Source organism: Serratia sp. Ag1 (assembly GCF_000743355.1).
Classification (GTDB): Bacteria; Pseudomonadota; Gammaproteobacteria; order Enterobacterales; family Enterobacteriaceae; genus Chania.
The window spans coordinates 230686-346028 of record NZ_JQEI01000003.1; the positions used below are offsets into that span (position 1 = coordinate 230686).

General features: G+C 51.9%; 113 protein-coding genes (1 of these 113 running past the window's edge). 55 read left to right on the top strand and 58 right to left on the bottom strand.

Annotated elements, in window-relative coordinates:
* The 12 genes from tssJ to apbC all read right to left on the bottom strand — a co-directional run.
* A protein-coding gene (tssJ, locus tag IV04_RS02310) for a type VI secretion system lipoprotein TssJ (RefSeq protein ID WP_081893144.1) crosses the window boundary here: on the bottom strand, window positions 1-178 show its beginning. Its footprint begins 356 nt before the window's first position; the window shows 178 of its 534 coding nt (coding positions 1-178); its start codon is at window positions 176-178; the stop codon falls past the left edge of the window.
* 26 nt (window positions 179-204) lie between these two features.
* Window positions 205-711: an SH3 domain-containing protein gene (locus IV04_RS02315; RefSeq protein ID WP_037394203.1), complete on the bottom strand. Its 507-nt coding sequence runs from the start codon at window positions 709-711 to the stop codon at window positions 205-207.
* A 42-nt stretch (window positions 712-753) separates the two neighbouring features.
* Window positions 754-1146 (bottom strand): DUF4150 domain-containing protein, encoded by a 393-nt coding sequence (locus IV04_RS02320; RefSeq protein WP_037394205.1) that lies wholly within the window; start codon window positions 1144-1146, stop codon window positions 754-756.
* Between the two features lie 4 nt (window positions 1147-1150).
* A complete protein-coding gene (locus IV04_RS02325; RefSeq protein ID WP_037394207.1) occupies window positions 1151-1759 on the bottom strand; it encodes a DUF3540 domain-containing protein in 609 nt (202 codons plus the stop codon).
* 11 nt (window positions 1760-1770) lie between these two features.
* Entirely contained in the window at window positions 1771-2841 is a 1071-nt protein-coding gene (locus IV04_RS02330; protein WP_037394208.1) for a pentapeptide repeat-containing protein, read from the bottom strand.
* The gene (locus IV04_RS02335) at window positions 2838-5378 is read right to left on the bottom strand and encodes a DUF2169 domain-containing protein (RefSeq protein WP_037394211.1); all 2541 of its coding nucleotides are present in this window, start codon (window positions 5376-5378) and stop codon (window positions 2838-2840) included. Before IV04_RS02335 ends, IV04_RS02330 begins: the two co-directional genes overlap by 4 nt.
* Before the next feature lie 189 nt (window positions 5379-5567).
* Window positions 5568-5942 carry a hypothetical protein gene (locus IV04_RS02340; RefSeq protein ID WP_051916593.1) on the bottom strand — a complete coding sequence of 125 codons (375 nt, stop codon included), beginning with the start codon at window positions 5940-5942 and terminating at the stop codon, window positions 5568-5570.
* A gap of 9 nt (window positions 5943-5951) precedes the next feature.
* On the bottom strand, window positions 5952-8288 hold the full coding sequence (locus tag IV04_RS02345) for a type VI secretion system Vgr family protein (RefSeq protein ID WP_037394214.1): 2337 nt from the start codon (window positions 8286-8288) through the stop codon (window positions 5952-5954).
* A 695-nt stretch (window positions 8289-8983) separates the two neighbouring features.
* Window positions 8984-10825 carry an outer membrane assembly protein AsmA gene (gene asmA, locus IV04_RS02350; RefSeq protein WP_037394217.1) on the bottom strand — a complete coding sequence of 614 codons (1842 nt, stop codon included), beginning with the start codon at window positions 10823-10825 and terminating at the stop codon, window positions 8984-8986.
* A 44-nt stretch (window positions 10826-10869) separates the two neighbouring features.
* On the bottom strand, window positions 10870-11451 hold the full coding sequence (gene dcd / locus IV04_RS02355; protein WP_037394220.1) for a dCTP deaminase: 582 nt from the start codon (window positions 11449-11451) through the stop codon (window positions 10870-10872).
* A gap of 259 nt (window positions 11452-11710) precedes the next feature.
* Window positions 11711-12352 (bottom strand): uridine kinase, encoded by a 642-nt coding sequence (gene udk / locus IV04_RS02360; RefSeq protein WP_037394223.1) that lies wholly within the window; start codon window positions 12350-12352, stop codon window positions 11711-11713.
* Window positions 12353-12531: 179 nt separating this feature from the next.
* Window positions 12532-13644 carry an iron-sulfur cluster carrier protein ApbC gene (apbC, locus tag IV04_RS02365; protein WP_037394226.1) on the bottom strand — a complete coding sequence of 371 codons (1113 nt, stop codon included), beginning with the start codon at window positions 13642-13644 and terminating at the stop codon, window positions 12532-12534.
* 239 nt (window positions 13645-13883) lie between these two features.
* Here apbC and metG point away from each other — a divergent pair, with 239 nt between their 5' ends.
* The 7 genes from metG to sanA all read left to right on the top strand — a co-directional run bounded on the left by metG (window position 13884) and on the right by sanA (window position 22372).
* Complete coding sequence (gene metG / locus IV04_RS02370) at window positions 13884-15911, top strand: methionine--tRNA ligase (protein WP_037394229.1); 2028 nt, start codon at window positions 13884-13886, stop codon at window positions 15909-15911.
* A gap of 159 nt (window positions 15912-16070) precedes the next feature.
* Window positions 16071-17294: an MFS transporter gene (locus tag IV04_RS02375; protein WP_037394232.1), complete on the top strand. Its 1224-nt coding sequence runs from the start codon at window positions 16071-16073 to the stop codon at window positions 17292-17294.
* A gap of 128 nt (window positions 17295-17422) precedes the next feature.
* Window positions 17423-17830, top strand: coding sequence for a CidA/LrgA family protein (locus IV04_RS02380; RefSeq protein WP_037394234.1), 408 nt, complete (start codon window positions 17423-17425; stop codon window positions 17828-17830).
* Window positions 17827-18522, top strand: coding sequence for a CidB/LrgB family autolysis modulator (locus IV04_RS02385; protein WP_037394237.1), 696 nt, complete (start codon window positions 17827-17829; stop codon window positions 18520-18522). Before IV04_RS02380 ends, IV04_RS02385 begins: the two co-directional genes overlap by 4 nt.
* A gap of 173 nt (window positions 18523-18695) precedes the next feature.
* On the top strand, window positions 18696-19580 hold the full coding sequence (gene cdd, locus IV04_RS02390; RefSeq protein ID WP_037394240.1) for a cytidine deaminase: 885 nt from the start codon (window positions 18696-18698) through the stop codon (window positions 19578-19580).
* A 169-nt stretch (window positions 19581-19749) separates the two neighbouring features.
* Window positions 19750-21447 carry an NAD-dependent malic enzyme gene (locus IV04_RS02395; protein WP_037394243.1) on the top strand — a complete coding sequence of 566 codons (1698 nt, stop codon included), beginning with the start codon at window positions 19750-19752 and terminating at the stop codon, window positions 21445-21447.
* 175 nt (window positions 21448-21622) lie between these two features.
* Window positions 21623-22372: an outer membrane permeability protein SanA gene (sanA, locus tag IV04_RS02400; protein ID WP_037394245.1), complete on the top strand. Its 750-nt coding sequence runs from the start codon at window positions 21623-21625 to the stop codon at window positions 22370-22372.
* A gap of 7 nt (window positions 22373-22379) precedes the next feature.
* On the opposite strand, the gene IV04_RS02405 is transcribed toward sanA, so the two are convergent.
* A complete protein-coding gene (locus tag IV04_RS02405) occupies window positions 22380-23330 on the bottom strand; it encodes a GlxA family transcriptional regulator (protein ID WP_037394248.1) in 951 nt (316 codons plus the stop codon).
* 128 nt (window positions 23331-23458) lie between these two features.
* Between IV04_RS02405 and IV04_RS02410 the strand changes: the two genes are divergently transcribed.
* Window positions 23459-23986: a cysteine hydrolase family protein gene (locus tag IV04_RS02410; protein ID WP_037394250.1), complete on the top strand. Its 528-nt coding sequence runs from the start codon at window positions 23459-23461 to the stop codon at window positions 23984-23986.
* A 7-nt stretch (window positions 23987-23993) separates the two neighbouring features.
* Here the strand turns inward: IV04_RS02410 and IV04_RS02415 are convergent, their stop codons facing one another.
* A complete protein-coding gene (locus IV04_RS02415; protein ID WP_037394252.1) occupies window positions 23994-25112 on the bottom strand; it encodes a succinylglutamate desuccinylase/aspartoacylase family protein in 1119 nt (372 codons plus the stop codon).
* Window positions 25113-25126: 14 nt separating this feature from the next.
* On the opposite strand from IV04_RS02415, the gene IV04_RS02420 reads away from it, so the two are divergent.
* A complete protein-coding gene (locus tag IV04_RS02420; RefSeq protein WP_037394255.1) occupies window positions 25127-25582 on the top strand; it encodes an Lrp/AsnC family transcriptional regulator in 456 nt (151 codons plus the stop codon).
* Between the two features lie 11 nt (window positions 25583-25593).
* Here IV04_RS02420 and IV04_RS02425 read toward each other — a convergent pair whose 3' ends face one another.
* The 11 genes from IV04_RS02425 to IV04_RS02475 all read right to left on the bottom strand — a co-directional run bounded on the left by IV04_RS02425 (window position 25594) and on the right by IV04_RS02475 (window position 37304).
* Window positions 25594-26316, bottom strand: a complete 723-nt coding sequence (locus tag IV04_RS02425; RefSeq protein WP_037394257.1) for an ABC transporter permease — start codon at window positions 26314-26316, stop codon at window positions 25594-25596.
* Window positions 26316-27008: an ABC transporter permease gene (locus IV04_RS02430; RefSeq protein ID WP_037394261.1), complete on the bottom strand. Its 693-nt coding sequence runs from the start codon at window positions 27006-27008 to the stop codon at window positions 26316-26318. Before IV04_RS02430 ends, IV04_RS02425 begins: the two co-directional genes overlap by 1 nt.
* A 38-nt stretch (window positions 27009-27046) precedes the next feature.
* Window positions 27047-27820, bottom strand: a complete 774-nt coding sequence (locus IV04_RS02435; RefSeq protein ID WP_037394264.1) for an ABC transporter substrate-binding protein — start codon at window positions 27818-27820, stop codon at window positions 27047-27049.
* Window positions 27821-27844: 24 nt separating this feature from the next.
* Window positions 27845-28606, bottom strand: coding sequence for a dimethylarginine dimethylaminohydrolase family protein (locus IV04_RS02440; RefSeq protein WP_037394266.1), 762 nt, complete (start codon window positions 28604-28606; stop codon window positions 27845-27847).
* 297 nt (window positions 28607-28903) lie between these two features.
* Window positions 28904-29914: a galactose/methyl galactoside ABC transporter permease MglC gene (mglC, locus tag IV04_RS02445; RefSeq protein ID WP_037394269.1), complete on the bottom strand. Its 1011-nt coding sequence runs from the start codon at window positions 29912-29914 to the stop codon at window positions 28904-28906.
* Between the two features lie 11 nt (window positions 29915-29925).
* Window positions 29926-31434, bottom strand: coding sequence for a galactose/methyl galactoside ABC transporter ATP-binding protein MglA (gene mglA / locus IV04_RS02450; protein WP_037394272.1), 1509 nt, complete (start codon window positions 31432-31434; stop codon window positions 29926-29928).
* 63 nt (window positions 31435-31497) lie between these two features.
* Window positions 31498-32490 carry a galactose/glucose ABC transporter substrate-binding protein MglB gene (gene mglB / locus IV04_RS02455; RefSeq protein ID WP_037394274.1) on the bottom strand — a complete coding sequence of 331 codons (993 nt, stop codon included), beginning with the start codon at window positions 32488-32490 and terminating at the stop codon, window positions 31498-31500.
* Window positions 32491-32669: 179 nt separating this feature from the next.
* Window positions 32670-33707 (bottom strand): HTH-type transcriptional regulator GalS, encoded by a 1038-nt coding sequence (gene galS / locus IV04_RS02460; protein WP_037394277.1) that lies wholly within the window; start codon window positions 33705-33707, stop codon window positions 32670-32672.
* A gap of 129 nt (window positions 33708-33836) precedes the next feature.
* The gene (yeiB, locus tag IV04_RS02465; RefSeq protein ID WP_037394279.1) at window positions 33837-35018 is read right to left on the bottom strand and encodes a DUF418 domain-containing protein YeiB; all 1182 of its coding nucleotides are present in this window, start codon (window positions 35016-35018) and stop codon (window positions 33837-33839) included.
* A 217-nt stretch (window positions 35019-35235) separates the two neighbouring features.
* Window positions 35236-35898 carry a GTP cyclohydrolase I FolE gene (gene folE, locus IV04_RS02470; protein ID WP_037397317.1) on the bottom strand — a complete coding sequence of 221 codons (663 nt, stop codon included), beginning with the start codon at window positions 35896-35898 and terminating at the stop codon, window positions 35236-35238.
* 245 nt (window positions 35899-36143) lie between these two features.
* Window positions 36144-37304 carry a YbfB/YjiJ family MFS transporter gene (locus IV04_RS02475; RefSeq protein WP_037397314.1) on the bottom strand — a complete coding sequence of 387 codons (1161 nt, stop codon included), beginning with the start codon at window positions 37302-37304 and terminating at the stop codon, window positions 36144-36146.
* Between the two features lie 106 nt (window positions 37305-37410).
* Here IV04_RS02475 and IV04_RS02480 point away from each other — a divergent pair, with 106 nt between their 5' ends.
* From IV04_RS02480 to moeB, 14 genes are all read left to right on the top strand, one after another.
* A complete protein-coding gene (locus IV04_RS02480) occupies window positions 37411-38304 on the top strand; it encodes a LysR family transcriptional regulator (RefSeq protein WP_037440565.1) in 894 nt (297 codons plus the stop codon).
* 1 nt (window position 38305) lies between these two features.
* On the top strand, window positions 38306-39430 hold the full coding sequence (locus IV04_RS02485) for an S-(hydroxymethyl)glutathione dehydrogenase/class III alcohol dehydrogenase (RefSeq protein WP_037397308.1): 1125 nt from the start codon (window positions 38306-38308) through the stop codon (window positions 39428-39430).
* A 16-nt stretch (window positions 39431-39446) separates the two neighbouring features.
* Window positions 39447-40289 (top strand): S-formylglutathione hydrolase, encoded by an 843-nt coding sequence (gene fghA, locus IV04_RS02490; RefSeq protein ID WP_037397305.1) that lies wholly within the window; start codon window positions 39447-39449, stop codon window positions 40287-40289.
* A 778-nt stretch (window positions 40290-41067) separates the two neighbouring features.
* Complete coding sequence (locus IV04_RS02495; protein ID WP_051916595.1) at window positions 41068-41472, top strand: hypothetical protein; 405 nt, start codon at window positions 41068-41070, stop codon at window positions 41470-41472.
* A gap of 149 nt (window positions 41473-41621) precedes the next feature.
* Window positions 41622-42338 (top strand): DUF1120 domain-containing protein, encoded by a 717-nt coding sequence (locus IV04_RS02500; protein WP_051916596.1) that lies wholly within the window; start codon window positions 41622-41624, stop codon window positions 42336-42338.
* A gap of 149 nt (window positions 42339-42487) precedes the next feature.
* A complete protein-coding gene (locus tag IV04_RS02505) occupies window positions 42488-43195 on the top strand; it encodes a DUF1120 domain-containing protein (protein WP_037397301.1) in 708 nt (235 codons plus the stop codon).
* Window positions 43196-43290: 95 nt separating this feature from the next.
* Window positions 43291-43989 carry a fimbria/pilus chaperone family protein gene (locus IV04_RS02510; protein ID WP_037397298.1) on the top strand — a complete coding sequence of 233 codons (699 nt, stop codon included), beginning with the start codon at window positions 43291-43293 and terminating at the stop codon, window positions 43987-43989.
* A gap of 12 nt (window positions 43990-44001) precedes the next feature.
* On the top strand, window positions 44002-46422 hold the full coding sequence (locus IV04_RS02515) for a fimbria/pilus outer membrane usher protein (protein ID WP_197062158.1): 2421 nt from the start codon (window positions 44002-44004) through the stop codon (window positions 46420-46422).
* 13 nt (window positions 46423-46435) lie between these two features.
* Complete coding sequence (locus IV04_RS02520; protein ID WP_037397294.1) at window positions 46436-47041, top strand: hypothetical protein; 606 nt, start codon at window positions 46436-46438, stop codon at window positions 47039-47041.
* 215 nt (window positions 47042-47256) lie between these two features.
* Entirely contained in the window at window positions 47257-47814 is a 558-nt protein-coding gene (locus IV04_RS02525) for a LuxR C-terminal-related transcriptional regulator (RefSeq protein ID WP_037397292.1), read from the top strand.
* Between the two features lie 127 nt (window positions 47815-47941).
* The gene (locus tag IV04_RS24615; protein WP_051916598.1) at window positions 47942-48715 is read left to right on the top strand and encodes a winged helix-turn-helix domain-containing protein; all 774 of its coding nucleotides are present in this window, start codon (window positions 47942-47944) and stop codon (window positions 48713-48715) included.
* Between the two features lies 1 nt (window position 48716).
* Entirely contained in the window at window positions 48717-49196 is a 480-nt protein-coding gene (locus tag IV04_RS24960) for a hypothetical protein (RefSeq protein ID WP_072010811.1), read from the top strand.
* Between the two features lie 156 nt (window positions 49197-49352).
* Window positions 49353-50591 carry a molybdopterin molybdotransferase MoeA gene (moeA, locus tag IV04_RS02535; RefSeq protein WP_037397289.1) on the top strand — a complete coding sequence of 413 codons (1239 nt, stop codon included), beginning with the start codon at window positions 49353-49355 and terminating at the stop codon, window positions 50589-50591.
* Window positions 50592-50593: 2 nt separating this feature from the next.
* Window positions 50594-51349 carry a molybdopterin-synthase adenylyltransferase MoeB gene (moeB, locus tag IV04_RS02540; RefSeq protein WP_037397285.1) on the top strand — a complete coding sequence of 252 codons (756 nt, stop codon included), beginning with the start codon at window positions 50594-50596 and terminating at the stop codon, window positions 51347-51349.
* A gap of 56 nt (window positions 51350-51405) precedes the next feature.
* Here the strand turns inward: moeB and IV04_RS02545 are convergent, their stop codons facing one another.
* The 3 genes from IV04_RS02545 to IV04_RS02555 all read right to left on the bottom strand — a co-directional run bounded on the left by IV04_RS02545 (window position 51406) and on the right by IV04_RS02555 (window position 54465).
* Entirely contained in the window at window positions 51406-52998 is a 1593-nt protein-coding gene (locus tag IV04_RS02545; protein ID WP_072010812.1) for an ABC-F family ATPase, read from the bottom strand.
* A 163-nt stretch (window positions 52999-53161) separates the two neighbouring features.
* Complete coding sequence (locus IV04_RS02550; protein ID WP_037397279.1) at window positions 53162-53509, bottom strand: antibiotic biosynthesis monooxygenase; 348 nt, start codon at window positions 53507-53509, stop codon at window positions 53162-53164.
* A 2-nt stretch (window positions 53510-53511) separates the two neighbouring features.
* Window positions 53512-54465, bottom strand: a complete 954-nt coding sequence (locus IV04_RS02555) for a cytochrome P450 (RefSeq protein WP_051916600.1) — start codon at window positions 54463-54465, stop codon at window positions 53512-53514.
* A gap of 78 nt (window positions 54466-54543) precedes the next feature.
* Between IV04_RS02555 and IV04_RS02560 the strand changes: the two genes are divergently transcribed.
* From IV04_RS02560 to IV04_RS02575, 4 genes are all read left to right on the top strand, one after another.
* A complete protein-coding gene (locus IV04_RS02560; RefSeq protein ID WP_037397278.1) occupies window positions 54544-55227 on the top strand; it encodes a helix-turn-helix transcriptional regulator in 684 nt (227 codons plus the stop codon).
* Between the two features lie 240 nt (window positions 55228-55467).
* Window positions 55468-57051 (top strand): BNR-4 repeat-containing protein, encoded by a 1584-nt coding sequence (locus IV04_RS02565; RefSeq protein ID WP_161782084.1) that lies wholly within the window; start codon window positions 55468-55470, stop codon window positions 57049-57051.
* A 103-nt stretch (window positions 57052-57154) separates the two neighbouring features.
* Complete coding sequence (locus tag IV04_RS02570; RefSeq protein WP_037397275.1) at window positions 57155-57862, top strand: glutathione S-transferase N-terminal domain-containing protein; 708 nt, start codon at window positions 57155-57157, stop codon at window positions 57860-57862.
* Window positions 57863-58117: 255 nt separating this feature from the next.
* A complete protein-coding gene (locus IV04_RS02575) occupies window positions 58118-58555 on the top strand; it encodes a helix-turn-helix domain-containing protein (RefSeq protein WP_037397273.1) in 438 nt (145 codons plus the stop codon).
* Window positions 58556-58633: 78 nt separating this feature from the next.
* Here IV04_RS02575 and IV04_RS02580 read toward each other — a convergent pair whose 3' ends face one another.
* The 4 genes from IV04_RS02580 to IV04_RS02595 all read right to left on the bottom strand — a co-directional run bounded on the left by IV04_RS02580 (window position 58634) and on the right by IV04_RS02595 (window position 60652).
* The gene (locus IV04_RS02580; protein WP_037397271.1) at window positions 58634-58882 is read right to left on the bottom strand and encodes a YdgH/BhsA/McbA-like domain containing protein; all 249 of its coding nucleotides are present in this window, start codon (window positions 58880-58882) and stop codon (window positions 58634-58636) included.
* 63 nt (window positions 58883-58945) lie between these two features.
* Window positions 58946-59191, bottom strand: coding sequence for a pentapeptide MXKDX repeat protein (locus IV04_RS02585; protein WP_037397270.1), 246 nt, complete (start codon window positions 59189-59191; stop codon window positions 58946-58948).
* Window positions 59192-59253: 62 nt separating this feature from the next.
* On the bottom strand, window positions 59254-60042 hold the full coding sequence (locus IV04_RS02590; RefSeq protein WP_037397267.1) for a molybdopterin-dependent oxidoreductase: 789 nt from the start codon (window positions 60040-60042) through the stop codon (window positions 59254-59256).
* 10 nt (window positions 60043-60052) lie between these two features.
* Window positions 60053-60652: a cytochrome b/b6 domain-containing protein gene (locus IV04_RS02595; RefSeq protein ID WP_037397265.1), complete on the bottom strand. Its 600-nt coding sequence runs from the start codon at window positions 60650-60652 to the stop codon at window positions 60053-60055.
* Window positions 60653-60801: 149 nt separating this feature from the next.
* Between IV04_RS02595 and IV04_RS02600 the strand changes: the two genes are divergently transcribed.
* Together IV04_RS02600 and IV04_RS02605 are read left to right on the top strand one after the other, a co-directional pair.
* Window positions 60802-61515 (top strand): response regulator transcription factor, encoded by a 714-nt coding sequence (locus IV04_RS02600; RefSeq protein ID WP_037397263.1) that lies wholly within the window; start codon window positions 60802-60804, stop codon window positions 61513-61515.
* 3 nt (window positions 61516-61518) lie between these two features.
* Complete coding sequence (locus IV04_RS02605; protein ID WP_037397261.1) at window positions 61519-62985, top strand: HAMP domain-containing sensor histidine kinase; 1467 nt, start codon at window positions 61519-61521, stop codon at window positions 62983-62985.
* Window positions 62986-63012: 27 nt separating this feature from the next.
* On the opposite strand, the gene IV04_RS02610 is transcribed toward IV04_RS02605, so the two are convergent.
* From IV04_RS02610 to ygbI, 3 genes are all read right to left on the bottom strand, one after another.
* A complete protein-coding gene (locus IV04_RS02610) occupies window positions 63013-63645 on the bottom strand; it encodes a LuxR C-terminal-related transcriptional regulator (protein ID WP_037397258.1) in 633 nt (210 codons plus the stop codon).
* 266 nt (window positions 63646-63911) lie between these two features.
* A complete protein-coding gene (locus tag IV04_RS02615; protein WP_037397255.1) occupies window positions 63912-64718 on the bottom strand; it encodes a winged helix-turn-helix domain-containing protein in 807 nt (268 codons plus the stop codon).
* 576 nt (window positions 64719-65294) lie between these two features.
* Window positions 65295-66059, bottom strand: a complete 765-nt coding sequence (gene ygbI / locus IV04_RS02620) for a DNA-binding transcriptional repressor YgbI (protein ID WP_037397253.1) — start codon at window positions 66057-66059, stop codon at window positions 65295-65297.
* A 261-nt stretch (window positions 66060-66320) separates the two neighbouring features.
* Here ygbI and ltnD point away from each other — a divergent pair, with 261 nt between their 5' ends.
* From ltnD to IV04_RS02645, 5 genes are all read left to right on the top strand, one after another.
* Window positions 66321-67235 (top strand): L-threonate dehydrogenase, encoded by a 915-nt coding sequence (gene ltnD, locus IV04_RS02625; RefSeq protein WP_037397251.1) that lies wholly within the window; start codon window positions 66321-66323, stop codon window positions 67233-67235.
* Window positions 67235-68497, top strand: a complete 1263-nt coding sequence (gene otnK, locus IV04_RS02630; RefSeq protein WP_081893147.1) for a 3-oxo-tetronate kinase — start codon at window positions 67235-67237, stop codon at window positions 68495-68497. Before ltnD ends, otnK begins: the two co-directional genes overlap by 1 nt.
* On the top strand, window positions 68494-69144 hold the full coding sequence (locus IV04_RS02635) for an aldolase (protein WP_037397247.1): 651 nt from the start codon (window positions 68494-68496) through the stop codon (window positions 69142-69144). The genes otnK and IV04_RS02635 overlap by 4 nt, the downstream gene beginning before the upstream one ends.
* A 3-nt stretch (window positions 69145-69147) precedes the next feature.
* The gene (locus IV04_RS02640; RefSeq protein WP_037397245.1) at window positions 69148-69924 is read left to right on the top strand and encodes an HPr family phosphocarrier protein; all 777 of its coding nucleotides are present in this window, start codon (window positions 69148-69150) and stop codon (window positions 69922-69924) included.
* 102 nt (window positions 69925-70026) lie between these two features.
* Window positions 70027-71397, top strand: a complete 1371-nt coding sequence (locus tag IV04_RS02645; RefSeq protein WP_037397244.1) for a GntP family transporter — start codon at window positions 70027-70029, stop codon at window positions 71395-71397.
* Between the two features lie 88 nt (window positions 71398-71485).
* Here IV04_RS02645 and ompX read toward each other — a convergent pair whose 3' ends face one another.
* Window positions 71486-72004, bottom strand: a complete 519-nt coding sequence (gene ompX, locus IV04_RS02650; protein ID WP_037397241.1) for an outer membrane protein OmpX — start codon at window positions 72002-72004, stop codon at window positions 71486-71488.
* Window positions 72005-72567: 563 nt separating this feature from the next.
* Here ompX and rhtA point away from each other — a divergent pair.
* The 5 genes from rhtA to glnQ all read left to right on the top strand — a co-directional run bounded on the left by rhtA (window position 72568) and on the right by glnQ (window position 76655).
* Entirely contained in the window at window positions 72568-73455 is an 888-nt protein-coding gene (gene rhtA / locus IV04_RS02655) for a threonine/homoserine exporter RhtA (RefSeq protein WP_037397239.1), read from the top strand.
* Window positions 73456-73618: 163 nt separating this feature from the next.
* Window positions 73619-74086 (top strand): N-acetylneuraminate anomerase, encoded by a 468-nt coding sequence (nanQ, locus tag IV04_RS02660; RefSeq protein WP_037397236.1) that lies wholly within the window; start codon window positions 73619-73621, stop codon window positions 74084-74086.
* A gap of 338 nt (window positions 74087-74424) precedes the next feature.
* Complete coding sequence (gene glnH, locus IV04_RS02665; RefSeq protein WP_037397233.1) at window positions 74425-75168, top strand: glutamine ABC transporter substrate-binding protein GlnH; 744 nt, start codon at window positions 74425-74427, stop codon at window positions 75166-75168.
* 108 nt (window positions 75169-75276) lie between these two features.
* Window positions 75277-75936, top strand: a complete 660-nt coding sequence (gene glnP / locus IV04_RS02670) for a glutamine ABC transporter permease GlnP (protein ID WP_037397231.1) — start codon at window positions 75277-75279, stop codon at window positions 75934-75936.
* On the top strand, window positions 75933-76655 hold the full coding sequence (gene glnQ / locus IV04_RS02675) for a glutamine ABC transporter ATP-binding protein GlnQ (RefSeq protein ID WP_037397227.1): 723 nt from the start codon (window positions 75933-75935) through the stop codon (window positions 76653-76655). Before glnP ends, glnQ begins: the two co-directional genes overlap by 4 nt.
* Window positions 76656-76699: 44 nt before the next feature.
* Here the strand turns inward: glnQ and rlmF are convergent, their stop codons facing one another.
* Window positions 76700-77662, bottom strand: a complete 963-nt coding sequence (rlmF, locus tag IV04_RS02680; RefSeq protein WP_037397225.1) for a 23S rRNA (adenine(1618)-N(6))-methyltransferase RlmF — start codon at window positions 77660-77662, stop codon at window positions 76700-76702.
* A 133-nt stretch (window positions 77663-77795) separates the two neighbouring features.
* Here rlmF and IV04_RS02685 point away from each other — a divergent pair, with 133 nt between their 5' ends.
* Window positions 77796-78434, top strand: coding sequence for a flavin reductase family protein (locus tag IV04_RS02685; protein ID WP_037397224.1), 639 nt, complete (start codon window positions 77796-77798; stop codon window positions 78432-78434).
* A gap of 57 nt (window positions 78435-78491) precedes the next feature.
* Here the strand turns inward: IV04_RS02685 and IV04_RS02690 are convergent, their stop codons facing one another.
* The 9 genes from IV04_RS02690 to IV04_RS02730 all read right to left on the bottom strand — a co-directional run bounded on the left by IV04_RS02690 (window position 78492) and on the right by IV04_RS02730 (window position 92013).
* A complete protein-coding gene (locus IV04_RS02690) occupies window positions 78492-79475 on the bottom strand; it encodes a glycosyl hydrolase family 8 (RefSeq protein WP_231566263.1) in 984 nt (327 codons plus the stop codon).
* 44 nt (window positions 79476-79519) lie between these two features.
* Window positions 79520-79999 (bottom strand): cellulose biosynthesis protein BcsD, encoded by a 480-nt coding sequence (bcsD, locus tag IV04_RS02695; protein ID WP_037397221.1) that lies wholly within the window; start codon window positions 79997-79999, stop codon window positions 79520-79522.
* Between the two features lie 2 nt (window positions 80000-80001).
* Complete coding sequence (locus IV04_RS02700; protein ID WP_037397218.1) at window positions 80002-84039, bottom strand: cellulose biosynthesis protein BcsC; 4038 nt, start codon at window positions 84037-84039, stop codon at window positions 80002-80004.
* Window positions 84040-84075: 36 nt separating this feature from the next.
* Window positions 84076-86529, bottom strand: coding sequence for a cellulose biosynthesis cyclic di-GMP-binding regulatory protein BcsB (gene bcsB, locus IV04_RS02705; RefSeq protein WP_037397215.1), 2454 nt, complete (start codon window positions 86527-86529; stop codon window positions 84076-84078).
* The gene (gene bcsA, locus IV04_RS02710) at window positions 86526-88652 is read right to left on the bottom strand and encodes a UDP-forming cellulose synthase catalytic subunit (RefSeq protein ID WP_051916604.1); all 2127 of its coding nucleotides are present in this window, start codon (window positions 88650-88652) and stop codon (window positions 86526-86528) included. The genes bcsB and bcsA overlap by 4 nt, the downstream gene beginning before the upstream one ends.
* Before the next feature lie 20 nt (window positions 88653-88672).
* A complete protein-coding gene (gene bcsQ / locus IV04_RS02715; RefSeq protein ID WP_037397212.1) occupies window positions 88673-89476 on the bottom strand; it encodes a cellulose biosynthesis protein BcsQ in 804 nt (267 codons plus the stop codon).
* The gene (locus IV04_RS02720; RefSeq protein ID WP_231566262.1) at window positions 89467-89931 is read right to left on the bottom strand and encodes a cellulose biosynthesis protein BcsO; all 465 of its coding nucleotides are present in this window, start codon (window positions 89929-89931) and stop codon (window positions 89467-89469) included. The genes bcsQ and IV04_RS02720 overlap by 10 nt, the downstream gene beginning before the upstream one ends.
* Before the next feature lie 458 nt (window positions 89932-90389).
* Window positions 90390-91343 carry a DNA-binding protein YbiB gene (gene ybiB, locus IV04_RS02725; RefSeq protein WP_037397333.1) on the bottom strand — a complete coding sequence of 318 codons (954 nt, stop codon included), beginning with the start codon at window positions 91341-91343 and terminating at the stop codon, window positions 90390-90392.
* 37 nt (window positions 91344-91380) lie between these two features.
* Window positions 91381-92013, bottom strand: coding sequence for an FMN-binding negative transcriptional regulator (locus tag IV04_RS02730; RefSeq protein ID WP_037397206.1), 633 nt, complete (start codon window positions 92011-92013; stop codon window positions 91381-91383).
* A 129-nt stretch (window positions 92014-92142) separates the two neighbouring features.
* Here IV04_RS02730 and IV04_RS02735 point away from each other — a divergent pair, with 129 nt between their 5' ends.
* Window positions 92143-92685, top strand: a complete 543-nt coding sequence (locus IV04_RS02735; protein WP_037397203.1) for a LemA family protein — start codon at window positions 92143-92145, stop codon at window positions 92683-92685.
* A gap of 4 nt (window positions 92686-92689) precedes the next feature.
* The gene (locus tag IV04_RS02740; protein ID WP_037397201.1) at window positions 92690-94741 is read left to right on the top strand and encodes a DUF2207 domain-containing protein; all 2052 of its coding nucleotides are present in this window, start codon (window positions 92690-92692) and stop codon (window positions 94739-94741) included.
* A 77-nt stretch (window positions 94742-94818) separates the two neighbouring features.
* Here IV04_RS02740 and IV04_RS02745 read toward each other — a convergent pair whose 3' ends face one another.
* Together IV04_RS02745 and IV04_RS02750 are read right to left on the bottom strand one after the other, a co-directional pair.
* Complete coding sequence (locus IV04_RS02745; protein ID WP_037397198.1) at window positions 94819-95448, bottom strand: LysE family translocator; 630 nt, start codon at window positions 95446-95448, stop codon at window positions 94819-94821.
* Window positions 95449-95570: 122 nt separating this feature from the next.
* Entirely contained in the window at window positions 95571-96440 is an 870-nt protein-coding gene (locus tag IV04_RS02750; protein WP_037397196.1) for a DMT family transporter, read from the bottom strand.
* A gap of 134 nt (window positions 96441-96574) precedes the next feature.
* Here IV04_RS02750 and IV04_RS02755 point away from each other — a divergent pair, with 134 nt between their 5' ends.
* Window positions 96575-97009 (top strand): Lrp/AsnC family transcriptional regulator, encoded by a 435-nt coding sequence (locus IV04_RS02755; protein ID WP_037440568.1) that lies wholly within the window; start codon window positions 96575-96577, stop codon window positions 97007-97009.
* Here the strand turns inward: IV04_RS02755 and dinG are convergent, their stop codons facing one another.
* Window positions 97010-99208, bottom strand: a complete 2199-nt coding sequence (gene dinG, locus IV04_RS02760; protein WP_037397189.1) for an ATP-dependent DNA helicase DinG — start codon at window positions 99206-99208, stop codon at window positions 97010-97012.
* 335 nt (window positions 99209-99543) lie between these two features.
* Here dinG and ompC point away from each other — a divergent pair, with 335 nt between their 5' ends.
* On the top strand, window positions 99544-100644 hold the full coding sequence (gene ompC / locus IV04_RS02765) for a porin OmpC (RefSeq protein WP_037397186.1): 1101 nt from the start codon (window positions 99544-99546) through the stop codon (window positions 100642-100644).
* A gap of 94 nt (window positions 100645-100738) precedes the next feature.
* Here the strand turns inward: ompC and IV04_RS02770 are convergent, their stop codons facing one another.
* The 4 genes from IV04_RS02770 to IV04_RS02785 all read right to left on the bottom strand — a co-directional run bounded on the left by IV04_RS02770 (window position 100739) and on the right by IV04_RS02785 (window position 102988).
* Window positions 100739-101221 (bottom strand): GNAT family N-acetyltransferase, encoded by a 483-nt coding sequence (locus tag IV04_RS02770; RefSeq protein WP_037397183.1) that lies wholly within the window; start codon window positions 101219-101221, stop codon window positions 100739-100741.
* Between the two features lie 52 nt (window positions 101222-101273).
* Window positions 101274-101792, bottom strand: coding sequence for a GNAT family N-acetyltransferase (locus tag IV04_RS02775; RefSeq protein ID WP_037397180.1), 519 nt, complete (start codon window positions 101790-101792; stop codon window positions 101274-101276).
* A gap of 177 nt (window positions 101793-101969) precedes the next feature.
* Window positions 101970-102281: an AzlD domain-containing protein gene (locus IV04_RS02780; RefSeq protein WP_037397178.1), complete on the bottom strand. Its 312-nt coding sequence runs from the start codon at window positions 102279-102281 to the stop codon at window positions 101970-101972.
* Window positions 102278-102988 carry an AzlC family ABC transporter permease gene (locus IV04_RS02785; protein WP_037397175.1) on the bottom strand — a complete coding sequence of 237 codons (711 nt, stop codon included), beginning with the start codon at window positions 102986-102988 and terminating at the stop codon, window positions 102278-102280. Before IV04_RS02785 ends, IV04_RS02780 begins: the two co-directional genes overlap by 4 nt.
* Window positions 102989-103205: 217 nt before the next feature.
* Here IV04_RS02785 and IV04_RS02790 point away from each other — a divergent pair, with 217 nt between their 5' ends.
* The 11 genes from IV04_RS02790 (at window position 103206) to yedA (ending at window position 111182) form a co-directional block, all read left to right on the top strand.
* Window positions 103206-103859: a metalloregulator ArsR/SmtB family transcription factor gene (locus IV04_RS02790; RefSeq protein ID WP_037397174.1), complete on the top strand. Its 654-nt coding sequence runs from the start codon at window positions 103206-103208 to the stop codon at window positions 103857-103859.
* A gap of 122 nt (window positions 103860-103981) precedes the next feature.
* On the top strand, window positions 103982-104761 hold the full coding sequence (locus IV04_RS02795; protein WP_037397172.1) for a MerR family transcriptional regulator: 780 nt from the start codon (window positions 103982-103984) through the stop codon (window positions 104759-104761).
* Window positions 104748-105182, top strand: a complete 435-nt coding sequence (locus IV04_RS02800; RefSeq protein WP_037397169.1) for a nuclear transport factor 2 family protein — start codon at window positions 104748-104750, stop codon at window positions 105180-105182. Before IV04_RS02795 ends, IV04_RS02800 begins: the two co-directional genes overlap by 14 nt.
* Window positions 105179-105895: an SDR family NAD(P)-dependent oxidoreductase gene (locus IV04_RS02805; protein ID WP_037397166.1), complete on the top strand. Its 717-nt coding sequence runs from the start codon at window positions 105179-105181 to the stop codon at window positions 105893-105895. The genes IV04_RS02800 and IV04_RS02805 overlap by 4 nt, the downstream gene beginning before the upstream one ends.
* Before the next feature lie 4 nt (window positions 105896-105899).
* Window positions 105900-107168, top strand: a complete 1269-nt coding sequence (locus IV04_RS02810; protein WP_037397164.1) for an NAD(P)/FAD-dependent oxidoreductase — start codon at window positions 105900-105902, stop codon at window positions 107166-107168.
* Window positions 107165-107890, top strand: a complete 726-nt coding sequence (locus IV04_RS02815) for a DUF1365 domain-containing protein (protein WP_037397161.1) — start codon at window positions 107165-107167, stop codon at window positions 107888-107890. The genes IV04_RS02810 and IV04_RS02815 overlap by 4 nt, the downstream gene beginning before the upstream one ends.
* Entirely contained in the window at window positions 107887-109116 is a 1230-nt protein-coding gene (locus IV04_RS02820; protein WP_037397159.1) for a cyclopropane-fatty-acyl-phospholipid synthase family protein, read from the top strand. The genes IV04_RS02815 and IV04_RS02820 overlap by 4 nt, the downstream gene beginning before the upstream one ends.
* On the top strand, window positions 109113-109283 hold the full coding sequence (locus IV04_RS26370) for a hypothetical protein (RefSeq protein WP_156106834.1): 171 nt from the start codon (window positions 109113-109115) through the stop codon (window positions 109281-109283). Before IV04_RS02820 ends, IV04_RS26370 begins: the two co-directional genes overlap by 4 nt.
* Before the next feature lie 9 nt (window positions 109284-109292).
* Window positions 109293-109556: a hypothetical protein gene (locus IV04_RS02825; protein ID WP_037397156.1), complete on the top strand. Its 264-nt coding sequence runs from the start codon at window positions 109293-109295 to the stop codon at window positions 109554-109556.
* Entirely contained in the window at window positions 109556-110080 is a 525-nt protein-coding gene (locus tag IV04_RS02830) for a DUF3833 domain-containing protein (protein WP_037397153.1), read from the top strand. The genes IV04_RS02825 and IV04_RS02830 overlap by 1 nt, the downstream gene beginning before the upstream one ends.
* Window positions 110081-110252: 172 nt before the next feature.
* A complete protein-coding gene (gene yedA / locus IV04_RS02835; protein ID WP_037397149.1) occupies window positions 110253-111182 on the top strand; it encodes a drug/metabolite exporter YedA in 930 nt (309 codons plus the stop codon).
* 148 nt (window positions 111183-111330) lie between these two features.
* On the opposite strand, the gene IV04_RS26375 is transcribed toward yedA, so the two are convergent.
* The 5 genes from IV04_RS26375 to IV04_RS02855 are packed head-to-tail and all read right to left on the bottom strand — an operon-like array spanning window position 111331 to window position 115321.
* The gene (locus IV04_RS26375) at window positions 111331-111495 is read right to left on the bottom strand and encodes a hypothetical protein (RefSeq protein WP_161782085.1); all 165 of its coding nucleotides are present in this window, start codon (window positions 111493-111495) and stop codon (window positions 111331-111333) included.
* Window positions 111496-112254 carry an ABC transporter permease gene (locus tag IV04_RS02840; protein ID WP_037397147.1) on the bottom strand — a complete coding sequence of 253 codons (759 nt, stop codon included), beginning with the start codon at window positions 112252-112254 and terminating at the stop codon, window positions 111496-111498.
* Window positions 112251-113186: an ABC transporter ATP-binding protein gene (locus IV04_RS02845; protein WP_037397145.1), complete on the bottom strand. Its 936-nt coding sequence runs from the start codon at window positions 113184-113186 to the stop codon at window positions 112251-112253. Before IV04_RS02845 ends, IV04_RS02840 begins: the two co-directional genes overlap by 4 nt.
* Window positions 113186-114337, bottom strand: coding sequence for an ABC transporter permease (locus IV04_RS02850; protein WP_304413314.1), 1152 nt, complete (start codon window positions 114335-114337; stop codon window positions 113186-113188). The genes IV04_RS02845 and IV04_RS02850 overlap by 1 nt, the downstream gene beginning before the upstream one ends.
* 60 nt (window positions 114338-114397) lie before the next feature.
* Window positions 114398-115321, bottom strand: coding sequence for an ABC transporter substrate-binding protein (locus IV04_RS02855; RefSeq protein WP_037397140.1), 924 nt, complete (start codon window positions 115319-115321; stop codon window positions 114398-114400).
* Window positions 115322-115343: the final 22 nt, after the last annotated feature.

A 115343-nucleotide genomic window follows, 5' to 3' on the forward strand; every position in this document is an offset into this window, starting at 1 on the left:
CCTTGACGGGCGCTGGTGGTTGCCCGGCGGCACCGTTTATCTGCGGATCTGCATCAAAAACCAGGCTATAGCGCGATGGCACACTTTTCGCCGAGGACATGCAACCGCCAAGCACCAATGTGGCGGTAATGAGCAGCAGTAAATGCCAACAACGCCGGGCGGGTTGTGATTTCAACATGATGTTTTTCTTCACTCCAATACCGGCTATTCAAGGATCCAAGTGTCTGATTTAGCCTCTTTACAGGCTTTACTGCTATTCCCTACGTCTACGCAATTTCCTGCGTTCTTGGCTGCCTTAGAACGGCGGGCACGAGGACGATCTTTAAGCAGCGTCGCACGATATGCGCTTTCAACTACCCCGGCATTGTTCTGAATATAACCAATAAGTTGCCCTTCACTTTCCGTTGCAATCGCCAGCCATTGATTTTCAACCTCACCCAAGACAAAGAAAGGTGTGGCGTTCTCCAGCTTACCGAGTACTTTACCGTCATAACTGGGTTTGCTCATGATGCTGGCACTGTACAGGCTGCGATATTGCTCATTAATTGGCTTGAATTGCACCGGTGGGGAAATAATGGCGCGGTGGGTTAACGTTACCCCGTTAACCTCATGACTCACCAATGTGTCATCAGTAATTGCTGGCCCAGTACGCGGCGCACAGGCACAGAGTAATAGAGCAGAAAGCAGTGGCAGTAAAATCTGTATTTTCACAATAACCTCTAGATATCTTTTCGGATTGAAATGAGCCATTTTTCAGGGTGCAAGCAGCAAGACTTTCAACTGGCTGGGTACGGTACGCATACCGACCATATTGGTTGAGTTCTGTAGGCTGACACTGGTCAGGCGTGTTGCTGGAGTCCCCTTAAACAACACGGTAAAGGCGGCAGTAACATGGCGCGATGGCCCCATTACCGTGCCCGAAGCCACGCCCGTTGCTATACCCACGTTATCGCCATTGGTAAGAGGGGTGACCGTGGCCATGTTATGGGCCGGCATCCCCATAAGTAGGAGGTTGTAAGCGTTCGGTATGGCAGTTGGCCCCATAGCCACGTCAGGATAAGGGATGGGGGTGGGCGTTGGAGTAGGCGTCAGGCAGACGTCAGGAAACGCCAGATCGAGGCCCATTAATTGGCAATTGGCAAACATGGTGTTATCCCATATGGATCTGTTCTGAATCGACTTTAGTGATGGCCTTGGAGGTGATCACCGTGTTCTGCGCGTGCATACGCAGATAATCCTCAGCCTGCATATCCAACTGACCTGCACGCACCTGTTCCAGTTGCGTAGTTTTGCGCAGTAGTCGGTGGCTGATTTGTGTTACCACCTGCCAGACAGACTCACACTGTTTGCCAACCATGCGGGACAGGCTGACCCAAGCGGTGATCGACTCACCACTGTAGTTCATCGACTCTATCTGGCAATCGCTGGTTTTTGCCGTGATGTTCAGCGCCTGGCTGGCCAGGCTGAGATTCCCCTCTGGCGCAATCTGTAAATCACCTACGACGCTGATCACCGCTGGGTGCTGGCCCTCTCCCCGTTCCAACACAGCCAATAACCACAACTGGCCATCAGCGCTGGCGATCAGCACACGATCGCCGAACTCCGGTGTCAGTAGGCAACTGGCAGCACGGCGGCAATGCCAACCGCGGCCCTCGCTCTCAACCATTATCGTACCGTCGTTGAGCAGATTAACCACCTGCCCGGCGGCCTGTTGAGGCGGGGTGATGGGGAGTGTGTAAGAGGTTATTGCATGGGTCATGATGTTCCTTATCAGATTCTACTCTGGCGCTGAGCGCTCCAGGTTTCTGCTGCCAGCAATTCAGGATCGTTATCCAGAACGCCTTGGCGATCAGAGAAGTGAGCACCCATTTGGTGAGCTCGATGAAAACGGGTACGCATAAAATGCGCCTGGCGAAAATCGGCGGCTCTAACGTCAGCATAAGAAAAGTCGGCGTATGTCAGATCGCTGCTCTTGAATAAAGCGCCCTCTGCCCGAACCTGCTGCAATACCGTTTGAAAGAGCCTGCAATGAGAGAAATCTGCGCGATCAAGGCAGGCCGAGACAAAAATAGCCTGATCGAACCAGCTGTGTTGACAATCGGCACCCGCCAGATTGGCGCTGATAAACAGGGCCTGACTGGCATTGACGCCCTGAAGCCGCGCACCTCGCAGTGAAGCCCCTTTAAAGTTGCATTGAATAAGCTGGCAATGGGAGAAATCCACTTCATCCAGTTGGTTGTCCGTAAACTGACAGCCCTGAAAATGCTGGCGCTGATAGTTTTTGCCACGCTGATCGCATTCAAAGAATACTGCCCGATCAAACTGGCTGGCCGCAAAGTCGGTTTCGCGCAGATCGAGACGGAAAAAGGTCGTCAGTAGGCTGTTGATGTTATCCAACGCTGCCTGCGCCAGTGACGACTGGTAAAACGTGACCCGATCTAAATAGGCATGGCTGAAGCGGGAGGCCTGTAAGGAGCCCTGCATAAACTGCGTTTTATCATGCTGACTGTGGCTGAAGTTGGCGTTATCCAGCAGGCATTGGTTAAAAACACATTCACTGATGGTAGTTTGATTAAATTGACTATTGGCCATCTCGCACTGGTTGAACATCGTCTGTTTTAACCTGGCTTGCTCGAACCTGGTGGCAGTCAGTTGGCATTCATTGAACACTGTTTCATGCAGATTCGCACCGCTGAAATCCGCGCCAGTGAAGTCCACTTCGCTCATCATCCCACCAGAAAGATCTAGCCCCGCCAGCGATTGGCCCGCAACAGAAACGTTCTGTACCGGTTCACCCTGTTTGATTTTTTTCTGTAATTCTGCGGGCGTCAGCGTCTTCATATCAGTTCCTTGTCACGCTTTGGCAGCGTTTTAGTACGCTGGGTGTAAGCGCCATCAATCATGGTGGTAGCATCAATGGTTGATTGCGACAGGTCGGCGCGGAACAGGTTGGCCCCACGTAAATCAGCGCCGCTGAAATTACTTTTTTGCATTAACGCCCCCATCAGGTTGCTGTCTTTCAAGCTGGCTCCACGCAGATCGGTACGCATAAACAGGCTGCCGCTGGCATTCATTTTGCTCATATCGGTCCGTTGGCAGTTGGCCTCACTGAGATCGCTGTTATCCAGTTTTGCCCGCTGGAAAGAAGCACCGCTTAATGGCATTTGCCGCAGATTGCATTGGGTTAAGGTTGCATCACGGAAATCGGTGCCAGTGAGCACAGTTTGTGCAGCAAAGGCGCAGGAAACCAGGTTGGCCCCCTGAAAACGGCTGCCTTCTGCCTGCGTATCAACCCAGGAGCAGCCATCCAGCGTGGCATGATCAAAGACCGCTTGTTCAAGAGTGCATTTGATAAACGCCACCTTGATAAGGCGAGCCTGCGAGAAGTCCATTGCTGGCGCAGTCAGTTCCATGAACAGCGTGTTTTCGAACAGGGCATGGTGAAAACGGCATTGGGAAAGATAGGTCTGGTACAGCATCAACTCCCCCAGATTGGCGTTATCAAAAATGCAGTTTTCCAACAGCGTTTGGTGTAATTGGGTGTTTTTCAGACTGGCGGCGCTAAAGTCACTGTTATGGCATTGGGCCAATGACAGGCAGGCCTCATCCAGCATCGCATCACGCAAAGAAGCCTGGGTGATATCTGCCCGCGCCAACATGGCTGAACGGAAATTGGCACCATCCAGTTGGCAGTGGTTCAAGTTGGCGTTTTCCAACAGGGCGTTCGAGAAGTCTGCGCCACGCAGATCCATCCCTGATAGGTCGGCCCCGGTAAAGTCCAGGCCACTGAAGTCTCCGCCACGGCTCATGGTCACCTGAGCACGGTTACGGATAATCTGGGCGATATCCCCCGTCAACCGAGGGGCTGGGCCTTGTGCCTGTACCGACATCAGATACATTTGATGCAATGCCAGCCGGGTTTGCTCCAGTTTTTTATCTGACATGCCGTGCTCATTGCGATGGATCAGATCCAGCATGCGATGCATACTTTCCGGGCCTTTCGGAGCCTTGTCGAGATCGCGCGGCTTATCTGGGTCGATCCCTCGTTCGCGCATTTTTTCATACGCCTGTTCGCGCATTTGCTCAGCCTGGAGTTCCATTTTTTCGACAAACTCGGCCAGATCTTCCAACGCTGGCATGGCGGCAGCTTCAAATGCCGGGATGAGCTCTTTAATATCCTGCCCCCGTTGTTCCATACGTTCGCGATGTTCTTCACGCAGGCGTTGTTCACGGTTTTGCATATTGCCGCGCATCGGGCTCTCACTCACCGGGAGTTCGGTATCCAGCCAAGGGCCAATGGCATTTTCGGGCAGCAGGTCTTTTTCACGGAACGCGAACAGGGAGCCTTTCTCTTTGTCCATGCGTTGGCGCAGCACTTTGCGATAATGGCTGACCGAGCGCGGTGAACCGGTACGCTCCATTGCAGGCATCAGTTGCAACACATCGGCAGCATCATCTTCATTGATGCGGGCACTGCCGTGCCAGATCAGCAACATCTGCTCAAGATGCGGGAAAAACCACACCGTGGTATTACGCAAAGCAATCTCTTCAAATACCTCTTCATCACCCCGCAACCGGTTGATAAAACAACGCGAGCGCCATGGGGGCAGATGGCCTTCCTGCAATGGTTTTTCCGGGTGCATATTCCAGATGCGCCACGGCGCTTCGGGTGGCAGCTCATCAAGATTTTCCCACCATTGATCCTGCGGTGCGGCATTAAACAGACGCCAGTCAATATCGCTCGCGAAACCGGGGAATTCATGCTGTAACCAGTGCGCGTCATATTTTTTACCGATGCGAGAAAAGCGGCGCGGCCACATCAGATCCAGCGCGCCGAAGCTGGCCGGTTCAGGTTGCTGGCGTGGTGAGGTTAAGCGCCCCTGCAAGGGTTCGATATTGGGGAGACGATGAATTTTCGTATTTTCAAATGCTTCTGGATTTGCTCCGATACCGTGTGGGTTTTCAGGGTATTCAGGCCCACCGAAGGCACGGCTCCAATCCAGACGCATCTGTTGAAAAGGAAGAGGGGAGGAAGGGGTATTGTTAACCCAATGGCGCTCACCAAAGGCAACCAGCGTTTTTTCACGCTGCGCCACTTGAACCCTCACCGCACAGGCGGTTTTATCCTCCTGATGGTGAGTGTAGGCGTAACCGGTAGCAAGAAATTCGGCACAGGCTTTGGGGATCGCAAGATCGATAACACCACCGCTGGTTTGCAGTTCCTTTTCAGCAAGCTGCCACAGTTCGGGTTCAGGGCGCAAACGCGGGGTACTCCCCATATCGGCTAATGCCAATACAGAAACCCCAAGATAATTTTTTTCCTGCCATCGATAGGGGCGGCTAAGCACGCTAAGGCGTAGCGGTTTGATGATTTTCATTTTTATACGTCCCTGTATATTTATACATAGCTAAAATCGAAAGAATATACTCAATCACTAACTATCAAACAGAAGGTTTAAAATAACGTTATCTGAATTACTTTCAAGATGCGTTATAAAAACCACTCTTGATTATTATTCTAAAAAAATACAAGCCGACCATTTATTTGACAACAGAACTAAAGAATATCAATCAATCTCAATTACCGCTATTTTTTTAGGTGGTATCCCCTGATACTTTACTGTAACGCTTTGACCTTTTTTAAGTAAAGCTGCCTGAGAAATTTTTACTACACCTGCCGCATTATATGTTTTTTTTACACCATCTAAATCACAGTCAACGACGAATATATAAAAGTAATCAAAGTTATGCATCGCTTGCATCTGTTTCCAGCTAATTAATTTTGCATTCGCTACTTTACCTTCCCATAAATTTCTACTACTCCAGTCCTTAACTAGGCCAAACTCCCCCCTATTCCCTTTTATTCCTCTAATTGTAATAATGAAAAAAAACACAACAAATAACCAAGTAATAGCAGGGATATATTTCAATACTGTTTCCATACAATCTCCTCACATAAAGAGGTGCAAAACACTAAGTACAGTATTTTGAATAGAGTTCTCAATTTTATTTAGCGATCTTGTATAGTTCATAGGTTTTGTCACTATACTAGCCAAAGAAGTCGAAACTGAAAGCGGAGTCCAACTAATACTTGTTCCGCTCATAGATATGCCAAGCCCGTTGAAAGTTGCTGAGCCACCAGTAAAACTTTCCGATGCACCAGTAAAACTCAGGGAGTTTCCTGTAAAGCTTTCTTTATGATCTGCAGCTCTTGAAGCGAAATATGGAACGTCAATAGTGACTTTAACGTCACTTTTGATTGTTATTTCGTTTGGGCTATAAATATTGATTACTCCATTATTGACATTCTGCACCCAGTCTCCGCTATTAACATTAACGGTTAGACCACCATCAATGGTTTCTGTTTTACCTCCAGCAGTAACTGTTGTATCCAGTCCATTATTAAAGGTCTCAGTAAATTTCCCTTCGGTTGTTTCTGCTATAGTTCCATCGGTTTTTTTGACTATATTCCCGTTTACCGTCGGATAAAAATTCTTGGTGGTCGTTTCTGTAACATTGCCGTCAAACGTTCTATCAATATCCCCAGTAATCTTAACAGTATCCCCGCCGCTCTTGATGGTAAATTCGCGACCTTCGTCAATCTCAACCTTCTGCCCATTAATAAAAGTATTTGTCTCAAGATCTTCAACGGTGATATCGCGCTTTGAGTCATAGTGAAAACTCGCATCGCCCATCACGCTATCGATCTGCTGCCCACCGATATGAGTGGTTCTGGTGCCGTCAATGGTAATATTTTGATTGCCCTCGACGGAGATATTCATCTGATCTTCGGCATGCATATCAAATGATTCACGACCTGGGGCATCTTCGAAGAACAGATAGCTGGCATTGTCTGCGCTGCCGCTGGTGCTGCGCGACATAAAGCCCATTTTGGTGGCATCGTTCGGCAGATCCCAAGGCGGCATACTGTCTTCGTTGTAAACCCGGCCGGTGATCAGCGGCCGATCAGGGTCGCCATTGATAAAATCCACCACCACCTCTTCACCGACCCGGGGAATTTGTACGCCACCGTATTTCCACCCGGCCCAGGAACTGGAAACGCGTATCCAGCAAGAACCGCTGTCGTCACCTTTGCCATGCCGATCCCAACGGAATTTTAATTTTACGCGGCCATACTTGTCCGTCCAGATAGGTTGCCCTTCTGGTCCGACTACCTCTGCGGTTTGCGGGCCATGCGTTTTTGGCCAGGAAGTGATACGGGAAGGGCGCCAGTTTATATTGCTTGGCACTACGGTGAATTCGGTACGATGCTCGCAGCTGCCCTGATCGCCACTGGAGTAACTGCTTTCGGTCAGGAAATAGCGGGCCTCCACTGTCAGGTATTCACGCTGGTCCTCTACCCGTGGGGCATTGGAAAGGGTAAAAGTATGGCCTGGAGCAATCCCCAGAGTCGAGCCATGGCCAGTCATTTTTTCGTGTTGAGCTTCAAATTCCTGTTGGCGAACACGCACGTAGAATTGACCATGGTCGCGATCGGTAAAATGCCCTGGCCAGTCGAACACTTCTGCTTTGTCACCAGCAAAAGACGTTGGATTCTGGCGGGTTTCCAGCAGACGCGCACGGGGCTTGCGGAAATCGTAGTCATCAAGGCTGTACAGGCTTGGGGTGATGGCATCAGAAACGCTCCAGCTTTGGATGCCATTGGTATGGGCGCTCTCCTCCGTTTCTGTCAGCAAATACGGAATAAATTCGTAACCTTCAAGCTTGGTGTGCGCCTGCGGTTCATCTGCCAACACCAGGGTATGGTTACCCATCTCGTGACGGAAATAGTAATAAATCCCTTCGTGTTCCATCAGCCTGCTAATGAAATCAAAATCACTTTCCTGATACTGGACGCAATAACCCCACTGGCGGTAACTCCAGGAAAGTTTGTTTTCTAGTTGGATTTGATAGTCGGAAAGGATACTGGAAATAATCTCAGGGACAGTCTTTTCCTGCCAAATTCGGAAATCCCTGTTTTGTGTCAGATACCACAGGCCAGGCTGCACTGTTGCGCGGTAAATGTAATAGCGTTCACCACTAGACTCTCTACCGACGAGCGTCATGCGAGTGATATAGCCATTTAGAAATCGGGAGGGGAGAATGGGGGAGCGCATCTCTATCGTTAAGGTTTTTCCTAGCAATTCTCTAAGATTAACACTATTGATGGTGCTGAGTAGTTCGACCTCAAAAGCATATAACTCAGAGAGCTTTTCATGCCCGACAAGAGATTTAAAAAGCAGTGTATTACCGACTAGCGGCGTATGTACCAAAATGACTCTGTTCATTGAATATCCCTATCCTTTAGGCATAGCTACCGCACGAAGTTTGCAAAGGCAAACCCCTGTTTTTGTAGCTATTCAACATCCATTCGACCACCTTGCTATTGAATCAGCCATCAAAACCTAGCATTCAATTGCAATAATAAATCACTCCGTTTACTACCTAATTCTTAGTAGACAGGATATTTCGCAAACCGAACAACTCATCCTAGACTGATATTTACACATGCTTTTAGCACACTCACACGTAAAAAGTGATTGGTATCATGACAAGTATATATATTCACATATAAATATGTGACATAAATCACAAAGTAATAATTTTACAACTCGGAGAGATATAAATTAATAGTGATAGGAAAGGATATTTTCTAGGTCTTATTATTTATCTATTAAATAAAAAATAGGAATACATTCTTTTATTTTATCGAAAAATTCGTTAATCACCCGAAAATATGCACTGGAGTGAACCGCCCAGAGTAGCAAAGACTCCCTCGCGAGCATGATAGGCTAAATTAACGAAGGGAACTGCCGTTTTAGTAGGATTACCCCGTAAAAAACAGGGTTCAGGGACGGTGGCAGACCCGATAGTGGTGACTCTGCTCCCGTTCAGGAGGTGATATTTTCCGTCGCTCCCTACTTCGTTCATTTGAAATAGGGAAATTTCTTCACTCAACTCAAACACGGCATCAGACAAAAAGTTACAGCTTATCGAGCAGCTTCTTCAAATCCTGCCCTTCTCGCGAACTTTTGTTCTTCTCGGCCCACTTATTCAACGCCTCTTTGGCGCGATCCTGCAGTGCGTTACGCAAAATCTGATCGACCTGCAGTTGATAATTGAGTTCTTCCCATGGCCCATAAACACGCAATGGGATCGGTGTTTTCCTTAACAAGGCAATCAAGGCACCGTCACCCTGCCAGCCACCGGTTACCAACACGTTCAGCGCCATATCAGACTGTTTACCTGGCATATCCAGCGTGCCCGTACCCGTTAGGCTGAACAGCTCAGAATCCGCCTTGAGCTCGCTAAGGCTGATAGTTCCATTGCGCAGGTTGCCTTTGGCACTCACTTGTTTCACCTCGGTGTAACGCTGGTAGCTATCCTGCCCTCGAACACTGTTATCGCTGCGCGCAACGGCCTGCTGGATCAATTGCTGGATATTAAACCCATGCAACTGGGCATTTTTCATGGTCATTTCAGCCGTGCCCTGCCAACGGTGCTCAAAAGAAGAGGCAGTAAAGCGATCGCCAGTCAAATCGCCATTCATGCTAAAGGTTCCAGTTAACACCTGCGGCATGCCGAATGCCTTGAGCACATCGCCTAACTCAATCTGCCGTAATACAGGTTGTAGTTTGATGACCGGTTTGCTGCCGCGAGCATCCAACGAACCAGGCAACGTAAAGTTTCCACCAGCCAAGTTGCCAGAAAGTGTTTTTACCGCCAGTAGTCCCTGTTGATTATCCGCCTGCGCTACCAGTTGGTTGATACTCAGCCCACGGTAAAGCACCTGCTCAGCCTGCACATTGAGTTGGCCGTTAAAATCACGCAGCAATTCCAGGCTCTGTTGCGCATCCTCGCCCTGATCGGCGATAACCGGCGCAGAAGTCATTGCTGCCGTCTGCTGTGCTTCACCCGCGTTCTTCTTCTGCCAGCCCGAAATCGCATCCAGGTTGAGATGGCTTGAACTCAGATTCAGGACATAGCTGGGGATCGCGCCAAACTGCACGCTGGCATCACCGGCCAATTGGCTGTCATTAGCGCTCAATATCAGTTGGCTGAGGGCAAGCTGCTTTGGTGACTGTTGATACACCGCCTGGACGCTACCTTCCCCTTTTATCCCCAAAGCTGGGATGTCGGCACCTTCAAGTTGATAGCTGAACTGTGTGACCTTGGCACCTATCTGGCGGGGATATTGCTGTAGATCGAGATCGGCGGCCAGCGTAAACGTCAGATCGCGCTGATCGCGGTTCACCCGGCTGGAAAGCTCCATCTGTGCCTGGCGTAAACCGTTTTGTTGCAGGGCTAAATTGATATCGCGAACGTTAATCTGCTCGTTCTTGGCTCGCTGCCAAATCAGCAGGCTGTCCACCACGCGCAGATTATCAATATCAAATTTCCACGCGGATTCGGTTGCATCCTCTATCGGGTTACCGAGCGGGGCGATCGGCGCATTCGACTGCGTTTGCTCTTCACTATCGGGGGTCAAACGGATGACGGCATTTTTCAACATCACCTGTTTGACATACAGTTGGTGAGAAATCAGCGGCAGAAGTTTGACATCAAGCCGCATGTTATCGGCACTGAGCACTGGCGCTGCGGCACCGGGTGCAGTGAGGGTCATACGCCCGGCCAAAATACTCAGCTGTGGCCAAACATGCCAGCGTAATTCCCCTTCCAGCGTCAGATGGTAGCCACTGCGTTGCTCAACCTTCTTGACCATATAAGCACGGAAATCGTTCGGGTTGACCAGCAACACTAACGCAGCCAACCCCGCGACTAGCACAACCAGCAAAATCACCAAAGCTGTCAGTAATCTTCTCATGCCATCCTCATTATCAGCGCAACACTGGCAAACCCCCAACGCGGTCAGTCTTTATCAATACGGCTGGCGACTGCCCCTTGCTGATCTTTATACTTCGCATCCTGACGGCTGTTATACGGGCGTGCTGCCGGGGCGGTAAGCAGTTCAAAGCTCAGAGCACCAATCAGCATGCCTGGGCGCAGTGCCAACGGCAGTTTGCCCGAATTATAGAACTCCAACACAATCCGGCCACGCCAACCTGGATCGATACGGTGCGCCGTAACGTGCACCATCAAACCCAAGCGCGCCAGAGAAGAACGGCCATCGAGCCAACCTACCAGATCGTTAGGCAACGTTACCGATTCCAGCGTGACCGCCAGCGCCAACTCCCCAGGGTGCAGAAAGAAAGCTTCTCCCTCCGGTAACACAATCTCATCGCTCATCACACGATCAAGCGCAGCGCTGACTTCATCTTTTGGCCCGCTCAGATCGATAAAGGCGGCGGTATGGCCACGGAACACACGGAACTGATTGCCCAAACGGACATCCACTGTGGCCCCGTTAATACGCTCAATCGGCGGACGAGGCGAAATAACCAGTTTTTCGCTATCCAGCCAGGCTTCTATATCGCGGTCGCACAGTCTCATTACGTTATCTCCATTCCATCAAGGCGCACAAATGCATATACCTAAAATAATTCGAGTTGCTTGTAGGCGGCAACTGAACGAGGCCCCAGGAGCTTACTCAAGTAAGTGACTGGGGTGAGTAAGAGCAGCCAACACCCAAGCAACTTGAAGTATGACGGGTATACAAAAATTGCCACATAACAGGCCGTAGGTCTATGCCAGAACGCAAACTCGTCTGCCAAAGGCTGGAAAAACACACTTTTCCAGCCTTTAAATGCTGTTATTCAAAGAATTGGCTGATTTTGGCTTTCAGAATATCAATCGCAATGCGGTTTTTGCCACCGCGCGGCACGATGATATCGGCATACTGCTTGGAAGGTTCAATAAACTGCAGGAACATTGGGCGAACGGTCTTCTGATACTGTGCCATCACCGAATCCATCGAACGACCACGCTCATTCACGTCACGCTTCATACGGCGCATCAGGCAAATATCCAGCGGTGTATCGACAAAGATCGAGAAATTCATCGCCTGACGCAAACGAATATCCGTCAGCAATAGAATACCTTCCAGAATGATGACTTTTTTCGGCTGCAGCAGAATCGTCTCTTTTTTCCGCGTATGTTCAGTGTAGCTATATTGGGGTAATTCGATAGCCTGCCCAGCTTTCAGCATTTGCAGATGCTGGAACAACAGATCGTGATCCATGGAGTTCGGGTGGTCATAGTTGGTTTTGACCCGCTCTTCCATAGTCAAATGAGCCTGGTCTTTATAGTAACTGTCTTCCGGGATCACACCGATATGTTCATCGCCCACCTGATCGCGGAGTTCACGATACAAAGTACTGGCGATAAGGCTTTTTCCGGAGGCAGATGCGCCAGCGATACCAATAATGACGCACTGATGCGGCTTGTCAGTCATAAAATTAAAGACCTGATTCTAAAGTGAGGAAAGGGGGAACTGGAACGGGCTGATTATAGGGAGTTACCACATATCACGCCAGTGTTTATGCCCGGAGGCACTGAATGTAGCCCCCTTTCACTGTGAAAGAGGGCCAGGGTGATGGGCTTATTGTCCGGTTACCATCCAAACACACTGACTTACAGCGCGCGGAAGAAAATCTCGGTCGGGATCGCTTCGCCTTGCCAATACATTTGCGCTGCAACACGCCCTGCCAGTTGACGGTACATCTCGGCAAACTCGCTGTCAGGGCGGCTGATCACCGTTGGCTGACCACGATCCAAATCTTCACGCAGTGAAATATGTAACGGCATCTGCCCTAACAGGCGGCTGTTGTATTTCTTCACCAGTTTCTCTGCACCACCGGTGCCGAAAATAGGTTCATGATGGCCGCAGTTGCTGCAGATATGCATGCTCATGTTCTCGACAATGCCCAGCACTGGCACATGCACTTTCTCAAACATCACAATACCCTTCGCCGCATCCAGTAATGCGATATCCTGCGGTGTGGTCACTACCAGCGCGCCGGTAACCGGAATATTCTGCGACAATGTCAGTTGGATATCACCGGTGCCCGGCGGCATATCCAGCACCAGATAATCCAGATCCGGCCAGATTGTGTCCTGCAGCAGTTGCAGCAACGCTTTACTGGCCATTGGGCCACGCCATACCATGGCGTTGTCGTCAGTCACCAGATAACCAATCGAGTTAGTCGCCAATCCGTGCGCCATAATCGGTGCCATATGCTGGCCGTCCGGCGACGTTGGCCGCTCATGTTCAGTACCCAGCATATTCGGGATCGATGGGCCATAAATATCCGCATCAAGAATCCCTACTTTGGCCCCCTCGGCGGCCAGCGCCAGAGCCAAATTCACCGCGGTGCTGGATTTCCCCACCCCGCCCTTACCGGAACTGACAGCAATAATGTTACGCACGCCCTTCACACCGGCCTGATCGTTGGCCCGCTTCAGGGTGACGATATCCTGTTTCAGTTTCCAATCGATAGCTTGTGCGCCCGTAACGCGCAACAATTCATCACTCACCGTCTCTTTCAGCGTGGCAAAACCGCTGCGCCAGGCAAATGGCATGGTCAGTTCTATATGCAGAACGTTGTCTAATATCGCGCAATGGTGGATCGCTTTCAGCGCAGTCAGGTTATTTTTTAACGTCGGGTGTTCAAAGGCGGCCAGTATACCGGTCACCAGGGCACGCAGAACTTCAGGGTTGTTCTGCTCGGGGGATTTTGCACTCATCCCGGCTCCTTGATTTTTTAAATGAATAGCATCCTGACAAGCATATCAGAACTGTGTGGCAACTCGCGCCTATACTCTAAATAATTCGGGCTGTAGGAAGGCGAACGCGCGTCGCCAACTCATATACAGCTTGAAGGATGGCGAGTATATAACCCGAAAGAAACCGCTCTGGCAGCAAAGGGCACGATCGGGTAACATCAAAGCCCCTTTTTATTCATTACAGAAAGCAAGTTCTCACTATGGCTCAAGTCGCGAAAAAATTATTGGTGACGTGCGCGCTACCGTACGCAAATGGTTCCATCCATCTCGGCCACATGCTCGAGCACATCCAGGCAGATATCTGGGTTCGTTACCAACGAATGCGCGGCCACGAGGTTCATTTCATCTGTGCAGACGACGCGCACGGCACGCCGATCATGCTGAAAGCGCAACAGATGGGCATTCAGCCGGAAGAAATGATTACCGCAATGAGCCACGAGCACCAACAGGACTTCGCCGGTTTTGGCATTAGCTACGACAACTATCATTCAACCCATAGCGAAGAAAACCGCGAACTGGCGAGCCTGATCTACAGCCGTCTGAATGAGAACGGCTTTATCAAGAAACGCACCATTTCTCAGCTTTATGATCCTGAGAAAGGCATGTTCCTGCCCGATCGTTTTGTGAAAGGCACTTGTCCGAAGTGTAAAGCCCCGGATCAGTATGGGGATAACTGCGAAGTCTGCGGCGCTACCTACAGCCCGACCGAACTGATCGAGCCACGATCCGTAGTGTCCGGTGCAACGCCGGTGATGCGCGACTCTGAACATTTCTTCTTTGATCTGCCAGCATTCAGCGACATGCTGCAAGCCTGGACGCGTTCCGGTGCCTTGCAGGAACAAGTGGCGAACAAAATGCAGGAGTGGTTCGATGCTGGCTTGCAGCAGTGGGATATTTCCCGCGATGCGCCATACTTCGGCTTTGAAATCCCGGATGCTGCGGGCAAATATTTCTACGTTTGGCTGGATGCGCCGATCGGTTATATGGGTTCGTTTAAAAACCTGTGTGATAAACGTGGCGATCTGGACTTCGACGAGTTCTGGCGCAAAGATTCCACCACCGAACTGTATCATTTCATCGGTAAAGACATCGTCTACTTCCACAGCCTGTTCTGGCCAGCCATGTTGGAAGGCAGCAACTTCCGCAAGCCAACCAACCTGTTTGTGCATGGCTACGTGACGGTGAACGGCGCGAAGATGTCCAAATCGCGCGGTACGTTCATTAAAGCCGGAACCTACCTGCAGCACCTGGATGCCGACTGCCTGCGTTACTACTATGCCGCCAAACTCTCTTCACGTATCGATGACATCGACCTGAATCTGGAAGATTTCGTACAGCGTGTGAATGCCGATATCGTCAACAAAGTGGTCAACCTGGCCTCGCGTAACGCGGGTTTTATCAACAAACGCTTTGGTGGGCAACTGGCTGATCAACTGGCCGATCCAGCTCTGTATCAAACCTTTGTCGACGCCGCAGCCAGCATTGAAGAAGCCTACGCCAACCGTGAAACCAGCCGCGCGATCCGTGAAATCATGGCATTGGCTGATCTGGCCAACCGTTATGTGGATGAACAGGCCCCGTGGGTGGTGGCAAAGCAAGAAGGCCGTGACGCCGATCTGCAAGCCATCTGCTCAATGGGCATTAACCTGTTCCGCGTCTTGATGACTTACCTGAAACCGGTCTTGCCTGCGCTGACTGAACGTACCGAAGCCTTCCTGAATTGTGAGCTGGCTTGGGATACTCTCGCACAGCCGCTGCTGGGCCATCAGGTGAACACCTTCAAAGCGCTGTTCAACCGTATCGATCTCGACAAAGTGAATGAAATGGTTAATGCCTCGAAAGAAGATATGGCCGCGACAAGAACCGTCACAGGCCCGCTGGCAGACGATCCTATTCAGGAAACCATCACTTTTGACGACTTCGCCAAGGTCGACATGCGGATTGCGCTGATCAAAAGCGCCGAGTTTGTCGAAGGCTCCGACAAGCTGCTGAAACTACAGTTGGATCTGGGGGGCGAATCCCGCCAGATTTTCTCTGGTATCCGTTCAGCTTACCCGGATCCGAAACTGCTGGAAGGCCGTCTGACCATTATGGTGGCTAACCTGGCCCCGCGCAAAATGCGTTTTGGCATCTCCGAAGGTATGGTGATGGCCGCTGGCCCCGGTGGGAAAGAGATCTTCCTGCTGAGCCCGGATAGCGGTGCGCAACCGGGTATGCAGGTGAAGTAAAGCCTCTGTGAAAGCCCCCTTACCTTAAGGTAGGGGGCTATACCCGCCAGACATCACCACTTTTTTCAGACAATTTTTCAGATCCCCCTTCTCAGCGCAGCAAAATCAGTTAATGTATCAATCTTGGCTAATTAGCTGTATGCATTAACAGGGTAGGTTATGAAGGGATTCCCTCCGCTGATCAACACATTGCTGGCAAGCTCATTGGTATTGACTATTGGTCGCGGCGTTACGCTACCCTTTATCACCATCTATCTGACCGAGCATTTCCAATTGTTGCCGAAGAGCGTGGGGATTATCCTCGGCATCAGCCTGGCGCTAGGTATCATCAGTAGTTTTTATGGCGGCTATCTCGTCGATCGGTTTAATAGAAACATTCTTATTCTGCTTTCCATCCTTTTGTTTTCAATGAGTTTCTTTGCTATTCCCTGGATCTCACGCCCAGGGGGGATCATCGCTATTCTTGCCATTCTGCATACCGCCTATGCGGTGCTCGGCATTGCTATCAAGGCCTGCTTTGCCCACTGGCTGCCGGTGGCTAAACGCATCAAAGCCTTCTCGATGAATTACACCTTGATCAACGTGGGTTGGGCGGTCGGTTCATCACTAGGCGTTATGGTTGCCGGTTATAGCCCGCTGCTACCGTTTTACCTTTCTGGTGGGCTGGCACTGCTGACGGTGATAGTGTTGAGTTTCCGCTTGCGCCACCAGCCTGCTTCTAGCGTTGCAGAACCCCATTCAGCCACGCTAGCCGCGCCCAACTTCCGCCAGACAGTAGAGATTCTGCGCCACGATCGGCGGCTGATTTATTTCACTCTTGGCAGTGCGCTGGGGGCGGTGGTTTTCGGCCAGTTTACTGGTTACCTGTCACAATATCTGATCACCGTCTCCAGTGCCGAGTTCGCCTATAAAGTTATCGGTATAGTGATGATCGTCAATGCCAGTATCGTCATTGCACTGCAATACCTGTTCAGCCGGGGTATGCGCCAAGACAACATGCTGCGCTGGCTGGCTCTGGGTACTTTGTTCTTCGTACTCGGGTTAATCGGCTTTTTGCTGGCAGGGCAATCGGTGTGGTTATGGGCAGTAGCAATGGCTATTTTCACTCTGGGTGAGATCATTGTTATCCCGGTCGAATATATGTTTATCGACTTTATCGCCCCTGCACACCTGAAAGGCAGCTATTACGGGGTGCAAAGCCTCAGCAATCTGGGGGGCGCGGTCAACCCGGTGATATGCGGTTTTCTGCTGAGCTATGCCCCAGCCCCGGTGATGTTCCTGGTACTGATTGCAGCAGCCCTGCTCAGCCTGCTGTTCTTTTTTCTGGGCCACCGCTTGGCAGAACAGCAGCGGCCACTTTCCACGCTTGGCAGTTTGGAATAACTACACTTAAAGGAATCGTGAACCGACCAGAGCCAGCAGCCAGCCATCCCGGTATCCTCGCTGTACTTTGTGGCATGGCTCACAATTTAATTGTATGATAAATACGTCAAGCTAAACGGGAAGGGTGTATGGGCAACGTATTCATGCTGTGCTGGAAATATTTCAGAGCGATCTTGCTGATTTATCTCAGCCTATTTGCCGGGAATGCTATTGCATTGCTGTTACCGATCGCTATTCCCGGCAGCATCATCGGCATGCTAATCCTGTTTGCCCTACTCTCTTCGCAAATCCTGCCCGCCAGATGGGTCAAACCCGGTTGCCAGCTGCTGATCCGCTACATGGTGTTGTTGTTTGTGCCGATCGGCGTTGGTGTGATGCAGTATTATGACCAGATTATCGACGATCTCGCCCCGTTGGTGGTTTCTTGCCTGCTTAGCACCCTGTTGGTGTTTGTGGTGGTTGGCTATACCTCGCATTATTTCCACCGCGATCGCTCGCTCCTTAACAGCAACAAAAGCGCAGAGGGCGAGAAATGAACCACGATATCTGGTGGTCTCTGCCGCTGACGCTGATGGTGTTCTTTAGCGCACGCAAATTAGCGCAATGGCTTAAAATGCCGCTGCTCAACCCGTTGCTGCTTTCCATGGCGGTCATCATCCCGCTGCTTTTACTGACAAAAATGCCCTACGAGCACTACTTTAAGGGCAGTAAAATCCTTAACGACCTCCTGCAACCGGCAGTTGTTGCTCTCGCATTCCCGCTTTACGAACAGCTCCACCAGATCCGCGCCCGTTGGAAATCCATCATTATGGTGTGCTTTATCGGCAGTATGACCGCCATGATCAGCGGTGGCGCTATTGCCTTGTTGATGGGAGCCAAACCGGACATCGCCGCCTCTATCATGCCTAAATCAGTGAGTACACCGATCGCCATGGCCGTTGCAGAATCGCTTGGCGGCATCCCCGCCATCAGTGCCGTTTGCGTGATCCTGGTCGGTATTCTGGGGGCAGTCTTCGGCCACTCGCTGCTTAATCTGCTGAACATCACCACCAAATCTTCACGCGGTTTAGCCATGGGTACGGCATCACATGCGCTAGGCACTGCACGCAGCGCGGAAATAGATTATCAGGAAGGCGCTTTCAGCTCTTTGGCGCTGGTGATTTGCGGGATCATTACTTCACTGATTGCCCCGTTCCTGTTCCCGATACTGCTGCATTTATTCGGTTAACGGTTCAAAATATGCGATAAGTCTCGTAAATTTATTTTTAATTACACTCATTTCATCAATAAAAAGACTTTAATCACACTTTATTGTGAGAAGGTTACCTAGACTATTTTACCCAGCAGCACAGCATCTTGTTTGATGACGGGGATATCCCGTTAACCTGAGAGAGACTTCCTATGCATCCGCGTTTTCACACTGTTTACAGCGAACTGCCCACTGCCTTGCAATCTGCCCTGCAGCCTTATTTCGATGCGCCCGATTTCCCGGCGATGTTTCAAGCCGATCAGGTGGAAGCTCTCAAGCAACACAGCGGGTTGGATGATAGCGCGCTGGCCTTTGCCCTGCTGCCATTGGCCGCAACCTATTCGTTAACCCCCATTTCGCACTTCCAGGTTGGCGCAGTTGCCCGTGGCGTCAGTGGTAACCTGTACTTTGGTGCCAATATGGAGTTCGCTGGAGCACCGCTGCAGCAAACCGTGCATGCTGAACAATCGGTGATCGCTCACGCCTGGCTCCGGGGCGAAACCGGCTTGGTTTCCATCACCGTCAACTACACGCCTTGCGGCCATTGCCGCCAGTTTATGAATGAGCTCAATAGCGGAACCCGCTTGCAGATCAATCAGCCAGGGCGAGCAACGGCGACTCTGGGTGACTACTTGCCATACGCCTTCGGGCCACAAGACCTTGAGATTGACGAACGTTTAATGAGCCCAATTGACCACGGTTTTCAGTTGGCGTTAAACGACGAACTGGCAAAAGCCGCGCTGGCGGCGGCCAACCGCAGCCATGCCCCTTACAGCAATGCATACAGCGGCGTGACGCTCGAGGGCGAAGATGGCACAGTGTACGCAGGCCGTTATGCAGAAAATGCCGCTTTCAACCCAAGCCTGCCACCGCTGCAGGCTGCGCTGGTGTTAATGAACCTTTCTGGTGCTAACTGCCAGAACATCCGCCGCGCGGTGCTGGCTGAAGCGCAGGGGGCCATTGTGAGCCAATGGAACGCCACTCAGGCCACATTGGCCGCGCTAGGCTGCCATAACGTCAGCCAGGTCACTTTCTGATCCCTTGGCGGAACCTAAAGGTTCCGCCTTCCTGCCGCTAAAAACCGTTTAACCGCCGATAATTGCATCAATTTACGTCATAATCCCATAACAATTGCTGTACATATTCTGCCGATCTTTTAGGATCTACGGCTATTACAGCTATCTGATACGTTTAAGAGTAAAACTGATGGAACTTGAATACGAAAGCAAACGCCCCCTCTACATCCCTTACGCTGGCCCGATCCTGTTGGAATTCCCGTTATTAAACAAAGGCAGCGCCTTTACCGAGGAAGAACGCAGCCACTTCAACCTGCACGGCCTGCTGCCAGAAGCGGTCGAAACCATTGAGGAACAAGTAGAACGCGCTTACCGCCAATACCAGGATTTCAAAAACGACAACGATAAACACATTTACCTGCGTAACATTCAAGACACCAACGAAACGCTGTTCTACCGCCTGCTGGATGAACACCTGAGCGAGATGATGCCCATCATCTATACGCCAACCGTAGGTGCAGCCTGCGAGCACTTCTCCGATATCTACCGCCGCGCCCGTGGGCTGTTTATCTCCTACCCGAACCGCGATCGCATTGATGATATGCTGCAAAACGCCACCAAACAGAACGTGAAAGTGATTGTCGTGACAGACGGTGAACGCATCCTCGGTCTGGGCGATCAGGGCATCGGCGGTATGGGTATCCCGATCGGTAAGCTCTCGCTGTACACCGCCTGCGGCGGTATCAGCCCGGCGTATACCCTGCCCGTGGTTTTGGATGTCGGCACCAACAATCCGCAGCGCCTGAACGATCCGCTGTATATGGGCTGGCGTCATCCGCGTATTTCTGGCGATGAGTATCATGCTTTTGTCGAAGAATTCATTCAGGCGGTCAAACGCCGTTGGCCAAACGTGCTGCTGCAGTTTGAAGATTTCGCCCAGAACAACGCGACCCCGTTGCTTAACCGCTATCGTGATGAAATCTGCTGCTTCAACGACGATATTCAAGGCACCGCCGCCGTGACACTCGGCAGCCTGATCGCCGCCAGCCGGGCAGCAGGCTGCCAGTTGCGCGATCAAACCGTCACTTTCCTTGGGGCGGGCTCCGCCGGTTGCGGTATCGCCGAGCAGATTATTGCGCAAATGAAGTCCGAAGGCCTGAGCGAAGAAGAAGCGCGAGCACAGGTATTTATGGTTGACCGTTTCGGTCTGCTGACCGATAAACTGCCAAACCTGCTCGACTTCCAGAGCAAGCTGGTGCAAAAAAGCGAAAATCTGGTGAACTGGCAAGTGGAAAGCGACGCCATCTCTCTGTTGGAAGTAGTGCGCAACGCGAAACCTACCATTCTGATTGGCGTTTCTGGCCAACCGGGGCTGTTCACCGAAGAACTGATCCGCGAAATGTATAAGCACTGCCCACGCCCAATCGTCATGCCGCTCTCCAACCCGACCTCACGTGTGGAAGCACGGCCAGAAGACATCATCAATTGGACCGAAGGCGCTGCGCTGGTGGCTACCGGCAGCCCCTTTACGCCAGTAACCTACAAAGATCAGGTGTTCCCTATTGCCCAGTGCAATAACTCCTACATTTTCCCAGGTATTGGCTTGGGCGTTCTGGCCGCTGGCGCAACGCGCGTGACCGATGCAATGCTGATGGCCGCCAGCCGTGCACTGGCCGATTGCTCCCCATTGGCAACTGATGGTCATGGTGCTCTGCTACCGAATATCGATGATATTCAAGGGGTTTCCAAATGCATCGCGATGGAAGTGGGTAAAGCGGCGCAGTTGCAAGGCGTGGCGGTGGTCACCTCGGAAGAAGCGCTGTCAAAAGCAATTGAGCACAACTTCTGGCGCCCACAGTACCGCAGCTACAAGCGTACCTCCTTCTAAGATCTACACACTGGGGGCACATCATGCCCCCAATTTCCTCTCCCATTAGCCGATCTGAACAAAACGCTGAAAAAAGCAGCGTAGTGCCTGCCGCAAGCGGCTGAACGCTTGCTTCAACCAGGCAGGTAAAGTAGCCTTGAATTCTTATTTATCCTTAAGCGCTTAAGGCAACACTATGTGGAAACGCCTGATAATTAGCCTGTTAACCATCATTTCGCTCTTGATGGTCACAGCTATCGCGCTTGATCGCTGGATAAGCTGGAAAACGGCCCCTTACGTTTACGACGAGCTGCAAGGGTTACCCCATCGTCAGGTCGGCGTGGTGCTGGGAACCGCCAAATATTACCGAACCGGCGTAATCAATCAGTATTACCGTTACCGCATTCAAGGGGCAATCAACGCCTATAACAGCGGCAAGGTAAAATACCTGCTGTTGAGCGGCGATAACGCCCAGCAAAGCTACAATGAACCCATGACCATGCGCCGCGATCTGATCGCCGCAGGCGTTGCGCCCGGTGATATCGTGCTTGATTACGCCGGGTTCCGTACCCTCGACTCCATCGTGCGCACGCGCAAAGTGTTCGACACCAACGATTTCATCATTATCACTCAGCGCTTCCACTGCGAGCGGGCGCTGTTCATCGCTCTGCATATGGGCATTCAGGCCCAATGTTATGCGGTGCCGTCACCAAAAGACATGATGACGGTGCGAGCTCGTGAGATCTTTGCCCGCCTGGGGGCATTAACCGACCTGTACATCCTCAAGCGAGAACCGCGTTTCCTCGGCCCGTTACTGCCGATCTCTTCGATGCATAACGTCCCGGAAGATGCTCAAGGCTACCCGGCAGTATCGCCAGAACAACTGGTGGAATTGGAGAACAAGCTGGCGGCAGAAAAGCACTCTGCAGCAGCTAAAAAGAGCTGAAACCACATTATTTACCGGTAAAACTTTGTCGCCACGCTAGTGGTGAAACGCCAAAGTGACGGCGGAAATGATGGCGAAATGACATGGCAGAACCAAAACCACTGAGATTGGCGACCGTTTCTATGCCATGCTCGCTTGATTCCAGCAGGGTTTGCGCCAGCGCTAAACGCTCCATCTGCAACCACTGATTCACCGTCATCTGAGTTAACTGCCGGAAATGGCGAGTAAAACTCCGGCGGCTCATTACAGCACGCTCAGCCAACGTATCCAAAGTATGCTCTTGCTGCAAATGCGCTCTTAACCACGCCAATAGATCAGATAAGCGCGAATCCGCCGCCGTTGCAGGTATGGGATGAGTGATGAATTGCGCCTGTCCACCGTTGCGATGCGGCGCAATCACCAATCGACGGGCCACATGATTCGCCAGACCAACGCCTGCCTGCTGACGCAGCAAGTAAAGACAGGCATCGATCCCCGCCACTGTACCGGCAGAGGTCAACAGATTCCCCTGCTCAACATACAAAACCTCGGCATCGAGCATCACCTTGGGAAAACGCTGGGCAAAGTCCCCGGCATACTCCCAGTGCGTAGTGGCTTTCAGCCCGTCAAGCAATCCTGATGCCGCCAGCACATAAGCCCCCAAACACAGCCCAACGATTTTTGCACCACGCTGATGTGCCGCCAGTAACGCCGCAAGCAATGAACTTGGCAGTGCTTCATACAGGTTATGCCAACTGGGAATGATCAGGATATCGGCCTCAGCCAACGCCTCCAGGCCCCATTCCACCAGTATTTTGTAACCACCAGCCGTGGTGATGCAACCCGGCTGAATAGCGCACACTTTGACATTGAATGGGGAACTCCCTGCATGCGCATCAGAAAACACGACTCCAGGTACGGCAAGATGGAACGGGCTGATATGTTCAAAGGCCACTACCGCAACATTAATGGCAGGCATGATGTGCTCCAGTTCATTCACTTTGGCCCAATCTTAACGCAGTTTGTCACTCAGGCCACTCACCCTTTCAAGCCACAAGATGGAAAATGACGGGTATAGCCTCTATCACCTGCAAGAGAGTAACCATCATGACTCAACATAATCACCCGGTATTGATCGTAATTGATGTGCAGAATGACTACTTTCCACAGGGTAAATTCCCACAGTGGAATACCGCAGACGTGTTGGAAAATACTAAAGTGGCGATCGATAAAGCGAATCAGGCGGGTATTCCCGTTATTCTGGTGCAGCATATTGCCGACAGCAGCAAAGGTATCGCCCCGTTCTTTAATGAAGGCACCGAAGGGGCTGAAATTCATCCCGAGATTCTTGCCGCTGCGCCGGATGCCATTGTGGTCAGAAAGGCATTTGCCGATAGCTTCTTCCAAACCACATTAGAAGCAGAGCTACAGCAGTTAGCGGCGACAGAATTATGGATCTGCGGCATGATGACGCAGAATTGCGTCACCCATACCGCCATTTCCAAATCAGCGGAAAAATACCGTGTTTCCGTTTTGCCCGACTGCTGCACCACGGTGAGTGAAATACTGCATTTGATCGCCTTGAATGCCATGTCGACACGGGTGCCGCTGGTGCCCTCGACAGACTTGTTATAAAGACCGGTCAGGCTGCCAATCCGCCACCGCCCTCAAACGGCGTTTTCCCGGCAATTTTGGCGATTTCCGCCCCCAAGGTAACAAACGGTGCGCTCCGGCAGGCATAGATCAGCCCCCCGGCCTGAGCGCACACGGCTGTTACCGTATCCGTCAGCGGATCGATAACCTCGGCCACAATCTCGTTGGCCTCGACCCAGTCACCGGGCTGGCGCAACAGCAGCAGAACACCGCTGGCAGACGCACGCAAAATCTCGCCAGCAGCAAACGGCAACATTAGCGTTTCCCGTTCCGGCACCGCTGGCGGATCCCCGGCAAGCGCGCCGTAATATTGCAGATAATGGTACAGACGTTCGGCATCATTGCTCGCCAGCGCATGGCTGACATCCTGTTGGCCACGCAGTTCTAGCGTCACAGCCATGCAGCCCGGTTCAAACTGGCTCCAATCGCTATGGCTGGCCGCCAACCGATGCCAGGGCAAACCACAAGCCTCGTCAAACGAGCCGCCACCGCTGTCCTGCGACAACAGCACGGCCCCGATATCCATAAAACGCGCCAAAACCTCTGCCTGCTGGCAATAAGCCGGATCGGCATACATATGCAGAATCGCCCGATCGTCACAGTGCAAATCCAGCACCAGATCGGCATCGCAAGCCAGCAACAGTAATTGCTGGCGCAGCGCAGCAACCTCCGAGCGGCTCGGCATCATGCTGAGCGCCGCAGTCATAGCGCTGCGCACCTGCTGTCGATAATCGCTGGCATCGTGGAAAGTGCATACCTGCAATGAGTCTCGCACTAGCTGCGCCAGATCGGGGAAATCACGGTTAAAGTTACCGCCGCTAACCAGATCAAACCGGCCAACGCCACCGTTAAGCAGCACCTGTGCCAAACCAAGAGGATTGGCCACCGGCACCAGGATAATTTCACTGTGGATTTCACCACGCCGCTCTGCCTGGCAGAGCAATCTTTTCAGATAGTGCAACACCAGCATCCCAGGCAGTTCATCAGCATGCAGGCTCGCCTGCAGGTAGATTTTTTTACCCATACCGGGCTGGCCGAAATGAAAACTGGTTAATCGGCGCTGTCCGCCCAGCGCGTGTTCAGGTAGGTTATGGTGATTGATTTTCATTGGGCATCCCATCTATGGAAAAGAAAACACGGCTTGACCGAATTGATAAAAAAATCCTTGAAATACTGCGCCACGATGGCCGTATTTCCTATCGTAAACTGTCCGAGCTGGTCAACCTGACGCCCCGCCCCTGTCTGGAGCGCGTGCGGATCCTCGAACGCGCGGGCATCATCCGTGGCTACACCACCCTGATTGAATTACCGGAACCCGAGCATGCGTTTGTCGTGCAGGCACAAATTGCGCTGGCCGATCATGGCCAATCACAATCGGCGTTTGAGCAGGAAATGCGCCAAGCGCCGGAAGTGCTGGACTGCTGGCTGGTCAGCGGCAGTTTCGATTTCCTGGTACGCATCGGTTGCCAAAGCATGGAGCACTACCGGCAGTTGGCCGACACCTGGCTGACCAGCAAAAAATTCCGCGTCGATAAAATCATGACGCTGACAGAGTTGCAGGCCATCAAGCGTTCCTGAACGAGCCTCGCTCAACTGCGTCGGCTGAACGCCAGCCAGCGCCGTTCCGCACGGGAAAACAGGAAAATTAGCGCAAAGGTGCAGATCAGGTACAGCGCTGCCGCCAGCAAAAAGGGAATAAAGGGTGAATACGTCGCAGCATAAAAGGAGCGTGCAACACCCGTGATATCCAACAGCGTTACGGTACTGGCCAGGGAAGTGGCATGCAGCAGGAACACCATCTCGTTATTTAATGCCGGAATACCACGTCTTAAGGTAGCGGGTAGCACCAACCGGCGGATAATCTGCGCGCGGCTCATGCCAAAGGCCTCACCGGCCACCCACTCCTGGCGTGGAAAGGTAGCCATCATTCCGGCCAACAGTTCGGTCACATAGGCGCTGGTATTCAACACCAGTGCCAGCGTGGCGCAGAAGGTGGCATCGCGGAACAGCAGCCAGAATGGCTGGTCATTCTGCCAACCCAGTTGCACCACATCGAATTGCGACAGGCCGTAATAGATCAGCATCAGTTGCAGGTAAAGCGGTGTACTGCGGAAAAAGTAACTCACGCTGCGGATCAGCATCGCCAACGGGCGCGGGCCGTAAACCTGGCCGACCGCCATCAGCACCGCCAAGAGCATGCCGGGCACCACCGAGAGCAAAAACAGCCTGGCAGTGACGGCCAACCCGGTCGCATCATTCCCATCGCTCCACAAAAAAGTGGGCACCGTATCCAGTATGGTTTGCAGATTCATCAGTAGGTATCCCTGGCCGTTGAGGAATACAGCGCATAGCGCCGCGCCAGGCGGCTGAACAGCCAACCAGAGAGTGCAGTAATCACCATATAGATCAGCGAGATCAGGAAATAGAACAGAAAAGGCTTCTGGGTGGCGCGCCCAGCCTGCTCAGCCAGCCACACCATATCTTCCAACCCCAGAATCGATACCAGCGCCGAAGCCTTCATCAATCCCAGCCAGTTATTGTTGATACCGGGGATGGCGAAACTCAGCATCTGCGGCAGCATCACGCGGCGGAACACTTGCCCAGGGCGCATACCGTAGGCCACAGCTGCTTCCAGTTGCCCCTGATCCACCGTCTGAAAAGCACCACGAAAGGTTTCGGTATAATAGGCACCAAACACAAAGCCAATCGCCAACACGCCGGAAATAAAGGTATTGAACTGCACCGGGCCAAGGCCCAACAAGCCAAGAAAACCGTTCACCAGCATTTCACCGCCAAAGAACAGCAACAGCATGATCACCAGTTCAGGGATACCGCGCACCAACGTGGTGTAACCCGTTGACAGCCAGCGCAACCAAGGCGGGCCGAACAGCTTAATCACCGCATTGATCAAGCCAAGGATCAACGCCAGCACCAGTGCCAGCAGCATCACGCACAACGACAGCCCAGCCCCCTGCAACAGCAGCGGTAAATAGTCGGTTACCATGCTATCTCTCCATAAACCCGCCGCTTCACCAGGTTGAGTTATTCGCCGTAGATATCGAAGCTGAAATATTTCTTCTGGATAGTGTCATAAGTGCCATTGGCGCGGATAGCCTTGATCGCCTCATTCAGCGCATCACGCAACTCGGGGTTGTTTTTTGCCACCGCGATGCCCACTTCCGAAGAGATACTCTCATCGCGGATCACCGGGCCAGCAAAGGCAAAATTCTTGCCACGCGGGGTATCAATAAAGCTGTTACCCGCCTGGATGTTGTCTTGCAGCGAAGCATCAATGCGCCCGGACAACAGATCCAGATAAACATTGTCCTGATTGGCGTAGGAGCGGAGCTTCACGCCATTCCCGGCCCACTGCTTCTTCGCATAAGCCTCATGAACCGAACCGGTCTGCACCCCCACCGTTTTGCCTTTCAGGCTTTGCACATCCGGCTGCAACGGGCTGCCCTTTCGCGCCACCAACTGGGCCGCACTGCGGTAATAACGATCGGTAAAGTCGACCTCTTTCTGCCGAGCTTCGGTAATGTTCAGCGAAGCGATAATCGCGTTGAACTTGCCAGCATTAAGCGCCGCAATCATGCTTTCGAACGGCTGTTTGACGAATACGCACTTCGCCTGCAACTGCGTGCACAATGCGTTGGCGATATCAATATCAAAACCGGTGATCTCACCATTAGGGGAAAGCACGTCGAACGGCGGATAGCCGCCGTCCACGCCAAAGCTGATAGTGTCAAACGTCTTGGCAGCAAGCGGTGCGCACAGCACCGTGCTCGTCAGCAGAACCGCAAACCATTTTTTCATGATCGAATCCCTGTTAACTCAAACTCAGAAACGCAGTGACAGGCAGGTTAACCCACCGTCCATTTTTTTGAATTCGCTGGTATCCAGCTGCACAATCGGCATCGCCAACTGTTCTAATTGCGCCAAAGTGTAGGGGTAACCTTGCGGAGTTAATAGGGTGTCGTTAATCCACAGCGTGTTGCCCGCATAAGATTCCTCTTCAGGGATCACCACAATATTGAAAGCGGCAAAAGCCGGATGCTGCCGGTAGCCTTCGGTCAGCAGCAGCGTATTGCGGCCAACGTAGTTGACGATCGATTTCAGGTGCAGCCCGGCGCTCACTTCAATAGCGCTAACCCGGTAACCGTGCGGTTCCACCGCAGCGGCAAATTCGCGGATTCCCGCTTCATCGGTGCGGGCAGTCAAGCCAATAAAGAACTGACGATCGACCAGCAGCACGTCACCACCGTCAAGATGACCACGGTTGCTCATCTGCACCAATGGCCGAAAACCCGCCAGCACCGGTGCAATGGTGGCAACTTCCCCCTGGCGGCTCGGTGCCCCGGGGTGAGTAATTACCGCCAGCTCGGGCATCACCACTGCGGTGTCTTCAACAAAGTGCGCGTCAGGGAATGCCGGAGCGGCAGGCAATACCGTGACTTTCAGGCCAAGCCGCAGTAGCGCATTCACATACGCCAGAAATTGGCGGCCACTTTCGGCCACATCGGGCGCACCCAACTGGGCGGTGGTTTGGCCGGCACCACAGGTATCAGCCGGCAATCGGGCAATGGCTTGAGTAAAGTGCATAGCGATTCTCTTGGTTGAAAAGTGCTGAAGGTGTCTCTTTGATTATTAAACGGATTCTTCCGCCAAGCGGGTCGAATCATTGGCTGACACAACACATTTGCGCTGTATGTTGCCGCGCTGGCGGCCCATTGGGCTGTGCGAAAAAACGCGCTCGGCTCGTCACAGATCAAGGAAAACAAAGCGGTTAATTGATAGTCGGCGGGGATAAAACGTGAAAAACCGCACCCTTCGGCTGAAGGATGCGGTAGGTGCGAGTGAACGAAACCAACAACGCTGTAAGACGAAGGGTATAAGAGATTACTTTTTCTTGGCGTACTTGAGCGAGTCCAGCGCGACCGCAAAGATGATGATGCCGCCCTTGATGATGTACTGCCAGTAAGGGTTAACCCCGATATAGGTCAGACCATAGTTGATTACGGTAAAGATAATGACCCCGGTCACCACCCCCAACACCGTCCCCACCCCACCCGCAAACGACACCCCGCCCACCACGCAGGCGGCAATCGCATCCAGCTCATACATAAAACCGAGGTTATTGGTGGCACTGCCGATACGCCCCGCTTCCAGCAGGCCACCAAAGGCATAAAACACCCCAGACAGCGCATAGATCATAATCAGGTTCAGCGGCACGTTAACGCCAGAGACTTTAGCTGCCTCAGGGTTGCCACCGATGGCGAAGATGTTTTTACCGAAGCGGGTTTTATTCCACAGCACCCAGACAAAGACGATCGCAATAATGGCGTAGAAGGTGATATACGACAGCTTAAAGTCACCAAATCGCAGGAATCCCTGAGCAAACGTGGAGAATTTCGGATCAAAACCTGCCACTGGCGAAGCCCCCACAAAATCGTAATACAGCGAGTTGATGCCGTAGACGATAATCATGGTGCCCAACGTGGTGATAAACGGCGTTACGTTGAGATAAGCGATAATCAGGCCGTTTACCAGGCCAATCACTGCCCCGATCGCACACACCAGCAGGATCACCAGCGGGATCGACCAGGTTTCCATGTGCGGGAACACTTTGTTGACGTTATCCATCGATTGCAGCAGGGTCGCGGCGACTACTGCCGCCAACCCCACCTGCCGACCGGCAGAAAGATCGGTCCCTTGTGTCACAATCAACCCGGCCACACCCAGTGCAATAATGATGCGCACCGAAGATTGGGTCAGGATGTTACTCAAGTTAATCAGGCTTAAAAACGTCGGATCCTGAATAATGATAATAGCCAGCAGCACCAGCAATACCACATAAATGCCACCTTCTTTAAAGTAGGTGAACAAGGTTTTTCTATTAAGCGCGTTCATAATCACGATCCTTAAAGATGCAAGGAGGCTAACCGCAATATTTCATTTTGCGAGGTCTGTTTGGTATTAACGATGCCCGCAACCTGACCATTACTCATCACCAGTATTCTGTCGGTAATTCCCAAAAGCTCCGGCATTTCAGAAGAGATAATAATGATCCCCTTGCCCTTCTTCGCCAACTCGGTCATTAACTGATAAATTTCAAACTTGGCTCCCACATCGATACCGCGCGTCGGCTCATCCATCATCAATATTTCCGGCTGAGTCAGCAACCAACGGCCAATAATCACTTTTTGCTGATTGCCGCCAGACAGCGAACCGATATGAGTACGCTGGCCCGGCGTTTTTACCCGCATGGCATCGATCACCCATTGGGTATCGCTTTTCATCCGGGTATTATCCAGCAAGCCCACTTTATTTTTGTAATTACGAATATTGGAAATCAGTGAATTAAAACCGACGTCCAGATAAGCATAAATACCGGTTGAGCGGCGTTCTTCCGTCACCAAGGCAAAGCCATGGTTAATCGCTTCATTGGCAGTGCTATTCTCGATGCTCTTGCCATGCAGCTTAATCGTACCTGCTACTTTCTCGCGGATGCCGAACAAGGTTTCCACGATGTCAGTACGCTTGGCACCCACCAGCCCGGCAATCCCCAAGATTTCACCCTTATGCAGATCAAAAGAGATATCGCGGATTGAAGGCTGGCGCAACGAGGTCAGGTTTCTCACCTCCAGAATCACCTCTCCCGGCGTATTCTGGCGATCGGGGAAGCGCTGGCTCAGCGAACGGCCAACCATCATCGAGATGATCTTGTCCATATCCAACCCTTCCAGCGGTTGGGTGGCAATCCATTGGCCGTCACGCAGAATGGTGATTTCATCGCAAAGCTGGAAAATCTCTTCCATCTTATGGGAGATATAAACAATGCCGCAGCCACGATCTTTCAGCTTACGGATAATCGTGAATAAGTGATTAACCTCTTTCTCCGTCAGGGAAGATGTCGGTTCATCCATAATCACAATTTTGGCGTTATACGAAAAAGCTTTGGCAATCTCGATCATCTGCATCTGGGATACCGACAGCGTACCCACTTTGGCGCGAGGATCGATATCAATATCCAGTTCGTCAAAGATTGCCTGGGTATCTTTGTACATTTTATCCTGATCGACAAACAGGCCTTTGGTGGGATATCGCCCCAGCCACATATTGTCCATCACGCTACGCTGCAGAACCAGGTTCAATTCCTGATGCACCATAGAAACGCCGTGTTCCAGCGCCTCTTTAGAACTCTTGAAATCTACTTCCTGCCCCTGGAACAGGATACTGCCGGAATCTTTTTTATAAATGCCAAACAGACATTTCAATAACGTCGATTTACCCGCCCCGTTCTCCCCCATCAATGCATGAATAGAGTGTGGGCGAACGCGCAGATTAACATTATCCAATGCCTTTACGCCGGGAAATGACTTATTGATATTGGCCATTTCCAACAGCCACTCACGCGAGTTATCGGCCATAAATATACCTGGATTTTCTAATAATAAATTCCCCGCCGGGGATCGGCGGGGTCATTGCTGTGTTTATTTAACAAACTGAGACAGATTGTCTTTATCTACACCAACATAAGGGATACGCACGACTTTATTTTCGATCTTGTATTGGGTGCCATCTGCCGCTGGTTTGCCCGCAGCCAGGTTTTTCGCCAGTTCGAAAGTGGCTTTGGCCTGGTTCTCAGCATCGTTCAGCACGGTCCCGGCCATTGCGCCCGATTTCACCAAGGCCAGTGCTTCTGGCAATGCATCTACGCCGAATACTGGGATATTGGTTTTGTTATGCGCTTTCAGGGCCTCAACAGCTCCCATCGCCATCGCATCGTTGTTGGCAATCACCACTTCGATCTTATTGGCATTCGGGCCAGACAACCAGGCGTCCATCTTGTCTTTAGCCTGTGCGGTGTCCCACATCGCGGTGTCCATCTGCAGTTGCTGAGTTTTGTAGCCTTTCTCATTCAGAGTCTTAACCACATAAGTGGTACGTGCTTCAGCATCCGGGTGGCCCGGTTCGCCTTTCAACAGCACATATTGAATCTGACCATCTTTGTTCAGATCCCAATTCGGGCTGGCTTTCCAGTGTTTGGCAATCAGTTCGCCCTGGATCACACCGGACTCTTTGGAGTCGGTGCCGACGTAATAAGCTTTGTCGTAGCTGTCCAGCGCTTTGCGGGAAGGTTCTTTGTTGTAGAACACCACCGGGATATCGTTAGCACGCGCTTTATCAATCACCACTGGCGCTGCTGCCGGGTCAACCAGGTTGATTGCCAGCGCTTTAACCCCTTTGGCAATCAGCACATCGATCTGATCGTTCTGCTTGGATTGGTCATTCTGCGAATCATTCATTAACAGCGTGACGTCCGGAGACGCCTTGGCATCTTTTTCAATGGCTTTGCGCACGACTGACATAAAGTTGTCGTCATATTTATAAATGGTCACACCAATACGAGTTTCTGCGTGAGCGGCAGCGCCAAACATCATACTTGCGGCCAGCGCGGCCAGGGTGAAAACCTTCTTATTCATTGTCTGTCTCCGGTTTGTAGAGGGTCGTACTCGGTATTAAAACGATACCTGCCGTACTTGAAATTGCGGCGCTGTTAAACCACCACTTCAAGTACTTTGGTTATAGAGCATAGACAGCGCGATGTTAATATTCTGTGAATTTTCTCACAGATTGAAAACGGTTACACAACGTTAAATGTTTAGAGAGTGACCGCCGCCTCACTTTGCCACGGCGCTACAGAGTGGCGGCGTACCAAGGTTGGCATGAAAATATGTGTAGCTTGTGGTTCCAGTAATCCAGCAGCGCCTTTCAGCGCCAGCTCGGTCGCCAGGGTCGCCATAGAAACAATGGGATAGCGGATGGTAGTCAGCTTCGGGCTGGTGTAGCGGGCAATCGGGATATCATCAAATCCCACCAACGAGAAATGCTGCGGCACCGTGATACCGTTTTCTTTCAACACCGCCATAGCACCGGCTGCCATAGCATCATTGTAGGCAAAAACGGCGCTCAGGTGCAGGTTGCGGCCCAGCAGTTCGACCATCGCGGCTTCACCTCCCTGTAAATCTGGTGAACCATAGGCACGCCAACTGTCTGGTGGAACGATACCCGCTGCCAGCATCGCCTGGCTGTAGCCCTGTTGGCGTAACGGGCCATCTTCGATCGGATGATTGGAACCCAGATAACCAATGCGCTGATGGCCCTGCGACAACAGCAGACGCAGCGCCATCTCGGCGCCAAACACATTGTCCAGCCCGACGCAGCGGTGTTCGTAGCCGGTTATTACCCGGTTAATCAGCACCATGCCTGGAACCTGATCCATAAAAGCGATCAGCTCCGCATCACTCAGCGCTTTAGCATGTACAATCAGAGCGTTACAACGCTGCCGGATCAGCACCTCGATGGCGTGGCGTTCTTTATCCGCCTGGTGATAACTGTTGCCAATCAGCAAGTATTTCTGGTTTTGCTGCGCCACAGTGTCAACCGCTTTCACTAAGGCACCAAAAAACGGATCGGAGACATCCATCACCACCACACCAAGCGTGTCGCTGCTTTGCGTTGCCAGCGCCTGCGCATTGGCGTTTGGCCGATAGCCTAATTCCGCGACCGCCTGCAGCACCTGTTCACGCGTCTTTGGGCTGGTTAGAGCGCTGTTGTTCAGTACTCGCGAAACGGTAGCCACAGAAACGCCTGCACGCTTCGCGACATCGCGAATAGTGATCGGATGGACAGCATTCATGGAACATCCTGAGGTCGGGAAAGTTGACAATGGCGCTATCCTACCCCGTTTGTACGCCTCCTCTGCGTGAATTACGTCACAGTAAAGAAAACGTTTACATACATTTTTTTAACCTACCTGCGCCAGTGCTCAATTTGCGTTCTGCTGAGCCCGTTCACCGGCTGCCAAAGCCGTCAGCCAACGCCACAGCCACTCCATCGGGCCTTGAGTGAAATAATGCAGCCACAGTTTGGAAAACAAGAAGTTAACTAGCCAAATCAGCGGCACAAACGCCAGGAGTTGCAAGCGATCAAACTGCTGATAGAGGCCAAAACGGTAAAATAGCGTGGTGCAGATCAGCGTTTGCAGCAGGTAATTGCTCAGCGCCATGCGCCCAACCAGTGTCAATCCGTAGCCGATGCGCGAATGCGAAAGAGAAGGCCAGAAGCCATAGATCAATGCCAGGTAGCCGATGGCCTGCAATGGAGCCCCCAGTTCACGCGGCACCTGTAGCAAGAAACCACTCCAGCGATAGTCCCAGTTAACCTGCCACTGCAAGGCAACTCCAGGCAGTTGGATTAGCAATGAAAGCGGTATCATCCAGGCAGCCAAGCGCCGATAATGGGCAGGGGTATACCGGTTGCGCAACCAGCCGCTACGCATCAAACCCGCGCCAAACAGCATCAGACCGGCCAGTTGCCAGCCATACTGTGCGCCAATCGCCAACAGGTTGGAAGAAAGCAGATCCAGGCGGCTACGCCAGGCTTCGACGCCGCCTTGCAGCTTCCAAAATTTCTCATACTGCAATTCAGCCGCGCCCGGTTGCCAGAAGTTGCCCGGTTCACCGTGCGACATAAACCCCAGCAACAGCAAGATCGCTACGCCGATCAAATAGAGCATTACGCCCGTTTTCAACAGCGTAATCGTCTCTTTGGCATCGCGGATCATCCGCCAACACACCAGGCCGATCAGCCCATAAGCCAGCAAGATATCGCCATCCCACAGGAAAATGGCATGCCCCAGGCCAAACAGCACCAACCACGATAAGCGAGCGCGGATCCAGACTTTGCCACGGTGTAACAGCAACTGCAGGCTGGCCCCAAACAACAAAGCGAACATCGCTAAAAATTTGGCCTGAGTGAACAGATCCAGCCATACCCAAGCCCAGGCATCACGCGCAGAAGGTGTCCCCAGAAAAGCCGGGTTGAGATAGGCCGCTTTCGGCAGGCCAAAAGCGCTGATATTCATCAGCAGAATGCCGAGAATGGCGATACCACGTGCACAATCCAACGTCGCAATACGCGGCAGCGGTGCCGTTTCATGATGATTCATTTTATACCGCTGTATTCAGAATGTTAAAAAGGCACCCTAAGGTGCCTCAGACGGCTGACAAAGTTAGATATTAGGGAGAGCGTGCCGGAGGGGTCGTAGCGGCGTAAGCCGCCGGAGCGCCCCTCGGTGCGCTAGGCCCGGGTATCTCGGGTTAAAAGACCACTTTGTCATCAACCTCAGGCCCCCTAAGATACCTGTGTTCTTCATGACCAACGTGTCACCCCTGATGACGCACCGCACGCAGGAACTCCTGACGCGTGTTCTGGCTGGATTTGAACAACCCACCCAGAGAGGTGGTCGTCGTTGCACTGGTTGCATCGCGGATCCCGCGCGCTTTAACACAATAATGAACCGCATCAATCGATACCGCCACATTATTAGTGCCCAACAAAGTTTGCAGGGCCACCAGGATTTGCTGCGTCAAACGCTCCTGCACCTGCGGACGCTGAGCAAAGAACTGCACAATACGGTTGATTTTTGATAAGCCAATCACCGAGTCTTTCGGGATATAAGCCACCGTGGCTTTGCCATCGATGGTCACAAAATGGTGTTCGCAAGTGCTGGTCAGCGTGATATCACGCACCGTGACCATCTCATCCACCTTCATTTTGTTTTCAATCACAGTGATTTTCGGGAAGTTGGCATAATCCAGGCCGGAGAAAATCTCGTCGACATACATTTTCGCAATGCGATGCGGCGTTTCTGCCAGACTGTCATCGGACAGATCGAGATTCAGCAACTTCATGATTTCGGTCATGTGCCCTTTGATACGGCTTTTGCGCGTTTCCCGATCCAGCATTTCCCCACACAGTGGGGTTTCCAGGCCGCGCGCTTCAAGCGCAGCATGAACCAGTGCAGCTTCATTACTTAACGATGTCATGGGTCTCTATCTCCAGCAGGCGGCTCCGACAATGCCTGTTATGCCGATAACTAGCAGATTTGCGGTGTCTTATGTTTTAACTACCCGGTTCGGATACGTCATAGCGTGAACCCGGTCAAAATTTTCACCCACTCTAGATGAGAGTGAGACGTTTATCCAGTGATTGTGTTTCATCATGGAGTGAAATATCCGCATTCAGCCCGTAGCAGGTGGGCTGCGGCTATCCCGTGTTTTTTGTACGGAATTCAATCAGGGTTATGTCCGTTTTGGGTCACCGCCCGTGATGACGTATTGATCACTAACCAACCGGCGATCACCAACCCCAGCACCGCCACATACAGCGCGGGCTCAAGCCGTTGGGTCAACGCGGTTGAAACCGCCGACAGCATCGGGCCAACCAGTTGGCCAATGGCGTAACCGGTAGTCAGCAAGCCCGCCATATAGCGCGCATGCTGGGGGGCCAACTCCCTGCCATGCTGAATGGAAAGCTGTACCACGCTGAGAAACCCGCCCCCGGTAAACAAAGCCCCCAGTATCAGGCCGGTAACACCCGGTACCACCTCGGCACACAGCACTCCCAACGCCTGTACCCATAGAGTGATCGCCAACCGGCTTTGCGTGGTGAGCTTATGGCGCGTCAGAATACCGATAACAATGCCCAACACTGCCGCACCACCGAAAATCGGCCAGACAAATTGGGCAAACAGACTACCGGGGAAACGCGCCGCCGCCATCTGTGAAAGAAACGTCGCGGGCAGGATATAGCCAAAGCCAGCCAGGCTGTAGCTCCACACCAGCCGCTTCAAGGCCGGAGTCAATACCAGCGGTTCCGGTACCGTATCAGGCCGATGCAAATCCCCGGTCCGTGGCAGATGAATACTGATTGCCGCCACCAACACCAAGGCCAGCACGCCATATACCAGCCAAGCCTGTGCAGCACTCAGCGCCAGGCTATGGATTGCCACCGCCAGCATACCGCTGATAAAAATACCGGCTCCCGGCCCGGCGAATACCGCCGCACTCAGCGCCGGGCGGCCATAATGTGCCAAGCGTTCGTTGGTCCACGCCGCCACCAGCACCATCGACCAACCACTGGCCCAGCCAATCACCAAACGTACCGCTCCGTGCCACCATACGCCTTCAACTACAGCAGACAGCAACGTGAGGATCACTACCCCCCAAACACCGAGCCACAGGCGACATTCCACATGGCGGCTGGCGCGCATGGCGTCAAAAGCGCCGCACAGGTAGCCGAAGTAGTTCAACGCGGCCACCAGACCAACACCGGTCAACGTAAACTGCTGTTCAGCAATCATCAGTGGCACCTGTGGCGTGAAGGCAAAACGGCCAATCCCCATCGCAACAACTAAAGTAATAAAGCCACTTAGAGCAATTTTTAACGCCATCGGCGCATCCTGGTTGTTAAAAGAAAGTTGCGGCTATCATGCCTCAGCATTACACTCACAAAAACTGAATAATTCTCACCAAGTTCATCACAAAAAGAGAAAGCTGATGGATCTCACCCAACTGCGCATGTTTTGCAGCGTGGCCGAAACCGGCTCCGTGGCCCGTGCCGCCGAGCAGTTGCACCGCGTGCCGTCGAACCTGACCACACGTCTGCGCCAGCTTGAGCAGGAATTGGGGACCGACCTGTTCATCCGCGAAAAACAGCGCCTGCGTCTTTCGCCGATGGGCCATAATTTTCTCTGCTACGCCCAGCGCATTCTGGCGCTGAGTGAAGAGGCCATGAGTATCATCCATGCCGGGGAGCCCGCGGGTAACTTTGCTCTGGGCTCGATGGAAAGCACCGCCGCCACTCGCTTACCGAGTTTGCTGGCAGCCTATCACCAACGTTACCCACAGGCCGCACTTTCACTCACTACCGGCACCTCCGGCGAGATCATCGAGCGGGTACGTGCCGGTACGCTGGCGGCGGCGCTGGTGGATGGCCCATTGCAGCACGACGAACTGAATGGCTGTATCGCCTTCCCGGAACGCATGGTAGTGATTTCCGGTCTGAATCATCCGCAAATTGATAGCGCGCACAATGCCAAAGGGGCAACCCTATTCGCCTTTCGCGCCAGTTGTTCTTACCGCTTGCGCCTGGAATCCTGGTTCAAGCACAGCGGCGCAGTGCCGGGCCAGATTATGGAGATCCAGTCCTATCACGCCATGCTGGCCTGCGTCGCCAGCGGTGCCGGGCTGGCGATGATCCCGCATTCGGTGCTTAATTTGTTACCGGGGTTCGAACGGGTGAAAGTACACCCGCTTCCCCCAGAGATTGCTGAAACCGCCACCTGGTTATTGTGGCGGCGCGATGCGTTCGGGCCCAACGTCCGCGCATTGAAAGAGCTGATAATTGAACAGGCTGAGACAACGGCCACTGAACATACCGAGGAGAAATAGCATGAAGATGATCAAAACCCGCGCAGCCGTAGCTTGGGGCCCTAATCAGCCGTTGAAGATCGAAGAAGTCGACCTGATGCCACCGCAGAAAGGCGAAGTGCTGGTGCGGATTATCGCTACCGGCGTGTGCCACACCGACGCCTACACGCTGTCTGGCAAAGATCCTGAAGGGGTATTCCCGGCGATCCTCGGCCATGAAGGCGGTGGCATTGTGGAAGCGATCGGTGAAGGCGTGACCAGCGTGGCCGTCGGCGATCACGTGATCCCGCTGTATACCCCGGAATGTGGCGAGTGCAAATTCTGTAAATCCGGCAAAACCAACCTGTGCCAGGCAATCCGCGCCACTCAAGGAAAAGGTTTGATGCCAGACGGCACCACACGCTTCTTCAAAGACGGCAAGCCGATTTTCCACTATATGGGCACTTCCACCTTCGCCGAACGCACCGTGGTACCGGAAATCTCGCTGGCTAAAATCAGCAAAGAAGCACCGCTGGAAGAAGTCTGCCTGTTGGGCTGCGGCGTCACCACCGGTATGGGGGCGGTACTCAACACCGCCAAAGTGAAAGCGGGCGATACTGTGGCCATTTTCGGCCTGGGCGGCATTGGCCTTTCGGCGATTATCGGCGCACAAATGGCCGGTGCGAGCCGCATCATCGGTATCGATATCAACACCAGCAAGTTTGAACTGGCACGCAAATTGGGTGCTACCGATCTGATCAACCCGAAAGATTACAACCAGCCGATTCAGGAAGTGATTGTTGAGCTGACCGACGGCGGCGTTGACTTCTCTTTTGAGTGCATCGGTAACGTCAACGTGATGCGTTCGGCGCTGGAGTGCTGCCATAAAGGTTGGGGCGAATCGGTGATTATCGGCGTTGCCGGTGCCGGTGAAGAGATCGCCACCCGCCCATTCCAGTTGGTGACTGGCCGCGTGTGGCGCGGCTCTGCCTTTGGTGGCGTAAAAGGCCGCAGCCAGCTACCCGGCATTGTGCAGCGCTATATGGACGGCGAATTTGCCCTGAATGACTTTATCACCCACACCATGGGATTAGAGCAGATCAACGATGCCTTCGACTTGATGCATAAAGGCAAATCGATCCGTTCAGTGATCCATTTTGATCAATAAGCCAGGAGGCAGAAAGATGAACACGTCATTAGAACTTCTCGAAGAGCACCGTATGTTCGGTGGCTGGCAACAACGTTACCGCCATGCGGCGCAGAGCCTGAGTTGCAACATGACTTTCAGCATCTACCTGCCGCCGCCGCGTGATGATAATCCCCCACCGGTGCTGTATTGGCTGTCGGGGCTGACCTGCAATGATGAAAACTTTACGCTAAAAGCGGGTGCCCAACGCATCGCCGCCGAACTGGGGTTGGTGCTGGTAATGCCAGACACCAGCCCACGCGGTGACGACGTACCCAATGATGCAGGTTACGATCTGGGCCAGGGTGCCGGTTTTTATCTCAACGCCACCCAAGCGCCGTGGAACAGGCACTTCCGCATGTATGATTACATCAGCGATGAGTTGCCTGCACTGATTCAGCAGCATTTCAGCATCGGCGATCGTCAGTCCATCTTCGGCCATTCGATGGGCGGCCATGGTGCACTGATGATGGCATTGCGCAATCCGCAGCGCTTTTGTTCTGCATCGGCTTTTGCACCGATTGTTAACCCGAGCCAGGTGCCGTGGGGGCGTAAAGCCTTTGCCGCCTACTTAGGGGGCGACGAAAGCCAGTGGTTGCAGTATGACAGTTGTTACCTGCTGGCCAACAGCACAGAAAAACTGCCTATTCTGGTGGACCAAGGGGATGGCGACCAGTTCCTGGCAGACCAGTTGCAACCGGCAAAGCTGGCAGAACTGGCACACCAGCTCGACTGGCCGCTAACCTTACGAACCCAGCCGGGCTACGACCATAGCTACTTCACCATTGCGACCTTTGTCGAAGATCACCTGCGCTTCCACGCCGAGCATCTATTCCGCTGATTGTTTTGGCTGTTTGTGGCTGTATCTTTGCCACAAACAGCGACTTCCTTAACAGGTTAAGCGCCCGTTTCACGCGTTATACCCCATTTATGATCCTGTTCGCTTTCGCGGCGTGAACGCCTTTACAACGGCAATAACCCTCCTTTCCGCCTGCTACCGGGTGGCACTGTAAATCAACGCAACCAACGAATATAAAAGCTTGATGGCAAAATGGTCTTTTAACCCGACATAGCCAGGTCTAGCGCATCAAGGGGCGCTCCCTAACAACGGGTTTGTCAGCAATCTGCATAAGCCTTTATAGTGACTCCATGCTGCTATCATGGGCTCTCTCAACATTAATTTTGGAATAAAAACATTAAAAAATACATAAAAAAAGAATAATAGCCTATAAAAACGATTTTAAAAATATATTGTTGTGAAATGGTAGATGGGTAGTGATAATTGCTGCATCCCGTGGTTAGAGGCTGTGCTAGATAAAAACATGTGTGTATCACATTTGTATCAGTGTTGGTTCTTTTCTTAAGGTAAAACACAAGAAAAACCCGATATAAATATCATGACATTAGGTTGCTATAAAGCACTTGCGCTGATAGCTAGTTTGGAAATATCTCATACTTTGTTGAGATAAAACTCAAAAAATCAGCATAAAACACCACATTGATATATTTTCAAGGTGTATTATTTTCACTTTATTTAATTACAGACTTGCTGTTGTGACTAAGTGTTTTTTTTATAGAATGTTTCGGCGGATGCAAGCAACATTCAAGGAATAGGTATCATGTTTGCTGGAACGCAAGAAAATAGAAGCCTCGAGCCCTGCGGCTACAGGCTGGATGAGCATGTATATTTTTATCTGGAAGATAAGATCCTGATCAATCACAGCAAGGTAAATCTCAAAAGAGTGCAATTGCGTGCAACTATGTGCTTTTTCTTAATGTACTTACTTAGTAATAAGGAAAAAGACTGTATCAGCGATGACGAAATAATGGCAGCAGTCTGGGAGGAAAACAATCTCAGAGCCTCATCAAACAGACTCTGGCAAGTAGCGCGCGATCTAAAATACAAGCTTATAGAGGTTGGATTAGAAGGAGAATTATTCTTCCGTAAAGGACGAAAAGGATTCGCTGTCAGTAAAGAACGAGTGCTGCCTTTATACTTCGTTACGGAAGTCTATATTATGTAAAAGATAATTTTAATGAATTACTTTAAGGAACAGGTGAATTTATCACCTTATTCATTCAATAAGCACCAACAATATATTTTTAAACCAACGGGTCACATCTTTGACAACAAACAAAGATTTATACCCATTTCAAAAAGAAGAGAGTAAAGATGAAAGTTAATATGCAAAAAACCCTGTGTTCATTGGCACTGATCGCCTCTACTACTTTGCCTGCTCTGGCGGCAGACAGCGTTGAAGTGAAGGTTATCGGTACCATCAAACCCGTTGCCTGCACCCCAAGCATTGCTGGCGGTGGCGTGATGGACTTCGGCGTAATTGACTACAATGAATTGAAAAAAGATGACTATACCGTGATAGGTGATAGGACAGCTGATTTTACCATTACTTGCAATGCCCCAACTAAATTGGCCATACAAGCAATCAACAACCGTAAAGGTACGTTAGCTGGTGCAACAGAAAACGTGGCAGGGGCTAGTATGTTGTCATCAGTATCCCCGACACTGAAGTTTTGGGGCGCAAGTACCTACTATGCCGTTGGGCTAGGTACTAGTGATGGGGCTAAAATTGGAGGCTATTCCATTCGTATCGCTGACACCTCCGAGGCTGACGGGGTTAAAGTGGATAACTTATATTCACTAAATCAAGGAAGTACATGGGCATATACTGTTGGTTACCCTGGGTTATATTCATATGTAGCGAACACCTATACTTCTTGGGCAGAAAAAGGGAAAACGACTCCAATTGCTTTTGAAAGATATGCCGGAAAACTAGAGATTTTTGCTTACGTTAACAAAGCATCTGAACTAAATGTGAACCAACCAATTACTCTTAATGGTTCTACCACGCTTGAATTAGTCTACCTGTAATGTCATTTTTCACCGACCTACTATTTGGTATTTGGTTCGGTGAATAACGTGCAATCAGTGTGCTAATTACTGAAGGTTACGGGCAGGTTATTAATGTAATCGACTTTACTAACCTGCCTGTTATAGTGATATCAAAGATGAAAATAAGTATGCAGAAGTCCCTCTGTGCGCTTGCACTGATTGCCTCATCTTCTTTGGAGGCAAACAATGCTGGGGTTAACATTACCGGAATCATTCAACCCGTTGCCTGTACCCCAAACCTGAGTACAAGTAATCTACTGAATGATGGCATCATAAAAGCCAAGATTCTGAAAAAAAATGACCACACCCCGATTAGCGCGAAAGCGATAGACTTTTCAATACGCTGCGATGGTCTGACTTTAGTGGTAATCAAAGCCATCAATAATTGTATAGGGTCATTGGTTGATGCAAAGAGGAAGGCAACAGGTGCTGCTCATACTCATAGCTGTAGCATATCATCAGAGATACAGCCTTGGGGAGATGGCACTCACTACATCTTGCTCGGATTAGGCCTTGAAGAAAATAATGCAAAAATTGGCGGTTATGCTATTCGCTTCAACCTAACCAGTACCTCGGCTGATGGCAACGCTGTAGACTATATTGCTTCTCTGGATTCGGGCAAAACCTGGACTATAACTAACTCCGCTGGATTGTTTGACCCTTTAGCACCTAAGCTTTTTACTATAACGAAAAAAGGTAAAACAAAGCCACTGGCTTTCAAAATTTTCTCTGGGGAAATTGAGGCGATTTCTTTCATTAATAAAAAAACCGAATTGGATTTAACCAGGCCAACCATTACGGATAGCTCCATAACGCTTGAATTAGTTTATTTTTAATTCATTTATACGTAGAGTTAATTTTCGTTTTTAACAACGCTTATTACTCAGCAATAATTCTAGACAACCCTTAATTAATCAAATGGTAAATATCTATGCAGTTCGCTAATACTTTCAGCATCGGTTTGTTGATGCTCTCTCTTTTTTCAGTTAACGCACAGGCGTCTGGCGTTGTACCAGATACCACGGTTGTTATTGTTGAAGAAAGCGACGGGGAAGCGGCAGTTAATGTTAAAAACACCGACACGTTTCCCGTTTTGTTATTAACTACTATTGAGAATATTAAAGAAGATGGCGAGGCACTCTTAAGTGTAACGCCACCAGCAGCACGCGTTGAGCCGGGTAAATCGCAACGGGTTCGCTTTATTTTAACCAGCAAGACTCCGCTAAAAATGGAACGGTTGAAGCGTGTTATTTTTGAAGGTATCCCTCCCCAGCAAAAAGGGAAAAATGAACTACGCACCACTGTTCGTCAAAACTTACCGGTGATCATTCGTCCAGCAGGACTGGCAACCAATAATGAACCATGGAAGCTGCTTTCCTGGAAGCTAACGGAAAATACGCTGACATTGAGTAATCCTTCGCCGTACGTTGTGCGTTTAGCGAACACAGTACAAACATTGCCTGATAATACCTCCTGGACACTTCCGAATACTTATATATTACCTGGGCAAACGCTTCAATTGACTCCAGAGAACAATAAGAAAGTAACGTCAGCAAAAAATGTTCGTCTTCATCCAGCAACCACGTGGGGCTTCTCTGTAGACAGCTATGATGCCACATTGGCTAATTAATGAGAGTTAACCGTGCCATATCTTATGCAGTATTTTTTTAGAGCTAAAGGAATAAATCTAGGGGTGATTGTGTCACTGGCGGCAATGCTTTTTTCAAAAGCAACTTACGCCTTGGCTGAAGATAACTCAGGTACGGAATTTGATGTCACTGCTATCAATTCGCGTGGTTTTGATCCTAAGATTGCTGAGCTATTTCGCCTTTCTCCGCGCTTTATGCCCGGCGAAACCAATGTGAGTTTACGTGTAAACGGCAAAGAGCGCGGGAATATCAAGGTGCGTTTTGATGATACTGGTCAGCTATGTGCTGATGAAGCATTCCAAAAGAAGGCAAAATTGAGGCCTCTGCCAGTTTTTTCTGAGAAGGTACCTTGCTTCGATCTTAAATCTGCCTGGGCACAGGCCGAGATCAATCTGATGCCAGATCAGGCCCGTATTGAACTGGTAGTGCCTGAAAGTGTCATCGCGTCCTCTGATAGTGAAGACAGCGCTTGGGAGCAAGGTGGCTTCGCGGCTATGGCTAATTATGACGCTCAGTATATGGATTCGATGGGTAAATATGCCGGGGTCAGCTTCCAACAACTTTCTTCAGAAACAGGATTTAACCTGAACGACTGGATTATACGCAGCCGCCAAACATACTCACGTTTTAATAGCGAGAATTTGATGCGCCATGAAGCTGCCTATGCACAACGTAGTTTTATCGGTGCTAAAAAAGTGCTGCAGGTTGGGCAAATCAGCCTTTCTAACTCGATGTTTGGTACTGGTCAGGTGATGGGTTTTCAGGTATTTCCTGAAGCCGCCTTGACGAATGCCAACCAGGGAGCGGGATTGATTGAGGGTGTTACAGAAACACAATCGGTTGTTGAAGTCCGTCAGTCAGGGATTTTGATTCATAGCACGGTTGTTCCTGCCGGGCCTTTTCGCCTACAGGGTTTCTCTCTGCTGAATAACCGTACCGACCTCAATGTAACACTTAGCGGAAGTAACGGGGATAAACGTCAGTTTAGTGTGCCTACGTTACTGATGAGAGGCGCTGCAGTTGAACCAGGGCTGTCTTACGGTGTGGGTAAACTGAGCCAGCAAGGGACCAACGAGTCTCCTTTTGTCGGCACCATCGCTACCGGTTGGTTTCTTAACGCCAAAAATACGCTTAATGCAGGCGCAGTGGCCACCGTTGACTATCGCGCCGGGGCTGTAAGCCTGGATAGCCAGGTACAAGACTCAACGCTGTTATCGCTAAAAACGACGTTATCGCACGATGTTCGGCACAGTGAACGTGGTCTGTCTGCCTCCGCTACCCTGAGCCATAGCCTGACAGAACGTCTGTCTGTTAACCTGAGTACCTCGCAGCAAACCCTAGGATACCGGGAACTGAGCGAATCCTTGCAGGCGGAAAAACAGGACAACAGAGATCGGAACCGTAATGAGTTCAGTATTGGTACCGGTTGGGGTGATAAAACGGTTGGCAGCCTTTCCTTCGCTTGGGCACGTACCTCAACGTTTAACAGTGACCACGTTAATTATCTGCGTGGCTCGTGGAGTAAATACTTTGACAATTTTTATCTTAGCGTTAATGCCGAACGTAATAGCGCAAGCAAGATAGGTCCGGCTGAAGATAGGCTTTATTTTTCTGTCAATATCCCTTTTGGCTCTAGAGATATCAGTAGTTATATTAATACTACCAGCCGCGGAACCCGTGGAGGGATTCGCTATAGTGAGCGAATTGATCGAGATAAAGGCTGGAGTTTATACAGTGAACGTGATTTTAGTAATAAGCGTACTTCAAACACAGCAAGTATGGACATGCTGACATCGGTAAGCCAACTGAATGGCAGCATAAGCCGCGATTCAGATAATCTCACGACCTGGTTCGCCAAAGCCAGCGGTGGCATTGTTGCCCATAAAAATGGAGTTACCTCATCGCCCTATCGCATCAGTGATACTTTTGGTATCGCCAAATTAGGTAATGAGGCTGGGGTTAGAATAGAAACCCCCGGTGGCCCTACATGGACTAATAGCAAGGGCTATGCTGTGCTGCCGTCCTTGAATGGCTATAAGCGATCGTCTATTGAGGTCGATACACGCAGCCTGGCCAAGAATGTAGATATCGATAATGCCCTGCAGGAAATTGAAGTTTCAAGAGGGGCGGTAAAGAATATTAATTTTGGTGTAGTGCGTACACGCCGTGTCCTGGTTGACGTTGTTGATGCGAAAGGAGCTCCACTCGTACGCGGTGCCAGTATCTTTGATAGATTGGACAATTTCGTCACCGTTGTGGGTGAAAAGGGGCAGGTGTTTATACCCGATGCGACGGTTAATACAATTTTTTCAGTACAGGTCTCAGGTAGTAAGCTCTGTGAGTTTACACTTTCATTGCCTGAAAAAGCAGACCTTAGCGGATTCTATGAAACCTCATCGGCTAGCTGCTATTAAAAGGAGTCAAACCATGAAAATATCATTTTTAGCTATGCTATTCGGATTAACCTTTTGTTCGTTTTCTGTCTGGGCGAATAGTCCGTTAGGTACAGGTTTCCATGATAATGCTTCAGTTAATATGGTGGATACACGCTGTAATATGTCATTGGGTGCTCAAACCATTGATTATGGTTCTAAAACTCGCTGGGAACTAAAAAGCTCTTCTAATACCCCTAGTAGCCTAACACCGGGCAAACGAACGCTGATGTTAAGCGTGATTTGCCCTTATAGCCAGCCAATACAATTTTTTCTGAGTGGTGCAGGTACTGCCGAAGGCCAACTACGTTATGGAGATAAGGGGAGTCTTCGTCTTACTATACGTGATGCCAAAGTGGATAATAATAGTGTGCAATTGGCAATCTCGGCACAAAATGGAATAATTACCGGTCAACCACAGCCCCTTTTGATGCTTAAATCAGATAGCGGATTTTCACCCACGGAGAATGGGCAAGCTATTAAAGGAAAAGTTTTTAACGCCATGCTAGATATTGAACCAGAGATAAAAGAGTATGATACCAAGGTAACTTCACCTCAGATCAACGAGACCAGTTTCACAGTGACGCTAGTTAACTTATAGGCCAACTTTTACGGTCGAATCAGTAATAAATAACGGTAAGCTAAACAACCATTGATTTATATAAGGAGTGGTTTACTTACCGTCCTCATATAATATCAACTTAACTAACATATAAGCTACTGAACAAATAATTTCTATTGTGTTTTTTAAAAAAGTGTAAAGTCTATAAATGACCTCACCTTCACTTTATCAATTAATTTTAGGGCTATACTTTTATGCACAAGATTTTTTTATGGTGTGAGTGTTCTTATACTGCGCTAGGGGTCACTGCGCTGCTTGAACATAAATTTGATATTTCATTAGGAAATGACCTCCGAGATCTAAATGATGCTCGGGACTCTGACTGGTATATCTTTGTCATTTCAAGCAGTAACATATTTGACATGGCTACATTAATAAGAAAAAGAGGGGAACTTAGGGAAAATAGCAAGGTTTTATTATTATCTGAAGGGAAGCTTATTAAGTCACTTGGATTTCTTTGTGGTCAAGAGATTAAAAGCATGTCGATGTCGCAATTTTATCTTAGTTATAATAGCTTGATTGATGACTCCTCATATTTAAACCCAGACTCAAATGAAAAGACTCAGGACAAAGTGACACCGACCGAACTTGCTGTGATGAGATTGATTATGAAAGGAGATACCGTATCAGAAGTCGCCTCTAGGCTGAATAGAAGTGTAAAAACAATAAGCCTGCAGAAAATAAGTTTCTTAAAGAGAATTGGTGTCAAAAACAGAATAGCATCGCTCTATCGTTACTTCTATGCTTATTAAACACCACATCCGGTAACAATGAGCATTCCGTCACGCTGAAATGGCATACATAAAAAACCTTTGCTACTTTAAGTTATGCCAATCTTTGCTATACTTATTATAGGTTACATGAGCGAGTTTATATACTGTGGATTATCTTTTTGATGGTGTACTTCTCTATCATTCAGGTGAGGGAGTCATTGTTCCTTTAGGTGGGAGTGATGAGGACTCCATAATATTGACGCCTGTACTCAATAGAATCCTGAGCCTACTTGTTGAAAATCAAGGGCAACTGGTTACTCGTGACGATTTTCTGGAGAAAGTATGGGACAACTATGGCAGAGCAACCTCGTCTAACACGCTAACTCAATACATCAGTATACTGCGTAAACTTTTTATAGATCAGCTTAATAAAGAGTGCGTTATAACCGTCCCCAAACAGGGGTATATGCTGTCACAAGATATTGTTATTGAGAAACTAGCCCCTCTTACCCCTACTTTGACCAAGGCATCACATGCTCCTACAGAAGAAGTAGTTGATAATAATGCCAATAAATTAGAGAAGAGAGCAAGCAGATGGAAACTAATAGTGTTCTATGCCTTGGCTATTACTCTTGTTTTGATTTTTTTTCCATCATCACAGAGCAACAATTACCCAAAAGATATTAAGGACTTAAGCTCTTATTATATTGACGGATGTCATTTTTATTTTTTTGATAAAAAAAAGCCACTTAAAGATACTGTCTCCAGGATTAAAAACCATATGGAACAGTTTAATTTAAATTGTTCCGATGGGGCAGAATTTTACTTTTTCCACTCTAATCCAATAACACCCAACAATACTTACAGCATGCTTGCACGTTGTTTTAAAAATAAAGATCTCCATGATGAGTGTGTAACAACTATAATTATTGGTGAATAAAATGAAATTTATCCCCCTTTCCATTACTCTAATTATTACCATCATCGCTCTAACACTTTTAACATATAAAAAAACCAACAGTAGTGAAAACAAATTATGCACCTCCACACTAAAATACTCTATAAATGATGAAGGCCTAAATTTTTCACATGTCACTCATTATCGTTTATTTCTTGCCGAAAATGGATCTGGTTATGTTAACTTGGGAGGCAATGTAACTTATAACAATAAAAATTACATAATATCAAGGATTATAAATTTCACTTATAAGCCAATAAATCAAGAAGGAGATTATTCGAGTAAAATAGATGAGGTAATGAAAACAGGGCAGGATAACATTCCTGATGATTTAGTTAATAAGTTTTTTATTTATACCACTCTAGGTGTATCTAATTATTTTAAAGTAGGAAGAATAGATGAACATCGAATGTTAATATCTGTCAGTCGAGGCCCTTTTATTGTTTGCAGTGATTCACTGTAAATAGACCTGCTCCGCCATAGTAGCCAGCACAGATTGGCCCATAGCCTGACATCTTATTTACCCAGATGGCGAGCTCATTCTCCCCCTCGCCGTTATCTGCCATAATAGCCGCACTTTGCCGAAAAACTCGCGCACGCTGATTATGGAGTTGACTTAATGGATCATTGCCACACTTCCGACCTTATCTCCCTTGAACAGGCACTGGAGACCATGCTCTCTCAGGTTGCGCCATTGCAAGAGAGCGAATCCATTGCGCTGACCAACGCTGCCGGGCGTATTACGGCGGCGGCAGTAATTTCTCCGCTTGATGTGCCCCCCTTCGCCAACTCGGCGATGGATGGCTACGCGGTTCGTGTCAACGAACTAAGTAGCAACGCCCCGTTACCAGTTGCGGGTAAAGCCTTTGCTGGTGCGCCATTCAGCGAGGGGTGGCCAGCCCATACCTGTATCCGTATCATGACCGGCGCCCCGATCCCAGCGGGTGCTGACGCGGTGATCATGCAGGAACAGGCGGAGGTGAGTGAGGCTGGAGTGCGTTTCAATGCACAGGTGCGTGCCGGGCAGAATATTCGGCTGGCGGGGGAAGATATTCGTCAGAGTGCCAGCGTGTTGCCTGCCGGGGTAAAGCTGGGGGCGGCACAACTGCCATTGCTGGCTTCGCTGGGCGTGGCCGAGGTGCAGGTGATGCGTAAACTGAAGGTCGCAGTGTTCTCTACCGGTGACGAGTTGCAACCCGTCGGCCAACCGCTACAGGCTGGCCAAATTTACGATACCAACCGGTTTGCAGTACGGCTGATGCTGGAACAACTCGGCTGCACGGTGATCGATTTAGGCATTATCCCCGACGATCAACCAGCGCTGCGCGCCGCGTTCAACCGGGCAGATAGCGAAGCAGACGTGGTAATCAGCAGCGGTGGCGTTTCTGTCGGTGAGGCCGATTATACCAAGCAGATGCTGGATGAGCTCGGCCAGGTCGGCTTCTGGAAGCTGGCAATCAAGCCCGGCAAACCTTTTGCCTTCGGTAAGTTGCAACACGCCTGGTTCTGTGGCCTGCCCGGCAACCCGGTGTCTGCCGCGTTGACCTTCTATCAGTTGGTGCAACCGCTGCTCGCCAAGCTGGCCGGGCATAGTGAATGGCGCTTACCAGCCCGCCTGAAAGCGCGTACGTTGACGCCACTGAAGAAATCACCTGGCCGCCTCGATTTCCAACGCGGTATCTTCACCAGCAATGCTGCAGGCGAACTCGAAGTGAGCAGCACCGGCCATCAAGGTTCACACATCTTCAGCTCCTACAGCCAGGGCAACTGTTTTATCGTGCTGGAACGTGAACGCGGATTTGTCGCTGCTGGTGAAATGGTAGATATCGAGCCGTTCAATGCGTTACTGAGGAACTGAACATGTTGCCGGAATTAACCGACGTAGAAGCGCTGCGTTACAACCGCCAGATCGTGCTGCGCGGTTTTGACTTCGACGGCCAAGAAAAGCTGAAAGCCTCTCACGTGCTGATCGTCGGGCTCGGCGGTTTGGGCTGTGCGGCAGCGCCATATTTGGCTGCCGCTGGCATCGGTCACTTGACCTTGGTTGATTTCGATACGGTTTCACTCTCCAATCTGCAGCGCCAGATCCTGCACCGCGATACCCGCATTGGCATGGCAAAAGTGGATTCGGCGCGCGCTGAACTGAGCGCTATCAATCCACATATCCGCATCGATACCGTTGCTGAACAACTGGATGAGGTGCAAATGGCGGCACAAATTGCCGCCTGCGACGTGGTGCTGGACTGTACCGACAACGTTGCCACGCGCGATCTGCTGAACCGCCTATGCCATGCGCAGCGTACACCGCTGGTTTCTGGCGCGGCTATCCGTATGGAAGGCCAACTCAGCGTGTTCACCTATCAGCCGGGGGAACCTTGTTACCGCTGCCTGAGCCGGTTGTTTGGCGAGAACGCTCTCACCTGTGTGGAAGCCGGGGTAATGGCTCCCTTAGTGGGCACGATCGGTACGCTACAAGCAATGGAAGCGATCAAGCTGCTGGCCGATTACGGCCAACCGCTAGTCGGAAAATTGCTGATGTTTGACGCTATGAGCATGCAGTTCCGTGAGATGAAACTGCCGAAAGATCCACAGTGTGAAGTGTGTGGCAAAGAGTGATAAATCCCCTCACTTTGCCCCTCCCGCAGGGAGAGGGCCAGAGTGAAGGGCAGAGCTTAAGCGATACCCTGGCTACGCAGATAGTCTTCGTAATTACCGGTAAAGTCGATCACCTTGTTCGGGGTGATCTCCAGAATACGGGTCGCCAATGAGCTCACGAATTCGCGGTCGTGGGAAACAAAGATCAGAGTACCTTCATACATTTCCAGCGCCATATTCAGCGACTCGATAGATTCCATATCCATGTGGTTGGTAGGTTCATCCATCACCAGAATGTTCGGGCGCTGCATCATGATCTTACCAAAGAGCATACGGCCCTTTTCACCACCCGAAAGCACTTTAACGCGCTTCTTGATATCGTCCTGGCTGAACAGTAACCGGCCCAACACGCTGCGTACCGCCTGCTCGTCGTCTTTTTCCTGCTTCCACTGGCTCATCCAGTCGAACACCGTCAGTTGGTCATCGAATTCGTATTCGTGATCCTGCGCGTAGTAACCGATTTTGGCGTTTTCAGACCATTTCACCGTGCCGTTATCCGGCTGCTCATCCCCTACCAGGGTTTTCAGCAAGGTGGATTTACCGATACCGTTAGCACCCAGAATGGCGACCTTTTCGCCCACTTCGACCATCAGATTGAGCTTGCTGAACAGCGGGCCGTTATCGAAACCTTTAGTCAGCGCCTCTACTTCCAGCGCGTTACGGAACAGTTTCTTATCCTGTTCGAAACGGATGAACGGGTTCTGGCGGCTAGACGCTTTCACCTCTTCCAACTGGATCTTGTCGATCTGGCGGGCACGCGAGGTCGCCTGCTTGGATTTGGAGGCGTTGGCGCTGAAGCGGCTGACGAATGACTGCAATTCGTTAATCTGTGCCTTCTTCTTGGCGTTATCTGACATCAGGCGTTCACGTGCCTGAGTGGCCGCCGTCATGTATTCGTCGTAGTTGCCTGGATACACGCGCAGTTCGCCGTAGTCCAGATCCGCCATGTGAGTACACACCATGTTCAGGAAGTGACGGTCGTGCGAAATGATGATCATGGTGCTGTTACGCTCGTTCAGCACCTGCTCCAGCCAACGAATGGTATCGATATCCAGGTTGTTGGTCGGTTCGTCGAGCAGCAGAATTTCCGGATCGGAGAACAGCGCCTGCGCCAACAGTACGCGCAGCTTAAAGCCTGGGGCGATTTCGCTCATCGGGCCGTAGTGTTGCTCAACCGGAATACCCACGCCGAGCAGCAGTTCACCTGCGCGAGCTTCGGCGGTGTAACCGTCCATCTCACCGTAAGCAACTTCCAGATCGGCCACTTTATAGCCGTCTTCTTCGCTCATTTCCGCCATTGCGTAAATGCGATCGCGCTCTTCTTTTACCGCCCACAGTTCGGTGTGGCCCATGATCACGGTATCCAGCACGCTGAACTCTTCAAACGCGAACTGATCCTGACGCAACTTACCCAAACGCTCGTTCGGATCGAGGAACACGTTACCGGCGCTTGGCACCAGGTCACCGCCGAGAATTTTCATAAAGGTGGATTTGCCGCAGCCGTTAGCTCCGATCAAACCATAACGGTTACCGCCACCGAACTTGACGGAAATATTTTCAAACAACGGCTTACTGCCAAACTGCATAGTGATGTTGTTAGTGCTTAACACAGCGCTCGCTCTTCATATCGTAGGAAATGTGATTTGGCGCGCATTATGCCATAACGGAGCAGAGATATCGTGGGGAGTTTTGCTGAAGATTTGTGCGGCAAAAAAGCTACGGAGATATGCCCCTAAGAATATCTCCGCACAGCAATCCCAATCGCACCAGTTTCTACTTCTGATGAAAATGCTGGCTGTCTGCCGGAGCCTGTTCGCGCGGCTCTAACCCATAGTCGCGCACCACATCAGCCACCCGCAACCGGTAATACTCCAGCACATCAGAGCGCCCACGGGCCTGCGCCTTGCGGTGTTGCTCCAGATTGCGCCACTGCTGCACCGCCGCTTCATCGCGCCAGAATGACAACGACAGCAATTTTTGTGGGTCGCTCAGGCTCTGAAAACGCTCAATAGAAATAAATCCGTCGATCTCCGCCAATAGCGGTTTCAGTTCAGCCGCCAGATTGAGATAGATTTCCTGCTGCCCTTCGGCAGCCTGCAATTCAAAAATGACTGCGATCATCATCACTCCTCAGCAGTAAAAAATTCTGGCACATGCACATTCTGCGAAACACGCCAGCGAAAGTGAGCCACGACCTCTGGCTCGATATTGAGCGTCAATAAATGGCGAATGCCCCCCAAGGCGATAGCTTGTGCCCAACCGGCACCAGGGCAGCGGTGGTTACCATAGCCGAAAGCAAAGCTCTCCTCTGCGGTTTTCAACGCTATCAGCACCGCCTGCCCAATGACTAATGGCTGACCATCCAGTTCAATATCGCGCTGCGCAAAGCGGCGGGTGTTATAAATCGGTGGCGTTTCCTGTAACACCGTTGAGATCGCGTCTTCTGCTACTACATCCCGCTCTTGCATCAATAACAGCGTTTGCCCTAATAATCCGGCGGTTCCTTCACAGGCCTGAAAAAACAACCCGATGGCATTGGCGATTGCAACCGACCGATCGCCGATGAGTTGACACAGTTGGGCGAACAATGGGCCATCGGCAACCCGCATCCATTCCTGCAATCTTCCAGCAGCGATGGCACCGCGCGCCATTTGCTGTTCACTGCCGCCGGGAGCTATGCAGCGTACAAAATCCAGAACATCATCCACCAGCGCAGTACGTTGCTGATCAGCCACACCCAGCATCTCTGCCAATACGCCAATCGGTAATGCGTAATTGAAACGCGTCAACTGTTCTGCCGTGAGCACTCTGGGTGCTAACTGTTGGGCCACCTGAGTTGCCATCCGGAAAACGTCACGATCGCTGAACGCGTTTAACGCCTTGCTGATGGCAGCCTTCAGTTCTGGATGCCCGGCATCGTCCCGCATGCGCACCAGTGCGGTAAACAGAGGTTGCACAGAGGTATTGAGCAACGCTTTGGGAACAGGTTCATGCAGTGGGCGTACGCCAAGATCGGCGTGAGTTAACGCTTCACGCACGGCTTGCTGCGTTGCAACAGAAAAGGGGCAGGTAAGCATAAATATTCCTTCGGGTTCAACAGAGGAATCCGCATTGTGATGTTAGACGGACGACAACACTTCGTTTATGCTCGAAATATGAATGACACCGATATTGAAGATCGTCTGGCAGCGTTGACTGCAGCTATTGCCGACCGTACGCGGGCGCGTATGCTGTGCTTACTGCTGGATGGCCGTGCCTATACCGCCACTGAACTGAGTGCTGCGGTGGATGTGGCCGCTTCAACCGCCAGCAGCCACTTGGCGCGCCTGCTGGAACAGCAGTTGATCGCCTGCGTGAAGCAGGGGCGCTATCGTTTCTATCGTTTGGCTGGCAAGCCGGTAGCCGATGTGCTGGAAACCCTGATGGCACTGGCTGGCGTTGAACGGCCAGTGGTGAAAAGCACCACGCCAACCTCACTGCGCTTTGCCCGCACCTGTTACGATCACATGGCTGGTGAGCTCGCCGTTCTGTTGCATAACCGCCTGTTTGAGCTGGCGTGGCTGAGCGGAGATAACGATTATCAGCTCAGCAGCCAAGGGAAAATCGCGTTGGAACAACTGGGCGTCGATTGTTCTCTCCCCTCTTCGCGGCGGCGTTTCGCCTGCAGTTGCTTGGACTGGAGTGAACGTAAAGCCCATCTGGGTGGCGCACTCGGTGCCGCCTTACTCACAGCGTTCGAAAAACGCGGCTGGCTCCAACGCCAATTGGATAGCCGCGCACTGCAACTCACCCCGGCGGGTAAAAAGGCGCTGATCACATATTTCAATACATTTATTTAACTTAATATTAACTTAACTATATTATCGTTCCTAATGATTCAGATTTATCAATCTGTAGATCTGAGGAGTGATGATATTGGGTCAAACCTGTCGCCTGCGCACTTAATCTGGCCGGAGTTCAGGATGTTCCGCCGTACTATCTGACGTGATCGCCTCAGCAGCAGAGTTTCTTCATATGGATACGTTATCCATTGATGAGAAATGTCCATAACTGCTAACTGAAATTAATAAGGAATGATCATGAGTACAAAGCTAGGAACCTCCGCTCACCGCTTTAGATTAAGTGCTGCCACCCTTGCTCTTAGTTTGACCATCACGCTAGGAAACCTGCCAGCGCACGCCGCTCCAACGCTGGCATGTGGCTACATCAACGAATCCTCATTCACAGCGCCACCAGAAAAACCGTGGCAAGTCCTAGCGACTGAGCCAGTCGTTGATGCGGCGGGTATGCCACTCCGCGCGTTCGCCGGATATATGGTCGACAACGCGATTCTGCAAAACGGTAACACCACCTACATCGGCTATTTCAACCAAGACGGTCTAATCACCGTAGCCAGCAAAACCGGTAATGGTGCCTGGCAAGCACAGACACTTGACGAGAATCTGACCTACGACTCACACGCCAAGATCACGCTGGCACTCGACAAAAACGGCAACCTGCACGTTGCAGCGCTGACCGCCGCAGGCAATGACCGTGGCCTGCGTTACTGGTTGACCGGAAAAGCAGGCGATATCTCGACGCTTGCGCGCTCACGGATGATCCCAACCTTCGGTGAAAGGCCCGGCGGAGTCTTGATCGCTTACGAGGACATCGCTTCATACCCGGAATTTTATACCGGCCCCGATGGCCGCCTCTATTTCCGCTTCCAAGCCGGTTGGGTCGGTGGGGCGTACACTGCCGTGTTCCAATTCAACCCCACCAGCCGCAGTTGGGAGCTGTCTGATCCGGCAACTGGCCTGGCCGGGCTGGCGATCGTGTTCAATGGCTGGTCAGGAACACCCGCTCGAAACGCTTACCCCTCACCACCAGTTAAAGGCCCGGATGGCAAGTATCACATGTACTGGACATGGCGCAGTTCTGGCTCTGCCGACACGGGTTCCGAACTGCATTATGCCGTCAGTAGCGATCTCAAGGTCTGGAAGAACGCACGGGGTGAGTCGGTTATTGACGCCTGGTGGTGGGGTGACGGTAATCCTAATACCCAATTCTATCCGGGCCAGAAAAGCACCATGGTCGACAATGTCCCAGAAGGTGGTGGCCTGTTGAATGGCGACGCCATCGGAATCGGCTTCGATGCCGACGGCAAGCCAGTCATAACCTATGCGAAATATGCAGAGAGTGGAAGTACGCAGACCACCCAACTGTTTATGGCCCGACCAAATCCAGTGCAGACAGGCAACATCTGGAATACCCAACAGGTTACTTCCTGGACCGGCACGCGTAACCTCGCCGCCAATGAATTTGGTGCCAATATCCTGACCGCCAATGCAGGGGTGAAAGTCGAAGGGAACTACTTGACGACTGAATACATCTGCATGTCACAGGCACATAAACTCTATCTTGAGCCAAAAACCGGCAGGATCGTCGCCGATATTCCTGTGCCCCCGGCAGCTAAACTGCCAGACGCCGTGTTTGCCTCCACGTTTGCACCGGGATATAAGATCACTACGCGCACATTTTTCGAAAAATCCGCGACACCCACCTCTGCCATGCTGCTGCGTTGGGATGGCGGGCCCTATATTCACGATGGCGATCTGATCACCAACGTCGGGCCTTATCCTATCGAAGGTTCACCGCTTACGGTGTTCCGCATCATGCGCTGATCGCACATTTTGGCATATCCTTTTAATACGTTAACAGGCTAGGTTGGCTGTCATCTGCACAAGATAGCCTGTTAACGAATCTGTAAAACTGAGGAGTGTGACCATGTTCGATCAAACACAGTTCCCGATCACTAAACGCTGGCCAGCCCAGCATCCCGATCGATTGCAGCTCTACTCGCTGCCAACGCCCAACGGGGTGAAAGTCTCCATCATGTTGGAAGAGATCGGTCTCCCTTATGAAGCCCACCTGGTTGATATCGGCAAAAACGAAACCTGGACGCCAGAGTTTCTGTCGCTGAACCCAAACGGCAAAATCCCGGCGATCATCGATCCTCATGGCCCCAATGGTGAGCCATTAGCGCTGTTTGAATCTGGTGCGATCTTGCTCTATCTGGCCGAAAAAAGCGGTCAACTGCTGCCCAAAGATCCCGCTTTGCGTTATGAAACCATTCAGTGGGTCTTCTTCCAGATGGCGGCGGTTGGCCCAATGTTTGGTCAACTTGGCTTTTTCCATAAGTTCGCTGGGCGCGAATATGAAGACAAGCGACCATTGGAACGTTATCAGAAAGAATCCAAACGCTTGCTTGGTGTGCTGGAAAACAGGTTGGCTGGGCGAGATTGGATTATGGGTGCCGATTACACCATTGCCGATATCTCATTGCTCGGTTGGGTACGCAACCTGATTGGTTTTTATGAAGCACGGGAACTGGTGGAGTTCGACAGCTTCCCGCGGGTTGGTCAATGGCTTGAACGTGGCTTATCCCGGCCAGCGGTACAGCGCGGGTTGAATATTCCTGCCCGCGAAGCCTAACTGTATCCCCCATCATCCGAGTTGCAGTTGCGTTGTTTTTGCAACTCGGATTACCCTCACTGTTCCCCTTAAATCACACTTCTGCGGCCTCAGACACCCTATTGGGTTGATCCCCTTGCTAGCAGTAGAGCATTTTTCGCTACCTAGGTTACCCCAGTTGACTCTTGCGTCACCTGCCATGCAGGCCTATTATCAAAGAATAAACTTGGATTATTAATGTGACCTGAATGTCAGACCTGCGGGAGAATGTAAACAATGGACCGTGCCAATATCATTCACGACTTGCTGAACTGGATCGAAACACACCTGGATCAACCGCTGCTGTTAGATAACGTGGCAGCAAAATCAGGCTACTCCAAATGGCATTTGCAGCGTATGTTTCGCAGCACCACCGGCCATGCGCTGGGCAGTTACATCCGCGAACGCCGTCTATCGAAAGCTGCGCAGGCTCTGCGCGCTACCCCTCGTTCGATTCTGGATATCGCTCTGCAATTCCATTTTGATTCCCAGCCTTCGTTTTCACGGGCGTTTAAGAAGCAATTTGGCGCAACACCTGCGGCTTATCGCCGCACACCACAACCAAGCCAAACAGAGCAGCAAACCAGTTACCACAGCGAATCGCCAAGCCTGCATCTGTTGTACAGCGGTAAATGCACCGACGGTAAATGCACCCAATGGCTAGGGCAGCGCTAAACTATTGCCAAGAAAAGGGACGTAGCCAAACTCCGTCCCTTCTGCCTGATATACCATTATTGCCCCATATAATTCTGCTTATTTATACAACTCCGCTGTGCCGTAGACATGGTTATTCACCGTAGCTGACGTAATGTGGTAAGCGCTGGCCCCCTGCCGCTGAGCACTGGCAGCTATCATCTGTTCAAAATCACTTAAGGTGCCTGCCTGGCTGGAAACTACGCCGATTTTTTGCAATTTTTGTGCATCGGTGCTGTTCACTGGCACGGCAGCCAACGCGGCACTACTGATACAGGCAAGAACTACGATCATCAGAATGTTTTTCATGATAAAAACCTCTCGATAACGGAAAATGACCGGCGACCTTAGCCGCCGGATGTCGGCCTGGGTTTACTGGCTCATTGCACCTTTTTTCATTTCGTCTTTCTTCATGGCATCCTTACCCATATGATCTTTCTTCATGTGATCTTTCTTTATGTAATCTTTCTTCATACTGTCTTTCGCCATACCATCATGGGACATCTGCCCCATCTCATCCTTCTTCATCCCATCATGGCTCATGTTGTCTGCCGCATAAGCACCTGAAGCACCCAACATCAACGCGCTGCACATCATCATTGCGAATAACTTTTTCATGGTATTTCCTTCTGTTATTTAAACAGCACCTTTCAGTGCATTAAGGTGGTTCAGAGCAGCCGTTAACTGCCGCCAAACCAGTTGTAACCTTGGTCTTCCCAATAGCCACCCGGGAAGCGATTGGTGATCTCAATCACCTGAATGTGTTTCGGATTTTTGTAGCCCAACTTCGTGGGCATGCGCAGTTTCATCGGGTAGCCGTATTTACGCGGCAGAATTTGCCCGTCGTAAGTCAACGCCAGAATCGTCTGCGGATGCAGAGCAGTCGCCATATCGATGCTGGTGTAATAGTCGTCAGCACATTGAAAACTGACATATTTCGCTTGCAGATCGGCACCGATCGCTTGCAGGAACGCCGCAAACGGCACCCCACCCCATTTGCCGATGGAACTCCAACCTTCAACACAGATATGGCGCGTGACCTGGCTGATTTGTGTCATTTGGTGCAATTGTGGCAACGTCCAGGGCTGTTTGTGCAGCACCAAGCCCGCCACCTCTAACCTATAGTCGTCGCCATTGATCTCCGGCGCTTCGTCCTCGGCGTAAAACGCGTTAAACGGGAATGGCCGGGTCATCATCGATTCAGGGTAAACCGGTGCCAGGTGTTCGGCATTAAACAACCAGCCTTGCACGCGATCGTTAAAGCGGGAAATCCGGCTCAGCGCCTGCTCTACGTGGGCGTTATCACTCAGATCGCAGCCGGTGAGCATCGCGATCCCCCCTAACGTCAGCCCATTACGCAGAAAACGGCGGCGGGACGAGGATTCAAGCTGGCGTGCCAGCAGGCGTTGCGCCTCTTTAACCAACGCCTGGCCTTCTTGCAGGCTAAGCGGTTGCTTGTCTGTTTTCATCACGAATTCCTTAGCGCCCACGCAGCATGGCGAGCAAAGTACGCGGCACCAGTGCCACCATCAGCAGGTGAATCACCACAAAGCCGACCAACCCCAGCATGGCAAAGAAGTGGATATAGCGGGCCATCTCATAGCCGCCAAGCAGCGTCCGCAGTAACGGGAATTGCACCGATTTCCATATCACCAACCCGGAAAGCACGCTCAAAGTGCTAACCACCATCACAAACAGATAAGCGACCCGTTGCACCGTGTTGTAGTGGCGCAAATCGGCATGCTGTAACTTGCCACGCAGCGCTGCCCACAAATCGGTAAAAAACTGGCGCGGGCTGAGCGGCCAGTATTGGCGTTTAAAACGGCCACTAAACAGATTGATCAGCAAATAACACAGGCCGTTGAGGCCAAACAGCCACATCCCGGCAAAGTGCCATTGCAGTGCGCCCCCTAGCCAGCCCCCCAAAGTGAGTTCATTGATAAAGCGGAAGTTAAACAGCGGCGAGGCGTTGTAGATCCGCCAACCGCTGGTGACCATAATCAGCATCGCCAACGCATTTAGCCAATGTGTCAACCTTAGCCACAGCGGGTGAATAATGAGATTGGCCGACCTACTCATGGAATCTCTCCTGACAGCACCTGTTTCGATGTGCTGAGTATTCGCCAGATTTGTTCCCCAAGACCTCACGCAAAGTTAAATAAAATGTGACAACTCTCACCGTCGGGGTTGTGTAAACTTCATTCATAACCAAAAACGCGGTGGGAAGTATGGATAAGGCAAAACGCATTTTGATTGTCGAGGACGACGCCAATATTGCTGAACTGTTGCAATTGCATCTGCGCGATGAAGGCTACGACATCAGCCACGCCGCGGATGGCAATCTGGGAATGGCCATGCTGGAACAAGGTGGTTGGGATGCCCTGATCCTCGATCTGATGCTGCCGGGGATTGATGGGCTGGAAATCTGCCGCCGCGCCCGCAACATGACGCGCTATACGCCGATCATTATCACCAGCGCACGCTCCAGCGAAGTGCACCGGGTGCTGGGGCTTGAGCTGGGTGCTGACGATTATCTCGCCAAGCCCTTTTCAATGCTGGAGCTGGTGGCGCGGGTCAAAGCGCTGTTCCGCCGCCAGGAAGCGATGACCCGCAACCTGCGTATGGAAGCGGGCACCTTGAGTTTCAACGGGTTGACCATCGATCCTCTCGCCCGTGAGGTACATCTGAACCAGCAACCGGTGGAGTTGACGCCGCGTGAATTCGATTTGCTGTACTTTTTCGCCCGTCATCCAGGCAAAGTCTTTTCACGCCTCAGTTTGCTGAATCAGGTGTGGGGATATCAGCATGAAGGCTATGAACATACCGTTAATACGCATATCAACCGGTTGCGGATCAAAATCGAACACAACCCGGCAGAGCCTGAGCGCATCCTCACCGTATGGGGTTTGGGCTATAAATTCGCGGCGAAACCGCAAGAGTGAATCATGAAAAATCTTACGCTCACACAACGCCTGACGCTGGTCTTCGCACTGTTATTGCTGATCTGCTGTTCGATCTCTGGCGTATTGCAGGTGCGCAGCAGTACCCAATACAGCCAAGCGGTGATTCAACGGTTGTCTGCCAATCTGGCATTGCATATTGCCACCAGCAATCCGCTGCTGAGCACCAAAGGCTGGGACGATCGCTCGGTGCATACCCTGTTCGACCGCCTGATGGCGGTTAATCCGAGCGTAGAGGTTTACCTGCTGGATAAAGAAGGCAGCATCGTGGGCAATGCCGCGCCTGCCGGGCGTCTGAAACGCCAGAAAGTCGATCTGGCCCCAATCCAGGCGCTGCTGAGCGGGGCAAAAATGCCAATTTACGGTGACGATCCGCGTAACCTGAATGCCAACAAAGTCTTTAGCGTGGCGCCATTGAAGGTCAACGGTGAGATCGAGGGCTATCTGTATGTCGTGCTGCTCGGTGAAGATTATGATGCCCTAGCCAACAGCGCGCAGGTGAACTCTGCGCTTTATTCAGCCCTGTGGTCGATGGGGCTGGTGGTGGTGTTCGGGTTGCTGGCAGGGGCTTTTGCCTTCCGTTGGGTAACTCGCCCGATTCGCCACCTCACTCAGCAGGTCAGTGTGTTGGACAGCGACGGTATCGCGGCCTTGCAGGACTATGCCAATAATACACCCGCCAGTCCTGGCCGCGACGAAGTCAGCCAACTGCAGCAAGCATTTCGCCGCATGGCGCTGCGGATTGCCGAACAGTGGCAGGCGCTTTCACAGCAAGATCAACAACGGCGTGAGTTTATTGCCAATATTTCACACGATCTGCGCACACCGCTCACGTCGCTACATGGTTATCTGGAAACCTTGTCGGTGAAATCCGCCAGCCTGGCGGAAACCGATCGCCAACGTTATCTGGAGATCGCCCTGGCACAAAGCCGTAAGGTTGGTCGCCTGGCACAGGAACTGTTCGAACTGGCGCGGCTGGAATACGGGGTGGTAAAGCCACAAAGAGAGCCGTTTGCACTCAGCGAGTTGCTGCAGGATGTTTTCCAGAAATTCGAGCTGGCTGCCGAAGCCCGTCAACAGCAACTGCATGCCGATATTCAGCCGGGGATCCCGCTGGTGAACGCCGATCTGAGCATGATGGAGCGGGTACTGACCAATCTGCTGGACAACGCTATCCGGCATACACCGCAGGCTGGTGAGATCACCATCCGTTTATGGACACAGGGCAACAAGGTGATGGTACAGGTGCATGACAGCGGGCCGGGGATCCCACAAGAGCTGCGGGCAAATCTGTTTATTCGCCCATCCATCCTGAACCATGCTCGCCGCCATGCAGGGGGATTGGGCTTAATGATTGTTAAACGTATCCTGCAACTGCACGACAGTGATATCACCTTGGTGGAACAGCCACAGGCGGGTGCCTGCTTCCGTTTTTCAGTTCCGGTGTACTGAGTGCAGCGACGACAATGTTCTGATTAATTATAAAGAAGGATAACGGGTACGAAACGCCAGAATAAGACGCATAAACTCGGCCTGGCTTAACTGCAATTTGCGCATAATGTTGAGCTTATGGGTACTGACGGTTTTGTAGCTACGCTGGGTAACATCAGCAATACGCTGAGGATCGGCACCACTAATCATCAAGGCCAGAATACGCCATTCACTGTGTGAAAGCGGCTGTATAGGCTGCCCTAACAGGCTCTGAATGGATGGGCTACGATAACTTTGCCTCTCACGCACGGCCATAACCGCCTTAAACAGGCAGTCCAGATCGTCACGCTTAGACACCAACGACAGGTTAGGCTCTGTCTCCAGAATCGCGAGAATACCTGGGTGAGTAATATTGGTAAATATCACAAAAGAAGCGTTTGGCCAGAATAACTTGGAAGCTAGAATAAACTGAATAACATCATATAAGTTCTCAGAATGGCTGTAGAGCTCCATGATAACCGTTTGTTTTTCGTTATCACCCAGTGCAATCTCGATTTCTTTTAAATGTTGAAAACTGCAAGCACATACATGCTCAGGATCAATCAGCGTCTGCAATCCCTTTCTCACCCAAGGAGAGGGGTCAAAGAAAATGAAATTACCTTCATAAATTTCTTTCTGCATCAAAAATTACCATCGAATAACTGTAAGATTTTAAAAAAATGCAACACCCAGCACTCTTTAATGCCCAAAATATATACGGTAGATAATTCGAGTTGCTCATGGGCGACAGCGCACTGCTGGCCCCCAAGCAACTTGAAGTATGACGGGTATAAAAGACATTGATTAAACGCTGCCTTGATATTAATTATTGGGTTTTAACAAAGTCGTTTGAATGGCATTTATTATTCCTTTAATACGTGTTTCATCCTGAAACTCGCTGATAGTGATTACAAGAGCGGTGAATTCTCACTTTCCAATCCGGAGCAGATTTCTACTTTATGCTCACGAAGGGCTTTACAGCGCAGAAAAAACAGTCTGGATATCCCAGATATGTATGATTTAACCTGGTTACTGCGCACAAGCAGCAGGTATTCATCTGCATTGCATTCCTTCTTTTGCAACTCAGCGTAAGCCAGTACATCGTCACCAAGACCCGAGTCTGCTGAAGCGGACATAAAGACCTTACAGCCACCCGCTTTGCCCAAATACGTTTCCTGACGGGAAACCGAAGCAAAGCTATAAATAGCCATCCCGGAAAGCACGACAAACACAAATGCTAAAACAGCCCATCCATAATGAAAATGTCTTGCTGCTGCAGAACGCACTGTTGCTGCAACCGTTGGCTGCACTTCCCGACGCACAGCAGGTTCGGCCAAGGGCAGCTCTTCGTGACGCAAAAGTGCCTCTTCCTCCCGTTTCTCACAGGTTTTCACCTGCACTTCGGGCCGCAACATAAAACCGACTTTAGGTACAGTAGCGATAACCTCCTCATCAATACCTAACGCTTTGATCACTCTACGCAATTTACTTACGCATTGATTCAGGTTGTTGTTGCTGGAAACCATGCCGTAATCATCCCATACCTTCTTGAATATCACTGCACGGCTAACAGCATCACCATGATGGGCAATCAACAGCTGTAACAAACGATTTGAAGGGTTAGAGATAGGGACAGGCTCATCAGAGAAATCACACAGGCTCAACGCCCCAGAATCAGAGTCAAAAAGAATGCGGTCATTAAATCTATATTTCATTTTACTCACGGGTTTCACTATAAAAGACAGCCTAATCCTGGCATCAATTGTTAATAAAAGATTAACAAAATATAAAAAAACAAATATTTATGAAAAAAAACCTCAACGTGCTGAGATCAATCAATTAACATTAAGATTTATTATCTAATTTTCCCCTTCCTTGAGGTAAGAATTTTCTCAATCATTGGAGCAAAGGTTATACAAACAGGCCACACATTGATATATTTATATGTTAAACATTGGAAAATTAGTTTTTTGTTCTAAAAAAAATTATTTTTAAGGCAAATATAGATATAAATCATCCATTTCTACCGATTTTAATGTGAATATTTTGATAGTTTAGAAAGAAAGATTTTTTGTTTCACGAAAAATGTATCGAAAATACAACAAATAAGGTGATTTTATTATTTAAATCAATTGGTTATTTAAAATTAAAACCCTAAACGAAAATTAAAACCTTCGAAGCCTTTCACCAAAAACATTATCTCACCTCGAAAATAGGTGAACCGACAACAATAAAGGAGTACCAGTGTCCCATTAGGCGATTTCACTTGCGGCTTTGCCCATAAAAGGCCATCAAACACTGGCCATCAACAGAGTAATATTCGCCTGCCTAATCGCTTCTTGCACCGCTTCAGCCAGATTGCCATCGGTGATAACCATATCGAATACCGTAATCGGCAACGCCAGGTAAGTGGCCACCTTGCCATATTTGGAGGTATCGCTCAGCAGGACACAGCGGCGGCTTGCTTCAACAATCGCCTTTTTCACCATAACTTTATCCTCATTGGGCGTTGACAGGCCACGCATACTCCATGAAGAAGCTGAGATAAATGCCAGATCGATAAACAGATTACCTAGCGCCTGGGCTGCTGCGGCCCCCACGCAGGAACGGTTTTCACGGCAAACGGTGCCACCAGTGTGAATCAGTTTGCATTGGCTATGTTCAAGCAGGTAAGCCGCGATCACAAAGTCGTTGGTTACTACAGTGATGTCGTCACGCTCACTAATCCGTTTAGCCAGTGCCAGCGTGGTGGTGCCCGCATCCAGATAAATACAGCTGTTTACAGGGATTTGGCGTGCAGCCAACTGCCCAATCGCCGCTTTCTGCTGGCTGAACATGCTTTCTTTATCCTGATGCGAAGGCTCTATCGCAACCCGCTCAGCCGACTGTACGCCGCCAGAAACGCTAATCACCGAGCCTTGCTCCTCAAGCTTTTGCAGATCTCGCCGGATGGTCATGTGCGACACCCCCAGTCTTTCGGTCAGTTCAGCAATGCTGACCACACCGCGTTCAGAGACCAGCGCTAGAATTTGTTGGTGGCGTTCTACAGGTATCACGATTTCCTCTCAATGCTCATAGTGATAATAATTGTGATTTTACGTCAATTTTCGTGCAGAAGGAAAAAGATTCCCGCTGTAAAAAACCTACCGTAACCCAAGAAAGATATTTAAAAACATTAAATTAATGAAAATTCTCTCTCTAGGTTAACTTTCGCACCATTGTTAATAATTGTGAAGTCGATCACCGATAACTGGCGTCACAACGCTTATATTTAACACAACAAAACAAATAATCACTAAAATTAACAGGAGTGTTTCATGACACAGCCAGGACATTATTCAGTGTGCATCGTCGGCTTGGGCTCCATGGGCATGGGCGCAGCTAAATCATGCATTAACGCCGGGCTCACCACCTATGGCATCGATCTCAACCCGCAGGCACTGGCAGCACTACAGCAGGCCGGAGCCAAACAGGCGGCCACCAGCGCAGCGGGTTTTGCTGCGGAACTGGATGCCGTTTTGCTGCTGGTGGTCAATGCTGCACAGGTGAAGCACATCCTGTTTGGCGACAACGGTCTGGCAGCCCAGCTCAAACCCAACACGCCAGTGATGGTGTCTTCTACTATCGCTGCCGCCGATGCCAAAGAGATCGAGCAAGGGCTGCAGGCATTCGGCCTCAATATGCTGGATGCCCCGGTTTCCGGCGGTGCAGCCAAGGCAGCGGAAGGCCAGATGACCGTGATGGCGTCCGGCAGTGAAGCCACTTTCGCTCAATTGCAACCGGTCTTAGATGCCGTCGCCGGTAAGGTCTACCGCATCGGTAGTGAGATCGGCTTAGGCGCTACGGTGAAGATTATCCACCAATTGCTGGCAGGGGTGCATATCGCTGCCGGGGCTGAAGCGATGGCGTTGGCGGCCCGCGCCGGGATCCCGCTGGAGGTGATGTACGATGTGGTGACCAACGCCGCAGGCAACTCCTGGATGTTTGAAAACCGTATGCGCCATGTCGTGGACGGTGATTACACGCCAAAATCTGCCGTGGATATCTTCGTTAAAGATCTCGGGCTGGTGACCGACACCGCCAAAGCGCTGCACTTCCCGCTGCCGCTGGCCTCAACGGCCTTCAACATGTTCACCTCCGCCAGCAACGCCGGTTATGGCAAAGAAGACGACAGCGCCGTGATCAAGATTTTCTCCGGCATCACCCTGCCAGACAACAAGAGGAATGCATAATGTTGCTCGGAGTGATTGCCGATGATTTTACGGGTGCAACCGACATCGCCAGTTTTCTGGTAGAAAACGGTTTGCCCACCGTTCAACTGAACGGCGTACCACAGAACGACACGCCAGTGAGCGCTCAGGCGGTAGTCATCAGCCTGAAATCACGCTCTTGCCCGGTCGAACAAGCGATAGAGCAATCGTTGCAGGCCCTGGCTTGGCTGCAACGCCAAGGCTGCCGCCAGTTCTACTTCAAATATTGTTCAACCTTCGACAGCACCGCGCAAGGCAACATCGGCCCGGTTACCGATGCTCTGCTTGATGCATTGGGCGAGCAGCAAACGGTGATCTCCCCTGCGCTGCCGGTTAACGGACGCACGGTGTATCAAGGGTATCTGTTCGTGATGGACCAACTCTTGTCTGAATCCGGCATGCGCAATCATCCGGTCACACCGATGACCGACAGCAATCTATTGCGGCTGATGGAAGCACAGGCCAAGGGGCGTTGCGGGCTGGTCAATGCGACAGAGATGGAAAACGGTGCCGAGGCGGTGAAAGCGAAACTGCAGCAGTTAACACAGCAGGGCGTGCGCTACGCGGTGTTGGATACCCTGAATGAGCAGCATTTGCTCACCCAAGGGGAAGCGCTGAAAACCATGAAGCTGGTGACCGGCGGTTCCGGGCTGGCGATCGGCATTGCCCGCCAGTGGGCGCAACCGGGCCAGGCAAAAGCCCAGTCAGCCGGTGCACCTCAGGGCAAAAAAGCCGTGGTGCTTTCCGGTTCCTGCTCAACCATGACCAACAAACAGGTCACCCGCTATCGCCAGCAAGCGGCAGCACAAGCCATCGACGTAGCGCGCTGCATCAACGCCAGCGATCGCAGCACCTATGCCAGCGAACTCAGTCTCTGGGTGGAACAGCAATCGTCAGCCGAACTGGCCCCGCTGTTATACGCCACCGCCGAGCCGGAGCAGTTGCAACAAACTCAGCAGCAGTATGGCGTTGAAGCCGCCAGCCTGGCAGTGGAGGCGCTGTTTGCCGACGTGGTCATACGCCTGCACCAGCAGGGGTTCAACCGCTTTATTGTTGCTGGCGGCGAAACCTCCGGCATCGTTACCCAAGCTCTGGGGATCCGTGGGTTCCATATCGGCCCCTGCATTTCGCCCGGCGTGCCTTGGGTCCGTGCCATCGAACAACCTGTCTCACTGGCCCTGAAGTCGGGCAATTTCGGCGATGAAAACTTTTTCGCCAGAGCACAAATGGAGTTTCCCGTATGACGACCCCCGTTGGCCAACCTTCGGCGATAGAACAGCAGGCCAGAGAAGACATGGTGCGCCTGGGTGCCTCTTTCTTTCAGCGCGGCTACGCCACCGGTTCAGCAGGCAACCTCTCGCTGCTGCTGCCAGATGGCACCCTGCTGGCGACTCCCACCGGTTCTTGTTTAGGAGAGCTACAGGCTGACAGGCTGTCAAAAGTCAGCCTGAACGGTGAATGGCTTTCTGGCGATAAACCATCGAAAGAAATCAGCTTTCACCGCGCACTGTATCAACACAACCCGGCTTGCAAGGCGGTGGTACACCTGCACTGCACTTACCTCACCGCCCTTTCCTGCCTGCAAGGGCTGGACCAGGAAAATGCCATCAAACCTTTTACCCCATATGTGGTGATGCGCGTTGGCAAGGTGCCAGTCGTGCCTTATTACCGCCCCGGCGATCTGCGGTTGGCTGAAGATCTCGCCAAGCTGGCACCGGCCTATAAGGCTTTCCTGTTGGCTAATCACGGGCCAGTGGTTACCGGAGACAGCCTGCGCGAAGCCGCAAACAATACCGAGGAAATGGAGGATGCGGCGAAGCTGATTTTTACCCTTGGCGACCACCCGATTCGTTATTTAACCGATGATGAAATTGCCGAGCTACGGAGCTGAAAGATGCCAAAATTTGCTGCCAACCTATCGATGATGTTTACCGAACTGCCGTTTCCTGATCGTTTTGCCGCTGCGGCAGCAGCCGGATTCAAAGCGGTGGAGTTCCTGTTCCCGTATGAATACCCTGCCGATCTGCTGGCAGAAAAGCTGCAACAGAACGGGCTGCAGCAGGTGTTGTTCAATACCGCTCCCGGCGATACCGCCGCTGGCGAATGGGGGCTGGCGGCGCTACCTGGCCGCGAAGCGGATGCACGCGCAGACATTGACCGGGCACTGGAATACGCGATTGCGCTGCAATGCCCGTGCGTGCACGTGATGGCGGGTGTAGTACCGCAGGATGAGGATCGCGCCCGCTACCAGGAAACCTTTATCAGCAACTTGCGCTATGCCGCCGACAAGTTTGCTCCTCATGGCATCAAGGTGTTGATAGAAGCGCTCAGCCCGCCAGTGAAACCCCACTATCTGTTCTCCAGCCAGCGTCAGGCTGCGGAACTGGTCGCCGCGATCGATCGGCCAAACGTCTTTATCCAGTTCGATTTCTTCCATGCGCAATTGGTGGACGGCAACATCAGCAATCTGGTCACCTCACTGGCCGGGCGTTACGCCCATATACAGATTGCTTCGGTGCCGGATCGCCATGAGCCCGACAGCGGGGAGCTGAATTACCCTTGGCTGTTCGCTCTGCTGGATAAAGTAGGTTATCAGGGCTGGATCGGTTGTGAATACCAACCGCGTGGTGAAACCCATGCCGGGCTCAGTTGGGTGAAGCCTTACCTGTAAGGCCGCACACTGCACCAACACCAGAGATTAAAACCATAAAAATCAAACGCACCCGTATCGCCCTTGGGCGATCGCGGTGCCAGACTTTCATAAAGGTACACCATGTCTACTTCTATGCTACTGATTATCACCCTACTAGGCGTACTGCTGCTCTTGCTGATGGTGATCAAAGCCAAAGTTCAGCCGTTCGTCGCCCTCCTGGTTGTCAGCCTGCTGGTCGCGCTGGCCAGCGGCATCCCAACCGGTGAAGTGATGAAAGTGATGACCGCCGGCATGGGCGGCGTGCTGGGGTCAGTGACAATCATCATCGGTCTGGGCGCTATGCTCGGCAGGATGATCGAACACTCCGGTGGTGCCGAATCGCTGGCACAGCGCTTCAGTAAAGCGTTGGGGCCAAAACGCACCATTGCCGCACTGACCATCGCCGCCTTTATCCTTGGGATCCCGGTATTCTTTGATGTCGGCTTTATCATTCTGGCACCGATTATCTACGGCTTTGCCAAAGTGGCCAAAGTCTCACCCTTGAAATTCGGCCTGCCGATGGCGGGGGTTATGCTAACGGTGCACGTTGCCCTGCCGCCGCATCCCGGTCCGGTGGCGGCGGCAGGGTTACTGCATGCCGATATCGGTTGGTTGACCATTGTTGGTCTGTTGATCTGTATTCCGGTCGGCATTATTGGTTACTTTGCCGCGAACTACATGAACCGCAAAACCTATCCGCTCTCTATCGAAGTGCTGGAACAGTTGCAGTTGGCTGCACCAGAGTCAACGTCTGACACCAAAGCCCCGCTCAGCGATCGCATCAACCCGCCAAGTGCCGGGCTGATTTCCGCGCTGATCGTGATTCCTATCGCCATCATTATGCTCGGCACCGTTTCCGCCACACTGTTGGAGCCGGGTTCGGCGCTGCGCGATGTTCTGTCGTTGATCGGTGCTCCAGCCGTGGCCCTGATGATCGCCCTGCTGTTAGCATTCTACTTCCTGGCAATGCGCCGTGGCTGGAGCCTGCAACACACCAGTGACATTATGGGTTCTGCATTACCTACTGCGGCGGTGGTGATCCTGGTTACCGGTGCCGGTGGCGTGTTCGGTAAAGTGTTGGTGGAATCTGGCGTTGGCAAAGCGTTGGCGGAGGTACTCACCACTATCGGCCTGCCGCTGATCCCGGCAGCGTTTATCATCGCCCTGGCGCTACGAGCTTCTCAAGGGTCTGCGACGGTGGCAATTCTGACTACTGGCGGGCTGCTCTCTGAAGCGGTAACGGGCCTTAATCAGCTACAACTGGTGCTAGTAACGCTCGCCACCTGTTTTGGTGGCTTGGGGTTGTCACACGTTAACGACTCTGGCTTCTGGATTGTCACCAAATACCTGGGCCTTTCGGTGGCCGATGGCCTGAAAACCTGGACGGTATTGACCACTCTGCTCGGCCTGAGCGGTTTCCTGTTCACCTGGTTGCTGTGGCTGGCGGTATAACGACGTAAAAAAATCCGCCCTAGGGCGGATTTTTTAGCAGGTGTAACCTTGGTAGCTACACATTCACGCGTAACGGCGTGAAGTAAACTTAGAAGCGGTAACCAGCACCAACCATCCAAGTACCAACGTCAACGCTACGGATACGGCTCTGCTCATAACCAAAGTCCAGAGCAACCTGCTGCATTGGGTTGAATTGCAGACCAGCGCCGTAAGAGAAACCGTAATCGCTGTTGCTGTTGTTGTTAGTACCGTTTGTCGCATTGCTGGTGAATTTGCCGTAGCCAACACCAACCATGCCGTAGATGCTTGCCCAGTCATTGAAACGGTAAGCAGGGCCAGCAGTGATGCCGCTGTACTGTACTTTATTGTAGTAACCGCTTTCAGTACCGTTCTTTTCCAGATGGGTAAAGGAACCGATCACACCCAGCGGGCTGTTGTCGAACTCGTAACGGTATTTCAGGTTGAAACCATCAGCTTTGTTAGCGATGCCTTGGAAGTCACCATGGGCATAACCAGCAGAGACAGTGCTTTCACCGGCGAATGCGGTACCGGCGCTAACTGCTAATACACAAGCTGCTACTGCGGAAAGACATGCAATTTTTTTCATAAACCACCTCAAACACGTTTTATTATTAAGTACAACCATTTGTTCATACGTTAAAAATATAGCAAAAATGAGCGTGAAACTCTGCCTTTAAAACAGTGTCTAAAGCTTTGTATCGTGTAACAGAAAATTACAAGAACACTGCATTCATTTAATTTGCCTATATTTTCAATCGTATCCTACGCGTTTTTGTGACAAAAATCACCTATTGAGTGGAGATAAAACGTATAGAGAGCGAAGGTTTTTTACACATTTGAACAATCTTTGTTCAAAAAATTGACTATCTCATTAGGATATCCCCCACATAATTCAAGCAACTTGAAGTATTGCGGGTATATACCCTAAATAATTCGAGTTGCAGGAAGGCGGCGACTCAACGAATCCCCAGGAGCTTACTCAAGTCAGTGACTGGGGTGAGTGAGGAAAGCCAACGCACATGCAACTTGAAGTATGACGGGTATAACGTGCTTTTCGCAGACACCTCAGCACCAATTCATTTACACTTGTGTTTACCTGTTTTCGTTATACCTTCCTAAACCCGGAAGGTGCCTACAAGGCTTGAATGGATGTCTGTACCTGTCACTGCTAAAGCGTCTTCCACGCTGTTACCCGTTTGCTTACTGATCATTGCCATGATCTCAATCCAGAGCGGTGCTTCGCTGGCGAAAAGCCTGTTCCCGCTGGTTGGCGCGGAAGGGATCACCACCCTGCGCCTGGGGATCGGCACGTTGATTCTGTTTATTATATTCCGCCCCTGGCGCATGCATTTTGCCGCTGGCAGCCGGTTGCCCCTGGTGATCTATGGCCTATCGTTGGGCGCCATGAATTACCTGTTTTATCTTTCGCTGCGTACCGTGCCGCTCGGCATCGCCGTCGCCCTTGAGTTCACCGGCCCGCTGGCGGTAGCCATGTTCTCTTCGCGTCGTCCGATTGATTTTGTCTGGGTGGTGCTGGCGGTGATTGGCCTGGCGTTCCTGTTACCTTTCGGCCACGACATGGGCAGTATCGACCTCCTCGGTGCCGCATGTGCTTTGGGGGCGGGTGCCTGCTGGGCGATCTACATCATCTTCGGCCAGAAAGCCGGGGGGGATCATGGGCCTGGCACCGTAGCCGTCGGCTCGCTCGTGGCCGCACTCGTATTTTGCCCAATCGGTGCCTGGCAGGCCGGTAGTGCATTGCTGAACGTAGATATTCTGCCCGTAGCGCTGGCCGTCGCCGTTCTTTCTACCGCACTGCCCTACTCACTGGAAATTATCGCGCTGCCCAAAATCCCCGCACGAACTTTTGGTACTCTGATGAGCCTGGAACCTGCGCTGGCGGCATTTTCGGGCATGATCTTCCTCAATGAGCATCTCACTCATGTGCAATGGCTGGCGCTGGTAGCGATTATTGCAGCTTCAATTGGCGCAACGCTCACCATCAAACCCAAACCGCAGATTGAGAGCCTCTCTTAACTTTTTACCAGGCCGGAGCGAACCCACCTGAAGTATGATGGGTATAACTGTTTTTCGATTTTACAATCGCCATACTGCAAGCAGTTCTTTGCGTTAGTTTTTTAATTTCATTGCTTTATCTACCCACGAGTTTGCAAGGTATAACTCATTACGGAGAATCAGGATGATATACGGTAGTTTGTACAATCCTCGCTTTGGACGCGGCCTCTCACCGGTTTTAGCTAATATCCTTAATACCGTTCGCCAATACGATTTACCCGGCTTGCCATTAGGGCGGCATGAAATCGACGGCGATCGTGTGTTTATGAATGTCATGGAAGTGGTAACGGAACCTGCCGAAAGCAAACGTGCAGAAATTCATCAGGAGTATCTGGATATTCAAATCCTGATCGGTGGTGAAGAGAGGATTGATTTTGGTCTGCCGGGCAGTTGGGATAGCGACGATCCTTATGACGCCGCCAAAGACCTGCAAATGCTGGATATCAAGCGCAGCCCGCAAACGTTGAATCTCACTCCCGGCATGTATGTGATTTTCTTCCCGCTGGAACCGCATAAACCCGGCTGCCAGGTACAGGGCGCAAAAAGTATCAAGAAAGTGGTAGTGAAAGTGCATTACGAGTTGCTGCTGTAGCTATCAACCAACTGGCTACGGACAGTTTATTTTATTGGGCAAACATTATTGCACCAGTAAAGTTAGAGTTAGTTATCAATATTGATGCATCACTGTTAATTATAGGTTGTTTCACACCTATTCTTTGGTTAATGATAAGCCCAGTGCACCATGGTAGTCATGTTGCACCTTTTTGGTGCCCCAGAAAGGTGCGCAAACAGTAGGATTCTCCTTTTAGGCAAAACGTTTCAGCACAACCCGTTGTTTTTAGAATGATTGCAACATTGGCATGATTCTTCCATGGCACCAATCGCAACATAAAAAATGAGTAATCCGCAACCCGTACAGGAATTCCTCTCATGAAGTCAATTTTTAAAGTTTCCTTGGCCGCACTTTCCCTGGCCTTCGCCGTGAGCTCCCACGCAGCAGATAAACTGGTTGTCGCCACCGACACCGCGTTCGTTCCATTCGAATTCAAGCAGGGTAACCAGTATGTTGGCTTTGATGTCGATCTCTGGGCCGCTATCGCCAAAGAGCTGAAGCTGGATTACACCCTCAAGCCAATGGATTTCAGCGGCATTATTCCTGCACTGCAAACCAAGAACGTCGACTTGGCGCTGGCGGGGATCACCATCACCGACGAGCGTAAAAAAGCGATCGACTTCTCCGATGGTTATTACAAAAGTGGCCTGCTGGTGATGGTTAACGCTAATAACGATAGCGTGAAAAGCATCAGCGATCTGGACGGCAAAGTCGTCGCAGTGAAGAGCGGCACCGGTTCGGTGGATTACGCCAAGCAGCACATTAAAACCAAAGACCTGCGTCAGTTCCCGAACATCGACAACGCCTATATGGAACTGGGCACCCAGCGTGCTGATGCTGTCTTGCACGACACGCCAAACATCCTGTACTTCATCAAAACGGCTGGCGCTGGCAAATTTAAAACCGTAGGCGAATCGCTGGAAGCCCAGCAGTACGGCATCGCCTTCCCGAAAGGCAGCGATGAACTGCGTGAAAAAGTGAATGCCGCGCTGAAAACCCTGCACGACAACGGTACCTACAACGAAATCTACAAAAAATGGTTTGGTACCGAGCCTAAGTAATCTATCAAATTGGTATACCATTAAGTTAAGCACAGGGGAGGTGAAGTACCGCCCCTGGCTTTTTTTTGTATCTGATGCCCAGATTTGGGATCACCGGGAGAAAATATCATGCAGTTCGATTGGAGTGCCATCTGGCCCGCCATCCCCATTTTGTTAGAAGGTGCCAAAATGACCTTGTGGATCTCGGTCCTCGGTCTGATCGGTGGCCTGATGATCGGCCTTCTAGCCGGTTTTGCCCGCACCTACGGCGGTTGGATTGCCAACCATCTGGCACTGGTGTTCATTGAAGTGATACGCGGCACGCCAATTGTGGTTCAGGTGATGTTTATCTACTTCGCCTTACCGATGGCGTTTAGCAATTTGCGCATTGACCCGCTCAGTGCTGCCGTCGTCACCATCATGATCAACTCCGGTGCCTATATTGCAGAAATCACTCGCGGAGCAGTGCTGTCGATCCACAGCGGTTTCCGTGAGGCCGGGCTGGCTCTGGGGCTGTCCCGCCGCGAAACCATCCGTTATGTCATCATGCCGCTGGCACTGCGCCGCATGTTGCCACCGCTGGGTAACCAGTGGATCATCAGCATCAAGGACACGTCGCTGTTTATCGTGATTGGTGTAGCGGAACTGACCCGCCAGGGCCAGGAAATTATTGCCGGTAACTTCCGCGCGCTGGAAATCTGGAGCGCCGTGGCGGTTATTTATCTGATTATTACTCTGGTGCTGAGCTTCGTGCTGCGTCGGTTGGAAAGAAGGATGAAAATCCTGTGATTGAATTTAAAAATGTCTCCAAGCACTTTGGCCCAACCCAGGTGCTGCACAATATCGATCTGCAAATCAACAAAGGTGAAGTGGTGGTGATTATCGGGCCTTCCGGCTCTGGCAAATCAACGCTGCTGCGCTGTATCAACAAGCTGGAAGAAATCACCAGCGGTGAACTGGTGGTTGACGGCCTGAAGGTTAACGATCCGAAAGTGGACGATCGCCTGATCCGCCAGGAAGCAGGTATGGTATTCCAACAGTTTTACCTGTTCCCACACCTGACCGCACTGGAAAACGTCGCTTTCGGCCCGATCCGCGTGCGTGGCCTGAAAAAAGCCGATGCTGAAAAACTGGCGCGCGAACTGCTGGCAAAAGTGGGGTTGGCCGAACGTGCTCACCACTACCCTTCCGAGCTTTCTGGCGGCCAGCAGCAGCGTGTCGCGATTGCCCGTGCGTTGGCGGTGAAACCGAAAATGATGCTGTTCGATGAGCCTACCTCGGCACTCGATCCAGAGCTGCGCCACGAAGTGTTGAAGGTGATGCAGGATCTGGCTGAAGAAGGTATGACGATGGTGATCGTCACCCACGAAGTGGGGTTTGCTGAAAAAGTGGCGTCACGCCTGATCTTTATCGATAAAGGGCGAGTGGCCGAAGATGGCAACCCGCACGATCTGATCAACAACCCACCGAGCCCGCGCCTGCGTGAGTTCCTGCAACACGTTTCCTGATCGATTACATCAAACCTGCGGGCATTAAACCTGCCCGCTTTTTACTACCAGCGCTCTGCCGCCCAAGCGGCTTGCTGCTCGCCATTGTGGAAGGTCCAGGCCACAAAGCGGCTGATCTTCTGCCCCTGTGCCATGTCGATAGTACGCACTTCCAGTGCCCCTGCTCGCTTTAGCGCGGCATAGATAGCGGGTAACGTAGTGTTTTTAGAAACCAGCGAAGTAAACCACAGGCAGTTTTGCGCCTTGCTGACGCTCTCTTCTACCATCTTGCACACAAAGGCTTCTTCGCCACCCTCACACCATAATTCATTATTCTTACCACCAAAATTCTGTACCGGCTGGTCAGCCACCTCTCCTTTCCCCAATTTGTGCAGCTTACGGCGCGTACTGGCGCGCGCTTCCTGCTCAGAAGCGTGGAAAGGTGGATTGCACAACGTGGCATCAAAACGTTCTGCAACCCCGATGATGCCAGTAAAAATAAACTCCGGCTGTTTTTGCTGACGTAAACGCACGCTGTTCTTCAACGTTGGGTTCATGGCAACAATCATTTTGGCGGCATTCAGTGAAACCGGATCGATTTCCGAGCCGGTAAAGCGCCAGCCATATTCGCGTTGGCCCACAATCGGGTAAATACAGTTAGCCCCCACGCCCACATCCAGAATCGCGACGCCTTTACCGCGCGGGATCTCCCCGCCATTGCTGGTGGCCAGCAAGTCGGCCAGGTGATGCACATAGTCAGCACGCCCGGGGATCGGCGGGCAAAGATAGTCAGCAGGAATATCCCAGTGCTCAATGCCGTAGAAATGTTGCAGCAAAGCACGGTTAAGCATTTTTACCGCCGCCGGATCGGCAAAATCCACCGAGATATCCCTCCAGGCATTGGGTTTAACGAAAGGTTCCAGCGCCGGGCAACTGGCAATCAATGCCGGAAAATCATAGCGTGAACGATGGCGATTGCGCGGATGCAGGCCGCTTTTCTGCTGCGGGAAGCTTTTCTTTTTTTCCACCGGGCGGGCTCTCTGAAAGGGTTTTCTGGCGCGTAAGATAGCACAAAGACGGTGAAAAAGAGCGGCTAAGGCGCTTGCAGACGAGGTGAAAAGCGGCAGAATGGAGGTTTGCCCCTTTCATGCAAGAGTGATTATGAGCAGCAGAACGCGTTATTATTATGAACCCGCAGAAGGCCACGGCCTGGCGCACGATCCGCTGAACGCTATCGTCGGCCCTCGGCCAATTGGTTGGATCTCCTCCCTCAGCGCCGCAGGCCAACGCAATCTGGCACCTTACAGCTTCTTCAACTGTTTTAACTATCGCCCACCCATCATCGGCTTTGCCAGCACCGGCTGGAAAGACAGCGTTGCCAATATCGTAGAAACCGGCGAATTCGTCTGGAACCTGACTACACGGCCATTGGCAGAAGCCATGAACAACAGCTCAGCAGCCTTGCCGCGTGGTGAGGATGAGTTTGCCTTTGCCGGATTAACGCCTGCTCCAGGGCGGCGCGTAAAAGCAGAGCTGGTCGCAGAAAGCCCAGTGAACTTTGAATGCCGCTTAACGCAGTGTATTCAGTTGCAAAATGCCGTAGGAGGAAACATCGAGACCTGGCTGGTATTGGGGGAAGTGGTCGCGGTACATATCGATTCAACGCTGCTCGATGAACAGGGCGTTTACCAGACTGCCGCCGCACAGCCAGTGTTACGTGCCGGTGGCCCAACGGCTTATTACGGCATTTCTGACCAACACCGGTTTGATCTGGTGCGCCCGGATGTGCGTAAGCCCTAAGAGCCACATACTGTCAGCATTCGGCCTGTTGCTGAGCTACAGGCCGAATACCAAGAACTAACGCTGGCTCGCCACCGACCAGTAGGTCAGCAGGTACAGGCTGGCAGAATAGTAGTCCTGATCGGAAACCAAGCGGTTGGTCAACTGCCCCCCGGCACCCAAGACTAAATCCCGCACCGCCATCATGCCGGGGCTTTGGTTATAACCGGCACGTGCGCCGCTCATCACGTCAACCCAAGCAGGAACGGCTTGGCGATCGAACCCCTGCCAAAACCGGATGAAAGGGGCAAGCGCCGGGTTATTGTCCTGATACCAGTGGATATATAATGGGATACGCACCGCGTCAAAGCCAAAACGGGCTGGCCAGCCATTAGCAGGGGCCATACGCCCGTCGGCAAATAACGTGACCCAATCTGTCGGGATCCGAGCTTTACCGAATGACATTTTGTTGATCAAAGCCAGGCCATCGTCACTCAGGTTTTTCCACACCAGCAGATGCGTTTGTTCGTAAAAAGCTTGCCACGCCGGAAAGGCAAAATAAGAAGGGTTCAGGGTGATCGAGTTCGATTGCTTAAAACCGCTGACGCCTGGCAGCAATACGTTATAACCGGCGTATTTCACCAGCGTATTGCGCAGCAATGAGCGCTGTATTTCAGAAGAGCTTCTGAGATACTCCCGAACATTCCATTTCTTGCCAGCTTCTAACAGTGCCCAGGCTATAAAGATATCGCCATCGGTAGCATTGTTTTTATCCGCAATCGGGATGGCTTTGCCGGGTTCATAGCGCCAGGAAAACAGCCCGATATCTTTGCGCAATAACGTCGCGTTAGTCCAGCGCCACATACTGTCAAAGGCCTGGCGGTCATTATTATACACCGCCAGCAACATGGCATAGCCCTGCCCTTCGGTATGGCTGATATTTTTATTACCCGTATCAACCACCCGTCCGTCAGGTAATAAAAACCGCTGTTTATACAGGGTCCACCCGTTATCTTCCGCCTGAGAGCCGAAAGAAAACAGTAATCCTGTCAGCAGAGCCAATATCCTGATCCAACCTCGAGTATATTTCGCCACAATATTCACCCCTATTGACCGTTTTTGTAGCTAAATACCAAGGCCTGCTGTGCCAATTGAGGGTTCCAGCGCAAAGAGACATGCGGAGCGCCACCCTGAGCCTGCAACCAAGTGGCATAGACTCCTTCCAGCACAGTAGCAAAAGACAGGTTCCACATTGGCTCGTTATCAGGGTCAGGTGTTTGTGGATAAGCATGATGTTTCAGCACTATTTCTTGTTCGCTTGCCTCAACCTGCACCCATCCCCAATCGAAATGGCTCAGCACGGCGTTGATACCATCCTCAAGTTCCCCTACCGTCTGCGCATCCGGTAAACGCGTTTTCTCCGCCAACTGGCTGCCCATCAAACGCAGAAAATCCCGGCTATCCGCGTCATCAGCAGAAGCAAGAATGCCAGAAAAAATAACTTCTATCAGGCTCGACCAGCCGGGTTTAAACTGCTGACGGCGGTAATAATCGAGCTCATAAGACGCATTATTAATATCTTGCATGGTTATTTCCCATCTAACAGATATTTAAAATAGAGCAAAGCAGTGCTCTCGGAATAGCTGCCGAAAGTGTCATAACCCAACTGCCCCCCAACCAACATGCTCGGCGTAACTTTATAAGTTCCTGCCGCTTTCAGGCTATAGCCAATGCCGCTTTTATCTTCGGCGGCATACCTTGCTTCCTTACCATAACCTTGGCTAACTAAACCCTCTAATTGGGACTGGAGGTCAGGATCATTTGGGAAATAGTCGCTTTCCTGATTGTGATAAGACTGATAGCCGACGTTCCCACCCAACATGTACGTGAAATCATCCTGCTTTTTAGTAAATTCAATTGGCAGCGAAATACTGACATAATCCTGCGGGCTGAAATATCCCCCCTGACCATAGCTGAAGTAGCTCAAGTTTTTGTCAAAGTTCATATAATTCACGTTGACGCCGACTTTCAGCTCATCTTCATCATTTTTATACGGGCGAATGTAAGCCCCTAAAATTCCATTGACACTTTTGTTGCTGGCAACGTTATCCCCCAGATAGCTGTAATAACCCGCCCCACCATAAGCACCCACGGTACCATCATCGAATCCCAGATTCAGGCTACCGCCGTTCTTGGTGACTGCCCCCCACTTCTTGCCGGTAATCACATCTTCAGTACCAACATAAGAGAGCAGGCTGTCAGCCATCGCTCGCCGCTCCAACGTCATATCCAGCTTCGTATTGGTGCTCACCTTCGGCGACCATTTCACACCACCAACGACCGAGCTGATCCCCGTCCCCAGCGGAGTGCTGCCGACGTCCAGTTTGTAGCTGTCGCCACTGAGTGCCAAAGCCAGTTCAACCCCGGTTTCTTGCTGTTGCCCCGGGGAGTCAGCATAAAAATCATTAGGGTTATATTTCTGCGGCTGAGTCACCTGAGAATCAAGCAACTGCTTTTCCTCATAGGCTTGCGCCTGCGCGATCGTCGCGGCATCACATTCAGCCGATGTGGCGTCGATCGAACACAGATGATCGCGCGTCGCATGAATTTCCTGGTAACGCAGCGCGGCCTGTTGCGCTGCGGCAATCGAGTTCTGTGAAGCAATAATCGAAGCCTGCGTCGCCGCTTCTACCGCTTTAGCCTGTTGCAGCGCCCCAGTACCAAAGCGAACGTTGGCAGAGTTGGACGGCGTGCCCGACTTCAGCATCACTGGAGTGACGCCAAATGTCACCCGTCCATTGTCGATCGGCATCCCCGACACGCTGATCGGGCTCTTTATTTCAGTAATATTACTTAGCCCATTCTCGCCGCTGCTGTTATCACGCAGCGCGATATCACCCTGTACCCAGGTCGCCGTTTTGTTTTGCACCTCATCCATCAGTTGCTCGATCTGCTGCAACGTAGGGTTCTTGGCGGGCAAGTTAGGTACGCGAGTAACATAACTCCCCGCCAGACCGGGAGAGGCAATCTGCCAAGGCAACACTTCACCATAGGCAGAAGGAGACCCCATGGCAGTCAGGCTGGATGGCGTAACGGCCTGCCCGGCAAACGGATTATCGGCCATTTTCAGCCCACCAATCATCGCCGTCTGCCCGCCTCCGCCTCCTGTCACCATGCTCACGCCATTCAAGCGGCCTTTTGCCTCACGCAACAAAGACATGGCTCGCGTATAATCACCATCAGCCTGCGCAACACGCGCTGCGAGCAGGAGTTGATCCGGCGTTTTTATCGCTGGCAGCCCACCCAGCAACTGCTTGGCCCTGCTGATGTCACCCTCGGCCAAAGCAATCCCGGTAGCCCCTTCACGCGCCCCCTGATTCAGGCTGTTACGGCTCAATAGATAGTTATATACCTGCCCGGCTTCCTTGTTCATTTTGCCGGATTGATAGAGGCGCCCCATGGCTAACATAACGTCCGCATTTTGCGGATCGTTCTGCAAAGCCGCGATCAGCTTGTCGTAAGCCGCCCCATATTGCCCTTGCAAGCGCAGTTTATCGGCTTCATTGATCACACTCCCATTGCGTAACTGGCCGATCTCTCTTGCCGAACTCTTTGCCAGCAACGCCGGATTATTCAGCCATGCATCGGCTTCCTGGGTTAACCCGGCCTGATTAAGCACTGCGATCTGGGCGGAATAATCGCCAGCATTACCTTTGACACCGAGGCGCATATTCTCGCGCACCAGCGCCACTGCCGTAGAGGTATCACCAACCGCCATCAGATCTTTAGCCAACGCCCCCAGCGCTGCCGGTTCAGTTGGCGGTTTTTGGGCCATTTGGCGCAGGATCACCGCCGCACTGGCGGTATTCCCCTGCCGCAGGTAATTTTCGGCACTGACTCGTTGCTGATTGACGGAGGCCACGGCAGCCAGTTCGCGCATCTCACGAGTCTGCTTCGAAGGTGGGATACGCGCCATCAACGTAGAAACATTCAGCCAGTCATTACGTTCCGAAGCAAACAGGGCGGCAGCATAGAGGCCATCTGTCGTCGCCCCCATCTGCATCATGGGGGAAATAAGCGTTTGAGCCTGAAGCTCCTGCCCCTGTTTATACAGGATGCGCGCCATATCCAAACGCACCCAGACATTCGATGGCTGTTTCTCCAGAGCCTGCTGCAGAATCATCTGCGCACGCGGTGCGTCGTTATTCTGTAGCGCTAACGCGGCCTCTTTACGCAATGGTTCAACGTTGACACCCGCAACTGGCCGCATCACTTTAGGCCGCAGATCGGCAGGGATCGTCTGCAGAACCAGTTCGGCCTCTTTCTCTTTGTTACGCTGTTGCAACAGCAGATAATACAGCCCCAGCTTTGCATCATTATTCTGTGGGTTCTGCGCCAGCAGCCCACGGTAGTCCTGTTCTGCCGCCGTGAAATCCCCTTTTCTGCGGGAAACGTCTGCCCGGAACAGCGTAACAGCATTACCTTTATCGCCCGTGGCATTGGCCATCGGCGCAGTGATCGCTAATGCCTCATCGAGTTGGCCTGCCTTAAGCGCCTGTTTAGCTTTGGTCAATGAACCGTAGAAGTTGGCATCCTGAGCTAACGTGCCCCACTGTGCGCTTTGCGGGCCACCTTGCTTCGCCGCCTGGGTAAGATAACTCTCCGCCTGACCAAAATCGCCGCTGCGCATAGCGGTAAAGCCCATACCTGCCAAGGCATCCCTGTCGTTAGGGTTACTGGCAAGCACGCTTTCGAACTGGCTCTTCGCACCGCTCAACTGGCCCTTATTCAGCTCGGCATAACCCGCGCTCTTGGCCGCCCCGGCTATATTCTGCTGATAGTAGGCTGCAACCGCTTTATCTTCCGGGTGCCGTTGCTGATAGGCATCGTACAGCGGTTTGTCAGAAGGCTGCGGAGCCAACCACAGCAAAGCCTGTTTCACTCCCTGATCGGCATCTTTATTGGTAGGAGCAAGCGCAGCCAGCATATTGATCCCATCCCGGCGCGTCGATTCCTGATAAGTCATCACCTTCCCCAGAACTAGCTGGGTTTGGGCATCGCTCGGCTGCAAGGCCAGGCGCTGTTTCAGGCCATCAATCGCCTCTTGCCTGCCCTCGGGGGCTCCCGCCAGAGTGAGATAATACTCATTGGCCAGATTGTCGATGGGGGTTTTGCCATTGAAAATAGCCTGATAGCTGGCAATTGCCTGAGGGAAGTTGCCTGTCGCTGCATATTGCCGAGCCTGAGCCAGCATATTTTTAGCCACTGGCGACTGAACCAGATTATTGCCATCCAGTGCCTTCAAGCGCGGATCGTTAGGCGCTACAGTGCTGAGTTTTTTCCGCCACAGATCGGCATTTTCCTTGTCTCCGCCCTGCATGGCGTACAGAGACAACAGATACATCGCCTCGGTATTGTTTTCATCCATCAGCAGAACTTTCTGCAGCGCACCCTGAGCCAGCTCATCATGAGACTTATCATGCCAATACGCTGCCTGTTCAAAGAGCGCTTTCAGGGCCGGGTTGCTGTCATCGGCCATTACAGAGACCGAGAATACCGTCAGGCCAGCCAAAGAGGCTGAATAAAGTTTCTTTTTCAGCAATAAGTTCAATTGGTTATACCCCATGGGCAGCTCCTGTATGGCTCCGGGCCGAGACAGATTTTAATCTTCATCTTCCGCATCTCTCCCTAAACGTTTGGCTGCGTGCTTTCTCAACAGAATGTAAAGACTCAGCCCCAACACCACAGAAACCACCAAACCAGCCAGAGACAAAAGCACTACGTGTTTACTGGCGTACCAGATAAAAATCAGATACCAAGGCAGCTCCCCGCTTGGGAACTGGGCACCGACCTGGAAACTGTTCACACCATTCTGATCGGTAATCACCGCCAGATCGCCACGGATCCCGGCGTTAATCTTCAATGATTTCAGATCGGTATAAATCTTGTTCATCCCACCATCATCGGTAGCACTGGCGACCACCACTACCCGTTGCGGATCCCAGGCAGAACGGAAGCTTAAAAAGCCGCGCCAATCAGCCAGTGAAGACAGGTAGCGATCGGCATCAAGCCCTTGTGTTTGCCAGTTCCCCTCCAGATAAGCCAGCATCCGTTCCCGCATCGACTGTGGCTTCACGGTCAGTGACCCGTTGGGGTCTAAAGCAAACGGTACATCCTGCAACAATCGCTGATAAAACTCGGTCTGAGCCAATGAAGCGACCACCAGCACATCTTGTGCCTGGAATTCGGGGTCTTCCATTTCATTGCCCTTCAACCCGAACCTGATATCCGCATTGCTGATGGCACTCCCGGTTGCCGTGCCAGCCCTAGCCGCCAGATTAAGCAGGGCCCGAACCTCATTTATAGTAGGTTTTTCAGCTAATAACAGGACGGTCTGAGAAAAATCAGCCAATCTGCTGAATGGGAAGGCAGCCCCAACATAATAAGAGAGATTGGGCAGCTCAGTGAAGTGATGGGTTTCGCTCAGATCGATGTAAGAATCGGGCCCGATGCGGCTCTTGATGATGTCGCTACCCGCCGGATTACAGGCAGCGTTATTTTTAGGCACGATAGAAAAATAGAGCTCCAGCATGTTATCGCCGTAAATCAGATAAGGCGGCAAAGGCAGGCTGTAGCTTTCCTGGCGGGTATCACCACCAAATTGACGCCACAACAGTTGCAGCAACCCGGTTTTATTGACCGGCAGGTTGCGTAAAAAAGTCCCGTTCAGCGTGGCACTCAATTGCGATTTGCTTTCATCAATCCAGTTGTCAGTAGGGAAACGGTAATCGACCTGCAACGGTACGTTTCTGCCATCCCACATAAACAGATCCGGTGCAGCGCGGAAGGGAATGCGCACCGCATCATGATAGACACCGGTCACCGTCAGTTCATCGACATCGGCCACCAGTTCACTGAATTTAACCGGGCGGGTGGTGTTGATCCAACGCGGCGCATCATAAGGAAGACGTAAAGGAATAGTCACCGGCTCCACCGACAAAAGCGGCGTTTTCTCCGGCAATGGTTCGCTGACCAGGCGATATGCCGCCTGACGCATCTCCACACTATTATTGCCCATCACCAGTAACAGCTTGTAAACCGGGTTCAACGGATTGTCGATCACCTGCAGCGTTGGGCCCTCGACCTGCGGTAACGTCAACTGGTCAATCTGCTCCCCTGAATGGGCGAAAATAATCCCATTCTGCTCCGGCAGCGCATCCTGTAATACCCGGAAATCAAGATTGTTATGGCGCGCCAATGTCCCCAAATAAGAACTGACCATCGCCGCAGCACCAACATCCTCTGGTCTCTTGGCCTGACTGAACACGACGTTCACCACAGAAGATTGCATCGATTGCGGATCGAAAAACGGGCGAGGGAAACGACCAAGATTCTGGCCGATATTCAACACCTGGCCTTCCATCTGCAAGCGGCTGGAAGGCAATATTTTGACCCAGTATTTGTTGGCAACCCCTTTTTCGCACTGCATCGCCGTATCATTGCTGTTTTTAATACTGAAGCTCAGATTGTTACTTGCCACCACCATAGCTGCTGGGATAGGGATCTTATAGGTCACCTTGGCCTTATGAAGTTTATTCAGCAAATGCTGGCTCAGTGGCTGCCCATTCAGCATCAGATGCAGTTCGGTATCGCCCTCCATCAAGGCGGGGGATACTTCAACATCCAGCAGCAGGTTTGCAGAGGTAATCACCGAATCACTCGGCAATGTAAAGGTAATCCCGGATTGACGCTGCCAGTTGCTCAGCGTCAGCCCGGCGGGTTGCCCCATGTCGGTAACGCTAAGTGTCGACTCAACCAATTGATTTAATACAGCCTGAGGGACTGCGGGCTGTTGTGTCGAACTATCAGTCTGAGCATTCCCCGTAGGCTGCGCCGGGGCATCAGTTGGCCGAGGTAGCGATGGCAAACTTGGCAGGTTCGGTAACCCTGACAGGTTCGGCAAGCTTGGTGTGTTTTGAACTTCGCTTCCTGGTGAAACGGGAACGGCAGGCGCCCCTGATTCGGCTGCGTTCAAAAAAGCGGGCAAGCAGAACCCTAAAAACAGGCTGCTTGCCAGAACTATGACCGTTGGTAGCGTTTTTCCCACTACTCTCATATTGCTTGTTCCTTTTCCTGACCCGGTTTTACATCAGGATGCTTATTATTGCGCTGCTTTTTCTTGGCCCGCCGATCTTGCCAGGAGAAATAAAACAGCTCAAAAATGCAACGAAGAATCCCAAGGAATGAACGCAGTGGCCGATCGGGCGCATGAGGTTTATCGCGGATCCAGGCATCAGCCCTGGCAAGAACCACTCTCACCAGCTCTCGCCGTTTTTCAATTGGCAATTCCTGGAACATCAACCGGGTAACCGATTTATCAACATCAATCACTTCCACCGGGAAAGAAACGACGCCTGACTTTAAGGCCAATTCAACTTCTTCAATAGGGTCGTCCAAGAAGCGCTCATCCGGGGTTTTCAATCTTACCCCGCCCATTGAAAGATCCAGCGTTTCCGTGCGCATGGCTGCGCCACTGGCAAAATAGAGCACGGCAGGAATGGTGGCCTCAACCCGGATAGTTTTCCTGACCTGGCGGGTTTCGCGAGCGACCGCAATAGAAGCCAGCAGTATGATCATACTGAAACTGGCCCAGGCAATATTCAACGCAATAACCTGCGGGTTGGCACCATAATGGTCCGGCATAAACAGGCGAATCACGCCCCATGCCGTTCCCAGCAACAACAATCCCACCGCAATAATGTGTGGCCTGACAATGTGGAAGTCAAAATAGTTATCGTCCAGCAACGCCCCTTTATCCGTCACGTTAAATTTACCGTGCTTTGGTGAGATCATCGCCAACAGGGTAGGAATAACCAGATGGAAACACATGACGGTCTCATAGATTTCCCCCCAGAATGAATAACGGTATCGCCCCGTCGCCCTCGAGTTGATATAAATCGACATAACCAGATGAGGAAGCACGTAGGCGAAAATCAACCCAGCCGATGAGGCGATAATATTCAGGTTGAATAACAAATAAATCAGCGGTGCGGTACAGAAGATGACCCTGGGCAAACCGTATTGAAAATGCAGCATGGCGTTCAGATAACACAAACGCTGCTGCCAGGTCAGGCCGCGCCCAAATAACGGATTATCCACCCGGAAGATCTGCGTCATTCCGCGTGCCCAGCGAGTTCGCTGAATCACGTGCAACCCCAGACGCTCGGTTGCCAAGCCTGCCGCCAAAGGAAGTGCCAGGAATGCCGATCCCCATCCTAAACGCTGCATTTTCAACGCGGTGTGGGCATCTTCAGTCACGGTTTCAACCGCAAACCCTCCCACCTCTTCCAACGCCGTGCGGCGGATTACCGCACAGGAGCCACAGAAAAACGTTGCATTCCAGTTGTCGTTACCCTGCTGTACCGGCCCGTAAAACAGCGCCCCTTCGTTAGGGACCTTGCTCGCTTCGGATAAATTACGTTCGAAAGGATCTGGCGAATAGAAATAGTGCGGGGTTTGGATCAAGGCTAAGCGATCATCAACTAAAAAACTGCCTACTGTAGCCTGCAAAAAAGCCCGGGTAGCAACGTGGTCACAGTCAAACACGGTGATCAGTTCCCCTTGAGTCACGGTCAGTGCGTTATTCAGGTTGCCCGCTTTGGCATGCTTGTTGTCGTTTCTGGTGATATATCCTACGCCAGCATCCGCGCAGAATACGGCAAATTCATTACGTTTGCCGTCGTCAAGCACATAGATCTTCATCTTGTCTTTGGGATAATCGATGCACTGTGCCGCCAGCACCGTATCGCGCACCACATCCATGCTTTCGTTATAGGTGGGAATATACACGTCAACCGTTGGCCAGAGTGAAACATCATCAGGCAAGGGTTCAATGGTTCTTTTTAATGACCAGGTGGTTTGTATATACCCAAACAGCAAAATGACCAAAGCGTAAAGCTCGGTCATAAAGAGAGCGATCCCCAGTACGGCTTCCAGAGTCGTATTAAAATGCAGGGTTTCTGTCGCACGCCAGTATATGTAACGCAATGACATCATCGTTGACATGACGATCATGATCAGCGTGACTTTCTTGCTTTTGCTCACCCCTAAAATAAATACGATAGCAATACAAATGAAGCCAAAGATGTATTGATTATCACTGCTCATCGGCGCAATGATGATAAGAACAATCAAAGGTAAGGCCAACAGCAGTAAGAAAGAGAAAAATAATTTATTCATAGCTGACCAAACTGTCCTTATTAAGAACTATAAATAGACGCAGTATGATGATATGAACCATCTCCCACATTCAGCCCTAAAATAATTGCTACTTTTTTACTGATATGATCAACATCGAATGCCGCAGCCGAAACGGGACTGATATCCATGATTGCCCGCTGTGATGCATTTGCCTCAGCCACACATTCATCACGATGAATCGTGCCCAACAATTTATTCTGTAAACGCTGTTCAAAGAAATGCGTGATATCTCTGCTCAAGGTGCGTCTCATGTCACTCTGATTCACCACGTAATAATCTTCAGCACTATGATTATGCGGTTTATTCAAGAACTTATGCTGCTCGATCAGGGGCAACAGGCTGAGAGAAGCCGCATCAGCCATTAGAACAACGATGCGCATGTCTGCCGCTGCTTCAATGGCTTTCAGAGCGGCATTACGGCCCGGGGGCATATCCGCAATCACCACCAGATCAGGCACCTTAAGCACGGCACTCAGGCCACGCTGGATGAACATCGGCTCGTTCATCAGGTTATCCTCAAATATGAGCCTCTCTTCCTCTGTCACTTCACCATAAGGTAAAACAAACAGGTTCGGCCCGGCCTTCAGGATAAACTGGCTCCAATCAGATAAGGTGTCAGATTGAGCCACAAAGCCGCGATTATCGGCAATGGGTACACCAAAATGGAGACGTAGCGCGTTCTGTGAATCAAAATCCACCACGAGAACCTTACTGCCGCTGCGGGCCAAAGCATAAGCCAAGTTAGCAGCAACTGTAGTTTTCCCTACCCCTCCCTTGGGAGAACAAACACAGACTAACGGCATGAGGCAATAATCTCTAAAAGTGGTTTGAGTAATGCATTACGGCCAGTACTAACGGCTTCTCCAGCAGAAGCGGTCTTTTTGCTGAACATTCTTTTGAAACGTTGTGTATCCAGCGCCTGAGAAGGCTGCGGCGCTGGCGTCACCACCTGGGCTTCAACCGGTTCAACCCTGCTGCGTTCAGGTGCTGGAGGAATGGTCTGGTTAAAATCGTGGGAAAAATACTTGGGCGCTGAGGGATTTTGGGTTGGGGCAACATTAGGTTGCACAGGGCGATGTACATTGGGTGATGGCGTTGAGGAAAACTCACTGGCGCTCACTGGCGTCGGTTGCATACTGCGCTCAATACCCGAGGCAATGCCATTACCTGCTTCTGCAACCTGTTCAACAATAGACCAGCGATGCAAGGCCGATGAGCCATCGTCCTTAGGAAACTCTTTATAATCAATATCTTTCATATTGATTTTCTTTTTGAACTGCTGGACATCATCATATTTGCTCATCATCCATACCTATAAGATTAGACTTCGCATTCTATGCAATGCATGCAAATAGCCCATGCTGAAAACGTGATTGACAATCCTAAACACGCATCTATTAATTTAAGTATTTCTTCCCTACGGCTTAAATAGAGTAGTCGGAAATTTCTGTTTTACAGCATGGAATGCCGCAAAACGGGGGGATTTTTCCTGCCCAAACGGATGTATTTCGAGCTTCATCAGGCAGATACCCCCACTGGCCCAAAAGCTCTTTTTGAGTGTAATCCACTTTTGTAAAGTTATACACCCGCGTTTTTAAACTTTTCTGGCCTGGAGACAGATAGCATTTCTGATGACGTTGAAGAGTGGCGTTTCCACAGGGGCACCTGAGCCAGGCCGTATTTCTGCTCAGGTTTCCCCCCTGTTCACCCATGCTTTCAGCGAAGACGTGCCAACCCTTGCTCCAGGGTCGCGACTTCGCCAGTCGCCAGCAGGCAGCAAGCGATCTGCCGAGCAAGCGGTTCAGGGATCGCCACCTCACCTGCCAGACAACGCTCAATCCAGCTTACCGTGGTTTGCACATCTTTAGTTGCAGGTAATTCAACCGGGACATCCTGCGCTGGCCGCTCCAATAACACTCGTTGCTCACTATCAGCAATGTAATGTATCTGCGGGCAACGCTGCGGATTGGCATAGGCTTCACCTTCCGTCCCCTGCATCAGCAAGCCACGCGCCCCAATCTGGCGGAAAAACGACGCCACACGCCCAACGTACTCCGGGTGTGAAACGCTGGCGATGCGCAGCACGTCTTCATCACCAAAGGGTGTGGCCAATTTCGCCAAGGTATGGGCGCTGTTACGCACCCCCATTTTCCAACGGAGGTCGAGCTGGGTTTCCATGGGGGGAGAAAGTACAGAGATTGGCATAAAGACCGGCAGCCCTTGCTCCAATCGCTGTTGCGCATGCTCAGGATCTGCAGACCACGGCACGCCAAGCAAGGGGAAGATCTCCGCGCTGGTGACGCGGGTGCTGTCATTTAACACCCCATGCACCACGACCGGTAATCCCACTCGGGCCAGCAATAAAGCCAGCAGTGGCGTCAGGTTGGCCTGCTTTCGCGCCCCGTTGTAACTCGGCAAGACAACCGGCATCGGGCGGCCCCGAGGCTTTTGCAGGCGTATCACCTGTTGCTGCATCGCCTGATAGAAACCCAGCATTTCTGCTTCGGCTTCTCCTTTAATACGCATAGCGATCAGTATGCCGCCTAATTCCAGCTCTGGAACCTTGCCCGCCAGCATCGCCTGATACAGTTGAAATGCGGTTTCCTGATTCAGGTCGCGCGCATGATTTTTACCACGACCTATTTCTTTGATTATTTTGGTGTAATCCATCATTCAGTCCCGCTGATTCATTTTGCTATAGCATAACTTATTCGCGGCACCGCTCAACCTCATCGGCCAACTGCTGTTGCACGCTGTCACCGGCCTGCAACCCGGCGATCACGCCGCTGACATCTTCTGCACTGCGGTTCTGGCTCATTTTCCACTTGCCCTCGCGCCGCGTTATCGCAATTTCAATCCCGACGATACCTTTCATCTGGCTGGCAATATAGTTAGCCGGGGCGTCATCAATCTGCCACGGCTCCGGCTGTTGGCTTTCCTGTAATCGGGTCAATCCGTCTAACTGCTGGCGTAACCAGAGTGGATCATGCGTCACCGTTGGCACACCCCACATATGCACTGCCGCATAGTTCCAGGTCGGCACTACTTTGCCGCTCTGGCTTTTGCTTTGATACCAGTTCGGCGAGATATAGCCTTCAACCCCTTGGAATACCACCAAGCACTCCTGCACCGTTTGCAGCACCTGCCAATGAGGGTTAGCACGTGCCACATGTGCCCTCAGGGTCACCCGCCCTTGCTGATCGACATCGACCAGAAAAGGGATCGGATCCGCCAATAACCCCTGCGAACCATGGCTGATTAACAGGCCCAGCGGATTAGCGCGTACTAAGGCCAGTTGGGTCTCTACATCGTCTTCACGGAATGAGGCGGGCTGATACATAGCGCATAACGTCCTTATTATCAGAAAAGTTTTATAGTTGTATCACGATTTACCCTAAGTACCAGAATGAGATAATATCCATATGCATCTCAAAGGATTACATTTATCTAGCCAAACATGGATTGAAAAATGGAAGTTTATATTGGTTTAGCCATCGTTGCCGTGGTGCTGCTCTGGGCAATTATCACCTATAACCGCTTTGTCTCACTACGGCGTTTTAAAGACGAAGCCTGGAGCGGTATCGCCGTGCAGCTCAAGCGCCGCCACGATCTGGCGCCGAATCTGTTGAGCCTGGTAAAACGCTATGCTCAACACGAAAAAGAGTTACTGGAAGAAATCACCCGCCAACGCAGCAACCTGGTGGGCAATACTCGCCAGCTTGCCGAGAGTGAACGGCAATATTCAGGCACTCTGGGGCGTATTTTTGCCTTGGCAGAAGCTTATCCTGAACTTAAGGCCAACGAAAATTTTCTGGCCTTGCAACAATCACTGGCAGAAATAGAAGAACAGCTCCAGATGGCGCGTCGTTATTTCAATAGCACAGTGCGCGATTTCAATATTCTGGTGGAGTCTTTCCCCAGTTTACTGCTGGCCCGCGCATTCAATTTTAACGTAGACACCTTCTTTGAGCTTGAAGATCCCGAAGATGCCAAACTCCCACGGATGGAATAGCAGGATGGCAAACTGGCTTACGAGAGTACGGTGCGTTTTCTGGCTGTTTTTGGTGTTGGCACCAGGAGTTGCTCAAGCGGCAACCGATGATATTGCCATCAGCGTCTCCGTTACCCCTGCCAGCACAAACCAAAGCGAAAGCACTAACAGACTCGAACGTGCGAATGAGCATATTCTCTCCTTCGATGCCCGTGCGCGGTTTAATACCGATGGCAGCATGCTGATGAACGAAAACATCAAGGTGTTGTCACTCGGGCAACAAATACGTCGGGGGATTTTCCGCACTCTGCCGCTCACCTGGAACCGGCAGGACGGCAAGATTTTCAGCGTCGACTATCAGATCCAAAACGTATTACGCGATGGCGTAGCCGAACCTTTCAGCGTGGTGAAAGAAGGGAAAACGCTCACCGTCCGCATTGGCAGTGCGGAACACCTTCTGCAGCCCGGCGTTTACAGCTATGAGATTCAGTATCGAATAAGTAACCACTTCAGTCGCTTCCCCGATTGGGATGAACTTTATTGGAACGTAACCGGTAACGACTGGGCCTATTCCATTGATAAAGCCAGTTTTCATCTGGAATTACCGGAATCCAGCGCGTTTCTGAATCCCGAAGGTAAAGACACCCGGTTGCAATCGATTGATATTTATACCGGTAGGCCAGGTGCCAAAGAGCAAGATGCCCGGATCCTGGCTGATGGCAGTGTACAAACCATGCAGCCGCTACAACAGGGCAAAGGGTTGACCGTCGTTTACACCTGGCCACGCAGCATTCTTGCCGATGCGCCTGCTCCAGAAGCCGCTTTACCGTTGATACATCTGTTGCTGCCAACGGTGAAAACCAGCAGTTTGTGGATACCGGTGTTCCTCCTGCTCGGTTACTACCTGCTTTGGTGGCGTAAAAATGTGACCGCGACAGGGTTAAAAATGCCACCGATTGTGCCGCTGTACGCACTCCCTGCCGATATGTCACCAGGTTATCTGCGTTTTATTACCCAGCGTAAGTACGATGATATCGCCTTTTCCAGCGATCTGCTGGATCTGGTCGCGAAGCGCGCTCTGGATATTACGGACAAACAGAGCACCACTAAACGCGCCGCCAATGAACAGTGGTTATCGCTACGAACGGATGAAAACAAAAAGCCGTTGAACGTTAATGATAAAAAGTTGCTGAGCATACTGTTTAGCGGTGATCGTAAAAACATCAACCTTAGCAAAGCTTATCAACGGCCAATGCAGAACGCCCGTCAGGAGTTGGAGAAACGCTGTACGGCACAGCAGAAACAATTATTCGTGCAACGCTCTGGGCCAATATGGCGCGGGATCCTGATCATGCTGCTGGTGCCACTGATCTGTGGCACGCTGTTCAACGCTGGTGTAGCAATAGTCACCATTCCCGCGTTATTGCTGTTGCTGGTGGGCCTGACACTGCTTTCTTTTCTACTCAGGCTGTTATTCAACCCAAGAAAAATATTGAACGACTGGGGATTTTTCTCCCTGTTCCTCGCCCTGATATTTGGCCCGCTGGCTACGTTCGCCAGCGGTCTGTTGATGTTTAACCTATTCCCTATAACCCAGTTACCCGCCGGATACGTGGGTGCACTGCTACTGGTTATGCTGTTCTGCGTGGGCTTTGGTTGGATAGCACCACGTTACACACAGCAAGGGTTGAATAATTTAGCGACCGCTCAAGGGCTGAAACTGTATCTTGGCGCGGCGGAAAAGCACCGCTATCAGACACTTTACCCGCCCGACAAGCTGGCTTCCCATTTTGAGCGGATGCTCCCGTATGCCTTGGCCCTCGGTGTAGGGAAAACCTGGGCAAATACGTTCTCCCAATACCTGATCAGCACCGGAACCATGTCAGAGGTCTTTGCTAACGCGGATTGGGATAGCGTGCATCATTTCAGCCAATCCTGCGGTTCATCATCCAAGGCAACCCCTAGCAGCAGTTCAGGTTCAAGCTCGGGATCGAGCTCAAGCTACAGCGGCTCCGGCTCTTCCGGTGGGGGTTCGTCAGGGGGTGGTTCTGGCGGCGGCGGTGGCGGTGGTTGGTAAGCATTGCGCCACGTCAGGGTTAACCGGCGTGGCGTGGCTTCTGAGACTTCATGCATGCCGCCGACAAGCAACTCGAATTATTTGCGGCTATCGAAGATCAACTTACAGGCCAGCCCAGCAAAAACGCTACTTAGCAGATAATTAGGCCAGCGGGCACTGAATCGCTGCCGTAAAAAGCGGCGTTTCATCCTGCTAACCACCGCGATCACCGTTCCGTTTACCACCAACCCGATCGCATTGAGGATAGTGGCCAGAACCAGCATCTGCCCTACCACCGATCCCGCCCGTGGATCAATAAATTGTGGAAACAACGCCAGCACAAACAGCGCCATTTTAGGATTGAGGATATTGGTCAGTAGCCCTTGCTGAAAGATCCGGCTTGCTGGAATCGTCTGTAATCCAGCAGATAACTGCAAGTTACTGCCAGAACGCAACGTCTTCCAGGCCAGATAGAGCAGATAGGCCGCACCAGCCAAACGCAGTGCGTCGTAAGCGAGCGGCACAGAAACAAAAAGTTGCGAAAGCCCCAGCGCCGCCGCCAACGCATGGCAGTAAGTACCCAACTGAATCCCCGCCAGCGAGGCAAAGCCCGCGCCTTGCCCTTGGCTAAGGCTACGGGAAGCAATCAGCAGCATATCTGGGCCAGGAGTCATGGCTAACGCCAGACAGGCACCGGTGAACAAGAGCAATGTAGAAGCGTCAATCATATTTCACCTAGGTTAGTGATGCGCTGAGAAAACAGAGGGTTAATATTCACCGGATCACATCTTTTACCCTAACAGAACCTTCAGGCAACTTATTTCTGCTGATAAACTGACGAATCCCATACTTAACCATCCATCCCCAGCAAATTCATCCCGGCGGCAGCCAGCAGAATCATTGCTGCTCCGGCAAACTGCAGCGTCACCAGATGGTGGCCAAACGCCAACCGATCAACCCCGATTGCGGCAATAGGGTAGATAAACGACAGCGAACCGGTCAGATAGGTGGGTAACTTCTGAATCGCCCCGTACAACAACACATACATTAAACCGGTATGTACTATGCCAAGCGTCACCAACATTCCCCACTGATGATTGCTGGCCTGAGAGTGAAAATCGACAAACGGTAACAACATCACTGCCCCAACCGTCACCTGAAGCAGAGCAATTAAGTGTGGTGGGGTACCTTTCAGACGTTTTGCGGCTAACGCCATCAGTGCATAGAAGAATGCGGCGCCAAGCGACAGCAAAATCCCCCATAGATAGGTCTGTTGTCCCGCAGAGGAGTTAGGTTGCGCCAACACCACCAACATCATGCCGATAAAGGCCAGTAACAGCCAAAGTAGTTTACGCACCGTCAATCTTTCACCAAGAAATAGTGTTCCAAGCCCTACCAACATAAAAGGTTGGGTGTTGTACACTGCGGTCGCGATGGAAATAGAGGCATACGAGTAAGCGGCAAATAGCAGCAACCAATTCACCACCAGAGCCACACCACCGGCTATCGCCAACAGCAAAACGCGGCGCGTTAACCGGTCGCGCTTTAGCTGGCCTAATAAAGCACACACCACCACCAGAACTAACGCCCCAACGGTACAACGCCAAAACACCACGTTAATGACTGGCTGACCAGATATCAGTACAAACCAGCCAATACTGCCGGAGATCAACATGGCGATCACCATCTCCAGCGAACCGCGTTTTATCTCTGCATTCATCCTCAATCCCTCCAAATAAACCGAGTATTAGCTTGCAGTTTTAAGCTCTGGTTTTACATGGCATAAAAAAGGCATATATGCTTAACTGCCTTTATATCGCAGGTTAAAAGGTGAATTTACCTAATGGAGAGTTTATGGATGATATCGATCGCCAGATTCTGACTATTCTGGCTATGGATGCGCGCATTTCGTTAAAAGCACTGAGTGCCCAAGCCGGTCTTTCATCCCCCAGCACCTCAGAGCGGCTGCGGCGGCTGGAAGAAAACGGCGCAATCCAGGGCTATACGCTGAACATCAATTTACAGTCAATTGGCTACAGTTTTCAGTCACTGGTGCGTATCAAACCCTTACCCGGTATGCTGAAAAAAGTGGAACTGATCCTGCAGCAGATCCCTGAGGTGATTGAGTGCGACAAAGTCACTGGTGAAGATTGCTTCATCGCCCGTTTGGTATCACGCTCAATGGATCAACTCGATCAAGTACTGGATAAGCTGGCAGAACATGCTCAGTGCAACACTTCTATCGTCAAAAATACGCCGGTAAAGCGCCGTTTACCTCCCTTGGCCTAATCAACGGCGGCGGCGAGCAAACGGGTTTTTGCCCTTTTTCTCTTTCTTCGCTGCGCTGGCTGCGGATTTCAGCGCCGCCAAGTGCGCCTTGTCGGCTTCCGGCACCTCACGCTGCTCGATCGGGAATACCGGCAGTGCTGCCAGCAGGCGCGAGCCGTAGCTCTTGGTCAACAGGCGACGATCATAAATCACAATTTCACCGTGGCATTGATTGCTGCGAATCAATCGCCCTACCTGTTGGATCAGGTTAAACGACGCACTCGGCAAGCTTTGTACCTCAAAGGGATAGCGATTTAGCGATTTCAGCCATTCACCTTCGGTCAAAATCACCGGGCTGTCGATCGGCGGGAAAGCAATCTTGTGGATATGCACCTGGGTTAACAGTTCCCCTTTCAGATCCAGCCCTTCAGCAAACGACTGCAACCCCACCAGAACGCTGGCGGTGCCTTTCTCCACCCGTTTACGGTGTTCCTCCACCAACCGATAGCGCGGCTGATCGCCTTGCACCAACAGCATCAGGCGCAGATCGCTCACGTAGCTCAAAAAGGTCTGCATGGCACGGTGGCTGCTGAACAGGATCAGCATCCCTTTATGCTGACCGCTGGCCTGCTCACCACGGAAGAAACGCGCCATTTCTTCCAGATGCTCGGCCTCGTTGGCCATCGCCGGTTCAAAGCGCATTTTGGGAATGACGATTTTGCCCTGCTCAACGTGGTTAAACGGCGAATCGAGGGTTTCGAAGCGATCGCCCGCCTTCTCGCTCAGCCCGCTCATCTCTTGCAGGCGCGAGAAGCTGTTAAGCGAGCGCAAAGTGGCCGAAGTGATCACGACATGCGGTATTTTGCGCCACAGCAGTTTTTCCAACTGATCGCTGACGCGGATGCCCACGCAGTGCAAATAAAGGTGTGTGACGTTGTCGCGCAGTTCACGCGCCACCCACTTGGAGATCGGCGCATTAGAAGACTTCTCCAGCGCCGCCAGCCGCCACAGCTTGCTCATTGCTTCCAGGTAACCCAGCGTGCGGCTCATCTGAATGATCGAACGGTGCAAGCGCACAATGTCATGCTTGCCGGTCTGTTCAGTGAGATCGTTAAGGATAAACTCCGCCAGCCCACGCAGCCCATCGGTGAGCTTGAATAAGCGTGCACAAATCTCGGCCATCTCAGCAGGCAGTTCACCCATCTCGAAACGGTGCTCGGCATTGCTGCTATCGGGCGGTAGATATGCGTTGACCTGATGCTCAAAAATCTGGAGCAGTTCACGCATCTCTTCGCAATGGTTTTTCAGACGCTCGCTGTTCGCCAACCCCGGCGGATTTTTGGGCCGATACTGCGTCATGCACTGTTCAACCTGCCGCACGATCATATCGAGCTGAAGATTGCTCCACAGCGCGGTGATCTCCCCTTCCATTTCCAACGCATCCCGCGCGACTTCGGGCAGATGATGACCCTCATCCAGCACCAACAGCAGATCTTTCGGGTTCGGCAACACCGATTCAGTTTCCAGCGCCGCCATCACCAAAGCATGGTTAGCCACCACCACATCGGCGGTCTCGATCTCTTTACGCGCGATATAAAATGGGCATTCGCGGATGTAGTGGCAGTTGCGGCCCAAGCAGTTGGCCTTATCGGTACTCAATTTGGCCCAAAGTGCGTCGTCGAGCGATTGCTGATAATGATCGCGCAAACCATCCCATTCGTAGCGGCTAAGGGCTTTCGACAACTTCTGGCAGAGCGCTTGCTCTTCACCATTCGACGGTGCCAGTTCATCCTCATCCAGATACAACATCAGATCGCCCTGCCCGGCCACGTCAGTGCTCATCGCCGCCAGATTACGTGGGCAAACATAACGCCCACGGCCAAATGCACCGGTGAATTTCAGATCTGGAATGATCTTCTTCAACAGTGGCAAATCTTTACTGTAGATCTGATCCTGCAGCGCCACGTTGGCAGTGCTGACCACCAGCGGTTTGCTCTCAGCACGACCAACGGCAATCCCCGGAATCAGGTACGAAAGCGTTTTGCCCACGCCAGTCGGGGCTTCGATCGCCAGATGGCGTGGATAATCTCCGGCAAGGGTTTTCGCCACTTCGGCAATCATCTGCCGCTGTGGAGCACGGGAAATAAAATCCGGTATTTGTTGCTGCAGGGCTTTGTACCACTGGCCGATCTGATCTTTAACTGCGGAGGAGAGCGCCATTCAACTCTTATCTAAACGAAATGATGGCGCTATTGTCCCACAGACTGCCGGTGGCGTCAGCCCGAGTTATGGTTGGCTGGCCTACAATGCGCAGCGCCCCGCACTAAACGACGGTTGATGAAGATGGATAAGCACAGACCATCGCCTTCTTTACCCGATGAAAACCAACCTGAAAAGTGATTCCTCTCCTCGCGCCATACAGATGTAAATAATCTGTCATAAATACATCACACAACTGCGGTAAAAATTCTGCGTTGCGCACGTTCTGGCAGAACATTAAAGCGGTAATACCGCTAATAACAAGTCTCTTTCAATCATATAAAGCAGGGAAAACCATGAAACCTCATCTTCTTGCAGTCATTATTCCGGCCCTTTTCGTTGCTCAAGCTGCACAGGCAGCAGAAATCTATAATAAAGATGGCAATAAGCTTGACCTTTATGGCCGTGTAAAAGCACTGCATTATTTCTCTGATGACACAGGCAATGACGGTGACAAAACGTATGTACGCCTCGGTTTTAAAGGTGCAACACAGATTAACGATCTGCTGAGCGGTTATGGCCAGTGGGAATATCAGATTGCGGCCAACCACAGTGAAGCTGATGGCACCAGAGATACCAAAACCCGTCTCGGTTTTGCGGGTTTGAAGGTAAAAGACTTTGGTTCATTTGATTATGGTCGCAATTACGGTGTGATTTATGATGTCGGGGCATTTACCGATGTGCTCCCGGAATTTGGCGCTGACTCCTTTATCAAGACCGACAACTTTATGACTGGCCGGGCTACCGGTGTCGCCACCTACCGTAACAGCGATTTCTTTGGCATGGTAGATGGCCTGAAATTCGCCCTGCAATATCAAGGTAAAAACGAGAACGACCGCAGCGACAACCTCAGCAAAGCGAATGGTGATGGTTTTGGCCTGTCGTCCAGCTATGCCATTATTGATGGCCTGACTGTCGGTGCCGCTTATGCCGCCTCCAATCGGACCGAAGGCCAGAAATTAAGTACTTACGGCAAAGGTGACAAGGCTGAAATTTGGGCAACCGGATTGAAGTATGATGCCAACAACGTCTATCTGGCCGCCACCTACGCCGAAACCCATAATTTAACAGCCATTTCAGGCAACGCGAACATTAATAACACCACCAGCAAAGTGAGTGGCTTCGCCAATAAAACCAATAACGTAGAGCTGGTTGCTCAATACCAGTTTGATTTTGGTTTGCGCCCATCGCTGGCCTATGTGCAATCCAAAGCCAAAGAGATTGAAAACATCGGTGATACCGATCTGGTGAAATACTTCGACGTGGGAAGTTATTACTACTTCAATAAAAACATGTCTACTTATGTGGATTATAAAATCAACCGGCTCAACAGCGATAATAAGCTGGGGTTAAAAACAGATAATGTGATCGCAGTTGCGCTGACTTATCAGTTTTAACTGATTACATCCATCATGCCTCAAGTTGTTTGGGTATAAACAACCAAATTCCCTTGTTGATTTATTTACCGGGCTGCTGCGCCCGGTTTTTTCATTACAGCATTTTCTGCCAAAATAAAGCACATCCTGCGGCATCTTGTAATTGATAACCGGCAAAACCAAATTTACGGTAACTGGCTTGCGCCACCGTATTCCCCTGCAGGACTTCCAGAGTAATCTTGCAACAGCCACGCTGGCGCGCTTCCGCCTCTACCGCCGCCAACAGGTGTTGGCTAATACCCAAACCACGGAACGCAGAAGAAACGGCCATATCGTGAATATTCAACAGCGGCTGGCAACTGAATGTAGAAAAGCCCTCAAAACAGTTAGCCAACCCGGCACCTTTACCATCAACCAGCGCCAACAACGTTAGGGCAAATGGCCGCTTTGCCAGTTCCTGCACCAAATGGGTGCGCGCATAATCACTCAGCGGTTCCGCGCCCCCCATAGGATCACGGGCATAATGATCAAGCAATTCGATGATTAACGCTGCGTGTTGCGGGTTAGCGTAATCGGCCTTTATCACTTCAATTTTCATTCCCTGTCCCTTAGAACCCTGCATTGCTGACCTAGGCCCTAACCATTTAATATTAAAGTAATTTATACATATAGCTGGTTGACTCCAAAGAAGCACCGTTGCTGGAGCGAGCATAATGCGGGATCATTCCGGCCAGTTGATACCCCAGCGAACGATACATCCCTTCCGCCGTATCACCGCTCAGCGTATCGAGTACCAGCAACTTACGCTCATGGTCAGCGGCCAGCTTCTCAGCCTGCTGCATTAACTGGCGAGCGATCCCTTTACGCCGCGCATACGGGTGTACCATCAATTTGGCGATCTCTGCCCGATGCTGACCATTGCCCGGCATATCCAGTATCAGTTGGACAGTCCCTTTCACCCGGCCTGCTTCGCGTGCCACCAGTAGCAGGCGCTCACCACGCTCAATCGCTGGTAACAGACGCAACCAGAAGGCTGCCGCTTGCTCAATGGTAAAAGGTTGCACAAAGCCGATACTGGCCCCCTGTAACACGCTGGCATGTAAAGTTTCAGCCAGTTCAGGGATGGCGATTTGCGCCGCGTTAGCATCCAGTTGCTGTATCTCAATCATGGTTATGACCTGCAGATCCACAAGAGTGTAATGGGCTGGCACGGAGCCAGAGACATAAATCTGATGCTGCCAAACGGCGGGTAATGCAGGCAGCCACCACGTTTAAACATAAAATTTACCACTTAAAATCCCATATGAGAGAAAAAATCTCAAATAAGGGATGCCTCAAGCGCACTCTTAGAGCACGGCTCGTAGCAAGATAAACATCAGCATACTCAGTACCACCACTGCCAACATATTACGCAAGAAAAAAGCCAGAATGACCGCGAACACTGCCGCCCACAAATAAGGATTCTCAGGTAACGCGCGCCACTCATCACCGTTAAAAGCAATGATCGGCCCACAGATGGCCGTCAGCACCGCAGGCACAGAAAAGCTCAGCAATGTCCTCATGCGTTGCGATAAACGCACCGGCAGGCTGGGGGCCAAAAAACAGTAACGATTGAAAAAGACGATCACGCCCATCAGCACAATAGTGAGCCAAATCATGCGCGCCCCCTGCTGCACAGCAGCCCTACCACCATGGCTGCCACGGTAGTGATAATCAACGCCCCCGGCACCTGATAGTGGTGCAGGCCAATCGACAGCACCAGCGCCGTCAGCACACAGGCAAGCACTGGCAGATTGCGGATCATCGGCACCACGATGGCAATAAAAGTGGCGGCGATCGAGAAATCGAGCCCATAGCTGTCGAGATTACTGACGCTGCTGGCAGCAACCACCCCCAGCAAGGTGGCAAAAAACCAACATAGATAAAATGCCAGCCCTGCACCCAGTGCGTACCAGCGATTGAAACGCGCGGGCCCCTGATTGCCGGTCAGAGCAAACAGTTCATCGGTCAGCAAAAATGCCAGCAGGATGCGCCATCTCAATGGCAATGGAGCAATGCATTCACGCAAGCGTAATCCATACAAGAAATGCTGTGCCGTGACAAAAAAGGTGGAAACCAAAATCGCCAACAAGCCCGCTCCGCTCTTGATCATTCCCATCGCGACCAGCTGCGAGGCACCGGCAAAAACAATCGCCGACATTCCCAGCCCTTCAGCACCGGTCAGGCCACTTTGAATCGCCATAGAACCGGCCAGGATCCCCCAAGGCAACACCGCCAGGCATAGCGGCAAGATCGCCAACGCCCCCTGTAATGCCGGGCGCAAACGCAGTATTGGTGGCTCCGCCAGAGTTGATTGATAAGTCATTACGTTCTCCTTCGTTCGTTGGCACAGAATAACGCAGGAAAGGCGATGAGTGTTGCATCGTTTACACATTTACTGAGAGACAGTGTTGGCTTATCAACATTGATTTTGTGCCACTCTCCTCGCACAAAGGGGTAAGCCCCTGGGTTGAGTTGGCGGCATGATTAGGCTAAATTTAACAAGCAATATCTTGGAATAAATAAGACTGAGGCAGTAGAGTATGTCGAGAATAAGCCTGGAAAATGGCGAATGCACAGCACATTCTGTTAGCGATCGCTTGCTGAAGCTATTGAAAACCTGCGGGCCACAGCAGGCTTCAGAAGCCGGAAAAGTGCTCGGCACCACCAGTGAAGCCGCGCGTCAGCAGTTCGTCAAACTGGCAAAGGATGGGCTCGTTGAGGCTAAAGCCGAAACGCGCGGCGTTGGCCGCCCAGTCCAATTCTGGCATCTCACCCCGGCAGGCAATGCGCATTTTCCTGATGCTCATGCAGAACTGACGGCCCAGTTGCTGCGCACGGTGCGTAACAAACTGGGGGAACAGGCAATAGAGCTGTTGCTCGACAGCCGTGAGCAGGAAACCCGCCACCATTATCAGCAGCTGATGAACGGAACAGAAAATTTACGTGAGCGCGTTGCCCGCCTGGCAACCATCCGCTGCCACGAAGGCTACATGGCCGAATGGAGCGAATTGAAAGACGGCTCTTTTTTGCTGGTTGAAAATCATTGCCCAATTTGTACCGCTGCCCGAGTCTGCCAGGCATTTTGCCGCGCGGAGCTGAATATTTTCACCGAGGTGCTGCAAGCACAGGTCGAACGTACCGAACATGTTCTTACCGGTGCACGCCGCTGCGCCTATCGGATTTTACCGCAGTAAACCCCTCCCCCTTCATGCCATTTCCTGCTTTAACCAAAGTTGTACATAATTTATTTTTTTGTACAACTTTGTCTTGACCCGCTATGGTTAATCTATTCAAGGTTTCAAGCAAGGAAAGTGGCATGCCGCTATACACTATTGGCGAGGTTGCACAACTTTGCGGAATTAATCCGGTCACGTTGCGTGCTTGGCAACGTCGTTACGGCCTACTGAAACCCCAGCGCAGTGAAGGCGGCCATCGCCAGTTCACCGAAGAAGATGTCGCCCGTATTCACAATATTCTGCGTTGGATCGAGCGCGGCGTTCCAGTCAGCCAGATCAAACTGTTGCTGGATGGCTCCCCGGTTCCCGACCACAACACCAACTGGGCCACTCTGCAGCGCGAGTTACTGGCCCTGCTGCAGATTCCTTCCGCAACCAAGCTGCGCAACCGCCTCTTTGACTTAGGCCGCGAATATCCCCCTCAAGCGCTGATCGAACACGTTTTGCGCCCATTACGCTCCCAACTCAGGAATCACCATGAACTCTTGCACATGCTGCATAGCCTGCTGGATGGCGTGATCATTGAATATGCCGCATTTTGCCTGGCCGTAGCGCGTAAAAAACCCGGACAAAATGCGTTGTTGCTGAGCTGGGGTAACACTGATCGTACCGAATTGTGGATGGTCGCCATCCTGTTGGCCAAAAGCGATATGCGCGTTGATATCCTGCCGGACCCCCTGGAGCATCCGCAATTAACCATGTTCAAGGCCGATCGCTACTTTATTTTTACCGAAGGGGTACTCAATGCCGCCAAGCGTCGGCAGTTGGCCGCCTGGCGCGAAGCCGGGCTGGATATCACGCTGATCGACAACAATGCGCTACTCACTATCCCTATGGAGCAGCACCATGAACAGCCATGAAGCACTGTTGGAACGCTTTTCGCAATTCTATCTCCGGCTGGATGAGAAGCGGCTGGTCGACCTGCCCGAGGTTTATCACCACGATGTGCATTTTGTCGATCCGGTTGGCGAGCATCAGGGATTAGCCGCGCTGGAGGCCTACTTTCGCCACTCACTCAGCAACCTGAGTTATTGCCATTTTTCCATCACCAACATGCAGCAGAACCCACAGCAGGCCTATGTGTGCTGGCATATGACGTACGCTCACCCACGCCTGCGCCGGGGCCACGTCCTCAATTTGGAGGGCGTCAGTCAGCTGCGTTTTGCCGAGCAGCGCATCATTTTTCAGCGCGACTACTACGATCTGGGGGCCATGCTTTATGAACACATCCCATTGCTCGGCCAGGCCGTTCTCAGCATCAAAAAGAGGCTGCAAGCATGAAGCGTGTACTGATTACCGGAGCCAGTTCCGGCATTGGGCTGCAGTTGGCACTTGATTATGCCGCCGAAGGCTGGCAGGTGATCGCCTGTGGGCGTGATGCGGCCCGGTTGGCGGAACTCAGCGCGCAAAGCTCAAACATTGTCTCGCGGCGTTTCGACATCACCGATCTGGCCGCCACCCGTGAAGCCCTGGCCGAATGCACAGCCGATCTGGTGATCCTGTGTGCGGGAACCTGCGAATATCTGGATAACGCGGTGGTAGAAGCCGAGAAAGTGGCGCGCGTGCTCAGTACTAATCTGCTGGGGCCGGTCAATTGCCTGGATGCCCTGCTGCCACAACTGGCCCCCGGAGCACGGATTGCGTTTGTGGGTTCAACCGCCAGCCTGATTCCTTTGCCGCGAGCAGAGGCCTACGGAGCGTCAAAGGCCGCGCTGGCCTATTTTGCCCGCAGCCTGGGCGTGGATCTAGCTCAAAGAGGCATCGCTGTTTCTTTGGTGATGCCTGGTTTTGTCGCGACACCGCTCACCGCTCGTAACGATTTTGCTATGCCGATGATCATCACATCACAGCAAGCCTCCGGTTATATCCGCCGAGGGTTGGCCAAAGGGGCGGCAGAAATCGCTTTTCCACCGCTGTTCGCCGCGCTATTACGGCTGGCAGCTTTACTGCCGCAGGCTATGCAAGCCTGGTTGGCTCAACGCCTGGTGAGGTGATGCAATGAAAATAGCCATCATCGGCAGTGGCATTTCCGGCCTGACCTGCGCCTGGAAACTGGCTGCTGAGCATCAGGTTACGCTGTTTGAAGCCAACGACTATCCTGGTGGCCACACCGCTACCGTGGACGTCACGCTGCAAGGCCACAGCTACGCCATTGATACCGGGTTTATTGTCTATAACGAACGAACCTACCCCCAGTTTATCGCCTTGCTGGCAGAGCTCGGCATCAGCGGCCAGCCGACGGAAATGAGTTTCTCGGTGACCCATCCGCACAGCGGACTGGAATATAACGGCCATACGCTCAATACGCTGTTCGCCCAGCGGCATAACCTGCTTAACCCACGTTTTTATCGCTTGTTGCTGGAGATTGTGCGCTTTAACCGCCAGTGTAAAACACGCCTGGCCGCTGGCGGCGTCGGCGATGCAACGTTGAACGACTTCCTGCGGCAAGCCGGATTTAGTGACTATTTTGCCCAACACTACCTGTTGCCGATGGGGGCGGCGATCTGGTCTTCTTCTCTGGCGGATATGCGCCAGTTCCCGTTAGCGCTGTTCCTGCGCTTTTTCGATCACCACGGCCTGTTGGATATCGCTAACCGCCCGCAGTGGTTTGTGGTGCCCGGCGGTTCGCGCGAATATGTGCGCCGCATGCTGACAGCGCTGTATGGCCGCCTGACGCTGCACCTGAATACGCCAGTACAACGGGTTGAACGCCAACCGCAACGGGTGGTGATCCACAGCGCTCAGGGGGAACAGCATTTCGATCAGGTGATCTTTGCCTGCCATGCCGATCAGGCCTTGCAATTGCTGGCCGATGCCAGCCCGCAAGAGAAAAGCGTTCTGGCCCAATTACCCTATCAGGCCAACGAAGTGATCCTGCATACCGATGTGCGCCTGTTGCCGCGCCAGCGCCGCGCCTGGGCCAGTTGGAATTACCGGCTCCCCAGCCAGAGCGAACAGGCAGAAACCCAGCGCGCCAGCGTGACCTACAATATGAACATCCTGCAGGGCTTGCAGGGGCCGCACACCTTTTGCGTCACCCTCAACCCGCAACAGCCGATTGAACCCACGCACATCCTGCGCCGGTTCTGCTACCACCACCCGGTATTCAATCAGGCCAGCGCGCTGGCACAGCAACAGCGCGCACTGATTAACGGGCAGCAAAATACCTGGTTCTGCGGCGCTTACTGGTACAACGGCTTTCACGAAGACGGTGTGCGCAGCGCGCTGGACGTTACGCAAGCGCTGTTGCAGGTGGAACCCCAATGAACAGCGCCTTGTACGTCGGCCATGTGCGCCACCGCCGCTTCAGCCCGGTGCAGCACAGTTTCGATTATCGTATTTTTATGCCGCTGATCGATCTCGATGAGCTGGCACAACTGCCTGCGCTGGGTATTGCGCTGGAACGTTTTGCGGCAGCGTCCTTTTATCGCGGCGACTATCTCGGCGGTGGGGATATCAAAACCAAGGCGCAGGAACGTATCGCTGAACTGACCGGCGAAAAACCGGATGGCCGCGTTTTGCTGCTGTGCCAGTTGCGCTATTTAGGTTGTTACTTCAACCCGGTCAACTTTTACTACCTGTATAACGCTGACGGCGAACTACGTTGGCTGCTGGCCGAAGTGCGCAACACCCCATGGAATGAACGCCATACCTATGCGGTAAAGCCAGACGGCACCCTGCCGGTGGAAAAAATCTTTCACGTTTCGCCGTTCAACCCGATGGACATGACCTATCGCTGGCGGCTCTCAGCGCCTGCACAACGGCTACGGGTGCATATCGAAAATCACCGAACCCACCGCGAGTTCGACGCCACCCTGCTGCTTTACCGGCAACCGTTGACGCGGGCGACGCTGCACCAGCAATTGTGGCGTTTGCCGTTGATGACGGTAAAAACCGCCGTCGCCATTTACTGGCAGGCGCTGAAATTATGGCTGAAACGCGCTCCCATTTACTCTCACCCCGCCTCCGGCGGCAAGGATAAGCTATGAGTTCACCGGAATACTCCCTGAGCCGCAGCACAGCGGTTTCTGGCCGCAGCAAAGGCGCACGCCGCATTATTCTTACCTTGTTGCAGCAGTTACGGGGCGGTGGCCTGTTGTTACGTGAACCAGGAATCGGTGAAATCCAGTTTGGTGATAGCAACGCAGCCCTGCAGGCCGAAGTTGAAGTGTATGACCTGCGCGTCTATCGGCGGATCCTGCTGGGCGGCAGCATTGCGGCTGGAGAAAGTTACATCGATGGCGACTGGAGCAGTCCCGATCTCACCAGCCTACTGCAGTTGCTGGCCAGTAATATGCAGGTGATAGACAAACTGGAAGCACGTCTGAGTTGGCTGACCGCTCCGTGGCATGCTCTGGTACATCGGTTGCGCAGCAACAGCCGCGGCCAGGCACGGCGCAATATTGCGGCGCACTACGATCTGGGTAACGATTTCTATCAACAGTTTCTCGATCGGGAGATGCTCTATTCCAGCGCCTTGTACAGCGAGGCTGCAATGACGCTGGAACAGGCGCAGCAGGCCAAAATGCGCCGCCTGTGTGAACAGTTGGCACTGCAGCCAGAAGATCATCTGCTGGAGATTGGCACTGGTTGGGGCGCACTGGCAGAGTTTGCCGCACGCGAGTATGGCTGCCGGGTCACCACCACTACCATCTCACAGGCGCAGTATGATTATGCCCGCCAGCGCATTGAACAAGCCGGGCTGGGGGATCGCGTCACTCTGCTGTTTGAGGACTACCGCCAGCTCACCGGCCAATATGACAAACTGGTGTCAGTCGAGATGATCGAAGCCGTGGGTAAGCGCTTTTTGCCGCTGTTTGTAAAGCGCTGCCAGCAGTTGCTTAAACCCAGAGGCAAAATGGTGTTACAGGCGATCACCATTACCGATCAGCGCTACCCGCAATACAGCCGCAGCGTGGATTTTATCCAGCGCTATGTGTTCCCCGGAGGCTTTTTGCCCTCGATCACTGCGTTATGCGCAACCCTGACGCGTCACAGCGATCTGGTGATGTGCGATCTGCACGATATGGGGCGCGACTACGCACGCACCCTACAGGAATGGCGGCAGCGCTTTGAGCACCATTGGCCTTCACTGCATAGCCAAGGGTTTGACGAGCGTTTTCAGCGGTTGTGGCGTTTTTACCTGTGCTACTGCGAAGCCGGTTTCCTGGCACGCACCATCAGCACGGTGCAACTCAGCGCTGAACGCCGATGAAATTAGGTGCCGGATTCTGGCTGACCAGCCAAGGCTTCAATGCCTACTGGACGTTGGCGATCCTCTGGCGCGAACGCGAGCTGCCTCTGTTGCTGACTGCTGATCCTCACACTCATGTGCGGTTGGGCTATTTATCTGCCCGTCATCAGTTGGTTCATGTTGCATAGGAGGATGCGATGAAAATATTGTTAACCCTGCTGCTTTGCCTGAACAGCCTGGCAGTGCAGGCCAGTGAATGGGCCGCATGGCCCACTGTGGGCAGCGCCACGCTGCGCTGGGGGCCGTTCGATATCTATTACTATCGCCCGCAACCAAACCACCCGGTTCAACCGTTCGGCGAGCGCTTAGACAGCGCTTTCCGCGACGCTTTTCTCGCCATCTGGCTATCACCTGCGGCCCAATACCCCGCTTTGCGGCAACAACTGACTGGAGCTTCATGATGAATATCAAACATCTGTTACTGGCGTTGCTGTTTTTACTGGCAGGATGCAGCGCGGATATACATGACTACCAGAATGACAAGCCAACCTTCGATCTGTTTGGCTACTTTAGTGGTGAAACTCGCGCCTGGGGAATGGTGCAGGATTATCAGAACAAACAGACCCGCCGCTTTGAAGTGGTGATTAAAGGCGAGGTGGTCGACAACACACTGACCTTACATGAAAAGTTTGAGTATAACGATGGCGAGCATCAGGCCCGCACCTGGCGCATTATCAGAAATAAGGATGGCAGCTACCAGGGCACGGCGAATGATATCGTCGGTGTCGCACAGGGGAATACGGCTGGCAATGCCTTCAACTGGCGCTACGATATGGACGTAAAAACTGATAACGGCACGGTAAAACTGCACTTTGACGACTGGCTGTTTCGCCAGGATGAAAAACACCTGTTCAACGTGACATCGCTGCGCAAGTTTGGGCTGGAAGTCGCCAAAGTGACGCTGTTCTTTGAGAAAGAATCATAAACAGCAGGTCCCCACGGCCCTTTCTCCCACAGAAAGGGCATTGCAGCTTTAACGCCATGTCACACTCGCTTCCCCACGCCTGCAACAAGCACAAAAATGCATTGCTTATTCTCCCTGCCTTAGGGTTTACTGAGTGCCCTAACTAAATTTCACCCTGCCGAATTAAGAACCCATGCTGAACCCACAAAACCGTCATCTTCTGCCACTCATCGGGGCGCTGTTCACGCTATATATTGTCTGGGGATCGACCTACTATGCCATCCGGCTGGGGGTTGAAAGCTGGCCACCGCTGATGATGGCGGGCATCCGCTTTCTGGTGGCGGGTATTGCCCTGTTCGGCTTCCTGGTGCTGCGCGGCCACGCGTTACCCACGCTCAAACAGTGGTTCTCAGCCGGTATCATCGGCATCCTGCTGTTGGCCGTCGGCAACGGCCTGGTCACGGTCGCAGAACATCAGAACGTGCCTTCCGGCATTGCCGCCGTCATGGTGGCAACGGTGCCGCTGTTTACCCTGTGTTTCAGCATGCTGTGGGGAATGCGCAATACCAGGCTGGAATGGGCGGGTATTGCGCTCGGCCTGCTGGGCATCATTCTGCTTAATACGGGTAACAACCTGGTGGGTAACCCGACCGGCTCGCTACTTATCTTGCTGGCCTCAGCCAGTTGGGCCTTTGGTTCGGTGCTCAGCTCACGTATTTCGCTTCCTGCCGGGCCAATGGCTGGCGCGGCAGAGATGCTGGTGGCCGGAGTGGTGTTGATGGTCGCCAGCCACCTTAGCGGCGAACATCTTGATCACCTGCCCAGCCTCAGCGGCTTTCTCGCTCTGGGTTATTTGATCGTCTTCGGTTCAATGCTGGCGATCAGCGCCTATATGTTCCTGCTGAAAAATGTGCGCCCCGCCGTAGCGACCAGTTACGCCTATGTGAACCCGGTGGTAGCCGTGCTGCTTGGCGTTGGTTTTGCCGGTGAAACGCTGGCCGCGCGTGAATGGCTGGCGCTGGTGGTGATCGTCTCTGCAGTGGTGTTGGTGACGCTGGGTAAATACCTGTTCGCCCGCCCCGCCAAAGTACAAAGTGCGGAGATGGCAAAAGCACCAGAGTAATGTTGTTTCACCCGGCAAAGGGGTTATAATTCCCGCTGTTCTGACTCATCTGCGAAATATAACTCATGCTGAAAAAAGCGTTCCTTGTCGTCATCGCCCTGTGTGCCTTTAGTTCTCTGGCTGGCGTCTTCATGGCCGGGTTGAATATCTATACCCGGTCAACTACCCCGCACGAAGAGGCTCCGGCCACCCAAGAGGTACCGACCAACACCACCCCAGCGGCGACGCTGCAAACCAAGTAAAATCCCCCTACCGCCGCCAGCAGGAAACCGGCTTCACCGCCAGTTAGCTTGCTGGTATGGCCCCGAGCCACTCAACCCGTTGATGATTGACGCCAAACCGTCAGATAGCGCACCCAGCGTTCGAACAACATGTCGGTGATAATCGCCAGCAGCGCCACCACCGCAGCCCCTTGGATCACGTAAGCGGTATTGAAACCGCTCAGCCCGATAATGATCGGCGAACCCAACGTTTTGACCCCTACCGTAGAGGCGATGGCCGCCGTGCCGATATTGATGATCACCGAAGTTCGGATACCGGCCACAATCACCGGAGCCGCCAGCGGCAGCTCAACCTGCCACAGAATCTGCCTGTGGCTCATGCCCATTCCCTGAGCCACCTCACGCGTGCTGACCGGTACCGATTCGATCCCGCTGAGCGTTCCCTGCAGGATCGGCAGCAAACCGTACAACACCAAGGCAATAATCGCCGGTTGTTCGCTAAAGCCCATCACCGGCACCGCAACCGCCAATACCGCCACTGGCGGAAACGTCTGGCCAATAGCCACCACGGTCTCTACCAGTGAACGGAACTCACGCCCCGCCCCGCGCGTCACCGCCACTCCAGCCGTGACGCCAATCAGCACCGCAATCAAACTCGAAACGGCCACCAGCAACAAATGTGCCGCTACCAGCGCAATAAAGCTGTCCTGCTGATACACCGGCCTTTCCAACTCTGGGAACCAGGCTGCGAACAGCCCATGCAGTTGGTTCATGCCAAACACCAGTGCCAGTAGCAGCGCAAAAGTCCACGGCAGCGGATCGCGCCACCATCCTGCAGAATACATCTTCATGACAACGCCTGCTGCGCGATCAAATCACTGAGATACAGCACGCCGAGCGCCTCGCCCTGTTCACTCACCACCGGTAAGCATTCACTGCCGCGAGCAATAAATACCGACAGCGCATCACGCAGGTTCATCTTCGCCGGAATCGGCTCCCCTGCTGCATGACCTGGCCGCATACGCTCGGCGACCGTACCCAATGCCAGCAGTTTGATGCCGCGATCGCTACGGCCAAAAAAATCCCGCACAAAATCATTGACCGGCTCGGTCAGCAACGCCAGCGGCGTGCCCTGTTGCACCACCCGGCCCTGATCCAGCAGCACGATGCGGTTCGCCAAGCCGAGTGCTTCGTCAATATCGTGGGTTACCAGCACAATAGTACGGCCAGAAAGCTGATGAATGCGCGCGATCTCCTGCTGCAAAGTCACCCGGGTCACCGGATCGAGTGCGCCAAAAGGCTCATCCATCAGCAACACTTCGGGATCGGCGGCCAGCGCCCGCGCTACGCCAACCCGTTGTTGCTGCCCACCAGAAAGCTGATGCGGATAGCGTCGGCGAAAGCGTTCCGGCTCCAGATGCAGCAACGCCATCAGTTCGGTGACCCGCTCGCGGATACGTGTTCGCGGCCACTTCAATAACTGCGGCACGGTGGCAATATTTTCCTCCACCGTCCAATGCGGGAACAGGCCGATTGACTGAATGGCATACCCCATGCGGCGGCGCAGATCCTGCAGTTTGAATTTATGGATCTCTTCACCGGCAAAATAGATCTTGCCCTCGTCATGCTCAATCAACCGGTTAATCATCTTTAAGGTGGTGGATTTACCGGAACCGGAGGTGCCAATCAGCACGGTGAACTCCCCCTCGGCGATATTCAGCGACAGGTCATCAACCGCCGGTTTACCCTGAAAAACCTTGCTTACCCGATCAAAACGAATCATCAGCGCGTCACTTCCAGCAATGAAATGATGAATTTGAACAGCGAGTCCAGGATCACCGCCATGGCGATCACCGGTAGCACCCCAAGCAGCACCAGATCCAGCGCACTGCTGAGCAACCCTTGGAACACAATGGCACCAAAACCACCGGCCCCGATCAGGGCAGCCACCACCGCCATCCCCACGGTCTGAACGGCCAGAATGCGCACGCCGGTAAGGAACAGCGGCAGTGCCAAAGGCAGTTGCACGCGCCAGAACGTCTGCACACGGGTCATCCCCATGCCATTGGCCGACTCCATTACGCTGGCGGGAATACTCTGTAAACCAGCCACAACGCTGCGTACCAGCGGCAACAAGGCATACAACACCAGGGCAACAATCGCTGGTGCCATGCCAACACCGCCGATCCCAAGCTTGGTCAGCCACGGCAGCGCAGCCACCAACCCCGCCAACGGTGCAATCAGCAAGCCAAACAGGGCGATGGAAGGCACGGTCTGAATAATATTCAGCGTAGAGAAAATCGGCGTTTGCCAGCGTTCTGAGCGGTAACACAGCACGCCCAGCGGCACCCCCATCAACAAGGCGGGCACCATGGTGGCCAGCAGAATAGTCAGGTGTTGCAACAGCGCCGCATCAAACACCTCCTGCCGATGGTGATATTCCTTCAGCAGAGAAAGCTGATCCAACTGGCCGCTGAACAGCAGCCATCCTGCGGGCAGCATCACCAGCAGATTACCCAACATACGCCACAGGTGCGAAAGGGCCAGGCGCGCCATGGCATCCGCCGCAATCAATCCGCAAAGCGCCATCATCAGCCAGCAACCGCTGCCCCACGCGGTACGTGCCAGCGGCGAGCCTTGCTGCGCCAACCGTTGCGCCTCATCACCACTCAGCCAAAAAATCAGCGCCAGTAACGCGCTGGCCGTGAACACCGTGAGCAACGCAGAACGCCGTGCGGGCGGCAACAGGCTGAGAACCGCCAGCAGCGCCAGCGGTACTAGCAGCCACAGCGCCGGGCCATGTAACAGTGATATCAGGGTAATGCTCTTGCCAGACAGCAAGCGGTTGGGGGCATAACTGAGAAACGGCAGGCCAAAGGCTGCCAGCAGCAGCATGATAAATAACGTCAGTAGTACGCGGTTTTTTACAGCAATAGTCAAAACGGCTCCCTGTTCGATAACTCGTGGGGCCGTTTTACCCGCCCCCGGTTTCAGTTATTTAACCAACCCTTTCTCTTTAAGGTAGTTTACCGCCACCTGCTTGGCATCCTGCCCTTCCACGGCGATCTGCGCGTTCAGCTTTTGCAGGGTCGGGCCATCCAGCGTAGCGAAAACCGGCTTCAACAGTTCGGCAATATTGGCATGTTCTTGCAACGCGGCCTCACGAATAATCGGCGCTGGGGCATAGATAGGTTGCACGCCTTTTGGATCCTGCAGCGTCTGCAGCCCCAATGCCGCCACCGGGCCATCGGTGCCGTAAGCCATCGCCGCATTCACCCCCGATGTCTGCTCTGCCGCCGCTTTGATGGTTACCGCCGTATCGCCACCGGCCAACGACAGCAACTGATCCTGATTCAGCTTAAAGCCATAAGCGCTCTGGAAAGCCGGTAACGCATCAGAGCGTTCAATAAATTCTGCCGATGCAGCCAGTTTGAAGTTGCCTCCGCTGTTGATCCATTGGCTGAGATCCGCCAGGGTTTTCAGATGATGAGCCTCTGCCACATCCTGACGGACGGCAATGGTCCAGGTATTGTTTGCCGGAGCCGCATCCAGCCAGACAATGTGGTTTTTCTCGTAATCGAGCTGCTTCACCTTCTCAAACCCGGCTTTAGCCTCTTTCCACACCGGATTTTTTTCGTCCGCGAAGAAGAAAGCGCCATTACCGGTATATTCCGGATAAATATCAATCTCGCCGGAGGTGATCGCCCCGCGCAACACCTTGGTAGGGCCCAATTGCAGTTTATTGGTGGTCTTGATGCCGTTAGCTTCCAGCACCTGCACGATGATGTTACCGAGTAACGATCCTTCGGTATCAATTTTGGAGCCGACACGTACCGTCTCAGCCGCCTGCGCAGCGCCAACGGTCAACATGGTCAGTGCCAGAGCCAGAAAACGCCCACCTAATGGAGTCATAGCCATGCCTGTTCCTTTCGCAAATGAG

Excerpts from the sequence above, each read along its gene's own strand:
- metG (WP_037394229.1), top strand. The coding sequence starts at position 13,884 with ATGGCTCAAGTCGCGAAAAAATTATTGGTGACGTGCGCGCTACCGTAC.
- IV04_RS02740 (WP_037397201.1), top strand. The coding sequence starts at position 92,690 with ATGGCAAACTGGCTTACGAGAGTACGGTGCGTTTTCTGGCTGTTTTTG.
- IV04_RS02745 (WP_037397198.1), bottom strand. The coding sequence starts at position 95,448 with ATGATTGACGCTTCTACATTGCTCTTGTTCACCGGTGCCTGTCTGGCG.
- IV04_RS02820 (WP_037397159.1), top strand. The coding sequence starts at position 107,887 with ATGAGTTCACCGGAATACTCCCTGAGCCGCAGCACAGCGGTTTCTGGC.
- IV04_RS02580 (WP_037397271.1), bottom strand. The coding sequence starts at position 58,882 with ATGAAAAACATTCTGATGATCGTAGTTCTTGCCTGTATCAGTAGTGCC.
- IV04_RS02325 (WP_037394207.1), bottom strand. The coding sequence starts at position 1,759 with ATGACCCATGCAATAACCTCTTACACACTCCCCATCACCCCGCCTCAA.
- IV04_RS02430 (WP_037394261.1), bottom strand. The coding sequence starts at position 27,008 with ATGGTAACCGACTATTTACCGCTGCTGTTGCAGGGGGCTGGGCTGTCG.
- IV04_RS02570 (WP_037397275.1), top strand. The coding sequence starts at position 57,155 with ATGTTCGATCAAACACAGTTCCCGATCACTAAACGCTGGCCAGCCCAG.
- IV04_RS02435 (WP_037394264.1), bottom strand. The coding sequence starts at position 27,820 with ATGAAAAAATGGTTTGCGGTTCTGCTGACGAGCACGGTGCTGTGCGCA.
- IV04_RS02520 (WP_037397294.1), top strand. The coding sequence starts at position 46,436 with ATGAAAATATCATTTTTAGCTATGCTATTCGGATTAACCTTTTGTTCG.
- moeA (WP_037397289.1), top strand. The coding sequence starts at position 49,353 with ATGGATCATTGCCACACTTCCGACCTTATCTCCCTTGAACAGGCACTG.
- glnP (WP_037397231.1), top strand. The coding sequence starts at position 75,277 with ATGCAGTTCGATTGGAGTGCCATCTGGCCCGCCATCCCCATTTTGTTA.
- IV04_RS02830 (WP_037397153.1), top strand. The coding sequence starts at position 109,556 with ATGAATATCAAACATCTGTTACTGGCGTTGCTGTTTTTACTGGCAGGA.
- IV04_RS02575 (WP_037397273.1), top strand. The coding sequence starts at position 58,118 with ATGGACCGTGCCAATATCATTCACGACTTGCTGAACTGGATCGAAACA.
- yeiB (WP_037394279.1), bottom strand. The coding sequence starts at position 35,018 with ATGAATCATCATGAAACGGCACCGCTGCCGCGTATTGCGACGTTGGAT.
- IV04_RS02605 (WP_037397261.1), top strand. The coding sequence starts at position 61,519 with ATGAAAAATCTTACGCTCACACAACGCCTGACGCTGGTCTTCGCACTG.
- IV04_RS02840 (WP_037397147.1), bottom strand. The coding sequence starts at position 112,254 with ATGAAGATGTATTCTGCAGGATGGTGGCGCGATCCGCTGCCGTGGACT.
- IV04_RS02685 (WP_037397224.1), top strand. The coding sequence starts at position 77,796 with ATGAGCAGCAGAACGCGTTATTATTATGAACCCGCAGAAGGCCACGGC.
- bcsD (WP_037397221.1), bottom strand. The coding sequence starts at position 79,999 with ATGCAAGATATTAATAATGCGTCTTATGAGCTCGATTATTACCGCCGT.
- cdd (WP_037394240.1), top strand. The coding sequence starts at position 18,696 with ATGCATCCGCGTTTTCACACTGTTTACAGCGAACTGCCCACTGCCTTG.
- IV04_RS02610 (WP_037397258.1), bottom strand. The coding sequence starts at position 63,645 with ATGCAGAAAGAAATTTATGAAGGTAATTTCATTTTCTTTGACCCCTCT.
- nanQ (WP_037397236.1), top strand. The coding sequence starts at position 73,619 with ATGATATACGGTAGTTTGTACAATCCTCGCTTTGGACGCGGCCTCTCA.
- IV04_RS02600 (WP_037397263.1), top strand. The coding sequence starts at position 60,802 with ATGGATAAGGCAAAACGCATTTTGATTGTCGAGGACGACGCCAATATT.
- IV04_RS02385 (WP_037394237.1), top strand. The coding sequence starts at position 17,827 with ATGAACCACGATATCTGGTGGTCTCTGCCGCTGACGCTGATGGTGTTC.
- asmA (WP_037394217.1), bottom strand. The coding sequence starts at position 10,825 with ATGAGAAGATTACTGACAGCTTTGGTGATTTTGCTGGTTGTGCTAGTC.
- IV04_RS02855 (WP_037397140.1), bottom strand. The coding sequence starts at position 115,321 with ATGGCTATGACTCCATTAGGTGGGCGTTTTCTGGCTCTGGCACTGACC.
- moeB (WP_037397285.1), top strand. The coding sequence starts at position 50,594 with ATGTTGCCGGAATTAACCGACGTAGAAGCGCTGCGTTACAACCGCCAG.
- IV04_RS02375 (WP_037394232.1), top strand. The coding sequence starts at position 16,071 with ATGAAGGGATTCCCTCCGCTGATCAACACATTGCTGGCAAGCTCATTG.
- IV04_RS02480 (WP_037440565.1), top strand. The coding sequence starts at position 37,411 with ATGGATCTCACCCAACTGCGCATGTTTTGCAGCGTGGCCGAAACCGGC.
- IV04_RS02735 (WP_037397203.1), top strand. The coding sequence starts at position 92,143 with ATGGAAGTTTATATTGGTTTAGCCATCGTTGCCGTGGTGCTGCTCTGG.
- IV04_RS02810 (WP_037397164.1), top strand. The coding sequence starts at position 105,900 with ATGAAAATAGCCATCATCGGCAGTGGCATTTCCGGCCTGACCTGCGCC.
- IV04_RS02525 (WP_037397292.1), top strand. The coding sequence starts at position 47,257 with ATGCACAAGATTTTTTTATGGTGTGAGTGTTCTTATACTGCGCTAGGG.
- mglC (WP_037394269.1), bottom strand. The coding sequence starts at position 29,914 with ATGAACGCGCTTAATAGAAAAACCTTGTTCACCTACTTTAAAGAAGGT.
- IV04_RS02340 (WP_051916593.1), bottom strand. The coding sequence starts at position 5,942 with ATGGAAACAGTATTGAAATATATCCCTGCTATTACTTGGTTATTTGTT.
- IV04_RS02635 (WP_037397247.1), top strand. The coding sequence starts at position 68,494 with ATGACGACCCCCGTTGGCCAACCTTCGGCGATAGAACAGCAGGCCAGA.
- IV04_RS02795 (WP_037397172.1), top strand. The coding sequence starts at position 103,982 with ATGCCGCTATACACTATTGGCGAGGTTGCACAACTTTGCGGAATTAAT.
- otnK (WP_081893147.1), top strand. The coding sequence starts at position 67,235 with ATGTTGCTCGGAGTGATTGCCGATGATTTTACGGGTGCAACCGACATC.
- IV04_RS02585 (WP_037397270.1), bottom strand. The coding sequence starts at position 59,191 with ATGAAAAAGTTATTCGCAATGATGATGTGCAGCGCGTTGATGTTGGGT.
- IV04_RS02845 (WP_037397145.1), bottom strand. The coding sequence starts at position 113,186 with ATGATTCGTTTTGATCGGGTAAGCAAGGTTTTTCAGGGTAAACCGGCG.
- folE (WP_037397317.1), bottom strand. The coding sequence starts at position 35,898 with ATGACATCGTTAAGTAATGAAGCTGCACTGGTTCATGCTGCGCTTGAA.
- IV04_RS02755 (WP_037440568.1), top strand. The coding sequence starts at position 96,575 with ATGGATGATATCGATCGCCAGATTCTGACTATTCTGGCTATGGATGCG.
- ybiB (WP_037397333.1), bottom strand. The coding sequence starts at position 91,343 with ATGGATTACACCAAAATAATCAAAGAAATAGGTCGTGGTAAAAATCAT.
- sanA (WP_037394245.1), top strand. The coding sequence starts at position 21,623 with ATGTGGAAACGCCTGATAATTAGCCTGTTAACCATCATTTCGCTCTTG.
- yedA (WP_037397149.1), top strand. The coding sequence starts at position 110,253 with ATGCTGAACCCACAAAACCGTCATCTTCTGCCACTCATCGGGGCGCTG.
- IV04_RS02640 (WP_037397245.1), top strand. The coding sequence starts at position 69,148 with ATGCCAAAATTTGCTGCCAACCTATCGATGATGTTTACCGAACTGCCG.
- ltnD (WP_037397251.1), top strand. The coding sequence starts at position 66,321 with ATGACACAGCCAGGACATTATTCAGTGTGCATCGTCGGCTTGGGCTCC.
- IV04_RS02750 (WP_037397196.1), bottom strand. The coding sequence starts at position 96,440 with ATGAATGCAGAGATAAAACGCGGTTCGCTGGAGATGGTGATCGCCATG.
- IV04_RS24960 (WP_072010811.1), top strand. The coding sequence starts at position 48,717 with ATGAAATTTATCCCCCTTTCCATTACTCTAATTATTACCATCATCGCT.
- IV04_RS02825 (WP_037397156.1), top strand. The coding sequence starts at position 109,293 with ATGAAAATATTGTTAACCCTGCTGCTTTGCCTGAACAGCCTGGCAGTG.
- galS (WP_037394277.1), bottom strand. The coding sequence starts at position 33,707 with ATGAATGCTGTCCATCCGATCACTATTCGCGATGTCGCGAAGCGTGCA.
- ompX (WP_037397241.1), bottom strand. The coding sequence starts at position 72,004 with ATGAAAAAAATTGCATGTCTTTCCGCAGTAGCAGCTTGTGTATTAGCA.
- IV04_RS02770 (WP_037397183.1), bottom strand. The coding sequence starts at position 101,221 with ATGAAAATTGAAGTGATAAAGGCCGATTACGCTAACCCGCAACACGCA.
- IV04_RS02555 (WP_051916600.1), bottom strand. The coding sequence starts at position 54,465 with ATGCTTACCTGCCCCTTTTCTGTTGCAACGCAGCAAGCCGTGCGTGAA.
- IV04_RS02790 (WP_037397174.1), top strand. The coding sequence starts at position 103,206 with ATGTCGAGAATAAGCCTGGAAAATGGCGAATGCACAGCACATTCTGTT.
- ompC (WP_037397186.1), top strand. The coding sequence starts at position 99,544 with ATGAAACCTCATCTTCTTGCAGTCATTATTCCGGCCCTTTTCGTTGCT.
- IV04_RS02335 (WP_037394211.1), bottom strand. The coding sequence starts at position 5,378 with ATGAAAATCATCAAACCGCTACGCCTTAGCGTGCTTAGCCGCCCCTAT.
- IV04_RS02425 (WP_037394257.1), bottom strand. The coding sequence starts at position 26,316 with ATGAATCTGCAAACCATACTGGATACGGTGCCCACTTTTTTGTGGAGC.
- glnH (WP_037397233.1), top strand. The coding sequence starts at position 74,425 with ATGAAGTCAATTTTTAAAGTTTCCTTGGCCGCACTTTCCCTGGCCTTC.
- apbC (WP_037394226.1), bottom strand. The coding sequence starts at position 13,644 with ATGAGTGCAAAATCCCCCGAGCAGAACAACCCTGAAGTTCTGCGTGCC.
- IV04_RS02345 (WP_037394214.1), bottom strand. The coding sequence starts at position 8,288 with ATGAACAGAGTCATTTTGGTACATACGCCGCTAGTCGGTAATACACTG.
- IV04_RS02330 (WP_037394208.1), bottom strand. The coding sequence starts at position 2,841 with ATGAAGACGCTGACGCCCGCAGAATTACAGAAAAAAATCAAACAGGGT.
- IV04_RS02510 (WP_037397298.1), top strand. The coding sequence starts at position 43,291 with ATGCAGTTCGCTAATACTTTCAGCATCGGTTTGTTGATGCTCTCTCTT.
- bcsB (WP_037397215.1), bottom strand. The coding sequence starts at position 86,529 with ATGAGAGTAGTGGGAAAAACGCTACCAACGGTCATAGTTCTGGCAAGC.
- IV04_RS02805 (WP_037397166.1), top strand. The coding sequence starts at position 105,179 with ATGAAGCGTGTACTGATTACCGGAGCCAGTTCCGGCATTGGGCTGCAG.
- IV04_RS02595 (WP_037397265.1), bottom strand. The coding sequence starts at position 60,652 with ATGAGTAGGTCGGCCAATCTCATTATTCACCCGCTGTGGCTAAGGTTG.
- IV04_RS02485 (WP_037397308.1), top strand. The coding sequence starts at position 38,306 with ATGAAGATGATCAAAACCCGCGCAGCCGTAGCTTGGGGCCCTAATCAG.
- IV04_RS02560 (WP_037397278.1), top strand. The coding sequence starts at position 54,544 with ATGAATGACACCGATATTGAAGATCGTCTGGCAGCGTTGACTGCAGCT.
- dinG (WP_037397189.1), bottom strand. The coding sequence starts at position 99,208 with ATGGCGCTCTCCTCCGCAGTTAAAGATCAGATCGGCCAGTGGTACAAA.
- IV04_RS02785 (WP_037397175.1), bottom strand. The coding sequence starts at position 102,988 with ATGACTTATCAATCAACTCTGGCGGAGCCACCAATACTGCGTTTGCGC.
- IV04_RS02780 (WP_037397178.1), bottom strand. The coding sequence starts at position 102,281 with ATGATTTGGCTCACTATTGTGCTGATGGGCGTGATCGTCTTTTTCAAT.
- IV04_RS02395 (WP_037394243.1), top strand. The coding sequence starts at position 19,750 with ATGGAACTTGAATACGAAAGCAAACGCCCCCTCTACATCCCTTACGCT.
- fghA (WP_037397305.1), top strand. The coding sequence starts at position 39,447 with ATGAACACGTCATTAGAACTTCTCGAAGAGCACCGTATGTTCGGTGGC.
- IV04_RS02800 (WP_037397169.1), top strand. The coding sequence starts at position 104,748 with ATGAACAGCCATGAAGCACTGTTGGAACGCTTTTCGCAATTCTATCTC.
- IV04_RS02475 (WP_037397314.1), bottom strand. The coding sequence starts at position 37,304 with ATGGCGTTAAAAATTGCTCTAAGTGGCTTTATTACTTTAGTTGTTGCG.
- IV04_RS02565 (WP_161782084.1), top strand. The coding sequence starts at position 55,468 with ATGAGTACAAAGCTAGGAACCTCCGCTCACCGCTTTAGATTAAGTGCT.
- rhtA (WP_037397239.1), top strand. The coding sequence starts at position 72,568 with ATGTCTGTACCTGTCACTGCTAAAGCGTCTTCCACGCTGTTACCCGTT.
- IV04_RS02420 (WP_037394255.1), top strand. The coding sequence starts at position 25,127 with ATGGAAAAGAAAACACGGCTTGACCGAATTGATAAAAAAATCCTTGAA.
- IV04_RS26370 (WP_156106834.1), top strand. The coding sequence starts at position 109,113 with ATGAAATTAGGTGCCGGATTCTGGCTGACCAGCCAAGGCTTCAATGCC.
- IV04_RS02550 (WP_037397279.1), bottom strand. The coding sequence starts at position 53,509 with ATGATCGCAGTCATTTTTGAATTGCAGGCTGCCGAAGGGCAGCAGGAA.
- dcd (WP_037394220.1), bottom strand. The coding sequence starts at position 11,451 with ATGAGACTGTGCGACCGCGATATAGAAGCCTGGCTGGATAGCGAAAAA.
- IV04_RS02700 (WP_037397218.1), bottom strand. The coding sequence starts at position 84,039 with ATGGGGTATAACCAATTGAACTTATTGCTGAAAAAGAAACTTTATTCA.
- bcsQ (WP_037397212.1), bottom strand. The coding sequence starts at position 89,476 with ATGCCGTTAGTCTGTGTTTGTTCTCCCAAGGGAGGGGTAGGGAAAACT.
- IV04_RS02645 (WP_037397244.1), top strand. The coding sequence starts at position 70,027 with ATGTCTACTTCTATGCTACTGATTATCACCCTACTAGGCGTACTGCTG.
- IV04_RS02405 (WP_037394248.1), bottom strand. The coding sequence starts at position 23,330 with ATGCCTGCCATTAATGTTGCGGTAGTGGCCTTTGAACATATCAGCCCG.
- IV04_RS02495 (WP_051916595.1), top strand. The coding sequence starts at position 41,068 with ATGTTTGCTGGAACGCAAGAAAATAGAAGCCTCGAGCCCTGCGGCTAC.
- bcsA (WP_051916604.1), bottom strand. The coding sequence starts at position 88,652 with ATGAATAAATTATTTTTCTCTTTCTTACTGCTGTTGGCCTTACCTTTG.
- mglA (WP_037394272.1), bottom strand. The coding sequence starts at position 31,434 with ATGGCCGATAACTCGCGTGAGTGGCTGTTGGAAATGGCCAATATCAAT.
- IV04_RS02415 (WP_037394252.1), bottom strand. The coding sequence starts at position 25,112 with ATGAAAATCAATCACCATAACCTACCTGAACACGCGCTGGGCGGACAG.
- IV04_RS02380 (WP_037394234.1), top strand. The coding sequence starts at position 17,423 with ATGGGCAACGTATTCATGCTGTGCTGGAAATATTTCAGAGCGATCTTG.
- IV04_RS02320 (WP_037394205.1), bottom strand. The coding sequence starts at position 1,146 with ATGTTTGCCAATTGCCAATTAATGGGCCTCGATCTGGCGTTTCCTGAC.
- udk (WP_037394223.1), bottom strand. The coding sequence starts at position 12,352 with ATGACTGACAAGCCGCATCAGTGCGTCATTATTGGTATCGCTGGCGCA.
- IV04_RS02775 (WP_037397180.1), bottom strand. The coding sequence starts at position 101,792 with ATGATTGAGATACAGCAACTGGATGCTAACGCGGCGCAAATCGCCATC.
- mglB (WP_037394274.1), bottom strand. The coding sequence starts at position 32,490 with ATGAATAAGAAGGTTTTCACCCTGGCCGCGCTGGCCGCAAGTATGATG.
- IV04_RS02505 (WP_037397301.1), top strand. The coding sequence starts at position 42,488 with ATGCAGAAGTCCCTCTGTGCGCTTGCACTGATTGCCTCATCTTCTTTG.
- IV04_RS02440 (WP_037394266.1), bottom strand. The coding sequence starts at position 28,606 with ATGCACTTTACTCAAGCCATTGCCCGATTGCCGGCTGATACCTGTGGT.
- IV04_RS02500 (WP_051916596.1), top strand. The coding sequence starts at position 41,622 with ATGAAAGTTAATATGCAAAAAACCCTGTGTTCATTGGCACTGATCGCC.
- IV04_RS02615 (WP_037397255.1), bottom strand. The coding sequence starts at position 64,718 with ATGAAATATAGATTTAATGACCGCATTCTTTTTGACTCTGATTCTGGG.
- IV04_RS02730 (WP_037397206.1), bottom strand. The coding sequence starts at position 92,013 with ATGTATCAGCCCGCCTCATTCCGTGAAGACGATGTAGAGACCCAACTG.
- IV04_RS02720 (WP_231566262.1), bottom strand. The coding sequence starts at position 89,931 with ATGAAAGATATTGATTATAAAGAGTTTCCTAAGGACGATGGCTCATCG.
- IV04_RS02815 (WP_037397161.1), top strand. The coding sequence starts at position 107,165 with ATGAACAGCGCCTTGTACGTCGGCCATGTGCGCCACCGCCGCTTCAGC.
- IV04_RS02410 (WP_037394250.1), top strand. The coding sequence starts at position 23,459 with ATGACTCAACATAATCACCCGGTATTGATCGTAATTGATGTGCAGAAT.
- IV04_RS02590 (WP_037397267.1), bottom strand. The coding sequence starts at position 60,042 with ATGAAAACAGACAAGCAACCGCTTAGCCTGCAAGAAGGCCAGGCGTTG.